At 34.3% G+C, this 114,282-nt stretch carries 122 protein-coding genes (2 of these 122 only partly in view); 48 read left to right on the forward strand and 74 right to left on the reverse strand.

Annotated elements, in window-relative coordinates; genetic code table 11:
- The 4 genes in view from SMGD1_RS11925 to SMGD1_RS11940 are tightly spaced (at most 22 nt apart) and all read left to right on the forward strand, a layout consistent with a single transcriptional unit that may run on beyond the window.
- Positions 1-165, forward strand: partial view of a pirin family protein gene (locus tag SMGD1_RS11925; protein ID WP_008340226.1) — the 3' portion only. 510 nt of this gene lie to the left of the window's left edge; 165 of the gene's 675 nt are visible here — the last part of the coding sequence; its start codon lies beyond the left edge, outside the window; it ends in the stop codon at positions 163-165.
- A 22-nt stretch (positions 166-187) separates the two neighbouring features.
- Positions 188-1,594, forward strand: coding sequence for a glutamate synthase-related protein (locus SMGD1_RS11930; RefSeq protein ID WP_008340197.1), 1,407 nt, complete (start codon positions 188-190; stop codon positions 1,592-1,594).
- A gap of 5 nt (positions 1,595-1,599) precedes the next feature.
- On the forward strand, positions 1,600-1,731 hold the full coding sequence (locus tag SMGD1_RS14795; protein WP_008341422.1) for a glutamate synthase: 132 nt from the start codon (positions 1,600-1,602) through the stop codon (positions 1,729-1,731).
- Between the two features lie 10 nt (positions 1,732-1,741).
- Positions 1,742-2,968: an ADP-ribosylglycohydrolase family protein gene (locus tag SMGD1_RS11940; protein ID WP_008340216.1), complete on the forward strand. Its 1,227-nt coding sequence runs from the start codon at positions 1,742-1,744 to the stop codon at positions 2,966-2,968.
- A 29-nt stretch (positions 2,969-2,997) separates the two neighbouring features.
- On the opposite strand, the gene SMGD1_RS11945 is transcribed toward SMGD1_RS11940, so the two are convergent.
- Positions 2,998-3,456, reverse strand: coding sequence for a nucleoside deaminase (locus tag SMGD1_RS11945; protein WP_008340193.1), 459 nt, complete (start codon positions 3,454-3,456; stop codon positions 2,998-3,000).
- A gap of 45 nt (positions 3,457-3,501) precedes the next feature.
- On the opposite strand from SMGD1_RS11945, the gene SMGD1_RS11950 reads away from it, so the two are divergent.
- Positions 3,502-4,590, forward strand: a complete 1,089-nt coding sequence (locus SMGD1_RS11950; RefSeq protein ID WP_008340210.1) for a hydrogenase large subunit — start codon at positions 3,502-3,504, stop codon at positions 4,588-4,590.
- A complete protein-coding gene (locus SMGD1_RS11955) occupies positions 4,591-4,986 on the forward strand; it encodes a 4Fe-4S binding protein (RefSeq protein ID WP_008341426.1) in 396 nt (131 codons plus the stop codon).
- Here the strand turns inward: SMGD1_RS11955 and SMGD1_RS11960 are convergent.
- The 5 genes from SMGD1_RS11960 to SMGD1_RS11980 all read right to left on the reverse strand — a co-directional run bounded on the left by SMGD1_RS11960 (position 4,983) and on the right by SMGD1_RS11980 (position 9,722).
- On the reverse strand, positions 4,983-5,774 hold the full coding sequence (locus SMGD1_RS11960; RefSeq protein WP_008341428.1) for a shikimate dehydrogenase: 792 nt from the start codon (positions 5,772-5,774) through the stop codon (positions 4,983-4,985). The two genes, SMGD1_RS11955 and SMGD1_RS11960, sit on opposite strands and share 4 nt — an antisense overlap.
- The gene (locus SMGD1_RS11965) at positions 5,775-7,178 is read right to left on the reverse strand and encodes an anthranilate synthase component I family protein (RefSeq protein ID WP_008340218.1); all 1,404 of its coding nucleotides are present in this window, start codon (positions 7,176-7,178) and stop codon (positions 5,775-5,777) included.
- Positions 7,178-7,843 carry an SPOR domain-containing protein gene (locus SMGD1_RS11970; RefSeq protein ID WP_008341430.1) on the reverse strand — a complete coding sequence of 222 codons (666 nt, stop codon included), beginning with the start codon at positions 7,841-7,843 and terminating at the stop codon, positions 7,178-7,180. The genes SMGD1_RS11965 and SMGD1_RS11970 overlap by 1 nt, the downstream gene beginning before the upstream one ends.
- An 80-nt stretch (positions 7,844-7,923) precedes the next feature.
- On the reverse strand, positions 7,924-8,466 hold the full coding sequence (locus SMGD1_RS11975) for a DUF1882 domain-containing protein (protein WP_008340199.1): 543 nt from the start codon (positions 8,464-8,466) through the stop codon (positions 7,924-7,926).
- Positions 8,467-8,474: 8 nt separating this feature from the next.
- Positions 8,475-9,722: a serine hydroxymethyltransferase gene (locus SMGD1_RS11980; RefSeq protein ID WP_008340195.1), complete on the reverse strand. Its 1,248-nt coding sequence runs from the start codon at positions 9,720-9,722 to the stop codon at positions 8,475-8,477.
- Between the two features lie 239 nt (positions 9,723-9,961).
- Between SMGD1_RS11980 and SMGD1_RS11985 the strand changes: the two genes are divergently transcribed.
- Both SMGD1_RS11985 and SMGD1_RS11990 read left to right on the forward strand, forming a co-directional pair.
- Positions 9,962-10,324 (forward strand): type VI secretion lipoprotein TssJ, encoded by a 363-nt coding sequence (locus tag SMGD1_RS11985; RefSeq protein WP_008340212.1) that lies wholly within the window; start codon positions 9,962-9,964, stop codon positions 10,322-10,324.
- Positions 10,318-10,512 carry a hypothetical protein gene (locus SMGD1_RS11990; protein WP_008340209.1) on the forward strand — a complete coding sequence of 65 codons (195 nt, stop codon included), beginning with the start codon at positions 10,318-10,320 and terminating at the stop codon, positions 10,510-10,512. Before SMGD1_RS11985 ends, SMGD1_RS11990 begins: the two co-directional genes overlap by 7 nt.
- Positions 10,513-10,542: 30 nt before the next feature.
- Here the strand turns inward: SMGD1_RS11990 and lysS are convergent, their stop codons facing one another.
- From lysS to SMGD1_RS12010, 4 genes are all read right to left on the reverse strand, one after another.
- The gene (lysS, locus tag SMGD1_RS11995; protein WP_008340224.1) at positions 10,543-12,060 is read right to left on the reverse strand and encodes a lysine--tRNA ligase; all 1,518 of its coding nucleotides are present in this window, start codon (positions 12,058-12,060) and stop codon (positions 10,543-10,545) included.
- A 101-nt stretch (positions 12,061-12,161) separates the two neighbouring features.
- Positions 12,162-12,638 (reverse strand): Fur family transcriptional regulator, encoded by a 477-nt coding sequence (locus SMGD1_RS12000; RefSeq protein WP_008340185.1) that lies wholly within the window; start codon positions 12,636-12,638, stop codon positions 12,162-12,164.
- 2 nt (positions 12,639-12,640) lie between these two features.
- The gene (locus tag SMGD1_RS12005; protein ID WP_008340220.1) at positions 12,641-13,261 is read right to left on the reverse strand and encodes a CvpA family protein; all 621 of its coding nucleotides are present in this window, start codon (positions 13,259-13,261) and stop codon (positions 12,641-12,643) included.
- Positions 13,262-13,263: 2 nt separating this feature from the next.
- Positions 13,264-14,178 (reverse strand): GGDEF domain-containing protein, encoded by a 915-nt coding sequence (locus SMGD1_RS12010; protein WP_008340189.1) that lies wholly within the window; start codon positions 14,176-14,178, stop codon positions 13,264-13,266.
- Positions 14,179-14,329: 151 nt separating this feature from the next.
- Here SMGD1_RS12010 and SMGD1_RS12015 point away from each other — a divergent pair, with 151 nt between their 5' ends.
- The gene (locus SMGD1_RS12015) at positions 14,330-15,679 is read left to right on the forward strand and encodes a class II 3-deoxy-7-phosphoheptulonate synthase (protein ID WP_008340181.1); all 1,350 of its coding nucleotides are present in this window, start codon (positions 14,330-14,332) and stop codon (positions 15,677-15,679) included.
- Positions 15,680-15,683: 4 nt separating this feature from the next.
- Here SMGD1_RS12015 and SMGD1_RS12020 read toward each other — a convergent pair whose 3' ends face one another.
- A complete protein-coding gene (locus tag SMGD1_RS12020) occupies positions 15,684-16,628 on the reverse strand; it encodes a hypothetical protein (RefSeq protein WP_008340206.1) in 945 nt (314 codons plus the stop codon).
- A gap of 79 nt (positions 16,629-16,707) precedes the next feature.
- On the reverse strand, positions 16,708-18,651 hold the full coding sequence (gene abc-f / locus SMGD1_RS12025; RefSeq protein WP_008340203.1) for a ribosomal protection-like ABC-F family protein: 1,944 nt from the start codon (positions 18,649-18,651) through the stop codon (positions 16,708-16,710).
- Positions 18,652-18,853: 202 nt separating this feature from the next.
- Between abc-f and SMGD1_RS12030 the strand changes: the two genes are divergently transcribed.
- A complete protein-coding gene (locus tag SMGD1_RS12030; protein ID WP_008340201.1) occupies positions 18,854-21,400 on the forward strand; it encodes a 2-oxoacid:acceptor oxidoreductase subunit alpha in 2,547 nt (848 codons plus the stop codon).
- Positions 21,397-22,242: a thiamine pyrophosphate-dependent enzyme gene (locus tag SMGD1_RS12035; protein WP_008340179.1), complete on the forward strand. Its 846-nt coding sequence runs from the start codon at positions 21,397-21,399 to the stop codon at positions 22,240-22,242. The genes SMGD1_RS12030 and SMGD1_RS12035 overlap by 4 nt, the downstream gene beginning before the upstream one ends.
- Here the strand turns inward: SMGD1_RS12035 and SMGD1_RS12040 are convergent.
- From SMGD1_RS12040 to SMGD1_RS12075, 8 genes are all read right to left on the reverse strand, one after another.
- A complete protein-coding gene (locus SMGD1_RS12040; RefSeq protein ID WP_241761485.1) occupies positions 22,196-22,525 on the reverse strand; it encodes a hypothetical protein in 330 nt (109 codons plus the stop codon). The genes SMGD1_RS12035 and SMGD1_RS12040 overlap by 47 nt on opposite strands.
- A gap of 2 nt (positions 22,526-22,527) precedes the next feature.
- Positions 22,528-23,019, reverse strand: a complete 492-nt coding sequence (locus SMGD1_RS12045; protein ID WP_008340187.1) for a SprT-like domain-containing protein — start codon at positions 23,017-23,019, stop codon at positions 22,528-22,530.
- Between the two features lie 3 nt (positions 23,020-23,022).
- Positions 23,023-23,367, reverse strand: coding sequence for a TraR/DksA family transcriptional regulator (locus SMGD1_RS12050; protein ID WP_008340214.1), 345 nt, complete (start codon positions 23,365-23,367; stop codon positions 23,023-23,025).
- A gap of 121 nt (positions 23,368-23,488) precedes the next feature.
- On the reverse strand, positions 23,489-24,844 hold the full coding sequence (locus SMGD1_RS12055) for an OprD family outer membrane porin (protein WP_008341437.1): 1,356 nt from the start codon (positions 24,842-24,844) through the stop codon (positions 23,489-23,491).
- Between the two features lie 89 nt (positions 24,845-24,933).
- Positions 24,934-26,043 (reverse strand): multiheme c-type cytochrome, encoded by a 1,110-nt coding sequence (locus SMGD1_RS12060; RefSeq protein WP_008341440.1) that lies wholly within the window; start codon positions 26,041-26,043, stop codon positions 24,934-24,936.
- A gap of 93 nt (positions 26,044-26,136) precedes the next feature.
- Positions 26,137-27,351, reverse strand: coding sequence for an ArsS family sensor histidine kinase (locus SMGD1_RS12065; RefSeq protein WP_008339818.1), 1,215 nt, complete (start codon positions 27,349-27,351; stop codon positions 26,137-26,139).
- Entirely contained in the window at positions 27,344-28,036 is a 693-nt protein-coding gene (locus SMGD1_RS12070; protein WP_008339747.1) for a response regulator transcription factor, read from the reverse strand. The genes SMGD1_RS12065 and SMGD1_RS12070 overlap by 8 nt, the downstream gene beginning before the upstream one ends.
- Positions 28,037-28,154: 118 nt before the next feature.
- Positions 28,155-28,469: a hypothetical protein gene (locus SMGD1_RS12075; RefSeq protein WP_008339746.1), complete on the reverse strand. Its 315-nt coding sequence runs from the start codon at positions 28,467-28,469 to the stop codon at positions 28,155-28,157.
- A gap of 164 nt (positions 28,470-28,633) precedes the next feature.
- Between SMGD1_RS12075 and htpG the strand changes: the two genes are divergently transcribed.
- Both htpG and SMGD1_RS12085 read left to right on the forward strand, forming a co-directional pair.
- Positions 28,634-30,526, forward strand: coding sequence for a molecular chaperone HtpG (gene htpG, locus SMGD1_RS12080; protein ID WP_008339687.1), 1,893 nt, complete (start codon positions 28,634-28,636; stop codon positions 30,524-30,526).
- A gap of 112 nt (positions 30,527-30,638) precedes the next feature.
- Positions 30,639-31,133 (forward strand): hypothetical protein, encoded by a 495-nt coding sequence (locus SMGD1_RS12085; protein ID WP_008339840.1) that lies wholly within the window; start codon positions 30,639-30,641, stop codon positions 31,131-31,133.
- 5 nt (positions 31,134-31,138) lie between these two features.
- Here the strand turns inward: SMGD1_RS12085 and SMGD1_RS14770 are convergent, their stop codons facing one another.
- A complete protein-coding gene (locus tag SMGD1_RS14770) occupies positions 31,139-31,309 on the reverse strand; it encodes a hypothetical protein (protein WP_008339729.1) in 171 nt (56 codons plus the stop codon).
- Between the two features lie 59 nt (positions 31,310-31,368).
- Here SMGD1_RS14770 and SMGD1_RS12090 point away from each other — a divergent pair, with 59 nt between their 5' ends.
- Entirely contained in the window at positions 31,369-31,881 is a 513-nt protein-coding gene (locus tag SMGD1_RS12090; protein WP_139064135.1) for a hypothetical protein, read from the forward strand.
- Between the two features lies 1 nt (position 31,882).
- On the opposite strand, the gene SMGD1_RS12095 is transcribed toward SMGD1_RS12090, so the two are convergent.
- The gene (locus SMGD1_RS12095; protein ID WP_008339732.1) at positions 31,883-32,179 is read right to left on the reverse strand and encodes a hypothetical protein; all 297 of its coding nucleotides are present in this window, start codon (positions 32,177-32,179) and stop codon (positions 31,883-31,885) included.
- A gap of 56 nt (positions 32,180-32,235) precedes the next feature.
- Entirely contained in the window at positions 32,236-32,526 is a 291-nt protein-coding gene (locus tag SMGD1_RS12100; RefSeq protein WP_008339679.1) for a DUF3817 domain-containing protein, read from the reverse strand.
- A gap of 146 nt (positions 32,527-32,672) precedes the next feature.
- On the opposite strand from SMGD1_RS12100, the gene SMGD1_RS12105 reads away from it, so the two are divergent.
- From SMGD1_RS12105 to SMGD1_RS12115, 3 genes are read left to right on the forward strand one after another with little or no spacing between them, the layout of a single operon-like run.
- Positions 32,673-32,900, forward strand: a complete 228-nt coding sequence (locus SMGD1_RS12105; protein WP_008339705.1) for an OadG family protein — start codon at positions 32,673-32,675, stop codon at positions 32,898-32,900.
- Positions 32,901-32,908: 8 nt separating this feature from the next.
- Positions 32,909-34,705, forward strand: a complete 1,797-nt coding sequence (locus SMGD1_RS12110) for a biotin/lipoyl-containing protein (protein ID WP_008339672.1) — start codon at positions 32,909-32,911, stop codon at positions 34,703-34,705.
- Positions 34,706-34,709: 4 nt separating this feature from the next.
- On the forward strand, positions 34,710-36,032 hold the full coding sequence (locus SMGD1_RS12115; protein WP_008339859.1) for a sodium ion-translocating decarboxylase subunit beta: 1,323 nt from the start codon (positions 34,710-34,712) through the stop codon (positions 36,030-36,032).
- Between the two features lie 55 nt (positions 36,033-36,087).
- On the opposite strand, the gene SMGD1_RS12120 is transcribed toward SMGD1_RS12115, so the two are convergent.
- The 9 genes from SMGD1_RS12120 to SMGD1_RS12160 all read right to left on the reverse strand — a co-directional run bounded on the left by SMGD1_RS12120 (position 36,088) and on the right by SMGD1_RS12160 (position 46,486).
- Complete coding sequence (locus SMGD1_RS12120; protein ID WP_008339882.1) at positions 36,088-37,149, reverse strand: response regulator transcription factor; 1,062 nt, start codon at positions 37,147-37,149, stop codon at positions 36,088-36,090.
- A 1-nt stretch (position 37,150) separates the two neighbouring features.
- Positions 37,151-38,386, reverse strand: coding sequence for an ATP-binding response regulator (locus SMGD1_RS12125; protein ID WP_008339834.1), 1,236 nt, complete (start codon positions 38,384-38,386; stop codon positions 37,151-37,153).
- A gap of 8 nt (positions 38,387-38,394) precedes the next feature.
- On the reverse strand, positions 38,395-40,113 hold the full coding sequence (locus SMGD1_RS12130) for an EAL domain-containing response regulator (protein ID WP_008339797.1): 1,719 nt from the start codon (positions 40,111-40,113) through the stop codon (positions 38,395-38,397).
- Positions 40,103-42,022: a response regulator gene (locus tag SMGD1_RS12135; protein ID WP_008339720.1), complete on the reverse strand. Its 1,920-nt coding sequence runs from the start codon at positions 42,020-42,022 to the stop codon at positions 40,103-40,105. Before SMGD1_RS12135 ends, SMGD1_RS12130 begins: the two co-directional genes overlap by 11 nt.
- 1 nt (position 42,023) lies before the next feature.
- Positions 42,024-42,437, reverse strand: coding sequence for a response regulator (locus SMGD1_RS12140; RefSeq protein ID WP_008339629.1), 414 nt, complete (start codon positions 42,435-42,437; stop codon positions 42,024-42,026).
- Positions 42,434-43,408 (reverse strand): sensor histidine kinase, encoded by a 975-nt coding sequence (locus SMGD1_RS12145; RefSeq protein ID WP_008339646.1) that lies wholly within the window; start codon positions 43,406-43,408, stop codon positions 42,434-42,436. Before SMGD1_RS12145 ends, SMGD1_RS12140 begins: the two co-directional genes overlap by 4 nt.
- Positions 43,409-43,486: 78 nt before the next feature.
- Entirely contained in the window at positions 43,487-43,819 is a 333-nt protein-coding gene (locus tag SMGD1_RS12150) for a hypothetical protein (RefSeq protein WP_039920251.1), read from the reverse strand.
- 23 nt (positions 43,820-43,842) lie between these two features.
- On the reverse strand, positions 43,843-45,354 hold the full coding sequence (locus tag SMGD1_RS12155; protein ID WP_008339806.1) for a response regulator transcription factor: 1,512 nt from the start codon (positions 45,352-45,354) through the stop codon (positions 43,843-43,845).
- Between the two features lie 193 nt (positions 45,355-45,547).
- Positions 45,548-46,486, reverse strand: coding sequence for a chemotaxis protein (locus tag SMGD1_RS12160; protein ID WP_008339768.1), 939 nt, complete (start codon positions 46,484-46,486; stop codon positions 45,548-45,550).
- Positions 46,487-46,600: 114 nt separating this feature from the next.
- Between SMGD1_RS12160 and SMGD1_RS12165 the strand changes: the two genes are divergently transcribed.
- Together SMGD1_RS12165 and SMGD1_RS12170 are read left to right on the forward strand one after the other, a co-directional pair.
- Positions 46,601-47,398, forward strand: a complete 798-nt coding sequence (locus SMGD1_RS12165) for a biotin/lipoyl attachment domain-containing protein (RefSeq protein WP_008341447.1) — start codon at positions 46,601-46,603, stop codon at positions 47,396-47,398.
- Complete coding sequence (locus tag SMGD1_RS12170; protein WP_008339803.1) at positions 47,399-49,138, forward strand: molybdopterin-dependent oxidoreductase; 1,740 nt, start codon at positions 47,399-47,401, stop codon at positions 49,136-49,138.
- Here the strand turns inward: SMGD1_RS12170 and SMGD1_RS12175 are convergent, their stop codons facing one another.
- Positions 49,139-49,720, reverse strand: coding sequence for a hypothetical protein (locus SMGD1_RS12175; protein ID WP_039920252.1), 582 nt, complete (start codon positions 49,718-49,720; stop codon positions 49,139-49,141).
- A gap of 114 nt (positions 49,721-49,834) precedes the next feature.
- Between SMGD1_RS12175 and SMGD1_RS12180 the strand changes: the two genes are divergently transcribed.
- Genes SMGD1_RS12180 through SMGD1_RS14660 form a run of 4 tightly spaced genes read left to right on the forward strand, consistent with a single transcriptional unit; the run spans position 49,835 to position 53,413 of the window.
- The gene (locus tag SMGD1_RS12180) at positions 49,835-51,019 is read left to right on the forward strand and encodes an aspartate aminotransferase family protein (protein WP_008339633.1); all 1,185 of its coding nucleotides are present in this window, start codon (positions 49,835-49,837) and stop codon (positions 51,017-51,019) included.
- Positions 50,976-52,187, forward strand: coding sequence for a TolC family protein (locus tag SMGD1_RS12185; RefSeq protein ID WP_008339874.1), 1,212 nt, complete (start codon positions 50,976-50,978; stop codon positions 52,185-52,187). Before SMGD1_RS12180 ends, SMGD1_RS12185 begins: the two co-directional genes overlap by 44 nt.
- On the forward strand, positions 52,177-53,172 hold the full coding sequence (locus tag SMGD1_RS12190) for an SAM-dependent methyltransferase (protein ID WP_008339778.1): 996 nt from the start codon (positions 52,177-52,179) through the stop codon (positions 53,170-53,172). Before SMGD1_RS12185 ends, SMGD1_RS12190 begins: the two co-directional genes overlap by 11 nt.
- 40 nt (positions 53,173-53,212) lie before the next feature.
- On the forward strand, positions 53,213-53,413 hold the full coding sequence (locus SMGD1_RS14660) for a hypothetical protein (protein ID WP_139064136.1): 201 nt from the start codon (positions 53,213-53,215) through the stop codon (positions 53,411-53,413).
- An 18-nt stretch (positions 53,414-53,431) separates the two neighbouring features.
- On the opposite strand, the gene SMGD1_RS12195 is transcribed toward SMGD1_RS14660, so the two are convergent.
- The 5 genes from SMGD1_RS12195 to gatC form a co-directional block, all read right to left on the reverse strand.
- Positions 53,432-54,049, reverse strand: a complete 618-nt coding sequence (locus tag SMGD1_RS12195; protein ID WP_008339888.1) for a YkgJ family cysteine cluster protein — start codon at positions 54,047-54,049, stop codon at positions 53,432-53,434.
- 211 nt (positions 54,050-54,260) lie between these two features.
- Positions 54,261-54,494: a tRNA-specific adenosine deaminase gene (locus SMGD1_RS12200; protein ID WP_241761486.1), complete on the reverse strand. Its 234-nt coding sequence runs from the start codon at positions 54,492-54,494 to the stop codon at positions 54,261-54,263.
- Positions 54,495-54,555: 61 nt separating this feature from the next.
- Positions 54,556-55,014 carry a tRNA-specific adenosine deaminase gene (locus tag SMGD1_RS12205; protein WP_008339842.1) on the reverse strand — a complete coding sequence of 153 codons (459 nt, stop codon included), beginning with the start codon at positions 55,012-55,014 and terminating at the stop codon, positions 54,556-54,558.
- 83 nt (positions 55,015-55,097) lie between these two features.
- Positions 55,098-56,180, reverse strand: coding sequence for a type IV pilus twitching motility protein PilT (locus SMGD1_RS12210; protein ID WP_008339800.1), 1,083 nt, complete (start codon positions 56,178-56,180; stop codon positions 55,098-55,100).
- A 16-nt stretch (positions 56,181-56,196) separates the two neighbouring features.
- A complete protein-coding gene (gene gatC, locus SMGD1_RS12215; RefSeq protein ID WP_008339642.1) occupies positions 56,197-56,487 on the reverse strand; it encodes an Asp-tRNA(Asn)/Glu-tRNA(Gln) amidotransferase subunit GatC in 291 nt (96 codons plus the stop codon).
- 127 nt (positions 56,488-56,614) lie between these two features.
- Between gatC and SMGD1_RS12220 the strand changes: the two genes are divergently transcribed.
- From SMGD1_RS12220 to SMGD1_RS12265, 10 genes are all read left to right on the forward strand, one after another.
- Positions 56,615-57,211, forward strand: a complete 597-nt coding sequence (locus SMGD1_RS12220; RefSeq protein WP_008339748.1) for a hypothetical protein — start codon at positions 56,615-56,617, stop codon at positions 57,209-57,211.
- Between the two features lie 4 nt (positions 57,212-57,215).
- Entirely contained in the window at positions 57,216-58,214 is a 999-nt protein-coding gene (locus SMGD1_RS12225; RefSeq protein ID WP_008339623.1) for a PQQ-binding-like beta-propeller repeat protein, read from the forward strand.
- On the forward strand, positions 58,186-59,019 hold the full coding sequence (locus SMGD1_RS12230; RefSeq protein ID WP_008339699.1) for a tyrosine-type recombinase/integrase: 834 nt from the start codon (positions 58,186-58,188) through the stop codon (positions 59,017-59,019). The genes SMGD1_RS12225 and SMGD1_RS12230 overlap by 29 nt, the downstream gene beginning before the upstream one ends.
- 92 nt (positions 59,020-59,111) lie before the next feature.
- Complete coding sequence (locus tag SMGD1_RS12235; RefSeq protein ID WP_008339836.1) at positions 59,112-59,588, forward strand: HD domain-containing protein; 477 nt, start codon at positions 59,112-59,114, stop codon at positions 59,586-59,588.
- A 208-nt stretch (positions 59,589-59,796) separates the two neighbouring features.
- Positions 59,797-60,303, forward strand: coding sequence for a hypothetical protein (locus SMGD1_RS12240; RefSeq protein WP_008339639.1), 507 nt, complete (start codon positions 59,797-59,799; stop codon positions 60,301-60,303).
- Positions 60,303-61,013: a sulfite exporter TauE/SafE family protein gene (locus SMGD1_RS12245; protein ID WP_008339740.1), complete on the forward strand. Its 711-nt coding sequence runs from the start codon at positions 60,303-60,305 to the stop codon at positions 61,011-61,013. The genes SMGD1_RS12240 and SMGD1_RS12245 overlap by 1 nt, the downstream gene beginning before the upstream one ends.
- Positions 61,014-61,091: 78 nt before the next feature.
- Positions 61,092-62,636, forward strand: coding sequence for a diguanylate cyclase domain-containing protein (locus SMGD1_RS12250; RefSeq protein WP_008339791.1), 1,545 nt, complete (start codon positions 61,092-61,094; stop codon positions 62,634-62,636).
- Positions 62,637-62,657: 21 nt separating this feature from the next.
- Complete coding sequence (locus SMGD1_RS12255; protein WP_008339790.1) at positions 62,658-63,494, forward strand: HDOD domain-containing protein; 837 nt, start codon at positions 62,658-62,660, stop codon at positions 63,492-63,494.
- Positions 63,487-66,204 (forward strand): DNA polymerase I, encoded by a 2,718-nt coding sequence (gene polA, locus SMGD1_RS12260; protein ID WP_008339844.1) that lies wholly within the window; start codon positions 63,487-63,489, stop codon positions 66,202-66,204. Before SMGD1_RS12255 ends, polA begins: the two co-directional genes overlap by 8 nt.
- A gap of 74 nt (positions 66,205-66,278) precedes the next feature.
- The gene (locus SMGD1_RS12265; protein WP_008339795.1) at positions 66,279-68,231 is read left to right on the forward strand and encodes a putative bifunctional diguanylate cyclase/phosphodiesterase; all 1,953 of its coding nucleotides are present in this window, start codon (positions 66,279-66,281) and stop codon (positions 68,229-68,231) included.
- Here SMGD1_RS12265 and SMGD1_RS12270 read toward each other — a convergent pair.
- From SMGD1_RS12270 to fliK, 3 genes are all read right to left on the reverse strand, one after another.
- The gene (locus SMGD1_RS12270) at positions 68,221-70,380 is read right to left on the reverse strand and encodes a sensor domain-containing diguanylate cyclase (protein WP_008339668.1); all 2,160 of its coding nucleotides are present in this window, start codon (positions 70,378-70,380) and stop codon (positions 68,221-68,223) included. The two genes, SMGD1_RS12265 and SMGD1_RS12270, sit on opposite strands and share 11 nt — an antisense overlap.
- A 71-nt stretch (positions 70,381-70,451) precedes the next feature.
- Positions 70,452-70,703, reverse strand: a complete 252-nt coding sequence (locus SMGD1_RS12275; protein WP_008339735.1) for an EscU/YscU/HrcU family type III secretion system export apparatus switch protein — start codon at positions 70,701-70,703, stop codon at positions 70,452-70,454.
- Positions 70,700-72,667 (reverse strand): flagellar hook-length control protein FliK, encoded by a 1,968-nt coding sequence (fliK, locus tag SMGD1_RS12280; protein WP_008339631.1) that lies wholly within the window; start codon positions 72,665-72,667, stop codon positions 70,700-70,702. Before fliK ends, SMGD1_RS12275 begins: the two co-directional genes overlap by 4 nt.
- A gap of 86 nt (positions 72,668-72,753) precedes the next feature.
- On the opposite strand from fliK, the gene SMGD1_RS12285 reads away from it, so the two are divergent.
- Both SMGD1_RS12285 and SMGD1_RS12290 read left to right on the forward strand, forming a co-directional pair.
- Positions 72,754-73,965 (forward strand): PAS domain-containing sensor histidine kinase, encoded by a 1,212-nt coding sequence (locus tag SMGD1_RS12285; RefSeq protein ID WP_008339689.1) that lies wholly within the window; start codon positions 72,754-72,756, stop codon positions 73,963-73,965.
- A complete protein-coding gene (locus SMGD1_RS12290; RefSeq protein ID WP_241761487.1) occupies positions 73,955-74,629 on the forward strand; it encodes a response regulator transcription factor in 675 nt (224 codons plus the stop codon). The genes SMGD1_RS12285 and SMGD1_RS12290 overlap by 11 nt, the downstream gene beginning before the upstream one ends.
- A 2-nt stretch (positions 74,630-74,631) precedes the next feature.
- Here the strand turns inward: SMGD1_RS12290 and hrpB are convergent, their stop codons facing one another.
- The 7 genes from hrpB to SMGD1_RS12320 form a co-directional block, all read right to left on the reverse strand.
- On the reverse strand, positions 74,632-77,193 hold the full coding sequence (gene hrpB / locus SMGD1_RS12295) for an ATP-dependent helicase HrpB (RefSeq protein ID WP_008339764.1): 2,562 nt from the start codon (positions 77,191-77,193) through the stop codon (positions 74,632-74,634).
- Positions 77,194-77,212: 19 nt separating this feature from the next.
- Positions 77,213-78,595, reverse strand: a complete 1,383-nt coding sequence (locus SMGD1_RS12300; RefSeq protein ID WP_008339755.1) for a sensor domain-containing diguanylate cyclase — start codon at positions 78,593-78,595, stop codon at positions 77,213-77,215.
- Positions 78,596-78,649: 54 nt separating this feature from the next.
- Positions 78,650-78,781: a hypothetical protein gene (locus SMGD1_RS15065; protein ID WP_008339712.1), complete on the reverse strand. Its 132-nt coding sequence runs from the start codon at positions 78,779-78,781 to the stop codon at positions 78,650-78,652.
- Positions 78,781-80,487, reverse strand: a complete 1,707-nt coding sequence (locus SMGD1_RS12305) for a nitrite/sulfite reductase (protein ID WP_008341462.1) — start codon at positions 80,485-80,487, stop codon at positions 78,781-78,783. Before SMGD1_RS12305 ends, SMGD1_RS15065 begins: the two co-directional genes overlap by 1 nt.
- Before the next feature lie 68 nt (positions 80,488-80,555).
- On the reverse strand, positions 80,556-81,260 hold the full coding sequence (locus SMGD1_RS12310; protein ID WP_008339744.1) for an anaerobic ribonucleoside-triphosphate reductase activating protein: 705 nt from the start codon (positions 81,258-81,260) through the stop codon (positions 80,556-80,558).
- Positions 81,223-81,375 (reverse strand): anaerobic ribonucleoside-triphosphate reductase, encoded by a 153-nt coding sequence (gene nrdD, locus SMGD1_RS15070; protein ID WP_008339701.1) that lies wholly within the window; start codon positions 81,373-81,375, stop codon positions 81,223-81,225. Before nrdD ends, SMGD1_RS12310 begins: the two co-directional genes overlap by 38 nt.
- Before the next feature lie 32 nt (positions 81,376-81,407).
- A complete protein-coding gene (locus SMGD1_RS12320) occupies positions 81,408-83,516 on the reverse strand; it encodes a ribonucleoside triphosphate reductase (RefSeq protein ID WP_008339824.1) in 2,109 nt (702 codons plus the stop codon).
- Positions 83,517-83,638: 122 nt separating this feature from the next.
- On the opposite strand from SMGD1_RS12320, the gene SMGD1_RS12325 reads away from it, so the two are divergent.
- The 3 genes from SMGD1_RS12325 to SMGD1_RS12335 all read left to right on the forward strand — a co-directional run bounded on the left by SMGD1_RS12325 (position 83,639) and on the right by SMGD1_RS12335 (position 84,907).
- A complete protein-coding gene (locus SMGD1_RS12325) occupies positions 83,639-84,085 on the forward strand; it encodes a hypothetical protein (protein ID WP_008339887.1) in 447 nt (148 codons plus the stop codon).
- A 2-nt stretch (positions 84,086-84,087) separates the two neighbouring features.
- Complete coding sequence (locus tag SMGD1_RS12330) at positions 84,088-84,639, forward strand: thiamine phosphate synthase (protein WP_008339780.1); 552 nt, start codon at positions 84,088-84,090, stop codon at positions 84,637-84,639.
- A gap of 73 nt (positions 84,640-84,712) precedes the next feature.
- Complete coding sequence (locus SMGD1_RS12335; RefSeq protein ID WP_008339625.1) at positions 84,713-84,907, forward strand: hypothetical protein; 195 nt, start codon at positions 84,713-84,715, stop codon at positions 84,905-84,907.
- Between the two features lie 5 nt (positions 84,908-84,912).
- On the opposite strand, the gene SMGD1_RS12340 is transcribed toward SMGD1_RS12335, so the two are convergent.
- A complete protein-coding gene (locus SMGD1_RS12340; protein WP_008339809.1) occupies positions 84,913-86,151 on the reverse strand; it encodes a BaiN/RdsA family NAD(P)/FAD-dependent oxidoreductase in 1,239 nt (412 codons plus the stop codon).
- Positions 86,152-86,208: 57 nt separating this feature from the next.
- Between SMGD1_RS12340 and SMGD1_RS12345 the strand changes: the two genes are divergently transcribed.
- The 6 genes from SMGD1_RS12345 to SMGD1_RS12370 all read left to right on the forward strand — a co-directional run bounded on the left by SMGD1_RS12345 (position 86,209) and on the right by SMGD1_RS12370 (position 90,967).
- Positions 86,209-86,817: a hypothetical protein gene (locus tag SMGD1_RS12345; protein WP_008339830.1), complete on the forward strand. Its 609-nt coding sequence runs from the start codon at positions 86,209-86,211 to the stop codon at positions 86,815-86,817.
- On the forward strand, positions 86,814-87,467 hold the full coding sequence (locus SMGD1_RS12350; RefSeq protein ID WP_081444071.1) for a tRNA-uridine aminocarboxypropyltransferase: 654 nt from the start codon (positions 86,814-86,816) through the stop codon (positions 87,465-87,467). Before SMGD1_RS12345 ends, SMGD1_RS12350 begins: the two co-directional genes overlap by 4 nt.
- 2 nt (positions 87,468-87,469) lie before the next feature.
- Entirely contained in the window at positions 87,470-88,612 is a 1,143-nt protein-coding gene (locus SMGD1_RS12355; RefSeq protein ID WP_008339641.1) for an FIST signal transduction protein, read from the forward strand.
- Complete coding sequence (locus SMGD1_RS12360; protein WP_008339715.1) at positions 88,605-89,531, forward strand: sensor histidine kinase; 927 nt, start codon at positions 88,605-88,607, stop codon at positions 89,529-89,531. Before SMGD1_RS12355 ends, SMGD1_RS12360 begins: the two co-directional genes overlap by 8 nt.
- Positions 89,532-89,684: 153 nt before the next feature.
- A complete protein-coding gene (locus SMGD1_RS12365) occupies positions 89,685-90,068 on the forward strand; it encodes a peptidylprolyl isomerase (protein ID WP_008339658.1) in 384 nt (127 codons plus the stop codon).
- 137 nt (positions 90,069-90,205) lie between these two features.
- A complete protein-coding gene (locus SMGD1_RS12370) occupies positions 90,206-90,967 on the forward strand; it encodes a carbonic anhydrase (protein ID WP_008339775.1) in 762 nt (253 codons plus the stop codon).
- 28 nt (positions 90,968-90,995) lie between these two features.
- Here the strand turns inward: SMGD1_RS12370 and SMGD1_RS12375 are convergent, their stop codons facing one another.
- Genes SMGD1_RS12375 through SMGD1_RS12400 form a run of 6 tightly spaced genes read right to left on the reverse strand, consistent with a single transcriptional unit; the run spans position 90,996 to position 94,462 of the window.
- Positions 90,996-91,382: a DUF6858 family protein gene (locus SMGD1_RS12375; protein ID WP_008339644.1), complete on the reverse strand. Its 387-nt coding sequence runs from the start codon at positions 91,380-91,382 to the stop codon at positions 90,996-90,998.
- A 34-nt stretch (positions 91,383-91,416) separates the two neighbouring features.
- Positions 91,417-92,091 carry a YggS family pyridoxal phosphate-dependent enzyme gene (locus SMGD1_RS12380; RefSeq protein WP_008339788.1) on the reverse strand — a complete coding sequence of 225 codons (675 nt, stop codon included), beginning with the start codon at positions 92,089-92,091 and terminating at the stop codon, positions 91,417-91,419.
- 3 nt (positions 92,092-92,094) lie between these two features.
- Complete coding sequence (gene rseP / locus SMGD1_RS12385; RefSeq protein ID WP_008339766.1) at positions 92,095-93,147, reverse strand: RIP metalloprotease RseP; 1,053 nt, start codon at positions 93,145-93,147, stop codon at positions 92,095-92,097.
- Complete coding sequence (pgsA, locus tag SMGD1_RS12390; RefSeq protein WP_008339686.1) at positions 93,147-93,698, reverse strand: CDP-diacylglycerol--glycerol-3-phosphate 3-phosphatidyltransferase; 552 nt, start codon at positions 93,696-93,698, stop codon at positions 93,147-93,149. Before pgsA ends, rseP begins: the two co-directional genes overlap by 1 nt.
- 49 nt (positions 93,699-93,747) lie before the next feature.
- On the reverse strand, positions 93,748-94,071 hold the full coding sequence (locus SMGD1_RS12395; RefSeq protein WP_008339736.1) for an MTH1187 family thiamine-binding protein: 324 nt from the start codon (positions 94,069-94,071) through the stop codon (positions 93,748-93,750).
- 13 nt (positions 94,072-94,084) lie between these two features.
- Positions 94,085-94,462 (reverse strand): ankyrin repeat domain-containing protein, encoded by a 378-nt coding sequence (locus tag SMGD1_RS12400; protein ID WP_008339759.1) that lies wholly within the window; start codon positions 94,460-94,462, stop codon positions 94,085-94,087.
- A gap of 195 nt (positions 94,463-94,657) precedes the next feature.
- Between SMGD1_RS12400 and SMGD1_RS12405 the strand changes: the two genes are divergently transcribed.
- Positions 94,658-94,942 carry a c-type cytochrome gene (locus SMGD1_RS12405; RefSeq protein ID WP_008339864.1) on the forward strand — a complete coding sequence of 95 codons (285 nt, stop codon included), beginning with the start codon at positions 94,658-94,660 and terminating at the stop codon, positions 94,940-94,942.
- Between the two features lie 43 nt (positions 94,943-94,985).
- Here the strand turns inward: SMGD1_RS12405 and SMGD1_RS12410 are convergent, their stop codons facing one another.
- The 11 genes from SMGD1_RS12410 to SMGD1_RS14775 all read right to left on the reverse strand — a co-directional run bounded on the left by SMGD1_RS12410 (position 94,986) and on the right by SMGD1_RS14775 (position 105,008).
- Positions 94,986-95,768, reverse strand: a complete 783-nt coding sequence (locus SMGD1_RS12410; protein WP_008339656.1) for an enoyl-ACP reductase — start codon at positions 95,766-95,768, stop codon at positions 94,986-94,988.
- Between the two features lies 1 nt (position 95,769).
- Complete coding sequence (gene dapA / locus SMGD1_RS12415; RefSeq protein ID WP_008339637.1) at positions 95,770-96,663, reverse strand: 4-hydroxy-tetrahydrodipicolinate synthase; 894 nt, start codon at positions 96,661-96,663, stop codon at positions 95,770-95,772.
- A 79-nt stretch (positions 96,664-96,742) separates the two neighbouring features.
- Entirely contained in the window at positions 96,743-97,195 is a 453-nt protein-coding gene (locus SMGD1_RS12420; protein ID WP_008339794.1) for a hypothetical protein, read from the reverse strand.
- Complete coding sequence (locus SMGD1_RS12425) at positions 97,182-97,601, reverse strand: PaaI family thioesterase (RefSeq protein ID WP_008339846.1); 420 nt, start codon at positions 97,599-97,601, stop codon at positions 97,182-97,184. The genes SMGD1_RS12420 and SMGD1_RS12425 overlap by 14 nt, the downstream gene beginning before the upstream one ends.
- Positions 97,601-98,023 carry an ACT domain-containing protein gene (locus SMGD1_RS12430; RefSeq protein ID WP_008339655.1) on the reverse strand — a complete coding sequence of 141 codons (423 nt, stop codon included), beginning with the start codon at positions 98,021-98,023 and terminating at the stop codon, positions 97,601-97,603. The genes SMGD1_RS12425 and SMGD1_RS12430 overlap by 1 nt, the downstream gene beginning before the upstream one ends.
- Position 98,024: 1 nt before the next feature.
- Complete coding sequence (locus tag SMGD1_RS12435) at positions 98,025-99,317, reverse strand: phenylacetate--CoA ligase family protein (RefSeq protein WP_008339636.1); 1,293 nt, start codon at positions 99,315-99,317, stop codon at positions 98,025-98,027.
- Complete coding sequence (locus SMGD1_RS12440) at positions 99,317-99,859, reverse strand: 2-oxoacid:acceptor oxidoreductase family protein (RefSeq protein ID WP_008339724.1); 543 nt, start codon at positions 99,857-99,859, stop codon at positions 99,317-99,319. Before SMGD1_RS12440 ends, SMGD1_RS12435 begins: the two co-directional genes overlap by 1 nt.
- Before the next feature lies 1 nt (position 99,860).
- Positions 99,861-101,687: a thiamine pyrophosphate-dependent enzyme gene (locus SMGD1_RS12445; protein ID WP_008341468.1), complete on the reverse strand. Its 1,827-nt coding sequence runs from the start codon at positions 101,685-101,687 to the stop codon at positions 99,861-99,863.
- Between the two features lie 116 nt (positions 101,688-101,803).
- Entirely contained in the window at positions 101,804-103,180 is a 1,377-nt protein-coding gene (locus SMGD1_RS12450; RefSeq protein WP_008339663.1) for an OprD family outer membrane porin, read from the reverse strand.
- 17 nt (positions 103,181-103,197) lie between these two features.
- Complete coding sequence (locus SMGD1_RS12455) at positions 103,198-104,838, reverse strand: sodium:solute symporter family protein (protein ID WP_008339771.1); 1,641 nt, start codon at positions 104,836-104,838, stop codon at positions 103,198-103,200.
- Positions 104,838-105,008 carry a symporter small accessory protein gene (locus SMGD1_RS14775; RefSeq protein ID WP_171801008.1) on the reverse strand — a complete coding sequence of 57 codons (171 nt, stop codon included), beginning with the start codon at positions 105,006-105,008 and terminating at the stop codon, positions 104,838-104,840. Before SMGD1_RS14775 ends, SMGD1_RS12455 begins: the two co-directional genes overlap by 1 nt.
- Before the next feature lie 253 nt (positions 105,009-105,261).
- Between SMGD1_RS14775 and SMGD1_RS12460 the strand changes: the two genes are divergently transcribed.
- Positions 105,262-105,999, forward strand: a complete 738-nt coding sequence (locus SMGD1_RS12460) for a hypothetical protein (protein ID WP_008341469.1) — start codon at positions 105,262-105,264, stop codon at positions 105,997-105,999.
- On the opposite strand, the gene SMGD1_RS12465 is transcribed toward SMGD1_RS12460, so the two are convergent.
- A complete protein-coding gene (locus SMGD1_RS12465) occupies positions 105,993-107,462 on the reverse strand; it encodes a sensor histidine kinase (RefSeq protein ID WP_008341470.1) in 1,470 nt (489 codons plus the stop codon). The two genes, SMGD1_RS12460 and SMGD1_RS12465, sit on opposite strands and share 7 nt — an antisense overlap.
- 272 nt (positions 107,463-107,734) lie before the next feature.
- The gene (locus SMGD1_RS12470; RefSeq protein WP_008339731.1) at positions 107,735-108,013 is read right to left on the reverse strand and encodes a c-type cytochrome; all 279 of its coding nucleotides are present in this window, start codon (positions 108,011-108,013) and stop codon (positions 107,735-107,737) included.
- A gap of 632 nt (positions 108,014-108,645) precedes the next feature.
- Here SMGD1_RS12470 and SMGD1_RS14780 point away from each other — a divergent pair.
- A complete protein-coding gene (locus SMGD1_RS14780; RefSeq protein WP_008339801.1) occupies positions 108,646-108,813 on the forward strand; it encodes a hypothetical protein in 168 nt (55 codons plus the stop codon).
- A gap of 31 nt (positions 108,814-108,844) precedes the next feature.
- Here the strand turns inward: SMGD1_RS14780 and SMGD1_RS12475 are convergent, their stop codons facing one another.
- The 3 genes from SMGD1_RS12475 to SMGD1_RS12485 all read right to left on the reverse strand — a co-directional run bounded on the left by SMGD1_RS12475 (position 108,845) and on the right by SMGD1_RS12485 (position 110,581).
- Positions 108,845-109,597 carry a hypothetical protein gene (locus SMGD1_RS12475; RefSeq protein WP_008339709.1) on the reverse strand — a complete coding sequence of 251 codons (753 nt, stop codon included), beginning with the start codon at positions 109,595-109,597 and terminating at the stop codon, positions 108,845-108,847.
- 55 nt (positions 109,598-109,652) lie between these two features.
- Positions 109,653-110,156, reverse strand: a complete 504-nt coding sequence (locus SMGD1_RS12480) for a hypothetical protein (RefSeq protein ID WP_008339752.1) — start codon at positions 110,154-110,156, stop codon at positions 109,653-109,655.
- 92 nt (positions 110,157-110,248) lie between these two features.
- Entirely contained in the window at positions 110,249-110,581 is a 333-nt protein-coding gene (locus SMGD1_RS12485; protein WP_008339640.1) for a hypothetical protein, read from the reverse strand.
- A gap of 477 nt (positions 110,582-111,058) precedes the next feature.
- Here SMGD1_RS12485 and SMGD1_RS12490 point away from each other — a divergent pair, with 477 nt between their 5' ends.
- On the forward strand, positions 111,059-111,433 hold the full coding sequence (locus SMGD1_RS12490) for a S24 family peptidase (protein ID WP_008339762.1): 375 nt from the start codon (positions 111,059-111,061) through the stop codon (positions 111,431-111,433).
- A 13-nt stretch (positions 111,434-111,446) separates the two neighbouring features.
- Here the strand turns inward: SMGD1_RS12490 and mnmA are convergent, their stop codons facing one another.
- The 3 genes in view from mnmA to SMGD1_RS12505 are tightly spaced (at most 11 nt apart) and all read right to left on the reverse strand, a layout consistent with a single transcriptional unit that may run on beyond the window.
- Positions 111,447-112,481: a tRNA 2-thiouridine(34) synthase MnmA gene (mnmA, locus tag SMGD1_RS12495; protein ID WP_008339857.1), complete on the reverse strand. Its 1,035-nt coding sequence runs from the start codon at positions 112,479-112,481 to the stop codon at positions 111,447-111,449.
- 11 nt (positions 112,482-112,492) lie between these two features.
- A complete protein-coding gene (locus SMGD1_RS12500) occupies positions 112,493-113,758 on the reverse strand; it encodes an O-acetylhomoserine aminocarboxypropyltransferase/cysteine synthase family protein (RefSeq protein WP_008339877.1) in 1,266 nt (421 codons plus the stop codon).
- Positions 113,755-114,282: the final stretch of an aminotransferase class V-fold PLP-dependent enzyme gene (locus SMGD1_RS12505; RefSeq protein ID WP_008339871.1), read on the reverse strand. It continues 804 nt past the right edge of the window; the window shows 528 of its 1,332 coding nt (coding positions 805-1,332); its start codon lies beyond the right edge, outside the window; it ends in the stop codon at positions 113,755-113,757. Before SMGD1_RS12505 ends, SMGD1_RS12500 begins: the two co-directional genes overlap by 4 nt.

Below are 114,282 nucleotides of genomic sequence, written 5' to 3' on the forward strand. Positions count from 1 at the left end.
GAAAGCTTCTCGCAAGATGGAGAGTTTCAAGCCTATGTAACGAAAGGCTCATTAAGTGTTCAAACATCTATTCTAAACGATGGCGATTTTTTCTCTGACAAAAACATTAATATAAGTGCAAATGAAGATAGCGAGTTCATTTTTATAGAGATGCTTGAGAATTAGAACAAATATGAAAAGGAATAATATGAGTAATCCAATAGTTGCAGATAACAAACCAGTAAAGGTAAGTCTTTCTAGAGGACAGGAATATCATTTTTGTACATGTGGTATATCTAAAAGCCAGCCATTTTGCGATGGTTCACATGTGGGTACATCATTTACTCCTAGAGTAATTGTTTCTGATAAAGATGACGAAGCTTATTTATGTGCATGTAAACATACTGCCAATACACCTTTTTGTGATGGTACGCATAAACAATTTAGCGCAGAAGATATTGGTAAAGAAGGACCTGGAATAAAATCAAATCCTTCTGATATGCCTAAGGCTGTATCAACACCAGAGGAGCCTACGGTAGAGTTTATACACCAGCTTGCACGTGAAGGTTTATCAAAACTAGGACATCATGGTCAAATGGGTTCTATGGGTGTTCCACGTCATGTATTACCACACTGGGATGATTTACAAATCATGGCAGCGCAAATAGCTACCAAGCCATTATTTGAAGATGTAACTGTAGGTACACAACTTATTATTGGACCAGAAACTAAAAAACCGTTAGTACTAAAAATTCCATTATTTGTTTCAGATATGAGTTTTGGTGCATTATCTGAGGAAGCAAAAATAGCTTTATCTAAAGGTGCACAGCTTGCAGGAACTGGCATCTGTTCAGGTGAAGGCGGTATGTTACCCGAAGAACAAGAAGCAAATACCCGTTACTTTTATGAATACGCTAGTGCTGGCTTTGGTTACAAGGAAGAGCTACTGCATAAAGTACAAGCCTTCCATTTTAAAGGTGGACAAGGTGCTAAAACAGGGACAGGAGGTCATCTTCCAGGTAACAAAAATATAGGTAAGATATCCGAAGTTAGAGGCATACCTGAGGGTGAGCCTGCTATATCTCCACCTACATTTAAAGACCTTACTACAGTTGAAGATTTTAAAAAGTTTGCAGATCGTGTTAGAGAAATAACGGGTGGTATTCCTATTGGTTTTAAACTCAGTGCGAACCATATCGAAGAAGATATACAGTTCGCACTTGATGCTAGTGCTGATTATATTATATTAGACGGTCGTGGTGGTGGTACGGGTGCTGCGCCTGAGATGTTTAGAAACCATATTAGTGTGCCAACCATACCAGCACTTGCAAGAGCACGTAAGTATCTTGACAAACAGGGTGCTAGTGGTCGTGTTACTCTTATTATTACTGGTGGTTTACGTGTGCCGATTGATTTTGTTAAAGCTATGGCACTTGGTGCAGATGGTGTTGCTTTATCAAATAGTGCTATACAAGCAATAGGTTGTGTTGGAGCACGAATGTGTAATACAAATAACTGTCCAGCAGGTATTGCTACACAAAAGAAGAGTTACGTCAAAAACTTGATATTGAAAAATCATCAAAGCAGTTACATAACTTTTTTGATGCATCAGTAGAGCTGATGCAAGTAATGGCACGTGCATGTGGTCATAATGATTTAAGTAAATTTAATAACAAAGACTTAGCAACTTGGCATCGTGAGATGGCACTACTCTCAGGTGTGTCTTACTCAGGAACTATGGATATAAAATAAGGAGTGACTTATGAAAAATTCTATTAAATTACAAAATGCTTTATGGGGTTTGTTTATCGCAGACTCTATCTCTATGCCTGTACACTGGTACTATAAACGTGAATATATAAAAAATGAATATGGTGCTATAACTGGATATAACAAAGCCTCGCATCCACATCCTGAATCTTTTATGGTTGGAAATACTTATTTACCCGATGTAGAGATGGCTAAGAAAATGGATAGACCTTTTGATATCTTACATGAACATATCAACTTTTATAAGACTTCATATAGTGATTTAAAAATTGACCTTAAAGTACATGAAGGAGAACATAAAAATCCTATGCCTCTTCTTAATGAGAGATACCATTACCATCATGGCTTAGAAGCTGGGGACAACACTCTTGGAGCAAATTTAGTTCGAGTTTTGCTGCGCTCAATTATTAAAAATGGTGAATATCATCAAGATATATTTTTAGATGAGTTTATAAGTTTTATGACAACACCAGGAAAAAATAAAGATGCATACTCTGAAATATATGTTCGTGATTGGTTTGAAAACTATACCAAAGGTATAGCACCTGAGTTGTGTGCAAACTCACAGCATCACCGATGGTCTATTGGATCTCATGGAGGTGTAATTCGTCCTCTCATACTGGCTTTAACTGCTAAAAGTTCTTACGATGGTGTTGGTATAGCAGTCGATCATCAAAACTTAACACATAGATCACAAAACATCTCTTCTGCTCTCTCTCAACTCGTGCCACTATTATTTGATTTAATCAATGATGAAGCACCAATGGATGCACTTAATAGTACAACTAAAGATATAGCTCTTGTCAAAATACATGGTTCAGAATTATCAAAAAAATATGCTGATGCAATGGGACCAGGAAATATTCCAAAAGACGATATGTGGAAAATTCACACAGAGTTTACAAATGAGCGTTTAAGTGAAATACTACCAGATGCAACAGATGAGAATATAATAACTACACGTTTCGCAACTGCTTGTTATCCAGAACATGGAGTCCCTTTAATTATGTATTTTTTACATAAAAATAATTTTGATTTTAAAAAATCAATTCTTGATAATGCAAACGCAGGTGGAGATAATGTTCATAGAGGTATGATTCTTGGTGCTTTAGCAGGAGCTAGTTGTGAGGAGATACCAGAAGATTTAAAAACAGGACTTAAAGAATATGAAAATATAAAGAATGAGATTGATGAATTTGTAAAAATTATTTCACAGTAAAAGGAAACATATAAAAGAATAGAATAAAGTTAGTAGATCTCTCTATCATTTTTTTCTAGCCACAGGTCAAAAAGTTTAGTACTGTTCTCAGCATCTATACGCTTTAAATTTAAAGCGCTGTTTTTGCCATCTAACATCTCATAAAAACGTTTGTCATCAAAGCCACCACGAGCTGCATCTTCTTCAGTCGCACTATAGTAAACAGTCTCTATTCTCGCCCAAAAGATAGCACCTAGACACATAGGACATGGCATACAGCTAGTGTATAAAACACATCCTGAGAGATCAAACGTCTCAAGAACTTCACTAGCTTTTCTTATGGCATTTACTTCGGCATGAGCAGTAGGGTCATTGCTCTTTAGAACTTGGTTATGTGCTTGGGAGATTATCTTATCATCTTTAACTATGACAGCACCAAAAGGTCCGCCATCATTTGCAAGCATTCCCTCTGTAGCTTCATCGTAAGCTATTTTCATCCATTTATTCATAGTATGATTATATCTTATTTTATAAAATTTGAGGTAGAATAGGTTATGAGTAAAAAAACAATAAATATTCCCATTGGCTCACAGCATATATCACTTTTAGAGCCTGTACGTTTTAAATTTGAATGTGAAAATGAGAAGATTATCGGAGTAGATTCTGATGTCGGTTTTGTTCATCGCGGTATAGAGAAAGCCTGCACAACAAAGTTCAAGTTTGATGCCGTCGGTTATGTTGTTGCAAGGGTCTGCGGACTCTGTGCTATTACTCACTCGCTATCTTATACTGCATCTATAGAAAAACTTTTAGAAGCAGAGGTTAGCCAAAAAGCAAAATATCTTAGGATACTGCTTTTAGAACTTGACCGCATTCATTCTCATATGCTTTGTCTCTCTCATACTTGTGAAAATGCTGGTTTTGAAGCTATGTTTATGAGGATAATGGGTGATAGAGAAGACATCATGGAAATTCAAGAACTCCTTACGGGAAACAGGATTCAGTTTGACTATATATCTATCGGTGGAGTCAATAGAGACCTTAGTTTAGAGATGTCGAAAAAGATATCCAAAAAGCTTAAACTGGTAGAACAAAAAGTACTCGGTTATATAGATGAGTTTACAAATAACTGGAGTCTGTCTTTGAAGTTTAAAGGCATCGGAGCGTTGAGTCTCGATGAGGCATTTAGATTTAATGCTATCGGTCCACTTGCTCGTGCATCTGGAATGAATGTAGATGTGAGAAATGAGATAGACTATCTGCCGTTTAACGAGGTCGGTTACAAGATACAGACTCACAGCGATGGAGATATAAATGCCAGAAATGTTGTTAGGCTCAACGAGATTTTAAACTCCATAGAGATGTGTGAAAATATCTTGGCTGGACTTCCGGAGGGAGAGATATTTACAAAAGTAAAAGGCAAACCAAATGGAGAAGCGATTGTGCGTTTTGAAGCTCCAAGAGGTGAGTTGATGTACTATGTAAAAGGTAACGGTAAAGCTATGCTTGAACGTGTCCGAATCAAGACTCCTACCTTTGCATCTATACCTGCATTTTCTCATATATTTGTAGGCGAGAACTACGCAGATGCTCCTGCGATACTGGCATCGTTTGATCCTTGTCTTTCATGTACGGCTAAGTAGATGCTGACTTCATTTTTAAAAGCTCTTACAAATCTTTTTGCTAAGCCGCAAACTATAGACTATCCAGTTACGCTTATAGAAAAAGATAAAGATTATAGAGGTCTCATAGAGTACGGTGAAGAAGAATGCATCTACTGCCTAAAGTGTGAAAAAGCTTGCCCACCTGGAGCTATACTTTTTGTTCCAGTAGAAAATCCACCTAAAAATGAGAAAAATAAAAGCGGCTTAAAATACCACTACAACCCGCATCTATGCATCTACTGTCATGAGTGTGTAAGAGCCTGCCCAAAACCAGACGAAGCACTTTGGCAGAGTAATAAGAAACCGCCTATTGGTATCAAAGATGATAGAGTAAATGATTCGTGGTTTGAGTTGGAGAGGTTGAAACGTGACTAGAGTGAAAAGCTTCTTTTCATCTGAGTTTTAATATCTTCTAGTTTTAATTTTTTATCTACAAAAAGCTCATTTGCTAAAACACCTTGACCTAGAAGCATATCTGCTCCATCTTTGAAAGTGATATTTTTCTCTTGAGCGAGTTTTAAAAATGGAGTGAGTTTTCCGTAGATTGCATCTGCTACAAATGAAGTGTTAGCTAAAACATCATTTATGATTTCTTTTGGTGCTGGAAGCTCTTCATCTTTAAGTCCCGCACTTGTTGTATTTATAACTAAGTCATACTTTGCAGTTTTGTAAGTATCCCAGTTAAAAGTCTCACATCCTATCTCTTTAAAGTATGCAAGTCTACCTTCACTTCTATTTAAAACAGATACTTTGATACCGTCTTGCATAAACCTAGATGCTAGTGCTTTTGCAGTTCCACCGGCTCCGAGGATAAGAACATTATTTACTTTACCGAACTCTTCTATGGCATACATAAAACCATCTGCATCTGTGTTGTAGCCAATTAGTCTGCCGTTTTCATTTACAAGGGTATTTACTACTCCTACAGTTTTAGCAAAACCTCTAACTTCATCACAAGCTTTGTAAGCTTCTTCTTTATGAGGAACAGTTACATTTGCACCGCTAAGACCAAGAGAGAAAAAAGTCTCTTTTAGTTTTGAGCCATCTTTAAGATGAACTCTTGTGTAACAAGCTTTATAGTTTAGGTTTTTAAATACGCAGTTATGCATAAGAGGAGAACGAGAGTGTGACACAGGGTCACCAAAGATAGCGAAAAGTTTCATTTAGTCAAGGTCTTCTAGTGAGTGTACAAGAGCACCTAGTTTATTTGTTACTTCTAAATATTCTAACTCATTTTGGCTATCTGCAACAACACCTGCACCTGCTTGAAGTACAACTTTGTCATCTTTAACCATAGCAGTTCTGATAGTTATGGCAGTGTCCATATTCCCATCAAAACCAAAGTAGCCTACACTCCCACTGTAAAAACCGCGTTTAATACCTTCATATTCAGCTATAAGCTCCATTGCACGTATCTTTGGTGCTCCAGTCATTGTCCCTGCTGTAAATGTTGCCATAAAGAGGTCAAACATATCTTTGTCATCATCAAGTGTTGCAGTTACATCAGAGACAATATGCATGACATGGGAAAAGCGCTCGATGTGCATCATATCTTCAACTTTAACAGTTCCAGTCTTTGCAACACGGCTTACATCATTTCTACCCAAATCTATAAGCATTAAATGTTCTGCTAACTCTTTTGGATCTGCTAAAAGTTCTTCTTCTAGTTCTTTGTCTCTATGTTTGTTTTTGCCTCTTTTTCTTGTTCCGGCAATTGGACGAAGAAGAAGTTCCCCCTCGCTTAGTCTAACCATAACTTCCGGAGAACTTCCAACTATGTTAAAGTCATCATACTCCATCAAAAACATATATGGAGAAGGATTCTTAGTTCTAAGGATGCGGTAGAAACTAAAAGGGTCTACTTTGATATTTCTAGTAAAACGATTTGTCATAAGGATCTGGAAAACGTCACCGCTTCTAATCATCTCTTTAGAATCATCAATCATTTGGAAAAATTTCTCTTTTGAGTGAGCAAAGCTTCCTTTATCATTGCCGATGTTCTTTTTCATATGAACATATTCATAAGGACTTTTTAGTTCATTTTCTATTGAGTCAAATCTATAGTTCATCTCTTTTAGTGTACTAACTAAAGTGATTTGATGGTTTTTGTGTGAGTATACTAAGATTAGTTTTGGAAGCATTAAGTCCAAATCAGGAGTATTTAGTTCATCTTTTAAGTTGTCCATACTTGAGTTAAGTTTAGGCTCAAACACTTTAACCATATCGTAACCGATATAACCGATAAATCCGTCAACATAACCAATCTTTAGCTCTGTTGTAGCTTCTTTATATTCAGTAGTATCTATATTTTTGTAGTACTCTTTTAAAAAGGTAAAAGGATTTTCTTCTTTTTTGTGTTGTAGACCATCGGAATCTGTGTAGATAGTCTCACCATTAATATATTGAAGTCTTTCTCTTGCCCCAATACAGATAAAGCTATAGTTTCCATCACTCTGTCCAGCACTCTCAAGAAGGTGAGAAATCTCACCTTTGAACATACTTTTTAGTTTAGAATAAACGGCAATAGGTGCTAGTTGGTCGAGTATAAATTGTTTAGAATATATCATTATTGTTTAATTAAGAAAGCACCAGCTTCTATATTACTTCTAATCGTTCTTAAAGCAGCTCTTGCTTCTTTTTCATTGTAAAAAGGTCCTACAAGCACTTTATTTAGTATTTTAGAATCATTAGTTACTTTGTGAAACTTATATCTATAACCTTGGCTTAGAATAGAATCTAAGAATTTTTTATTTGGTGCATATTTTGAAAAAGAACCAACTTGAACAAAGTATGCTTGAGCATTGGCTTCTTCAGCTTTTGGAGTCTCTTTTTTAACTTCAGCTACTTTTTTAGTCTCTGCTTTAGGAGTTGTTTTTACTATTTTGTTTACTTCTTTAGGTTTAGTAGCTGTTTTACTATCTTGAGATTCTTGTTTTAATCTCTGAGCTATTTCATCCAAGTTATCATTATTTTTAGAGTTCTCTTCAATTACTTTAACCTCTTCAAATAGTGGCTCATCTTTTGGCTCAGGGATTGATGCAACTTCTTCTTGAGGAAGAGGAATCGGTTGTGGTAAGTTATCTTTAGCATCTGGAGTCAGAGTACTCATTAACATCACAACAATGATTAAAATTACTCCAAGTGTTGCTACTGCTAAAACAATTTTTTTGTTTCCACCAGTAGAACCACCTCTATTTAAAATAATATCGTTTAATTCATTTTTCTCATTCATAAATTTCCCTTTTTAAAGTTTTGTAGCACTTATAATACCAAAATTTTGTAATTACTTGTATATGTTCTCTAAAAGAAAGCTTACATATGTTTAGACCAAGAAGCTCCGCGCTCTTTGGCATAAACTTCGTAAGGCAATGTTAAAATATTATACTCATCAGGCATATCGGCATTTGGGAACATTCTCCACTGCTTAGGTTGTTTAGCAGCGAGTTTCATAGAAATCATCTTGCCAAGTTGGATAGCTTCTTGTAGAGTTGTGTGACCTTTATGAATATATACATGAAGGTGACCCTCTGTTTTTGTCTGATAGGCAGTAAAGTTGATATAACCTTCTTCACGAAGAAGAAGTTGAGCTTTGTGATAAAATCTCTCAGGATCTCTACCATTATAGTCGATTACAATATTTTCAACTTTAGAACGGCTGTTAACGATAGAGTGTGCAACAGTTATTTCACCTTTAATATGTTGGTTGATAATTGACTGCGTAAGCGGAGCATTTACTTTTTCAAATTTGTTGTAAAAAGTACGGCCTTTAAATGTAAGTTTCTCAACTACTGTATCTCTTTTTATCCAGTAGTGGTCACTCACCATTTTAATAAGTTTTAAGTCCATTGCAGTCATTATTTACCTTAATAAGTTGATTGATTATAAATTACAAAGTTTTGAGCTAATGCTTTTAACTCTTTTTTTATACTTGCTTGAAGTTCAGTGTTGTTGATATCATCAAGAACATCAGCCATTTTGTTAGCGATAAACTCAAACTCTTTTTCTTTCATACCACGAGAAGTAAGTGCAGGAGAACCAACACGAATACCTGAAGTAACAAATGGACTTCTTGTCTCACCTGGAACAGTGTTCTTGTTGATAGTTATACCAGCATTTCCAAGAGCAGCATCTGCATCTTTACCTGAGATATCAGTACCTACAAAAGATACTAGGATTAGGTGGTTATCTGTTCCACCTGATACTACATCATATCCACGCTTCATCATTACTTCACCAAGAACTTTAGCATTGGCTTTTACTTGTTTAGCATACTCTTTCCACTCTGGAGAAAGATTATATTTGAAACCAACAGCTTTAGCAGCGATAACATGAACAAGCGGTCCACCTTGAAGTGCAGGGAAGATTGCTGAGTTCATTTTCTTAGCGATATCTTCATCATTAGTCATAATCATACCACCACGAGGACCAGCAAGAGTCTTATGAGTTGTAGTAGTTACAACATGAGCATGAGGGAATGGGCTAGGGTGCTCACAAGCTGCAACTAAACCAGCTATGTGTGCAATATCAGCAAATAAAATTGCTCCAACAGCATCCGCAATTTCACGGAATTTTTTGAAGTCTATTTCACGAGCGTATGCAGAAGCACCACAAACAATGATTTTAGGCTTAGTAATTTGAGCAATGTCCATTACTCTATCATAGTTAATACGACCATCAAGCTCAACACCATAAGTAAATGAGTGATAGTTTTGACCAGAAAAACTTGGCTTTGAACCGTGAGTCAGGTGACCACCATGACTTAAATCCATACCTAGAAGTTTGTCACCGGCTTTTAAAAGACCGGCATAAACAGCAGCATTTGCTTGAGACCCTGAGTGAGGTTGTACATTTGCATAATTACATCCAAAAAGTTCACATGCTCTGTCAATTGCTAATTGCTCAACGCCATCAGCATATTCACAACCACCATAATAACGTTTCGCAGGGTAACCCTCAGCATATTTATTAGTAAAAACTGAACCCATAGCTTCCATAACAGCAGGAAGTGTAAAGTTCTCAGATGCAATCATCTCTAAGTGGTCAGTTTGACGCTCTAACTCTTTTTCGCATAACTCAAATATTTCGCTGTCGTATTCTTTTAAAAAACTCATGATATAAAATTCCTTGTTAAAATTGTGAGGATTATACAAAAACTATGATAATAAAAGACTGAATGATACTATGATTCAATAAAAGCACAGTAATAAAAAATTGAATAGGAATATCATATACTGTGGTTTGAACGTGTCTTAGTCGAATTAGAAGATAATAGAATTATTGCATGTTACTATTATATATATTATAGGTGGTAGTTTATGTATCATGTGAAGTTTATTTTTATTTTTTAATTATGATTTTTTTAATAGGCTGTGGAAGTAATCCAAAAGCAACCGACTCTGCTACTTCAAGTAGCTATGATGACTCTTCACCAAAAGGTATCTCTATAAGCTATGACAGTAGTAAAAAATTAAACGAATATGATAATCAGCCACACGTTATACCTTTAGTAGTTTATCAACTTAACAATATAAACAGTTTTGAAGGTCTTAAGAAAGACAAAGCCGGAATAATAAAGCTTTTATCGGCGAGCAAGTTTGATGAAAGTGTTATGAGCGTAAATAAGTATTTTATCTCACCAAATGAGACTAAAGAGCTGCTATTGGAACGTGCAGACTACATGGGTTGGTTTGTGACTATGATGACAAAGTGGTAGACCAGATTGTCTCTCGTTGTACAGAAGTGCAAAGTGGCGCTCGTAATATTGAACATATAATCAACACAAAAGTACTACCGACATTATCAAGAGAAATTTTATCAAACATGGGTGAGAAAGGAATGCCGTCTTCTGTATATATTGGTGCTAATGAAGAGGGTGTTTTTACAATTACTTTTAAAGCATAAAAGAAGAATAAAGAGAGGTAAGACCTCTTTTTATTCTTCTACTTCTACAGTCTTTTCTTCGTTGTGTATAGGTTTCATTGCCGGGAATAATAAAACATCTCTGATTGAGTGCTCGTTAGTCAGTAGCATAACAAGTCTATCAATACCAATTCCCTGACCAGCTGTAGGAGCCATTCCATAACTTAGTGCATCTATGAAGTCTTCATCCATCTCATGTGCTTCATCGTCACCTGCATCTTTAGCATCTACTTGACCTTTAAATCTTTCATATTGGTCAACAGGGTCATTTAGCTCACTAAATGCATTTGCTATCTCACGACCTGCAATAAAAAGCTCAAATCTCTCTGTAATAGCCGGATTTAAGTCACTTCTTCTTGCCAGTGGTGAAATCTCAACCGGATACTCTGTGATGAAAGTAGGGTCTATTAGTTTTTCTTCAACAAACTCGTCAAAAAGTTCACCTTGAAGTTGTCCTAAATTTTGACCTGGCTTTACAGTTATATCTTTAGATTTTAAAAATTCTACAATCTTTTCTTTGTCATTTACAACTTCTTCAGGAACACCACCAATGGTAGTTAGTGATTCTATAAGTGCTATCTCTGTAAAGTTATTAAAGTTAACTTCCATGTCACCATAAGGAAGCAGAGTCGGCAAGTTTAAATGATCAAAAAGGTATTCAAAATACTCTTTTGTTATTCTTATTAAATCTTTGTATGTTTTGTAAGCCCAGTAAAATTCAATAGATGTAAACTCAGGATTATGAGTTGCATCCATACCTTCATTTCTGAAGTTTCTATTTATTTCAAATACTGCTTCAAATCCACCAACAATTAATCTTTTTAGGTAAAGCTCTGGTGCAATTCTTAAAAATCTATCAATGCCGAGTGCATTGTGATGAGTTACAAACGGCTTAGCATTCGCTCCACCGGCGATTGGATGCATCATTGGAGTTTCAACTTCTAAAAAGCCTTTGTCTTCAAAGAAACGTCTTGTTAAAGATATAACTTTTGAACGGGTTTTAAATGTTTTACGAACATCAGCATTCATGATGAGATCTAAATATCTCTTTCTATATCTAATCTCTTTATCTGTCACACCGTGAAATTTTTCTGGCAAAGGAGAGATTGCTTTTGTTAAAAGTTTAAAATCATCTGCATGAAGTGATAGTTCACCTTGTCCTGTTACAAAAGGGTATCCTCCAACTTCAATAATATCACCAACTTCAATTAATTTTTTAAAAATATCATTATAGAAGCCTTCAGGAAGGTTGTCTCTTGCTAAATAAATCTGAAGAGTTCCACTTTCATCTTCTATTTGTAGAAAACTTGCCTTACCCATAATTCTAAGAAGTTTAATACGACCACTAACAATGTAGTGGCGCTTTTCATCTCTTTTGTCTTCTTTATGTTCAATATCTGAGTTTACATTTAAATATTTTTCAATAGTTGTATTTCTTTTAGACACATTTGAATATGGATTAAAGCCAGCTTCTTTTAGAGTCTGTGCTTTTTCTATTCTTTGTTGTATAAACTTATTTTCAAAAGCCAATATTTTTCCTTGTTATTTATTTATAACATAAAATGAGCAAAGCTCATTTTATTGCGCTTAGACCGCTCTGGTCACTAAAGCTAGCTTCTTGACGAAGCAGATTATTTTTGTTGACATGTTTCGCATATACCATAGATTTGCATAGAGTGGTCTAGCATCTTAAAACCAAGTTCATCTGCAATATGGTGTTGTCTAGTTTCAATCTGTTCGTCTACAAATTCAGTAATATTTCCACACTCTGTGCAGATAAGATGATCGTGATGGTTCTTCGCACCAAGTTCATACTTTTTACCTTGTGCACCAAAAGATAGTGAAGTTACCATGTTGGAATCTTCTAGCAGAGATAGTGTTCTGTACACTGTTGCTATACCAGTTTTTAAGTCGGGAAATTTTTCTTGTATAAGATGATGTAAAGATTCTGGAGTTAGATGTTCATCAGAGTTGTAAAGAGTTTCTAAAATCACTTCTCTTTGAATAGTGAATTTTAGAGAATTCTTTTTTAGAAGTGATTTAAAGTCATTTAAAAGTTGTTCATACTCAATTGTTCTATCATTAAAATCAGTTGTTACAGTTGGCATAATTATTTTTTCTCCTGTATCTTGGATTCTATTTCTTTTTTCGTTTTTTCTACTACTTCTTGTGTAGAAGTTTTTACGCTTTTTGTTACTTCATTAGTAACTTTGTCTATAGTGCTGTTGATGTCATCACTTATTTCAACAGGATCAAGCTTCATAATGAAAGCACCGGTACTGACTAGTGCAGGAAATAAAAAGCTGTTGGCCATAGGGCCATCTATGCTAGATTTTATAGCTTTTATATTATAAGCTGCGTGAGCGATTACGGCTGCAATAAGAAAGAACTTACTAGCACCAAATACAAATCCCAGTATTCTGTCAAAGATTCCTAAGCCACTTAGTAAACTAAGCTTTTTAAATATGTAACCAACCCCAATCATAAAAAACCAGAAGATTGCCAGTGTTACTAAAAAACCGGCAAAACTAATGGCAGCACTGTTTTCAAATTTAAAAATCATATCACTTAAAGCTTGACCAACTGCATCTCCAATGCGGGACGCTACAAATATACCACCAATGATTCCGACAAGTCCGAAAACTTCTTTGAAGAATCCATTAAGTATTCCTTTTAGACCCAGCATTAAAATAATTACTGAGGCTACTAAGTCAAAATAGTTAAATTCCATGATTACTTCATTTCCGCATACATTTGATTTTTACCGCTGTTTTTAGCTTTGTACAGTGCCTTATCTGCTCTGGCAACAAGAGAGTCAGGCGTGTCTCCTTCGGCGTATCTAGTTGTACCTATACTCATAGTTACTCTAAGCCCTTCACCTTTATAGATAAGCTTATTTCCTCTAACAAGATCAAGAAGTCTGTTTGTAATTTTTTTACAATGTTCATCATCAATACGGTTTAAGATGATAATAAACTCTTCACCGCCATATCTAAATACTTTGTCTCCGTCTCTTAGTGTTTTCTTTAGAATATTTGCTATGAAGATTAAAACTTTATCTCCAGCAACATGCCCATATCTGTCATTGATATTTTTAAAGTCATCTATGTCTAAAATAAGCATATGAAACTCATAGTGTAGTTTATCGTTGGAACAAACATTTTTAAGATAAGTCGAGAGAGCGCGTCTGTTGAATACTTTTGTAAGTGAGTCTAAGTTTGATTTTTCTTCTAGAGTTTTTACTTGAGTCGTTAGCTGTGTAATAATCTCATTTGCTTTTTTGACTTCATCACTCATGTGATTTTGTATTTCGTTAAATTTAGTAGTAAGTGAAGGTAAGTCTATATGCTGCGCATGACATTCCATCAGTGTTTTTTCCTGCATTCTAGCAAGTTTTTCTATGTTTTGATTTGTATTAGCATATGAAGATAAACTTTTTTTAGCTATGTCTTTGTAGGCATTGTGAAACATAGTTTCTGCAAAACCGGCACTAGTCATATCTTCTTCACTAAGATTCATAATAAGTTGTGCAGATTCAGTAAGGTAGCTAGCAACTTGCTCTTTTGTTGCCTCTTCTTCCTCATCTATAATGGATAGTAGCTCTTTACACATTTTATTAGCGAGAGATATTAGTTGATCTTTTTGCATATTGATATCCTAGTAAAATATTTTGGTATTATACTAAGATAAGCATAAAAAAAGCTTTTGTTCTATTTAAATAATATTATAAATAGCTAATCAGAGCTATTTTAGGTGATTTAATGTAAAATTACAAAAATTATAAATTTAAGGTTTTATTATGAGTATTTGGAGCCCATCAAGTTGGAGAGAAAAGCCGGTTTTACAGCAACCTACTTATCCAAACAAAGATGAATTAAATAAAGTTCTATCAGAATTGAAAAATTATCCACCACTTGTATTTGCAGGTGAAGCTCGTTCATTAAAGAGTCAGTTGGCAAATGTTGCAAATGGGAATGCTTTTTTACTTCAGGGTGGAGATTGTGCAGAAAGTTTTAGTGAGTTTCATGCTTCAAATATTCGTGATACATTTAAAGCTTTATTACAAATGGCTGTTGTTATGACTTATGCCGGTGGCGTACCAGTTGTTAAAGTAGGTCGTCTTGGCGGTCAATTTGCAAAACCTCGTTCAGCAGATACTGAAACAATAGGCGATGTAACTCTAGACTCATATCGTGGAGATATAATAAACGGTGTTGACTTTACTTCAGAAGCTCGTGTACCAGATCCTCAGCGAATGATAAAAGCTTATAACCAATCTGCTGCTACTCTAAACTTACTTCGTGCATTTGCATCTGGTGGTTTAGCAGATTTACATCAAGTTCATAAATGGACGTTGGATTTTGCACACCAAAGTGAAATCAGTAAAAAGTTTGAAAAACTAGCAGAAGATATTGATACTTCACTTAAATTTATGGAAGCTTGTGGTGTTACATCTAAAACATACAGAACTTTAAGAGAGACAGATTTTTACACATCGCATGAGGCACTTCTACTGCCGTACGAAGAAGCTTTTACAAGAAAAGATTCCCTTACTGGTGATTGGTATGATACTTCTGCTCACATGTTATGGATCGGTGATAGAACTCGTCAACTTGATGGTGCTCATGTTGAATTTTTAAAAGGTGTTAAAAATCCTATTGGAGTTAAAGCTGGACCATCAATGGATCCGGACGATTTAGTTAGATTGGCTAAAACATTAAATCCAGAAAATGAAGCTGGTCGCTTAAATATTATTGTTAGAATGGGTGCAAATAAGGTTGGTGATGGTATGCCTAAACTTATTCGTGCAATAGAAAGAGAAGGGATGAAAGTTGTTTGGAGTTGTGATCCAATGCATGGTAATACTATAAAATCATCAAATAACTATAAAACTCGTCCTGTAGATTCTATTTTAACAGAGATGAAACAGTTCTTTCAAGTTCACAAAGCTGAAGGAACATTTGCAGGTGGAGTACACTTAGAGATGACTGGTAAAAATGTAACTGAGTGTATCGGTGGTTCATTTACTGTAACAGAAGAAGATTTAAGTTCTCGTTACCATACTCACTGTGATCCAAGACTAAATGCGGACCAAGCTTTAGAGTTGGCATTTTTAATTGCAGATACTTTAAAATTAGCAAACAAATAGAGTTTTAGAAGAATTCTATTTCATCCTCTAAATTATCATCAGATGGCATAAGTGTCATCTGCAGTTGAGAGATGCTACTTAAAAGAGTTTTATCTAAGTAGTGAACATCTTGGGCATCTTTCGTTATAAAAATAGACATCCTCCAACTTCTAAGATCATTAATAATCGCTTTTAAATAGGTTTGAATATAACCTTGCATCTCATCATTCATCTGAGAACGCTCAGATTTAGAAAGTAAGTCACTTAAAATCGTTAATGTATAAGATAACTCTTCAAAATCATACATACGGTTTAGTATCTTTGCATATCTTGCAAATAGTTTTGAAGAGTCTTGTATTGCCTTTTGAGTTATAAATTTTTTAGCATCTAAAGTGTTAAGAGTGTTATATTCTAACTCATCTAGTTCTTCAATAAATTCATTCTCTACATCAATCTCTGATAAATATTCAATCGCTGAAGAAGAGTTTTTATTTACTTTTAGATTTGTTGGCATCTCTACTTTGTTTGAAGAGTTTGGTCTGTTTATATATTGATCGTGATAGTATAGTGCTATATATTCGTCAATAACACCCTCAAAGTTAAAGTCCATAAGTTCTGAGATCTGACTTATCAGCTCATTATCAAGTTTAGTATTATCATTAGCAAAGCATAAAAGCGCATTTTTTAAGTGTACACAAATTATGAATACATCTGAGAGAGGAATATTTTTTTTCTTAAATAGCATTAGCATTACGCCGATAACTGGGCATTCACCTAGTTTATTTTTAGATTCCACAACACCTATTGCATAGTCAAAAACTTTTGAAGCAAAGTTTTCTCTGTAAAAATATATATCGAAATCATTTTTCTTGAGGGCATTTTGTACAGCTTTATAGCCAATCCAGGCATCCAAAATAATCTCTTTATTATCTTTAATTAAGTTGATATTTTTTAAAATCTTTTCAAACATACAAAAGTCCTTTTATGGGATAGATGTATATTATCATATATTTAAAAGGAGATTATGATTTAATCACAAAAAATGTCAATTATGAATTGATCTCTTCATTTTTTTCTTCGATTGTGAGTAGTTCTTCTATTTTTTGCTCATAGAGAAGTTCTAGCTCTCCAAGCTCAGATGCAAGTTTGGATATACCTATTCCTTCATAACATTTTGGATCAGCCAAACACTTGTTTTTTTCTTTCATCTGTAGTTCAAGTTCTTCTATTTCTTTAGGAAGTTTCTCTAGTGCAATTTTCTCTTTAAAGGTAAGTTTTAGAGTTTTTAGCTTTTCTCTTACTTCTTTTTCTTCTTCTTTTACACTTGTTGCAGAAGCTTCCATCTCATCAAGTTCTTTTAACTCTTTTTCAAGTTCCAAGTACTCAGAGTACTGTTGATAAGATTCTTCTATATGTTTATCAGCCTTAAATATAAAAAGTTTTTTAGCAATCTTATCTACAAAGTATCTATCGTGGCTAACTATGATTACAGCACCTGGAAAATTAGTTAGTTGTTCTTCTAAAATGTTTATAGTAGGAATATCTAAATCATTTGTAGGCTCATCTAAAATCAGTATGTCAACATCTTTAGTAAAGAGCAGGGCAAGCGCAATACGGTTTTTTTCTCCACCGCTGAGAACACCAATCTTTTTCTCTAAGAATTCTCTTGGAAAAAGAAAGTTTTTTAGATATCCATATACATGCATATCTTTTCCACGAACACTAACACGGTCACCCCCATGAGGACAAAAAGTCTCCATAAGGTTTCTATCATCATCTAGCATCTCTCTGTGCTGATCAAAATAGCCTATTTTAAAGTCACCCTGTTTTATCTTTCCGCTTGTTGGTTTTAGACGTCCTAGAAGAGCTCTTAAAAGTGTTGATTTACCACTGCCGTTTGGTCCAACTATCGCTATAACATCTTTTTGAAGTATACGAGTTGTAAAGTTTTTTAGAAGCTCTTTATTTCCAAGTGTAAGAGATAAATCTTCTACTTCAAAAAGCATCTTTTGTTTGTTGATACTTTTATCTCGATTAAAATGTTTGGCTTCACGTTGAAGTTCAACTGACATCATTCTTATTTTTGCAGGATTATTCTTCGCATCTTCACGAATAGACATTAGTCGCTCTTTACGACCTTCATTTCTTTTAAGTCTAGCACGAACACCTCTTGCATACCAAGCATTTTCTCTCTTTAATATATCAAGAAGATTATCATGCTGTTTTTGAAGTGTTCTTATGTACTCTGCTTTTTGTGTAAGATAATCACTGTATCCACCGCTGTATTCTCGCAAGGCACAATCATCAACTTCTATACTCTTGGTAGCGATTCTATCTATAAAGTATCTATCATGAGAGATGAAAACAAGTGTAAATTTTTCTTTTAAGATAAGCTCTTCTAAAAACTCAACCATATATACATCAAGATGATTTGTAGGCTCGTCAAGAAGCAAAATGTCTGGTTTTTGAAGAAGTAGAGATGCAAGGGCGACACGACGTTGTTCACCTCCGCTAAGTAGGACTATTGGTTTGTCTTCATACTGTTTTAAGTCAAAATGCTGAATGATTCGCTCTATCTTGTCATCGAGATTCCAAGCATTGTGATGTTCTATGTAGCGAGATAAGTTTTCATGTTCATCTATGAGTTTTTTATTTTCAAAATCATCTGCTAAAAGCAGTGATAATTCATTGTAACGTTCTTTTGCAATATTTAGTTCTAAAAGGCCATCTTCAACAGCTTCTCTAACCGTCTGACCCTCTTTAAAGTTTGGTCTCTGGTCTAGCATCTTGATTTCTAAATCATTACGTGTAATTCTCTGACCGGCATCTTGGTCTAGTGTGCCATTTACTATTTTCATAAGAGTAGATTTACCGCTACCGTTTTTACCGATGATGACGATGCGCTCGCCTTCATCTACATGAAAATTTACTTCGGTTAAAATTTTTTGTGCTGAGTAGTGTTTTGAAATATTTTGCAGGTCTATTAATGCCATGAGGTTGTGAAAACTCCCTTTATATAGTGCTTAGTTATTTTTTTGACATTGTATCATCTTTACAAGCCTTAGTTGTTTTACTAAGACATTTTACATATGATAATATTTTATATATGCAATAAAATTATATGTGAAAAAACAGTTTTTAATAAGTTTAAAGTAGTAGTATAAGTAATACTTTTATTTCATCAAGGATATACCTATGACGAGAAAAGAACTAAAACTCTTTAACGGAAAAGATGGTGCCAAAGCATATATTGCTTATAAAGGTAACGTTTACGATGTTACTGATAGTAATATGTGGAGTAACGGGGAGCATGAGGGAATGCATAATGCAGGGGTAGACTTAACTCCAATGATGGCAAATGCACCGCATGCAAGCGAAGTCTTTAGAAATTTCCCAGTAGTATCTACACTTGAAAATGAACCACATTTAGAAAAACAGAATTCACAAGATATAGACAAAGAAAAATTAAGAATTTGGTATAAAAAATATCATCCACATCCAATGGTCGCACACTTCCCTATAGTACTGCATCTCTTCGCGTCTGTGTTGGACTTACTCTTTTTTGCATCTCCAAAAGAGAGTTATGCAATTGTTATTTATTATACATTTTTTGTAGCCACTATTACAGGATTTTTAGCGATGATACCTGGCTTTTTAAGTTGGTGGATAAATTACGGTCTCTCAAAATCCAAACCTTTTGTTATAAAAATAGTTGTCTCAATTTTCACACTTATGCTTGGTGTAGTTGCTATTTATATCTATATAAATGATCCAAATGTTGTTTATGAGAGCTCTTTTCTTGGAGTTACTTACCACTTTATCATACTGGTTACAGGAGTAAATGTAATTATCCTCGGATACTACGGAGGTAAGATTACCTGGGGTGATAGTTTTATGAGTGAAGAAGAAAAAGTCCAAGAGAGTCCTGAAGTTCTAGAAATAAAAGAAGAACCAGTTTTAGGAAAACTAACTCTTGCTAAAAGTTATGAAGCACCTTTTATCTCAGACTCAAATCAATCAGCAGTTTCATTAAGCCAAAATAATAAAAAACAAAAGACTAATGAAAAAGCTACAAGTGTTGCTATTCTTATCGGTGGAGCGGCAGGAACAGGAATAGATACTTTAGAAAAAATTCTTAGTGATACTTTAAAGGATAGTGGTTATTATATTTTTACAAATAAAGAGTTTATGTCAAGAGTACGTGGTGGAAGTAATACTATTCTTATCCGTATCTCAGATGCACCGATAGAAGCGCCATGCTGGGAAGTTGATCTCTTTATAGCAATAGATGAACTCGCTCTCAATCATGCGAAGCAGAGATGCACAGAAAACACACTTATTCTCGTAGATGAAAACTTCTCTAACAAAGAAGAAGGCCTCTGCTCAATCTCTATGAATGAGACAGCTAAAAAACTTGGTAATGCACGCTGTAGTAATACATTTGCTGCAGGTATTTTATTTGGAGTATTTGGCATAGAAGTTGAGCCTTTAGTGAAAAATGTAGCTGAACATTTTAAAGATGATAGCATAAATGAAGAGGCTGTAAAACTTGGTTTTGAAGCAGCTAAAAGTATAGACAGTTCTAGACTTCCAAGCTTTCCAAAAGCAGATAAAAGTAGAGTTGAGAGCCTGCATCTGATGGATGGAACAACAGCATCTGGTTTTGGCTTTTTAGCAGGTGGTTGTAATTTTGTGGCATCTTATCCTATGTCTCCATCAACTGGAGTTCTCAACTTTATGGCATCTATGTCTAAAGAGTTTGAAATAGCACTGGAGCAGAGTGAAGATGAGATAGCATCTCTGCATATGGTTCTTGGTGCTTGGTATGCTGGAGCACGTGCACTGACGACTACATCAGGCGGTGGTTTTGCGCTGATGGGAGAGGCATTGAGTCTCTCAGGTATGAGTGAGGTTCCTGCTGTTATATACTTAGCACAAAGACCTGGTCCTGCAACTGGGATGCCAACACGAAGCGAGCAGGGTGATTTGAACATGGCACTTCACTCAGGTCATGGACCGTTTCCTAGAATAATCTTGGCACCTGGTTCATTGAGGGAGTGTGTAGATTATGGTTATCTTGCTTTTGAGCTTGCAGACAGATATCAATCTCCTGTTATATATTTAAGTGATCAATATTTAGCAGACTCAATGGCGATGATAGATGATGTTGATTTTTCGGCTTACGAGCAACGACGTTACATTACTCATACAGATTCTGAGTATGAAAGATATGTAGAGACTCCAAATGGAGTAAGTCCTAGAGGTGTTCCAGCATTTGGTGAAGGTCTTGTATGTTCAGAAGGACATGAACACGATGAGAGAAGTCAGATAACGGAAGACTACAACAAGCGGGTTGTGATGGCAAATAAGCGAGCCAGAAAAGAAGAAGCTCTAATCTTAGAAGCCATTGCACCTGAGTATATCGGTGATGGTGATATAGCAGTAGTGGGTTGGGGTTCAACCAGTGGAGCGATAGCGGAGGCAGTAAAACTGCTTGATAATTCACGTTTAGTTCAAGTCCATTTCACATGGGTTCATCCGCTAAATCCAGAGCACCTAGAAGCCCTTAAAAAGTACAAACACATTATAGTTGTGGAGAATAATGCTGATGGAGCATTTGCCGACAGACTTAAAATACAAGGTGTTAAGATTGATAAAATAATTTTACAGTTTAATGGATTTGCATTTTTTGCAGACCAGTTAAGAGAGATAATTTTAAAAGAACTCAAGGAGCTATTATGAGCCATGTATTTGATCGTAAAGATGTAGATGTAGCTTGGTGTCCTGGGTGTGGTAACTTTGGCATCTTGAAACTTATTAAAGAAGTTCTTGAAGAGTTAGGCTCTGATCATCGCAGCAGTGTTATAGTCTCAGGTATCGGACAAGCTGCAAAAACTCCTTACTACATAGATGTAAACATGTATGGAGTTCTTCACGGTAGAGCGCTTCCTGTTGCCACCGCTATAAAGGTTGCAAATCCTGAGTTAAATGTTATAGCAGAGGGTGGTGATGGTGATATGTATGGCGAAGGAGGAAATCATTTTCTTCATACTATCAGACGTAATGTTGACATAGTCCACATAGTTCATAACAACATGGTTTACGGACTAACAAAAGGTCAAGCTTCTCCTACGAGTCAAAAGGGCTTTAAAACAAAAGTGCAGGTCGATGGAGTAGGTAATGAACCATTTAATCCTTTGAGTGTTGCCTTGGCTCTAAATGCAGGCTTTGTATCACGTGTAAATATTGGAAACTCCGCTCATGCAAAAGAAGTGATAAAAGCTGCTTTTATGCATAAGGGTTATGCACTTGTAGATATCTTTCAGCCATGTGTTACTTTTAATAAGACAAACACATATAAGTGGTTTAAAGAAAATACCTACCTGCTAGATGCAACTCATGACCGGAGTGATATGGCATCTGCTATGAGTAAAGCTTTTGAAGCGATGCCGATGCCTCTTGGCGTCTTATATAAAAATGAAAGTGTGACGTTTGAGCAACGCATCCGAAAAGGTGAGACTACTCCGCTATATGCATCTAAGCATGATCTTGGGGAGATTCAGAAGAAGTTTGAGAGTTTTTAAACTTCTTGTCATGGAACTTGTACCATTTACAGCGTTTTTTATTTTTGATTGAGTATATGTTGTATGTAAATTTCCTGCTACATTCTTGACACTCAAATGTGGCACGGTTTTTAAACTTGTTGTAATGTACAAATAAAAAGTTTCCTACCTGATCGCCTTTTTTATAGACTATTTTTTCATTTTTTGCGTAGGCTTTTTCGGTTAGAAGAGCATCTTCACGCTGTTTTACCAGCCAAGTAGGTTCTGCATCTTCTTCAAACTCATATTCCATTTTATTTTTCATTATTAAAAGGGTAGTTTACCCATCACAACATCTTGGCTGTTTACATACTGCTCACAGTTTACTCCGCCTAGTTTTTCGCAGGCTTCTTGCCACTCTTTAGAGTGCCCGTCTTTCTCTCTATCTCTCATACCAAGCTTAAAAATAAGAGCGTGAGCATATTCATGAGCTATAACACTATCGACCATATAGTCCATACTTTCTTGCATCACTTTCTTGTTCAGATATATCTTTATCTCGCCATTTTTATAAGCAGTGATTCCATATAATCTTCCCTTGAACTTATCTGTAACGATGATGGGAACTCTGAAAGAAAAGCCGTAGTTACTCTGCATAAGTTGAAGTACTTCTTGCTCTTTATCTACTATGCGTTTTTTATAGCTCTCTGGTATATCATTAGTTGAAAACATATAGTTATCGTAGTAGTTTTTAGATAGCACTAAAATAGCGATAATAATAACAGCTAAAAAGAATAGTTCTAGTTTTTTTGTAAACATGTTTTAGCGGTTCAGTTGGGAGATGCAAGCAACACAGTGAGTTGATTCAGGCAGTAGCATTAGACGACCAAAGATAATCTCTTCTTCACACTCTGCACAGATGCCATAACCATCTTTACCGATTTTTTGAATTGCGTATTTGAGTTTGTTTACCCTTATTTGGGCTTCATGAAGTGCGTGCTCGTTTACCTGTTGTTCTTGCATCATCTCTTGACGAGTAAGTCTTCCAAGTGAGCAGTCAGGTGCAATAGGTTTTATCTTATCTTGAAGTTCATCTATCTCTTTTTGCATAGCATCAAGATCTTGTATGATTTTTTCTTTGATCTTTTGTCGTTGTTCTTTTGTCATGTTGAGAGTATATCAAAAAAAGAAAATATCCGATACCTTGGACAAGAAGGTACCGGAACAGGAGAAAAATATTGCTTACCCAATACCACCATAAGTTGATATTGGGATGAAAAATAAAGAGTTAGAAATCGTATGAAGCTACAGCACGAAAGTGATTCATTTTTTTCTCTGCTGTTGCACTGCTATCGTACTCACTAGTTCTGATTGCATTAAATACTTTTAGCATCCATGCTTTAGTCGGTTTGTAAGCTAGGATAATATCAGCTTCAGTTGCATCGTTGTTAGCAACCAAGTTTGAAGGTGAGTAAGCAGTTGTTTTAGACTTACCGTAGTTAGCATAACTTGCCATGATTTTTAGACCTTTCATGATTGTGTAGTGTCCACCGACTTTATAAGCACTAACATCTTGTCTGTAAGCATTACGAGAGAAAAGTGAACTTGTATAAGCAGGATCCGCACCCCATGCATTTAAAAAACCGCTTTTTATAAATGTATTTCCATCGTTGTCATTGTCATTTGACTTATTGTAAGCAGCATAAACTGACCATTTTTTGTTACCTATTTTTGCTTTAGCACCCATCAGGTTATAGTTGAGTTTTCCAGCAAGTTTATCACCAACTTCACTCTGCTTCAGGTACTGAGCACTAAGTGCAAGGTTTGTTCCCTTAACTACAGGAAACTTGTAGTCAATATCAGCATAGATCATATTTGCAATATCCCATGCATAGTAGTCCCATAGAGATACAGTTAGACCTTCAACACCGTTATATGTTGCTCCAACTACTGTCATACCCGCTGTGTTTTTAGCAACTCCTGCACCTTCTGCAAGACTATGGAACTCAGCTTGCACTATACCTGTAGCACTCTGTGTCTCCATTGGTCTTGAAACACCAGCAGTCTTAGTCTTTTCACCGATTAAACTCCAGTCAGTAGCTGCTCTAGAACCGTAAGACATTCTTGTAATATGACCAAGGTTAAATGAAAAACCAGGAACTTTTTCAGTTCCTAACATGTATGCATCATAGAAGTTTGGCATTAGAGACCATTTAATCTTTGTAAGTGGTGTACTCAATATTTGACGTCCACCTTTAAAGTTAAGCATGTCATGTTTGTACTCTACATAAGCTTGACCAAGTTCTGATTTATCTTGTCCTTGTGTAGCTGTAAACATTCCCAGCGCATTTTGCTTACCTGCATCCCATTTAGTTAGACCAGTATCACCATTGATGTAAAAAGCAGCTCCAAATTTAAGACCGTCCAGAACTTCCGGAGTCACATATTTTAATGTACCTAAGTAACCACTACCGTCATTTGGTGTCCAAGCATTATCTTTATCGCTAATAATGTGCATTACTTTTAGTTGACCTGAAACAACACCTCCACCTAATAGTGCTGTTTCTTTTACTTCTGGAGTATCTGCCGCTTGAAGAACCATAGTTCCTGCAAGTACTGCTATTGATATAGCTATTTTTTTCATTTATTCTTCCCTTATTTTTTGTAACATAATTGTGGCAAACTAATGTCAACTATATGTTATTGTATTGTTAACGTATTGTTAATGAACTCTTATTTAACGATGTATGTCTCTTTTTTAAGTACATAAAACTTTTTAGCCACTTCATCTTTGTCAAGTCCAAACTTCTTAAGTGCTTTTGGCTTAACTAGAAAGTAACCAAGTGTTACATGCACTTTGTCACCTTTTAGCAGTTCTTTTTTATAAGTAACTACACGTTTTTCATTTGCTTTAATCATAGTATCTTTTATGACTGTATTTGCAACCCACGGAGGTGTAGGTTTTCCATCTTTTCCAATAACTCGTACAAACACTTCAGGCTCGAATTTATCAATCTTACCATTTCTCTCCACACTAACGCGCAGTTGAGACATACGCAGCGGATGCAGAAGTAGGGCATGAGAGCTTTTGTTGTTAACTGCAACTTCAAAGCTACCAATATTATTTAGAAACTCTAGTTCTATATATTTTGATAACATGTCTTGGTTAGTATGAGCCCCTGGAAAACCATGAAAACTGTGTTCTTTAGTATCTCTGACATTTGATGCTGAACCACTTACTTTTGGCATGTGGCACGATACACAGTTAGCTCTATCCATCTCATTGCTTATATTTGTTGAACAAACATTTAGGTTTGCTTTGTTCTTCTTATGAGAGTGACAACCTATGCATACGTTTCCATTTTGAAAATTTTCATTCTCTGATGATGAAGTGTGAAACTCACTTTTAAGTGCATTTTTCATAGTTCCAAAATAGTGTTTCTCTTTTTTAGAGACAACATTTGTGTTTGACATATCACCATGTTCGATAGACTCTATACGATGGCAGTATGCACAAGAGATACCTTCAGTATGAGTAGAATCTGTCGCATCCGGAACACCTTTTGTTCCTTTGCCAAGCATGTCTTTTAGATTACTTGCAGTCGGTGTATGACACTTAGCACATTTATATTTTCCTTGTTTTGTGTTCATAGGATGCTTGTCCCATACGGCTTTATGGATTGGGTCCTTAAAGATTGTAGAGTTTTGGTGCATAGTGCTCTCATACTCTTGACTAATCACAGGGTGACAACTTTTACACTCACTGTTTGGAGCAAACTTTGAATTTGCAGTTAATAGAGTGTTAAACAATAAAAATATCGTTAGCAGATATTTAATTTTCATATGTATCCTTTTTGTTAAATCTAAATTGAAACACAAACTATAAGAAAAATGTATGAATTAGATATTAATAAAATGTTAACTGCCTGTTAATGGCTATATCTCAATTGTAAAACAGTTATAACCATTTTCATACTTGTATGAAAGGGTATAGTTATGCTTTCTTAGTATGGCATCTACAATGTATAGCCCTAAACCAAAACTCTCAGAAGCCTTCATTTCACCTTTTGTAAATGGTTGTACATAGTAATCAAGTTCTTCGTCCATTTTATCACCACGTGAGCAGAAATGTATTCCATGTTCTTCACACTCTATGTAAAAATCATTATCTTGCGAGTACTTAAGACCATTGTCAATCAAGTTTTTAAACACAATTGTAAATAGCTCAAAATTTATCTCTAGTCTTCTTTTTGAAAAATTATTTTTAATCGAGTCCGGCTCTAAAAACAACATATCTGTAGCTTGTCCTATCACATCTGTAAGCGGGTAAAGTTTCTTCTGAAGTTTTTGATCTGTTGCTGTAATCTTTTCAATATGTACAAACTCTTTTAGTAGAAGTTCAAGTCTTGTAAACACATTGTTTAAAACATTTTTTGATTTAGAATCTTCTATGAATTCAAGAGCTAGCTTTCCGCTTGTAATAGGTGTTTTACACTCATGAGTAATGTTTCTTAAAAAAATTATTCTTGCTTGAAGAATCTCTCTAATCTTTTTGGCTGATTTATTAAACTCGTTTGATACTTCTGCAATCTCATCACTACGAGTTGATGAAAAATCTATATCTACCTCTCCCTCTCCAAAACGGCGAATCTGCAGCTGTAGATGCTTTAATGGATAGAGACTAATAGCTATAGATAAAAGAAGAAGTAACATAATTGCAATAAAAGCAGCATATAACCACCAAACATAGTCAACATTTATTGAACGAGTGTTTTCATCTTTAAGAAGCATTGTTCCTACTTCAGGCGGAACTATCACATATCTAAAAGAGTCTCTCTCATAAAGATGAAAATCACCCTTTGCGCAAGATACAGTGTCAAATTTTTTTAGATTTTGAATACTCTTATATAGCTTTTTATCCTCAACTACAGAGATATTGTCTTTTTTCAAGGCTACAAGCAGTTCATCGTATGTACTTTCTCCAATCTTCCATCTCATAACAGACATAGCAACATGATGATAGTGAACACGAAGTTTTTCTCTCTCATTCGTAAACTCATGTTTGTGCATCACTTTAAACAGAGCAGTTGTCGCAACTATGGCTAAAAAGAAAGATAGTACGATTCTTAGCAGTATAGAGTGTTTATTCATTTTGCATCATCCTATAACCAATACCTCTTACAGATTCAAAATATTTTGGATCTCTTGGGTTGTCATTTAGTTTAGTACGAAGCCTGCTGATGATTACATCAATGCTTCTATCGCCACTGCTCCAATTCATGCCTTCAACACTGTCTAAAATCTGCTCGCGTGAAAATACTATTCCTCTGTTTAGTAAAAATAGTTTGAGTACTCCAAATTCTGCTACAGTTAAATCTAATGGCTTATCTTTAAAGCATATCTTCATAGTTGTTTTGTCGCATTTAAATTCATGGTCTTCAAAAGTTTCATTTGTATTTATGCTGTTATTTGAACGTCTTAGTTGAACTTGTATTCTTGCTATGAGTTCACGGGTGTCAAATGGTTTTGGAAGGTAATCATCAGCACCTTTTTCCAGTCCAAGTACTTTATCACTTACGTTATCGCGTGCTGACATGATTATAATTGGAATAGCATGCTTTTTTCTTATTAGCTCACACAACATTAGTCCGTCCATTTTAGGCAAAGATAGGTCTAGCAGTATGATTTTGTAAGATTTTTCTTCGAGTCTGTTTAATACTTTTAGTGGATCATTTAAAATATCTACAGTGTAATCACTATGGATTAAATAGCTGGCAAGCAGATCTGATAGGTCTAAATCATCTTCTACTATTAGTATGTCTGTTTTTTCTCTCATTGTAAAATCTTATTATTGGTTTATGAAATAAGATGTTAACGAAATAAGTTTTTTTTATAGTTTAATATTGGATGTTTCTAATTGTTTATCACAAAGTTATTACAAAAGTAAACATTTTTTACTCTTTTATATTCTCAAAGCACAACTCTTTAGCAGTAAACCAGTCAGCAATGCCTTGATCATTGTATTGATATTCTCTCTGTTTTGGAGGAATTACGCTATTTCTCATTTTAGAGCGGATTATACCCATGATAATAAAACTAAGAAGCAGTGTCGCAATAGCTATAAAGTAGTCAAATATGTACCAAACTACTAGAGCAATTATATATATAGAAAACTGTAGGAATATTTTTATTAAAAAAGATATGAGTTTGCATCTCTTGGAATGAAGCTTTGGTGTTGGTTCCATCATCTCTATAAAATCGTTTTCCATATATACACCTCTATTTATTTGTTTAAAAATTATATCCAAAATATATTAATTGGAAGTTGACTAAAGTTATATGAGTGAGAGAGGCTAAACTAAGTTGATGTTAATTGCAACTATTAACTTTTTTTTGATAAACTACGAGAAATTTTTACACAAGGATATTTAAGATGGCAAAACATCAGTTTCAAACAGAAGCAAATCAAATATTAAACTTAATGATTCACTCACTATATTCAAACAAAGAGATTTTCATCCGTGAGTTAGTGTCAAACGCTTCAGATGCATTAGATAAACTAAATATGTTAGTTCTTACTGATGATAAATATAAAGAAGTTACTTTCTCTCCTCGTATAGATATAGTTGCTAATAAAGAGGCTAAAACATTAACTATTAAAGATTCTGGTATTGGTATGAATGAAGAGGACTTAATGAGTCATCTTGGTACTATAGCAAAGTCTGGTACAAAAGCATTTTTAGAAAATCTTACAGGAGACCAGAAAAAAGATTCTAATTTAATTGGTCAATTTGGTGTTGGTTTTTACGCTTGTTTTATGGTAGCTCACAAAGTTGAAGTAACAACAAAAAAAGCTGGCGAAGAGCAGGCATTTTTGTGGACAAGTACTGGTGATGGTGAATTTGATGTAGAAAATACTACTCAAGATGGGCATGGTACTACAATCGTAATGCATCTTAATGATGAAGAAGCAGAGTTTTTAGAAGCACATAGAATAGAAACAATTATTAAAAAATACTCTAATCATATTCCATTCCCGATTTTTATGGATAAAGATAAATTTATTCCTGCTGTAAAAGATGATGATGGAAAAGAAACGGAACCTTCAAGAACTGAGATAGAAAATGTACAGATTAACCGTGCAAATGCACTTTGGACTATTTCAAAATCTGAAATTACAGATGAAGAATATAAAGATTTCTATAGTTCAATAGCTCATTCATCAGAAGAGCCCTTAGCTTGGATGCACAACAAAGCAGAGGGTGCAATAGAGTACACAACACTTTTTTATATTCCAAATAAGGCTCCAATGGATATGTTTAGAGTTGATTACCAGACTGGTATTAAACTTTATATTAACCGTGTATTTATTACAGATGATGAAAAAGAGTTAATGCCTACTTATCTAAGGTTTTTACGTGGTGTAATTGACTCTAAAGATTTACCACTTAATGTATCTCGAGAGATATTACAATCAAATGCAGTTATGAATAAAATCAAAAATGCTTCTGTTAAAAAAGTACTTTCAGAATTATCTAAAATAGCTAAAAATGATTCTGAAAAATATGACAAATTCTTTGCTGAATTTGGAAATGTTTTAAAAGAAGGTCTTTACAGTGATTTCGGAAATCGTGAAAAAATCTTAGAGCTTATGAAATTTAATACTATTAACTCTACTGAGACGGTAATGATTGAAGAGTTCGTTAAAAATGTAGATGAAGAGAAAAAAGAAATCTATTATATAACTGGTAAGACTTCACTTTCAATGCTAAAAAGCTCTCCTGCATTAGAGAGATTTAAAGCTAAAGGTATTGATGTTTTAGTTTTAAATGAAGAAGTTGATACTATTATCTTCCCAATGGTAACTGAATACAAAGAGTATAAACTTGTGCACGTTGGGGATGCTAAATTCGAAGAGAGTGAAGAAGAGAAAAAAGCTGAAGAAGAAGTAGCTAAGTCTTATGAAGGTCTTGCAAAAGAGTTTAAAGATGCACTTGGTGATAGAGTTAAATCTGTTGAAACTACTTCAGACCTAGTTGATTCACCTGTAAAACTAAAAGAAGATAAAGAAGACCCAGCTTATATGATGGCTCAAATGATGAAGCAAATGGGACAAGACTCAGGCGCACCAGCACCGGCTCCAATCTTCCAGATTAATCCTAAACATGAACTTATCATGAAACTAAAAGATTCTGCTGATCAAAATCTCATTAATGATGCTGCTCATGTATTATTTGACCAGGCAAAACTATTTGATGGTATAGAACTTGATGATACAGCAGACTTCATTTCAAGGCTAAATAGAATTATTACTAAAGCATTATAATTTTTTTTTATATGAGTGCATAAGTAGCACTCATATACTTATTTCATATTTATAGGATAGTTTAATATATAAGATTACAAAAACATGATACTTTACTTCTATGAGCATGAATATGACTTTAGAAAGAAGACAACAGGATAAAGATATTCTAATCTTTATTGATAATACTCTAAAAGAGAGTAATTTGTTTCTTCAACATAATTTAAACAACTTACAAATACAAGACTATGTCTATAGTCCTGATGAAGCTATAGAAGAGTTAGGTTTGGACTCTGAGCTAATAAATCAGTTGGTAGAAGACTATGTCAGTCAAATATTAAAATCTAAAGTACTATTTTTAAAACACCTCAATGAATTACAATATTCAGTAGATAATTCCAAAGAACTTGACTACACTCCACTAAGAGAACTAGCACATAAAAATTTAGGTGTTGCAAAAAATCTTCGTATAGAAGATGGTATAAAAATTTTAGATGAGCTTATGAAAAAAGATGATTTAGCTTACTTGATTTTGTGTGTGGAAGGCTTGGCCGCTTGTGCGGTTAGGTTAAGACCTAAATGTGCATATCAGACAATAAAGTTAATTGACCTAAAAAGTTCTTTATAAAAAAACTATCTTTGACTAGCTGAATGAGATACTTTTTCTAGTACACCTTTTGGTATTTTTTTATATACATGACCTTTTTTATCCAATGGAAGAGCAAAAGCAAGTACAATGAATACAAATGAAAATACTACACCACCTAGCAAACTAAGGATGAGTTTAAGTTGAAAATCATTCATGTATGGGCGTACCTTATAATTTATTCAGAGGTTTCAATTATAACATGTTAAAATTATATATGCTAAGAAAAATAAATATTTTCATTTTTTATATATTATTGAGCTTATCGCTAGATGCAAAAGAACCTGTTTTGGCTATTTTGAATAATACTGTTTCAAATGAGGTTCAAACGTTTTCAATTGGAAGTTATACCTTTGAGTGCAGGCCTTACGGTATTTTAAGTCTTGAAAAACTTTATGAAACAGCTAAACAAGGGTCAATATGCCAAAATTCAATTGATGAATTTTACAAGAAAAATCCGAAGTTAAAATATTATGCTGATGGACTTTTAGAGCATAAGCAACAGTACCATGTTGAGATTAAAGATTCAGAGTGTATTTTATATGCAAAGGGTCAAATGACTCTTTCAGAACTTCTTCTTGTCGAGGGTTTAGCTATTAAAAAGCCTATGTTTAAAGATGAAGAGTTTGAGAGCTATTATACATTAGCACAGAGAAAAGCTAAGATAGATAGAAAAGGTTTATGGGGTGAAAATATTTTTAATAGCTGTATAGAAGAGATGTATAAATAGTTTATTGTTTATTGTTAGTCATATAGATCCAAAATTCTTTGTGCGAATAGCCTTTATTTAGGAAGTAGAGTTGAAGTATTGTTACTCTATATAGAGTAATAAGCATTTTTGCAAAAGGCACAAAAAGGCTAAGACTTACTAAAAGAGACTGCTCTTTGTCTCCCTTTGATTCTATCATCTCTTGCATACCTATATTTTTACTAAGGTAGACTCCAAAAAGTATTGAAAACAAAAAGTTTAATGAAAGTCCAAAAATTATATATGCTACAAAGTCTTGTTCATGCATTCCAGCTATCATAGTTACCCTTATTAGTAGATCTTTTATATTCTGTATTTTATCAAAACTATTCTTTTTTATTCATAAGCTTTTATTTTACTTTTTGTAAAAAAAGTTCCAAAAGGAATAAGTGAAGCTACAAAAAAGATAATATTTTCACTAAATGACCACTTACTATCTCTCCACGCTACAACTAATAATAGACAAAAAAGTATAAATAGAACACCATGAATCATGCCTGCAATTTTAACTGCCATTGGATAGCCAAATGCATATTTCATAGGCATTGCAATGAAAAGTAGTAGAAGATATGAATAGCCTTCTATAGAGTTTATTTGACCGAATTTTTTTACACTGTTATTTAGCATTTTAAATCTTTTATTTGAAATTTATGCCGAAGTATATAATCAAAAAGTAACAATTGCACAACTTTAAAAAATTACAAAAGAATAGAAAAGTTCGTTTAAACATCTTTACACTATACTCTTAGCAAAATTGTAAAAAAGGTAAATTTATGGATACTAACCTCGTAATGGAGGGCTTTAAGTTTATGGCTCTAGGAATGGGAACAGTTTTTCTTTTTCTTATAATATTGATAGTGATGATGAATGTTATGTCAGCTGTCTTACATAAGTTTTTCCCTGAACCACAGGCAAGTTTAGAGCCCTCGGTGGACACAAAAAATAATAAAAAGATTATTGCAGCAATTTCGGCGGCAATCTCTCATCATAGACAAGGTTAAGGATATTAATGGCTAAAAAATATATAGATGTAATGGATACAACCTTTAGAGATGGTTTCCAGTCAGTTTTTGGTGGTCGTGTACTAATGGATGATTTTTTTCCAGCGGTAGAAGCAGCTAAAATAGCAGGAATAAATCACTTTGAATTTGGTGGTGGAGCAAGATTTCAATCTCTGTATTTCTACCTAAGAGAAGACGCATTTGAAATGATGGATAAATTCCGTAAAATCGTTGGACCAGATGCAAACCTTCAAACTCTAGCTCGCGGTGTTAACACAGTAATGTTAGACACAGGTTCAAAAGAGTTAATTGATCTTCATGCTAAAATGTTTAAAAAGCATGGTACTACTACAATTAGAAACTTTGATGCACTTAATGATGTTGAAAACTTAAAGTATTCAGGCGAGAGAATTGCTCATCATGGACTTAAGCATGAAGTAGTTGTAACAATGATGGATTTACCTCCAGGATGTCATGGGGCACACACAACTGAATTTTATGAAAAAACACTTCGTGAGATTTTAGATAGTGGTATCCCTTATCACAGTATCTGTTTTAAAGATGCTTCTGGTACTTCAAATCCTCAAAAGGTTTTTGATACTATTAAAATGGCTCGTCGTCTTGTTCCTGAAGGAACACATCTTCGTCTTCATACTCATGAGACTGCCGGTGTATCTGTTTCTGCTTATATGGCAGCTTTAGAGGCTGGTGTTGATGGTATTGATATGGCTGCTGCACCTGTAAGTGGTGGAACAAGTCAACCTGATATCTTAACTATGCTTCATGCAACTAAGGGAATGGATTATGACCTTGGTGGATTAGAGATTAGTAAAATATTAACTTATGAAAAAGAGCTTCAATATTGTTTGTCAGATTATTTTATGCCTCCAGAAGCAACAATGGTTTCTCCAATTATTCCATTCTCGCCAATGCCAGGTGGTGCACTAACTGCAAATACTCAGATGATGCGTGATAATGACATCTTAGATAAATTTCCAGAAGTTATTGCTGCAATGACAGAAGTAGTTGAAAAAGGTGGTTATGGTACATCAGTAACACCTGTTTCTCAGTTCTACTTCCAACAAGCACTTAATAATGTTATGCAAGGTCCTTGGCAAGCAATAGCTCCTGGTTATGGAAAAATGGTTCTTGGTTATTTCGGTAAAACTCCGGTTGCTCCAGATCCAGAAGTTGTAAGAATTGCTTCAGAAAAATTAGGCTTAGAGCCAACTACTGAAAAAGTTCTTGATTTAACTGATGCAGATGAGAGTAAATCTTTAGCAACTTGGATTAAAAGACTTAAAGAAGAAGATATCGAGATAACTGAAGAAAATATTTTTATTGCAGCAGCTTGTCAAGATAAAGGTATCGAGTTCTTAAAAGGCAAGGGTGAGTTAAACGTTCGTAAAATATCTCAAATGAAAAAAGATTGTGAAGGAAGTTCAAATATGGGTAGTGGAAATTATACAGTAGTAGTAGATGGCCAAAAGTTTAGTGTTCAAGTTGCAGAAGGTGATGCAAATATTCAAGTTACAGCAGTAGATGGAGAGAGTGTAGCACCTGTAAAAGCTCCACCAGCAGCTTCTGGTAATGAAGTTTCAATTAAAGCTCTTTTACCAGGTAGTGTTTGGAAAATCGTTGCTAATCCAGGTCAAAGTGTAAGCGAAGGTGATGTAATTTTGATTTTAGAGTCTATGAAAATGGAAATTGATGTTATTGCTCCTCGTGGCGGTGTAATTAAATCTATCAATGTTGCAACAAACGACAAGGTAGTAGAAGGTCAAGTCGTAGCAGTATTAGGATAAGTATATGAAATTTTTTGTTATAAAACTATTGGCACTCTTACTATTTACTTTTGGTGCTCTTCATGCAAGTGCTCCTGCTCAGGCAGAAGGTGCATCAACTCTAAAAGAAGAAACTTATAAGTCTAGACCTTTTTCAGAGATGATTACTGGTTTCTTACAATCAACTGGTATAAATGCTTTAATGAATCCAAATCCAAATGAGCTAAACTCACATGGTCACGCAATGAGTGATTTCCATAAAACTTGGGGTAGAGTTGTCATGATATTGATAACTTTTTTACTCTTTTGGTTAGCTATAAGAAAGGGATTTGAGCCTTTGTTACTATTGCCAATAGCATTTGGTGGATTATTAGCAAATATCCCAGTAGCTGGAATAGCTGGCGATGATGGATTTTTAGGTATTATCTACCATATGGGTTTATCAAACCAATTGTTCCCTGTCCTTATATTTATGGGTGTTGGAGCAATGACTGACTTTGGTCCGCTTCTCTCTAATCCTAAGACAGCACTTCTTGGTGGAGCGGCACAGTTTGGTATTTTTGGTACATTGGTTGGTGCAGTTGCACTTTCTCAATATACTGAATTATTTAACTTTACTATTCAGCAAGCGTCTGCTATTTCGATTATCGGTGGGGCAGATGGTCCGACATCAATATTCATAGCTACCGCCTTAGCACCTGAACTTTTAGGGGCGATTGCAGTTGCGTCATATTCTTACATGGCTATGGTACCAATTATTCAACCTCCGATTATGAGAGCATTGACAACTGATGCTGAGAGAAGAATCAAGATGACTACTCTACGTCATGTATCTCGTTTAGAAAAATTAGTTTTTCCTATTTTGGTTCTAGTTCTTGCTATTTTAGTTTTACCGGAGTCTACACCACTAATCGGTGCATTTATGTTTGGTAACTTCTTAAAAGAATCAGGTGTTGTTGAAAGATTAAATGATACTTTACAAAATGCAATGATTAATATCGTTACTATTTTCTTAGGTCTTGCTGTTGGTTCAAAACTGGCTGCAGATCAGTTTTTAGTACCTGATACTTTAGCTATTTTGGCTCTTGGTATTATTGCATTTTCAATGGGTACAGCTGCTGGTGTAATCATGGCTAAGATAATGAATCTTTTCCCAGGACATAAGATTAACCCATTAATAGGCTCAGCAGGTGTTTCTGCTGTTCCAATGGCAGCTCGTGTATCAAATAAAGTTGGTATGGAGTATGACCGTAACAACATGCTTCTAATGCATGCAATGGGTCCAAATGTTGCAGGTGTTATTGGTTCAGCTGTTGCAGCTGGTGTACTTATCTCACTATTTCAGTAACTAAATACATAGTTATTACTATTCATCCTTTTTGGATGAATAGATATTTTCTATACTAAAAAAACTCAATCTCTCCAGACTCTAATTCATCCTCTACAAATGAAGCAATAATCTGACGTATACTAAGCGTTGTTGGATCATGAATATGATGAGAGTTTTTCATAGCAATACTCTCTACACTAAATCTCTCTACATATCGATGCATATCTGAACTAACAGCATCAAATAGTCTAAAAACACTGTCACTGTCATTTGTAAGAATATCCATAAACTCATCTGTGTGCTCGCTAAGAGCTTTAGAAAGTTCATCCATGCTGGCAGCTAATGAGTCTAAATACGGTGAGTACCTAAGTAAAAGTGAAGATGTTTTAGAAAATATATTTGATATTTCTAAAATATCATCTTTGTTTGAATGCATAAGTGCTAAAGAAATATATTCTGATATCTCATTAAAATACTCAAGTAAATCATCAGCATCATCTTTTAAAAACACTACGTTTTCATCTCCTTCATCCTCGTCTTTTTCAAAATACTCTGGCATGATTTCATCAGCTTGTACTTCTTCATCATTTGAAGTTGCCATTTGTAATAATTTTTCAACTTGAGCGTGTTTTGTATCAATTGTGTTATTTTTAGATTTTATCTCTTTTAATTGTTTTTCTAACTCTTCATTTTTTTCATTTAACTCATTAACTAATTCGATATTTTGTATTTGTGTATATGCGTCTCTGCTTATTGGGTATAGAGTATTTATAACTTCTTTTTGAATGATTGGTTTTAGTATGAAGCTATTTATTCCTGCTTTTATCAGATCAATCAATATATCTGACTCATTATGTGCGGATATAGCAACTATCTTTTGTTCTGTGTTTATCTCTTTAATCTTAGATATCATCTCTATACCATTCATTTTTGGCATATTTATATCTGTAATCACCATATCGTACTGCTTTTTATTATATAAAGCCAATCCCTCTTCTCCATCACAAGCTGCATCAATCTCTTTAAAAAAAGGCTCAAACAGAAAAACTGTACTCTCTCTTAGTTGATTATCATCCTCAACGTATAAAACATTTAGATGCTTTGTATACTGTCTTAAATCTTTTGCATTGTACATATTAATCCTTTTCTTTTGATTTTGGAATGCTTATAATAAATTCTGCCCCATTAGAAACTTCCGAGTTTTTAACACTTAAACTACCATTTACATGATGTTCTATAATCGTTTTTGCCATGTGAAGTCCAAGACCGGTTCCATTTTTTTCACTTTTTGTTGAAAAGTATGGTAAAAATATGTTATCAATTATATTTTCAGGAATACCACCTGCATTATCAGCAATACTTACGACAATATTATCAGCATCTTGTGTTATATAAATAGATATTTTCGCATCAGTAATATTTTTTTCCAATAGGGCATCTACAGCATTGTTGATTATACTTATGAAGACTTGTTTCAACTCACCTTCAAATGTATAAACTTCTCTGTTATCAACATCTGCACACTTATAATCAACTTCTATATTGTTTCCATTAGGATTTAGTATTCTAAGTACACTGTCCATCGCATCGCAAATATCAATAGTAGTTTTCTTGTTGTCAGGACGATAAAAGTTTCTAAAGTCATTTATTGTTTTTGAAAGAAATATAGCAGTGTCTTCTATCTTCTCAAATGCTTTATTAAAATCAGCAGTAATAGCTTCTACTGGGTTTTCTTCTTCCTCATAGATGCCAAGATCAAGCCTTGTTTTTAGTCCGGACAATGTAGTTGTTATGGAAGACAAAGGTTGTCTCCATTGATGCGATATCATAGATATCATCTCACCTGTTTGAGCAAGTTTTGACTGTTGAATCAGCATCTGCTCCTGATCTTGTTTCTCTTTTGTTATTTTTACTATATCTTTGTTTAGTTCATTTGCCTGTTCTAGAAGTAATTTTGCCTGTAGAATGATTGAAATTTGTTCCATACTTACATGCATGAAGCTATTTATAGTGAAAGGTTTTACAATAAAACCAGAAATATTTAAAGAGAGCAAATCCATAAGTTTTTCAGACTCATTACTAGCAGAGATTACAATAAATTTTTGTTTTGGATTTATCTCTTTTACTTTTTTTATTAATTCTATACCATGCATACCTGGCATATTCAAATCTGTATATATGATGTCGTATTTATTCTGTTTGAACATCTCAAGTGCTTCTGCTCCACTGTTTGCAATATCTACAGACTCAAAAAAACGTTGCGCTATCTCTTTGTAGTATTTTGTGAGTTCAACTTCATCATCTACCATTAGTATGGAGATATTCAAACACATCTGCTTAAACTGTTTTATATCTTCTAAGTTAATATTCATAAAGCATCCTATAGTAGCTTTGTTGATGGAATGGAGAAGTGAAATCCTTGATACTCATCTATTCCTAACTCTTTTAGTGCAAGAAAAATCTCTTGTGTACTAACAAACTCTGCAATTACTTTTATATCTAACTTGTGTGAAAATTCACAAATTGCTTTTATCAAAGTATATGTACGATTATCTTCGAGTATGTTCTTTGTTAAAGAACCGTCTATTTTAATAAAATCAGGATCTAGTTTTAAAATATGTTCAAAGTTTGAATATCCGGAACCAAAGTCATCTATTGCTATTCTTACACCTTTATCTCTAAACTCCTTTAGCACATTCATAACTAATTCATAGTCACTTACTGTCTCGCTCTCTAATATTTCTAGTATTAGTCTATTTTCTACCCCGTATTTTTTTATTTGTGCATGGAGAAATTCAACTCTTAGCGAGTCTGATAAGTCTTCAAAAGATAGGTTTATTGAAAAATCAATATCTTTATCTTGCATAAATGAAAAGGTTTTTTGGACCATTATTCTTGTTAATTTATTATACTGTCTTGTATTTACTGCTGCATCTAGAAAAAAGAAAGGTGATATTAGTTTTTCTTCTCCGTCTTTACACTGTTTTAGACGCATTAGACTTTCATATTTGACTACATTTTGAGACATGTCTACTATGCCTTGAAATACAGGTAAAATAGAATCATTCTTAAGAGCAGACTTTATCTCTTTTTTCCAGTATAGATCATTGATAAGTCTTTTGGAAGTATCCATCTCTTCAGTATATAAAGCGATTGATAAGTTATCTTTTTTTGCATGTTTTAGTGCCATGTCTGCTTTTATAAATGGGCGTTCTTCATTTACACTAGCTCCTATAGTTACTTCAATTTCTATATCTTCTTCTATCTCTTCAAGATAAATTTTTATACTCTCAAAATGCTTTAATAGTTTTTCCTTTTCTGCCTCGAAATTATTTTTAATAGAAGATTTTTTGTTTTTTTGAAGTACAAAACCATCTCCATAAACTCTATAAAGCATGTAATTATTTTCTTTATTGAAATCTTGCAAGTTCTGAGCAAATTTTTTCAAAATTACATTTCCGGACTTTAACCCATAGATATCGTTGAATTTTTGAAAGCCATTAATATCTATTAAATATATTGTCTCATTAGAACTTGAACCAATGTTTTTCATCATATAAGTATGATTTCCAAGATTAGTAAGATTGTCATGATAGAGTCTATGCTCTAGTTCTAGTGTTCTCTCTTTTACTTTACTTTCTAGATTTACATTGGACAACTCAAGTTCTCTTTGATAGCTTTGTATCTCTTTTTGAAGGTGAATTTTCTCAACAGATTTTAAAAGTGTATTAGTAAATTGACTGATCTCTAATGGTTTTAAAAGATAGCCATCTATTCCTATTTGTATGCTAGATATAAAGTAATTTTCTTCGTTATGAGCTGAAAGAATAAGTATCGGTATTGATTTATTTATACTTTTTATCTCTTTTGCCATTTCAAGACCATTCATCTTTGGCATATTTATATCTGTTATTATCATATCAAAGTTATTTTCTTTGAACTTTGCCAAACCATCTTTACCATCTACTGCGACTATAATAGATTTAAAAAAACGTTTTAGCATCTCCATAGTAAATTGTCTTGCATCTTCATTATCTTCTACATAGAGAATATTTAATTTATTACATAAAAGTACACATTCTTGAATTCTATTGTGCATTTATAATCTCCTTTGTATTTATTGGCAGAGCAATTGTAAACCTTGCCCCATCTTCACTATTCTCTACTTTTAAACTGCCTTTACAGTGATCTTCTATAATTGTTTTCGACATATAAAGTCCAAGTCCTGTGCCATCTTTAGCTATTTTAGTACTAAAGTAAGGTTCAAATATATTTTTTATAATATCATCCGGTACACCACCTGCATTATCTTCTACAACTAAATATACATACTCTTCGTCCTTGTACCCACTAATACAAATAAAAGCATCATTAATCTCTTTATCCTGAAGAATATCTTCTGCATTTTTTAGTATGTTAAGCAGTACTTGTCTAACTTCGTTTATATATGTCTCAACTGTAATATCTTCGTTAAATATTAATTTTATATTAATATTTTTTGTTTTAAGAGTTGGCCCTATGATATCTATACTGCTATTTATGAGCTCTTTTATCTCGATTTTTTTTATAATTTTTTCTTCTTTGAAAAACCCCCTAAAATCATCAATAGTTGAAGATAGATGCTGAGAAAGTTCATTAATAGACTCTAGTCTCTCTTGAAAAAAATCTGCCTTATATTGGTCCATCATAATATCTAGTGTTAATGTACCTGAAATCGCAGAGATAGATGCTAAAGGCTGACGCCATTGATGAGCTATCATACTTATCATTTCACCCATCTGAGCTAGGCGAGATTGTTGTAGCATGTGTGATGATTGTTCTTCATTTTTTTTGACTTCTTCTCGCACACGTTGTTCCAAAGATAAGTTAAGAGATTCTAAATCACTCTCAAGCTTTTTCATAGCGGTAATATCATGCAAAAGAACATGTAAAACTTCTTTACCCTTTATTGGAATTTGTGTACGTATAACATCAACAATTACAGATGTTGAATCAGATTTTAGATGTTCCCATTCATAGTGCATAATACTCTCATTTATGATTTTCTTCATGATGTCTGATGATAATGAGCCGTCAGGTTGACGTTCTGGAGAAAAATCACAAGGTTTTTTATTTAATATTGCTTCTTTATTTTCCAGTTTTAAGAGTTTTAAAACGGCTTCGTTACAGTCTATATATTTATTATCTTCCATTATTACAGTAGCATTTGAAGATTGGTAAAAAAGTTTTTCATATACCTCTTTTTGTTCGGCTACTAAGTCCATGTTTTCTTTATATGTTAGTGTTATATATAGACGGCTATAAAATTCTCCCTTACTAAAAGGTTTATGAAGGTAGTCATTCGCTCCATGCTTCATACAGTCTACTATTGTTGATTGAGCATCAACGGATGATATTACAATCATTGGAATATCTTTGAGTTTATGGTTATTTCTTACGCTTTTAATTAATTCAAGACCATTCATATTTGGCATCTCATAATCTGTTATGACTAGATTGATATCAGGGTTTTTATTTAGAATATTTAGTGCTATTTTTCCATCTTCAGCTTCTAAAACATGGAACTTATGTCTTCGTAGTAAGTTTGATATCATTAAACGAAAAAGTGCAGAGTCATCAACTACTAGTATAGTTTCATATTGATTGATTTCTAGTCTCTTTAGCAGTTTTACAGTATCTTCTGCATTTGATATTGAAAATTTATCAATATAATCTACAACATCCTCTTTGACAAGATTTTCTCTAATTTTAGGATTTTCTTCACCACTTAGCAAAATTACAGGGATGCCTTTTTTAACTACATATTTGACTGTAACTTCTGGCTTGTCATCACTGTCTAAAGATATTAAAGCCAGATCTACAGCTGTATCTTTGTTGAGAAGATCTTTAAGCTCTGTAAATGAACCCACACTAAGAACTTCATAACCAAGTGGAGTTATTAAGTTTTTGTAAAAGAGTTGAATTGTTTTACTCTCTTCAAATATTACGGCGAGCTTTTTTTTAGTCATACTATTTCTCCATATCTTGTTGATTTGCAAAACTATTTAATAATTCTATTAGTCTTGAAAGATTAAGTGGCTTTTCTAAGTAGTCTGTAACGCCGGCATGATTTGCAGAGTCTTTAAAACTACTTTCGTTATGTGCAGATAGCAATATAATTGGAACATCTTGATTTATATCTCTGATTTTTTTACTCATTTCTATACCATCCATTTTAGGCATATTTATATCTGACATTATTAATGAAATATCTTTTACTTTAAAAATTTCCAATGCTTCTAATCCATTTTCACAAACAGCTATATTTTTAAAAAAGCGACTTAATAATTCCATAGTAAATTGTCTTGCTTCTTCATTATCTTCTACGTAAAGTAGCTCAATACTATTGCAATATACTATGATTTCTTTCATAGAGGCGTTCATGTTTCTTCTCCATTAAAATATATTGGTAGCACAATTGTAAATAGAGCACCGTTGCTTGTGTTCTCTACTAAAAGTTTCCCTCTACAATGCTCTTGTATAATTATTTTTGACATATAAAGGCCAAGTCCTGTTCCATCTTTTTCTTTTTTTGTACTAAAGTATGGATCAAAAACTTGCTCCGTTATATCTTTAGGTATACCACCTGCATTATCTTCTATACTGATATATATTTCAGTATCTGTTTTATGAACATTTATCCAGATCTTTGGCTCTTTTATTTTTTTATCTAATAATATATCTTCAGAGTTTTTCATTAGATTTAGAAGAACCTGTTTTATCTCATTTGTATAACTTTTTATCTGAGGTTGATCTTCACAGTTAACTATAAGGTTGATGTTTTTGTTTTTTAAAGTTTGACCAATAATTGATATCGATTCATTGATTATTGACTTAACTTCAGAGACTTCTTCTTTTTTATCATTTTTGAAAAAAGTACGAAAATCATCTATAGTTACTGATAGATGCTGTGTTAACTCACTAATAGCTTCTAGTCTCTCTTTAAAAAACTTATTATTAAAGTTGTCCAGCATAAGGTCAAGTGTTAGTGTCCCAGATATTGCAGATATAGATGCCAATGGTTGACGCCACTGATGAGCTATCATACTAATCATCTCTCCCATTTGTGCAAGACGAGATTGTTGAAGCATGTAAGAGGTTTGCTCTTGATTCTTTTTTATTTCAAGAGAGATTCGTTCTTCAAGATTTTCATTACTCTTTTTGAGAGCTATTGTTTTTGTTCTAATCTCTTTTTCTGCTGGCAAAAATATATAAAAAGCTTCAATAAGTAATACAAAAAGTAAAAGTATGATTAGAATTGTTTCTATGTTAACAATATTTTGTATTTTTTGTTCGCTCTCTTTTTGAAGTAAAAGTACAAAAGTGTCAATCTCGGTTACTAATATATTGTGCATTTTCTCAAAAACTTCATTAGTTAGTACGTGCTTTTTTTTATCTTCTATATTGGATGTCTCTTCAAAAGTATCTAAAAATTATTTTATATATGAAATATACTCTTTTTTATTTTGTTGTGCAAAATAATATCCTTTGTTCTTTAGAGTAAGTTCGATTTCCTCGAACTCAATTATTGTCTCTTCTAAGGCTTTTTTATAGTTTTGTGTATAGTTATGCGAGAGATTGTTTACATAATTAAGCATTTTGACCACTAGCATACGTTCTTTGCCGCTTATATTAATGCATCGTGCATATTTGCCTTGGTCTTTTACGAGAAAAAGTGTGCTTGAATAAACAAGTATTGCAAATACTGCTATTAAAATAAGTGCAAAAATATATTTTGCTCTAAAACTTATTTTGTATAAATTCAATGCACTTTCCTTTTTTAAAATTATTATTGTGTAATATTGAGTTTTTTAAATTCTCGTATTAACTCCATCTGACGGTTTGCAATATATTCTCCAATTAGCTTTTTATCTTTTGCACATACTTCAAATAGAATAACGAGATAATAACTACGCTTATTTTCATCTATGCGGTAAACGGTAGCCTCTGTACTTAGTGAAGTTTGCCTGTTGTTTATTTTAAAATTTATTGATAGATTTACCTTTTCATCTATCGCCATTCCTGCCGGTAATGCCTTAATCTCAACTTTCGCAGAAACTTCTGATATATCTATGATAGTTGTCTCTGTTGTAAATTTTATCTCTTTGTAGAAAAGAGAACAGCTTTGTTTTTCACCTGGCTCTAATCTGATAAATTTTCTATCTGTAGCTGTTCTTTGTGAGAATTGCATATCTTTTATTGTGATAGTCTGATTGTCGTTATCTATATTATATATAGACTTACATACGACACTTTGAGGGAATATTTCTGAAGAGATGGTTGTAAACTTTGTTAGCTGCAAGATTTTAAGCTGTGAATTAACAGTTTTTAAAACTATCTCATCATCTGTAATCTTTACAAGTACGGCAGGATTGACAATTGTCAGACCCTTATAAAAGTTATGTATTTTTACTTCTGCAGAGTTGTTTCTTACAATTTGCATAAAAGTTATAACAGCCATTTTATCTTGAGCCATATTATCGTTATTTGTAGATTCACTATCAAACAGAGCCATGAGGTTTAACTCAGTTACATCATCTAAAGAGAGAATATAGTGTCCCTTTTTCTCAGGCACATCTCTTGATTTTAGAATCAGGTGTCTCTTTATACCTTCATGGTTTTCTATTTTTGTATGAAATAGTGTCCCAGAATTTTTAATTGCTTGCTCATACCAAGTTCCTGAGTCTGAACTATAAAGAAATTCTTTATGTTCAAGTAGTAACTTTTCCATATCAAACTTTTCATTAAACTCATCCAGTGTATCTACTCCAAAAAATTCCAAAAATCGCTGATTTGGCAGTATAAAGTTTCCTTCAAACATCATTACTACGATATTGTTCTGATAGTTGAAAATGTTTTGTAGCTGGTTTAAAAATAGACGACGGTTTTCTTCTTTATGAATTGATAAAACAGTATCGTAAATGGCATCTATTAGTTCAGGTATTTTTGTTGGCTTGTTTAGGTATCGAAAGACTTCAAGATTTATAGCTGCATGAAGATGCTCTTTCTCATCATGAGCAGATAAAATTAGAGTTTTGCATTCTGGTTCTATTGCTTGTATTTTTTTTATCATTTTAAAGCCGTTCATTTTTGGCATATTAATATCTGTTATAATAATTTTAGGTTCATGCTCTAGAAATTTTTTATACCCCTCTTCACCGTCATTTGCAATGATAACATTGTCATTTACTCTCTCAAGTAGTTTTTTCATATTGTTACAAAGACCGATGTTGTCTTCTACATATAATAGAGGAATGTCTGTAGAAAGTTTTTTAATTGTCCGTATCTTGTCACTAACCACTCAAGTCCCCTTTATAACGTGCTTTAATAGAATAAAATACATTATACATATATTAAAATTACTTATTACTTAAGGGAAATGTTTAATCACTAAAAGGTGATAATCTATTAGAATGCTAGATAGAGATGAGATGAAATTCATTGTAGATGAAGCTCTAGCTATCTTAAAAGAAAGAAGCTAGCGATAGAATTGTTTAGCTACCCATAGCCCCTACAATAAGTGGTATTATATTATGGCTTTTTGTTTTATCAATAAATCCATTTGCGCCAAGTGTTTCAGCTTCTCTTTTATTATTAGTTCCGGTCATAGAACTGTTGACAATTATAGGAATATTCTTTGTTAATTGGTTGTTTCTAAGAGTTTGAATCACTGTAAATCCTGACATCTCAGGCATCTCAATATCAGTAATAATAGCTGGTATAATTGAAGGATCTGGCATTGCCAAGATATAATCTACCAGTTTTTTTCCATTGTCAAATAGTTTCATTTGAAGATTTGCATGTTTGAAAATCTGTATCAGGTGTCTTTGTGCTGTTTTAGAATCTTCTGCAATTAGTACTTCACCGTTTGCAAGTTTAGAAGGAATAGATAAGTCTTTCATATTTTCAGGTGATTCATTTACATTAACCATAGCTTGAGGAATGACATCTGATAAAAGTTTTTCATAGTCTAAAATAAGACATAAACTTCCATCTTCAAGTCTTGTATCGTTCATAACAACACCATCATCTTTTAGTCTATAGCTGTCAGGTGCATGCATCTCGTTCCAGTTTTTCTTGATAACTCTATATGCTGACATTATTCTAAGACCTATAATAATTCCATTGAAATCACAAATAAGTATATTAGATTTGAGTATTTCTGCTTTAGTCAAATGTGTGCCTAACCATGCAGGAAGGTTTAATATAGGAATTTGAAGTCCACGAAGAATAATAGTTCCCTCAAGTAGCTTGTGTGCTGATGGAATTTGAGTAAGAAAATGATTTTTAGACTCAACAACCTCTCTTGTTTTAAAAACATTGATCGCATAAAATGCAGAATCTTCTTTGTTACTGATTCTAAAAACTAAAAGTTGAAGTTCATTGTTTTTTGCTAAATTTGTAGTGGAATCTACCTTGCTTAAAACTGACATAAGCACCCCCTGATTAAAACTTCTTAAATAGTACCAAAAATAAAATGAATATATGCTTGAATGTTAATAATGAAATGGTAAAATATCTATAATTTTAATATAAGGTATTAATAAGTGAAAATTTTAACAATTCTAATTTTAACGTTTACTCTGTCGTTTGCTAAGGTTTATTATTCAAAAGTTGAGCCATATGAGCTTAGAGATATCTCTTCTAATGTCTCTGGATTAGTTGTGTCAATAGATGAAAATATGATTGGTAAAAAGTTGACTTCAAAAGCTTATATTCGCATAGACTCTGAACTGGATGCTAAGGAATTAGTTTTTATAAAAGAGAAGTTAGAATACTTAAGAGAAATAGTAAAAGTAAATCATGATGTCTTAGTAAATATAGAAAAATCTTTAGTTAGAAAAAGAGAAAACTATAAACGCATAGAGGATTTAAAATTTAAATCATCTGTTGAAAAAGATAAAGAATATTATGATTTAGTATCTAGTGAAAACCTATATCTAAGTACACAAAAAGAGATACAAAACTTAAAAGTTCAGATTACGGACTTAAAACTAAGAGAAGCACATCTTCAAAGAAGTATTGAAGATAAATATTTAAGTGACAAAGATTTTGTACTTTATGAGATATCAGTTAAAGTAGGGCAGGTTGTTGGCATCTCAACACCACTTGCAAAAGTAGCTGATATTTCAAAAGCAATACTTACTATATATCTTGATGAGCCAGATGTAGCAGATGCAAAAAGCAAAGTTATATATATCAATGGTAATAAAACATCATATAAGATTTCACGTGCATTAAACATAGCAGATTCTAAAAACATTTCTAAATATATGGCTCAAATAATTATTGACTCTCCAGAGCTGTTTTCTAAGCTTGTAACTATTGAGTTAAAAGATAAATAGATGCTAGGCAATACAACAGCTTGTCCATTAGACTGTTATGATGCTTGTGGCATCACATATGATAATGGCAAATTGAAAGCTCTAAAAATTGGGCATACAAATGGTTTTTTATGCCCACATATGAATCATTATGAAAAGTATGAAACAATTAAAACACCTAGATATAAAGGTAAAGAGATCACGATGGAAGGTGCATTGATTCATTTGGCTCAGATGCTACGTGAATCTAAACCAAGTGAGATTTTGCACTATAGAAGTAGTGGAAATTTTGCACTGATGCAAGAAGTTAGTGACCACTTTTTTGCTTCTTATGGTGCTACTTTGACTGATGGAACTCTTTGTGATGGAGCCGGAGAAGCTGGAATAACAGAGGGAAGAGGCTCAAACAAAAACATGCCTCTCTCAGAGATAGCAAAGTCTGATGTAGTTATATTTTGGGGGAGAAATCCACATACAACTTCTTCTCATATTCTTCCTCTTATAAAAAATAAAAAAATTATAGTTATAGATCCCATAAAAACAAAAATAGCTAAAATAGCGGATTTACATCTGCAGATAAAACCTCGCGGTGATCTTTATCTTGCGATGTTGCTTAGTAGATTTTTACACATTAATCATGGTTGTGACATAGAGTTTTTAGACAAACATGCAACTGAGTATGAAGAGTTTTATGAACTTACTCAAACTATACGCATCAAAGCAACTTTAGATGAGATAGATATAACTCTAGGTCAAATTGGTGAGTTACTGGAGCTTGTAAAGGGTAAAAAAGTAGCTATTGTTTGCGGTGTTGGTATACAAAAGTACAGAGATGGGGCAGATATAATAAGAGCTATAGATGCCTTTGGAGTTATGCTTGGACTTTTTGGTAAAGAAGGTTGTGGAATCTCTTATCTTGGTTCTTCAAGAGAGCATATTTCTTCGCCTTTTAAAACAAAAGCAAAAAGAGTATCTAAGGTAAATACAGAGTTTTCAAACTTTCAAACCGTATTTTTTCAAGGTGCAAATCCACTCTCTCAGATGCCAGATACTTCAAGAGTAAAAGAGTCTATAAAAGAGACTGCAAATGTGGTTTACTTTGGTCTTTATGAAAATGAGACAAGTGAAGTCGCAAGCTTAGTTATACCGGCTAAGAGTTTTTTATATAAAAATGATGTCAGAACATCATACTCACACAATGCCATGATGTTTATGAATAAGGTTGCAGAGACAGAAATAGGCATAAGTGAGTATGATTTAAGTGCTTACCTTTGCAACTATTTTAATGTTAATATAGAGAGTGAAGAGTTTTATTTAAAGCATTTTAAAAATTTTTCCATTGAAAAAATGGATGGTGTATATCATGTGAAAGATAGAGAAGAAATTCCGTATCAAAATGGTTTTGACACAGAAGACGGGGAGTTTCTATTTTTAGATGAATATGAGAATAATTTAGAAAAAAATGAGATGTTGAACCTCATAACTATGAAAAGTGATACAAGTCTTAACTCTCAGTTTAACCGTCAAGAAAATGTATACCTTAACAGTTCACTGGGTTTTATAGATGATGAAATAGTTAAAATATCTTCTACCAATGGAAGCGTAGAGCTAAAAGTAAAACTGAATGATGATTTAAGAGATGATTGTGTTCTTATATTTAGTGGAACAAAAGGTGTTAATGACTTAACATCTTCTAAGCACTCTTATGAAGGTAAGAGTGCGATTTATCAAGAAAACAGGGTGGAAGTATTTAAAGTTTAGTTACTCTCCATTTTCACGTGAATAACTAAAACTTGTTTCACCATCAGCTTGTTTTTCCACTACTGTAGAAGCTTCTTTTTTAACTTCAGGTTTAACACCTGTTTCTTTTGCCTGTTGTATCTCTTTGTAAACTGTTATTTTCTCTTGAGTTACTGGCTGAGTCTCTTGAGCTACTTCTTTAACTACAACCGCTTCTTTTACTTTAGGCTCTTCTTGTTTTTCTATCTGTTTTATCTCAAAACCAGCAGAAGTGTTTTCTATAACTTCTAAGTAATATTTTTGTGTGCCTTTGGCATCTATTGTTATGCGCTGAATCTGTTTATCATCTCTTATTATTGATATTACAGAACTTGAAGGTTCAAGGTTAAACTTCAACTTTTTGTTATGTATCAGTGTTATATAGTCAAATCTGCCATCTATACTTAGTTTGTATGTATGTTTATCATTTGTAGAGAGTAGTACTTCTACCGAAGGACCTTTGTAAAACATACTATCTTCTTCAAATCCTATTTGCATATTTGAGCATGCTGTAAATATTAGAGATGTTAGAAGTATTGTTAGTTTGATCGCCAGTGATTTCAAGAAAAGCCTTTTTATTTGTTTACGCCATAGTATAAGATTATATATTAAAAATTGATTATATAAGATTGTTAATCATTTATACTATAATACATAAATAATTTTAGAGGTAAAAAAATGAATAATATAAAAGAATTAGATAAAAAATATGTTTTACCTACATACGCTAGAGCAGATGTAGAATTTGTTAGTGGTAATAATGCGAGATTAGTTGATGCTAATGGCAAAGAGTATATAGATTTTACTTCTGGTATCGCGGTTTGTAGTGTAGGTCACGCCAATAAAAGAGTAAACGACGCTATATGTAAGCAGATATCAAATATTACTCATATTTCTAATCTTTATTATACTGCTCCTCAAGCTCGTGCAGCTCAGAAGATTGTTGAAGCCAGCGGATATGATATGAAGTGTTTCTTTGGAAACAGCGGTGCTGAAGCGAATGAGGGAGCTATTAAGATAGCAAGAAAGTTTGGTGAGAAAGATGGTGAAGTAAAAAGATATAAAATAATCACACTTGAACACTCTTTTCACGGTAGAACAATTACAACTGTAAAAGCTACTGGACAAGCTTCTATGCACAACTACTTTGGTCCATTTCCAGATGGTTTTGTGTATGCTGATAATATTGCACAGATAGAGAGCTTAATTGATGATCATACTTGTGCAGTAATGGTTGAACTTGTTCAAGGTGAGGGCGGAGTTCAGCCGCTTGATAAAAAAGCTGTTCAAGATTTAGCAAAACTTTTAAAATCAAAAAATATTTTACTTATGATTGATGAAGTTCAAACAGGGGTTTATAGAACTGGAAAGTTTTTAGCTTCAAATCTTTATGAAATTGAACCGGATGTAGTAACTTTGGCTAAAGGTCTTGGCGGTGGTGTTCCTATTGGTGTTGTTATGACAAAGCTTAAAGAAGTTTTTTCTCCAGGTGATCATGGTTCTACATTTGGCGGAAACTACTTAAGTGCTACTGCTGCCTGTGAAGTGATTGACATCTTAAGTGAGCTGGATGTAAGTGGTGAGCTGACAGAAAGTATAGAGTATTTTGATAGCGAAGTAGAGAATTTTTATGAAGCTCATAAAGGTATCTTTACATCCAAAGTAGGCATCGGAATGATGTGTGGACTACGTGTTAAAGATGCAGATACTTTGGCTAAAGTTATATCAAATGCTAGAGATGAAGGCGTTATGGTCTTAAAAGCAGGTAAAAACACTCTTAGACTTTTACCTGCACTAACAATTACAAAAGAGGAAATAGATGAAGGTTTTAACTCTCTTAATCGCGCTGTCGCTTCTTTGTAGCACAGCTTTCGCGGCAGATGAAAAAGATCAGCCGCTAGATGCATATATCTCTAAAAACAAAAAAGATCAGTTCAAGTATGACTATGACAAAGTAGAAGCTGACAGTTCTAAACTTCGTGACTCATGGATAGCACCGTTAAACCTTCAGTACAGCTACTCAAAAAGTAATCCTTATACTGACGAGCAGACTTCAGAAAATGCTGCTGTGAAAATGGACCAGCCAATTTTTCAAAGTGGTGGAATCTACTACGGAATTAAGTTTGCAGAAGCTTCAAGAGTCTATGCAAACTACTCTGTAGAAGTTGCAAAAAGAAAACTGGTTAAAGATGCTATCTCACTCTTGATGCAGATAAAGCAGATGGACTTAAAGATAGAGCGTCAAAAGCTTCAGATACAAAACTCTGAGATAAGTCTAGAGCAGAAAAAAGAGCAGTACTTAAGTGGTCAACTTGACTCTGGCTTTTTAGACAATGCTGTTATTGAGAGAAACTTCGTTATACAGAACTTGTACGACATAGAGACGAACAAAGAGAGACTTATCTCAAAGTTTAACTCTATTAGTGACTTGTCTTATGCAGATGGGAAAATACCACACTTAGATATGCTCAATGAAGAGCAGTTTTTAAAGTACAACATCGTGTTAAATATGTCTGAAAGTGATATAGAAAAAACTAAGTACAACAAAAATGTTACTACTGCTAAGTACCTTCCTCGTGTTAGCATCACAAGTGGTTATAACTGGAGTAAAAGTGACAGTGCATTTCAGTTTGGATCAAAAGAGAAAAATTATTATGACTATGGTGTAAAGGCTTCTGTTCCACTTGATATTAATACTTTTAGAGACATAGAATCTTCAAGAATAGACTATCTGAAATCAAAACTTGTTATTGAAGATAGAAAAAGAGAGCTCCGTGCGCTGTTTGAACAGGTTATGCAAAATATCAATAATTTTGAGAAAAAGAGATTGCTTAGTATAGAAAACAGAGAACTATATGAAAAACTGCTTTCTGAGACAAAAGATATGTTTAGTGCAGGATATAAAACAAGTTATGATGTGGATCTGTTAGAGAACTCAGTTTCCATACAGATAATCGATCAGTCGATTTTTGAGATAGATAAACAACTAGAACTATTAACACTATATGAAATGTACAAACATGAAATTTAGCGAGTATATGGGTGAGTGGCTTTATGGAAATGACGGCTACTACGCAACTTATAAAAACATAGGAAAAGAAGGTGACTTCTACACCGCTGTAAGTACAAGTAAGTTCTTTGGCGGAAGTGTAGCAAGACACATCATCTCTTTATTAGATGAAGGCTTTTTAGAAAAAGATGGAGTCATCTGTGAGATAGGTGCTCACCACGGTTACTTTTTAGCTGACGTAATCGAGTTTATATACACTCTGAGACCAAAACTACTTACTACCTTGAAGTTTGTCATCATAGAGAGATTTGATGACCTTCAGGAGCAGCAGAGAAACTATTTTGAAGAATCATTTGGAGACGCTGTAAGTCTAACTCACTACAAGTCTCTAAGTGAGCTAAAGTGCAAAAATGCGTTTTTCATTGCAAATGAGATATTTGATGCATTTCCATGTGAGCTTTACTATAAAGGTAAAACAGGAAGAGTAGATGGTCATAACGTTGAGTTTGATGTAGATAATGACTGGGTAGATGCTAAAGCCAAGAAGTACAACAAAGACAGAGGCGAAATAGCCATAGGTTATGAAGAGTTCGCAAAAGAGATGGCCAAGTCTTGTGAGAAGTTTGAGTTTATGAGTTTTGACTATGGTGAGATGGTAGCTCGTCCTGACTTTTCCATAAGAGTCTATGCAAAACACAAAGTCATACCGTTTTTTGAAGAAGATATAAACCGCAAAGAGCTTTTTGGAAAGTCTGACATAACCTATGATGTTACCTTTGAGCATGTAAAAGATGCTTTTGAAGAAGCAGGGGTTGAATTTATAGGATTAAAGGCTCAAATGGTTGCGCTTGTTGATATGGGAATATTAAATCTTTTAGAGATGCTCAAAGAGAATGTAGATGACAAAATCTACGAACAAGAACTTCAAAAAGCGAAGATGCTGATTATGCCAAACTTTCTTGGTGAGAGATTTAAGATGATACGGTTTAGAAAGAACAAAAAGTAAAACTACTCCCAAAAATAAATATCTGTTCACTCGTTTAATAGTGAATGAATCTCCATTTTTGCTACAAGTCCTTACTCTCCTGAGTGGGAATGAACACTATGTAAATGTAGATACTGGATGCTATATGCATACATACGGCTATAGTCAGTTAAGTGCTTACTGCGTAGAAAACGGTGAGATTATAAGTGTGCAAAGAGTTTTGGATGGATACAAAAAAGTTGTAAAAAAAGAAACTTATTAACTTTAAAGAAGCTTTCTCTTATTTTGAACTCATTTTCATAACAAGATCATTATACTTCATTAGCAAACTAGATGTATAAAAAGATATTGCTAATCCTTTAACATAATCTAAGGCGTTTAAACAAAACTCATATTCTTCAGTAGTGAAAGATGGATTTTCTGTGTTTTTAAAACGACTGTTGAATAGTTTATGTGCAATAAATAAATTAGACCGTAAGCTATCTCCATTACTGTAGTTTAGAGTAGGCATATTTAAGATTAGCCAGTTTGCTTGTTTCTTTGAAACATCTACTATCTCTTTGCCTTCTATTAAAGAAGTCTCACCACTGATAACTTGTTTTACTAACTTACAGTTGTAACTTGTACACTTGTGTGGACGGTCATGATAAACAGAACAAGAGCCTTCTTGAAAAAATGAGCATGGAAAATTCATTTCTATTTTATTATTTGTTGATGAGACATTAGCTTCAGGAAGTCTCTTATATGCATTACGTGAAATTGTAACATGAGAAAATATAGCACCAGTACAACAGAGTCCACAAGCCATACATAACTCTCCACTTGCTATTGCTGAATTCATCGTTAAGGTAGATTTTTCTTGTGATTTATGTATAGGAAATTCGCATTCTGATTTCAAATTAGACTGCCTTTGTGTGCATTTATTTACTAAAGTTTAACTGCTTAATATTATAATATCATTAAAACTTGAGATATATTTATAAATCTGCTTTGTATTTATGAAAGAAGTTGTACATTGTCAAAATTACACCCCAGGGGTTGAATCTCCACTTTTTAACTAGTTCCTATCGAAGACGATAGGAACGAAAAAATGAGGACGAGCGTTGGCTCTAGTATTTCGCTCCCTTGCCATCCTTGTAGACTACCTCGTTATACAGCTCCCACCATGCGCGTGCAAGCCCAGATTCGGCTTGGCAACCAGGCCATTGTCTCTTTTCTATAGGTAGCTCTAATAATGCACGTATTGGCTCATCTTTGAAGCCTCCATACGCCATAGCATCTGCATAATCAGCAGAGTAGACAATGAGCTTGATGTTTGCCCAAGCCATTGTTGAGTAGCACATTGGACAATGTGCGCCAGATGTGTATAAAGTTGCACCTGACAGCTCATTTAGGCCGTAGCCATTATCCATGTGTAGCCTGACGTATGGCGTTCATCTCTCCGTGACGTGACGGGTCACCCTCTTTGAGTACAGTGTTCCATCCTTCCCCAAGGATTTTTCCATCTTTATAAATCACTGCACCGAAGAAGCCTCCATCAGGTGCATGGCCTTTGAGTGCTTGCATTGGATTGTGAGCACCTAGTTTAATTGCGCGTCTTATGTGTTTTCTGTGCGTTTTAGTCTCTTTGCTTGAAGAACCTACAGAACACTGAACGTTGTCATTTGATCCTGCACCTTCAACTACAGCAAATTTTTTAGGTGGTGTATTTGGAGCCTCATTTACCCATTTTTGTGTTTGGGCAGGGGTATAACCATAGAAGGTACTTGGTTGCTTAGAGTCTGGCGTAGATGCAATAGCCATTACGGAAAACATATAGAACATAGCGATTGATAAGATTAATAATCTTTTTTGAACTTTCATATTGTTAGCTTGTAGTAGTCTACACTGATTTCCTTAAGAATCTATTATAATGTTTGGAAGATAAATGGAGAGATTAGAAAGGCTTAAAGCCCTCCTATCATTTTTATAAGCTCTTCGGGTCTATTAGAATTTTTAATAGCGTTCTCTTTTGTGATAGTTCTTTTTTGAAGTAGTTCTATCAGCTCTTGAGTCTGAGTGGTCATGTTCGTTTCTTTTTGATTTAGCTGCATTTGAGAGTAAATCTGGTGAACTTTGTCTTCACGTATCTGATTCTGAACAGCTGGATTAGTTATGAGTATTTCCAGAGCTGCAACTTTGCCACCACCTACTCTAGGAATAAGTGTTTGAGATATTACAGCAACAAGTGAAGAAGCCAGTTGCGCTCTTACTTGTGCTTGCTCTTGTCCATCAAAAACATCAATGATACGGTTAATAGTTCCAGGTGCAGAGTTTGTGTGCAGAGTTCCAAAAACCAAGTGACCAGTCTCAGCTGCTGTTAAAGCTGCACCAATAGTCTCAGCATCTCTCATTTCACCGATTAGTATAATATCTGGATCTTGTCTTAGTGCAAATTTTAATGCAGCAGCAAATGAAGCAGTATCGTTTCCTACATCTCTTTGAGAAAATAGTGACTTGATGTTTTTATGAACGAACTCAACTGGATCTTCGACAGTGATTATATGTCTTCTTTCTGTCAGGTTTATTTCATGAAGCATAGATGCGAGAGTAGTTGATTTACCACTACCTGTAGGACCTGTTACTAGAATTAGACCTTTTTCTTTTTTTACAAGTTCTTTAAAAATTGGAGGATTTCCATACTCATCAAGAGTTGGAATATCTATAGGTATCATACGAAAAGCACAGGCTATCCCACCGATAGTTCTGTAGTAGTTGGCACGAAAACGTCCAACTTCTTTTAACTCAAAAGAAAAGTCAAGTTCATTAGCATCTTCAAATACTTTCTTTTGCTTGTCTTCTATGAGCGAGTAAGCCATCTCTTCAATATCTTTGGCATTTAAAACAGCCAAATTAAGTGGACGAAGTTCTTTATCTATTCTAATCTGTGGTTCACTACCAACAACAAGGTGTAAATCACTTGAACCGTAGGCTAAAACACTCTTGAGCAGTTTTTTTATATCAACTACTTTTTTGACTTCTTCACTCATAATAAGACTCCCTAGATTACTCGATTATTTTTGGAACTATAAAGAAATGGTCACCACTTAGAGGTGCATTTTTTAGTATATTGTCATTAACGCTAGCATCACAAAATGGTGTGTCTTCTCTAGTAAATGTACCATTGTCACTCATAGCAAAGTTATCATCGACACCATCAGTATTAAGGGAACTTAAATTATCGACAAAACTTACTATTTCAGACAATTGTCCTATAATTTCTTCTCTTTTATCTTCTGAGACTTTTAAAAAAGATAGTTTTTCTAATTTAGTTAGTAATACGTCATCTACTTGCATATGTATCCTAGTTTTATAATTTTATATGATTGTAACAAAAAAAATCTATGTGTTTGATGAAACTTTAACAAACTATGCGATATTATTTTAAACTTTTTGAAAAAATATAGTTAAGTAAGGAATATTTTTGAGTATTAAAAATAATATCGAAATGGTAAGAGAAGAGTTGAATTCTGAAGAGAAGTTTTTTGAAAAAGCTGTTATTACAGAGAAGTTTATAAAAAAGTATAAAAACTTAATGATTGGAGCAGTTGTTGTTTTAGTTGTTTTAGTTGGGGCAAATGTAGCTTATAGTATAAATAAACAGAGTCAAATTACAGCAGCAAATGTTGCTCTTTTAACTCTAAGTGAAGATGCTACAAACTCTGAAGCACTTTTAACATTAAAGAGTATCTCTCCTGAGCTGTACGATGTATGGGTTTACTCTAATGCAGTTGCTAAAAAAGACATGATTACTATGAAAGAGCTTACAAATTCTTCAGCAATAATGGTAGGTGATTTAGCAAAGTATGAACTGGCACAAGATACAAAAAATGCAGCTTCACTAGACGCTTATGCTTCAAAGCAAGATGCTGTATATAGAGATTTAGCTTTAGTTCAAAGTGCTATTATACTTATGAGTAATTCACAAATCCAAAAAGCTCATGAGAAACTATCTCAAATATCTCCTCAGTCTTCACTAAACAAGATTGCTAATGCACTTCTTCACTACGGAGTAAAGTAGAATTTTGAAGAAGTTTGTTCCGCTATTTGCTATCGTATTAATTCTTGTTTTTACAGGATGTAGTTCTAAAGAAGTTTTCAAACCAAAACTTGTAAAAGATGATTGGGCATATCATGGAACAAATGAAGAAAAAATCGTTGATGTATCTTCAGATGTAGCTATGTTTGAGAGTAGAAAAGTGCTCTTAAAAGATAAAGCTATAGAAACTACAATTGAGGAATCATATAGACTCATTGGTAGTAGTGATGGTTGGGTTATAAGTTCTACTATTGACGGGCAGTTAATTATCGACTTCATTGAAGATAAGTCTATGAAAAAGAAATTTAATCTTAAAAAGACTATTGCAGGTGCAAGTGTAAAAGATGATATTTTAGCTGTATTATTTGCAGATAACGAGATGGCACTTTATTCTATATCTGGTGAGAGTCTTTTAGTTAAAGTTCAAGGCAGTGCTCCTGTAGTTGTTGATTCTAGAATAGTAAATCCGTATTTTATGAATGATTTAGTTCTCTTTTTAACTCTTGATGGAAAAGTTGTTATTCTCAACTCAAAGCTAAAAAAGAAATTAAGAACTACTATAGTCTCTTCAGAAGATAATTTTAATAACATTATTTACTTCAATGTTATTGACAATAAACTAATTGCTGCAACGGGAACTAAACTTCTGTCTATGGCTGAAAAAGAGGTTAGAGTTAGTTATGAAATTCGAAATATAGCTTATTCTGGCAAAGATATCTTTATTACAACAAAGCAGGGTGAAGTTATCTCTTTAACTCCTGATCTTCAAGTTAATGCAAAGGTAAAGTTTCCATTTGCTCACTTCTTAGGACTAATAGTTCATAATGATAAAATATATGCTTTAGAACAAGAGGGTTATTTAATAGAAATTTCCAAAAACCTCCTCGAGTATAGTATATATGAAGTAGACATAGAAGATGGTTTCATTTTTGTAGCTGACAAGAAGTTCTACATAGATGATGAGTATATCTCACTTGAGCAATGAGCTAGAAGCTTTTATAGAATATATAAGTGTAACAAGAGCACTTAGTAAAAAAAGTGTCGAAGCTTACAAAGGTGACTTATCTTCTATAGAAGATGAGTTGCAAATTCCTCTTATCAATCTCGAATCAAACAGCGTTCTTTCTTTTTTATCTAAGTATAAAAACAAAAGAACACTAAACAGAAAACTCTCTGCTATCAACGCTTTTTTTGATTTTTGCTATAAGAGTCATTTCAGCGCGGAAAAAACAAAATATAAATTTGCCAAAATCCCAAAACTACTTCCGAAATTTTTATCATATAAAGAGATACAGAATTCTCTTTTACTTATAGATAGAAACTCATGGCTAGGTCTTCGTGATTATGCTTTGATAATATTTTTGTTTGCGTCTGGAGCACGTATAAGTGAGTGTCTTGCTCTTAGACGAGAAGACATAGAAGATGGATGGCTTCATATAAGACATGCTAAGGGAGAAAAAGAACGTATAGTTCCAGTGGCAAAAGTAGCACTGGATGCTATTAGTACATATCTAAATGAAAAACCAAAAGAGAATGAATATGTTTGGTGTAACTATAAAGGTGACGCGCTAAGCCGCATATCTGCTTACAAAATTACGCAGAAGTATCTCAATGTATCTCCGCATGTACTTCGCCACTCTTATGCAACATCACTCATCAGTGGTGGAGCAGACTTACGCGTTGTTCAGGAACTACTTGGACATGCTTCACTTTTGACAACGCAAATATATACACATATACAAAAGCAGGATTTAAAAGAGACGGTTGAAGTTTGTCACCCATTGGCATAAACTATTATAATTTTTTACTAATTTAAAAAAAAAGCATATTCTATATTCTATTTGAATATAATTGAGATGCTTTATGTGAAGGACCTTTATAATTGAACAATACTATTAAAAATTCTATTCTGTCAGTGCCATTTCTAAAGTCACTTTTTTTCATTCAAAATGAGTGGCATCAGCACGGTGTTTTTCTTCATACACTTCGAGTTACATACTACACAATCAAAGCTAAAGATTTTACACTTATTCCTGCCGCTCTTCTGCATGATATAGGTAAGCCGTTTTCTGCTTTTAAAAAAGACGAAAATGATATAAAATATGGAGAGTATAGTTTTACTGACCATGAAGAAGTAAGTTATCAAATCATAAAAAACTGGCCCTTTATGAGTGAGTACACAAAAAATATAGTCAGATATCACTACCTAATACGCGATATAAAAAAGAGTAAAAAAGAAAACTATAAAAGATATGAAGTCAAAAAAGCTATCTGGGAATCTCTAAGTGATGAGATGCATGAAGAGTTGGAAAGGTTTTTGCTTTATGATGATTTAGGTAAGGGAAAAAAGAGAAGATAGAAGCTTCTTAGCATCTAACACTATCGTAACAATTTTTTTGTAAAATAAAGTAATAAATATTATGAACTTTGATTTCTCATATAAATATATGTATTTTATCTATTTGTGTAATAAGACAATATAGTTTTTTTTCTATATTATCCTTTGTTTTTCAATTTATTAAAGTTTTTTCTATGATTAATCAAATATTATGTGGAGTTTTATATATATGATAAAAAAGTTTATACCTTTTTTGGTTATACTTGGTTTAGTTGCCCTTATTGTAACTATTTTCCTTTCAGTGGCATCTCAAAAACAGATGATAGTTATCAAAGAGGGTAACGCCTATAAAGAGCCATTTGAGATGATTGTTAACAAATATCAAGATAGTGACTGTGGAATGGTTATTGATAATATGAACTATATTTCACAAGTAATCTCACCAACTGGAAAGACTTGGTTTTTTCACGATCATGGTGGTTTTGTTAAATGGCTTGAAGATAAAGAGTTTAGAGATGAAGCTGTTATCTGGGTTATGAGTAGAGATACAAAAAAATGGATTGATGGCAGAAGTGCATACTATTCACTAAGAGATAAAACACCTATGGGTTATGGATTTGGTGCCTATGAGAAAAAAGCTTCTGCGCATGTAGATTTTGATACAATGCGACTACGAATGTTAAGAGGAGAAACTCTTAATAATCCACATATAAGAAAACAACTTTTAGGACAGTAGTGGAAACAGTAAATATATTAACAATTATAAGCATTGCTTTTTTAGGTTCTTTTGGTCACTGTATAGGTATGTGTGGTGGAATAGTTCTAGCATACTCTACTATAAAAATAGAACCACAAAGTTCTAAAGTCTCACAGAGTGTTGCGCATCTTCTTTACTCATCAGGCAGAGTTCTTACTTATTCCATACTTGGTGCTATGTTTGGTGCTTTAGGTGGAGTTGTCACATTTTCAAATAATGCAAATGGAGCTCTTCTTATCTTTGCTGGTATTGCGATGGCTTTAGCGGGCCTTTCACTTATGGGTAAGATAAAGTTTCTTACTCTCATAGAACATTCATTTTCTTCCTCATCACTATATAAAAATGCTTTTAAAAAAGTTTTAAACTCAAAATCAAATCTTAGTTTTTTTGTTCTTGGCATGTTAAATGGTCTACTCCCTTGTGGTTTTGTATATTTCTTCGCAATAACTGCTGCTAGTACTGCTGATCCCCTTTATGGAGCTTTAGTCATGGCTATATTTGGAGTTAGTACTATTCCGGCAATGTTTGGACTTGGATTTTTAGCATCTCTTACATCTGCAACAAGTTTTAGAAACATGATGATGAGTCTTGCATCTATAGCAGTTGTTCTTTATGGAGCATACACAATTTACAATGGATACGACTATATAGCAAATCCTAAAAAATCACTTACAGAGTGTCACAACTAATATTTACAAATATTTTACATTTAGATATTAAGTTTTTTTATATCTAAATAAGTGTAGTATTAAGTACAGGAGTGCTCTATGGATGGTAATTTTAATAAAAAATTCTTAAAAATACTAGTTACTATAATTACTCCTATTCTCGTAATTATGTTAGTTTTTAGTCTTTATCTTTATGATAGACTTAAGGATGAGAAGAAGGCATTTCTTTTTGAGAAATCTGCTGTTATATCTAGTATGATTTCTAATGTTGCTAGCTTTGACAGAGAGTATTCAAAAGAAAAAGAATTTGCGTATCTCCCCTCAACTGCAACAATTTCTCAAGTCCAAAATACATTTCAATCTCTTGATGAAAAAGAACTTCAACTAGAATATTTGTTAGGAATGATATATGATGATCATATAGATTTTATAGCTTATTCTGGTCTAAAACCACCTCCAGTAAAATTGAAAGACTCTTATTTAGTCATTCCAATGCGAAAAGCACTATCAGGGAAGAGTGGAGTAAGTGTAGAACTGAATTATAAAAATGAAAAGGTTTTTGCTTCCTACCACCCAATAGCAAATACTAAATGGGGACTTGTTGTTGAACAGCCTTATAGTCGCCACATAAAACCTCTTTATCAAACCGCTATGATGAGTTCATTCGCAGTAATTTTACTTATAATAATTTTATATTTCATTTTAAAAAGATACGATGCAAAACATCAGAAACATATTCAATATAGCGAGCATAGGTTTCAACAACTGGTAGAGAGTAGTGATGACTTCATTTGGGAAGTAAATGCACATGGAGTATATAAATATGCCAGTAAACAAGTTGAGAATATTTTGGGATATACAAGCCAGGAAGTAGTTGGAAAAACACCTTTTGATTTTATGACTACTGAAGAAGCAAAAAAAGTTGCTGTAAAGTTTATGAAACTTATAGAACAAGAAGAAAGAATAGTTAACTTGGAAAATATAAATATACATAAAGACGGGCATGAAGTATATCTTCTAACCAGCGGTACACCTTTTTTTGATGAGAGAGGAAAAATATTGGGATATAGAGGGATAGATAGAGATATTACCCCCTTAAAACAAAAGCAAAAAGAGATTGAACATTTAGCCTTTTATGACACTCTGACAGGTCTCGCAAACCGTCAAAATATAAACGATAGAATTTCTCAGGAGATAAATTATACAAGAAGAAATAACTTTGAATCAGCACTGCTTTTTCTTGATTTAGATGATTTTAAAGTAATAAATGACACACATGGTCATGACCATGGCGATGAAGTTTTAAAGACTGTATCTCATAGAATACTAAAATCTATACGAAGTTTTGATATTGCAGGAAGAATAGGTGGAGATGAGTTTGTTATATTAGTTAGAGGTGTGCAGGAAAACAATGAAAACAGTTTAGATCATTTAGAAAGTCTACTTAAAAGAGTTCTACAAGAGATAAATGAGCCCATCGTTGTTAACAGTTTTTCTCACCATGTTGGGGTAAGTATTGGTGTTGCAATTCTCCCAAGGGATGGTGATAATTTAGAAGAGATTCTTAAGTGTGCAGACAATGCCATGTATGAGGCAAAACATCTTGGAAAGAATCGTGTGGTATTTCATAAAAAAGTGATATAATAACTTTAAAAAAGGCTTGGTATGAAAAGCTCGATTGTCGATAGTATAAAGTCGCTTCCTCCACTCTCAAAAACAATTGTAGATATTAATAAAATTTATGCAAATGAAGATGCCTCTATACATGATTTGGCTAAGGTAATTGAACATGATCCTATGATTGTAGCAAACCTTTTAAAAGTGGCAAATTCACCTTTGTATAGCTTTGGTAGAGAGATTAGAAATGTCGCACAGGCAGTTAGTCTTTTTGGTATGGGTATGACTCGTACTATCGCTCTTGGGAACTCTGTTAGAAAACTGCTAAATGTTGATATGCAACCATACGGCATCACTTCTGAGAAGTTTGCAGATGTATCAAGTATGCAAGCTGCATTTATTCATAAATGGTATAAAAATATAAACAAAGAAAAAGCAGATAAACTTTATCTAAGTGCATTTTTGCAAGAGACAGGGAAAATACTTATAGCAAGTGCAATTATTCAAGATGATGAAACTATCAGCTTTAAATCAGAGATTGAGAATTCAAACAACTTGGCAATGGTTGAGAAGGCTTATATAGGAGTTACAACTTCTGAAATTACTGCAGAAGTATTTGAGCACTGGGGATTTGATAGAGAGTTTATTGAGATGATTAGATTTGCAGATAACCCAAAAGAAGCACCAGAAGAGTTAAGAGAATATTCAACGGCACTAAATATTGTAAAAACTATTCTTCCAGTAAATCAGCCACTATCTGAGAGATCTATAAACTTTGGTCTTAAGCTGGCTGAAGATGCCGGATATCAAAGAAGTGTTTTAGAAAAGGTAATAGAAGAAATGACAGAGAGCCATATAGAAACAGCAGAGGGTATGAATGATTAAAACAGTTACCGTAATAGATACTTTTGGTTTTTTCTTTCGTAGTTTTTATGCACTCCCACAACATTTAAAAAACAAAGACGGTTTTCCAACCGGGCTTTTAACTGGTTTTACAAACTTTATATCAACTCTACAAAAACAGCATGACAGTGACTATCTGATTTTTGCAATCGATACTAAAGGTAATACATTCAGAAATGAAGTAGACCCAAACTATAAAGCAAATCGTACTGCTCCTCCAGAAGAACTTACTATGCAACTCCCTATTGCTATCGAGTGGATAGATAAGATGGGTTATAAAACTTTAGGTCAAGTTGGTTTTGAAGCAGATGATCTTATTGCAACGGTTGTAAAACATGCAAAAGAAAAGGGTTACAATGTTCGAGTTGTATCTCACGATAAAGACCTGTATCAGCTTATAGATGATGGCAGAGTTGTAGTAGTAGATGCTATAAAGCGCAAGAGCATGGATGAAGATGCATGTTTTCTTAAGTATGGGGTAACTCCAAAGCAGTTTATAGATTATCAGTCTATTCTTGGAGATAGTGCAGATAATGTTCCAGGTGTTAAAGGTATTGGAAAAGTTGGTGCTGAGAAACTTTTAGTTCAGTATGGCGACCTAGATAATATATATGCAAATATAGATGAAATTAAGCCTCCTGGCATTCAAAAGAAGTTAAGAGACTCACAAGATGAGGCTTACATGTCAAAAGTGCTTGTGACGCTTAGAGATGATATTTTAGAAGAATTTGACTTTGAAGAGTACAAGATGGATGTTGAACATCCATTTTTAAATATCTATGATGAACTTGTGCAGTATGAGCAAAATGCAATACTTAGAGTCCTTCATGCTAAGAATATGGTTAGTGACGAAGCTAAAGAAGAAGCTGTTTTGAGAGTTGAAGAGGTAAAAGAAACTAAAAATCTTGATTTTAAAGCTACACTTATTACAGATAATGAAGAGTTGCAAAAAGTTTTACAAGCTTTAAAACCAGAAACTATTGTTGCTTTTGATACTGAGACAACAGGTCTTGATTATGAAAAAGACAAGTTAGTAGGTTTTAGTTTTAGCTTTAATGATGATGAGGCTTTTTATGTGCCATTCGCACACTTTTATTTAGGTGTTCCTGATCAGATAAGTGAAAAAGATGCAGCTTTGGCTATGAAAAAAATATTCAACTCAAAAGTTGTAGGTCACAACATCAAGTTTGACCTACACTTTGTAAGTAGATTTTTAAATGATGATATGCTAAATATTTATTCAGACTCTATGATACTAGCATGGCTGATAAATCCAGAAAGTGCTTTAGGTCTTGATAAATTATCAGACAAACTGTTAGATCACACGATGCTCGGTTTTAAAGACACAGTGAAAAAAGGTGAGACTTTTGCATCTGTTGAACTAGAAGACGCTTCTAAATACGCAGCTGAAGATGCATACATAACTCTAAAACTTTTTAATCTTTTTAACGAAAAGCTAAAACTTCAAGATGCAACACACCTCATAGATGAGTCACAAAATGTAGAAGTACCTTTTATAACTACACTTTTGGGTATGGAAAAAGATGGCATTAGAGTAGATGCTGAGTTCTTAGAAGTGTTTTTAGTTGAAGTTAAAGAGACACTTTTAAACTTGACTAAAACTATTTATGAACAAGCCGGTACTGAGTTTAACATTAACTCAACAAAACAGCTTGGTGTTATTTTATTTGAGCATCTTGGGCTTCCTGTTGGTAAAAAAACAAAGACAGGTTACTCAACTGATGAGAATGTTCTGAGTTCATTAAAAGATAAGCATGAGATAATATCATCACTCTTAGAGTACCGCGAGATCTATAAGCTTTACTCAACTTATATTGAACCTCTTTTAAAACTAAGTCTTGAAGATAAAGAAGGACGTATCCATACTTCCTTTGTTCAAACTGGAACAGCGACAGGAAGACTTAGTTCAAAAAATCCAAACCTTCAAAATATACCGGCAAGAACTTCACAAGGCTTGAAAATAAGAGAAGCGTTTGTAGCACCTGAGGGTAAAAAGCTTATAGGTATAGATTACTCTCAAATCGAGCTTAGACTTCTTGCTCACTTTTCTCAAGATGCTGTTTTAGTAGATGCATTCAGAGCGAACAAAGATATTCACTTACAGACTGCTATAGCTCTTTTTGGTGAGGAAGAAGCTCCTAGCAAAAGAGCGGTTGCAAAGACTGTAAACTTTGGGCTTCTTTATGGAATGGGACAGAAAAAACTCTCAGAGACTTTGGGCATCACAACTAAAGAGGCTAAGGAAATCATAGAGAAATATTTTGAATCATTTCCAACAGTAAAAACTTATTTTCGCTCTATTGTAGATAATTCAAAAGAGATGGGCTATGTTGAGACACTGTTAAAAAGACGTAGATATTTTGATTATGAAACAGCATCTCCGATGTTTAGAGCAGCATACGATAGAGAGTCTGTAAACAGTGTGTTTCAGGGTAGTGCATCTGACCTTATAAAACTATCCATGAATAAGATAGCAACAGTTATAAAAGAAGAAAAACTAAATGCAAAAATGCTTTTACAAATTCACGATGAACTTATTTTTGAAGTAGATGCAGATGAAGCCGAGATGCTTGGAAACAGGTTTAAAGAAATTATGGAAAATATATATGAGTTAAATATTCCTCTCGAAGCAAGTATGAACATAGGCGATAACTGGGGTAAACTAAAATAGTTAATATAAGTGCAGTTTTATATAATATATAATACCATAGGATAGAATGTTTAAATATATTATAAAGAATTTATATGAACTTATCCATGCAGAAATATGTTACAAAAGCAACTGTTGACCGTATATATGATAATTCCAAGAATGGCATAAGCGGTCATTTTATAGTGTTACTCTTATCTTCACTTCTTTTTTGGAATAATATACCACCTTTGATTATTGCTTTTGGTTTTATCTCTCATTTGCTTATTCTTTCCAGACGACTCTATCTTCGTAATGAGTACAACAAAGTAAGAGAGAGCCTTGTTGATTTGGTAGATATTAATAGCTGGCTTAGTAAATACAGAAGATGTATGTTTTTAAGCGGTCTAGCCTTTGGTTTGATGATATTTTTTTTTGACAACTTATCTATTGAGTACCATTTTTTAATTTTATGTATTTCTGTGGGGCTTAGTGCTGGAGGTCTTTATACATTAGGTGAATCATTTAGCATCTATGCATTTTATGTTATAACAATGCTTGGAAGTGCATTAGTGTGGATTGTGCAACAAGATGCAGATGTATATAGAATAGGTACAATATTAATCATAGTAGCTATTTATTATAATCTTTCTTCTGGGCGACGTTACGCAAATAATTTTAAACAAATAATTTTAGAACAGCATAGTGTATCAGAGTATATTAAAAAGCAAGAAGAGATGCAAAATGAACTTCTTGAACAAAAAGATATCTTAGAACATCAAGCGACACACGATGCACTTACCGGCTTACCAAATCGTATTTTATTTAATGACAGACTTGAGCAAAGCATACAAAAAGCAAAAAGAAACGATACGCAGATAGCACTGTTTTTTATTGATTTAGACCATTTTAAAGAAATAAATGACTCTCTTGGCCACCATATAGGAGATGAAGTCCTTAAGGTTGTTGCAACTAGACTGAATCTGGTTATTCGTTTAGAAGACACCCTTGCTCGTCTTGGTGGTGATGAGTTTACTATTATTATGGAAGATATTAAAAATATACAGTATGTAATTTTTTTCTCACAAAAAATTCTAAAAGTCTTACTAGAGCCAATCTCTGTAAATAATCAAAATCTATACCTCTCTAGCAGTATAGGAATTAGTCTATTTCCTCAAGATAGCACAGATTTAAATAATCTTTTAAAGTACGCAGATACCGCTATGTATAAGGCAAAGTCTGAAGGACGAAATAATTTTCAGTTCTACTCCAAAGAGATGACAGAATTGGCTTTTGAGAGAGTTATTATGGTTGCTAGTCTAAAGCAGGCCATTATCAAAAAAGAGTTTGTTGTTCACTATCAACCACAGATAGATGCAAAAAATAAAAAGCTTGTAGGAATGGAAGCTTTGGTTAGATGGGAACATCCTACATTAGGTTTAGTATCACCTGCAAAATTTATACCTCTGGCAGAAGATACAGGGCTTATTGTAGATATTGATATACTTGTTATGGAGATAGCAATGATGCAGGTCTCAGAGTGGCGTAGAGATGGATTGAATCCAGGTATTTTATCTTTAAACCTAGCTATAAAACAGTTAAATCATGATACCTTTATTATAATTTTAAAGCACAATATGAGTAAGTATGATTTTAAAAGTGAATGGTTGGAGTTGGAAATTACTGAAAATGATGTTATGAGAAAACCAAAAGATGCAGCAGTTAAACTTAAAGAAATAAGTGAGCTAGGCATAAAAATTGCCATAGATGATTTTGGTACAGGATATTCATCTCTCTCATATTTAAAAAAATTACCAATAGATAAGCTAAAAATAGATCAATCTTTTATAAGAGATATCCCAGGTAGTGAAGATGACAATGCTATTGTAAAGGCAGTTATAGCAATTTCTAAAAGTCTGAACTTAGATGTTATTGCAGAAGGTGTAGAGACTAAAGAGCAAAGGGATTTCGTTTTAGAAAATGGTTGTAGCAAGATACAGGGATATTACTATTCTCGCCCGTTACCAGCAGAGGGGATTCAAGAAATACTTAAAGATTTTAGTCTATAAGCTTTGGTGAAGGCTCACTGAAATGGTAACCTTGTGAGTATTCAATCCCTAAATCTTCTATGATCTTTTGAACTTCAGCATTATGGACAAATTCGGCAATACATGGTATGTGCGCATTTTTTGCAAAAAATACTATGGCACGTGTAACCTCATAACTTTTTGAGTTTTTATGTATGTCTTTTATATATTTTGCATCTATTTTTAAAAAGTCAATATCCAAGTCTAAAACTCTCTCAAAGTTAGAATATTCTGAACCAAAATCATCTATAGCGATAGAATAACCTCTATTTTTTAGTTGAGTCAGTTGCTTTATATGGTTCTTTTTACCATTTGCACTGACACCCTCCAAGATTTCTAATATAACACGTTCACTTTCTATTCCATACTCTAGCTCTTTTTCATTTAGATACTCAAGAAGATAGTTTTTGCTCAAATCATCTTCTGTGATATTTATAGAAAAAGAGTAGTTGTTTGAAGCCATAAAATTAAAGCTTTTATCTATTATAGCTTTAGTTATCTCTGGAAGTAAACCTGATAGACGAGCTGGTTCTAAAAATTCATACGGAGATATTATTTCTCCATCTTTTTCTATTCTGGCAAGGACTTCATATTTTGTGATTTCATTAGTTATATTGTTTCTTATACCTTGATAAAATGGAATAACTCTTCCTTCACTAAGTGCATTGTGTAGAAGGTTGTTTGAAGCGATGAAAGACTCTCTTTGTGAGTGACCAATGCTGTCTGCATCTTGGTTGAAAATATATAGATTATTTTTTCCGCTCTCTTTAGCTTGTTTTAGAGCTAAGGCGCTGTTTCTTAGAAGATAATCACACCCATGAGCTGCACCATATGTAAATGATATATTAAGAGTGATGTTGTCAATCACAATTTCTTTGTTGTAGAAGTACTCTTGAATCTCAGCTGTTGTATGTGTAATATCTATATCTTCATAAAACAAAAGAGCAAATTCATCTGAGTTTATTCTACATGTACTATTTGCGTTGAAATTATTTTGAAGTATATTTGCAAGTTTTATAAGTAGTTTATCTCCTACTTCAAAACCATAGGCAGTATTAATGTAACTGAAATTATTTACGTTTAAAAGTAGAAGGTTTTTTTGCTCATCTGATTTTAGTAGTTGTTCGAGATGAGTCTTGTTACAAAGACCGGTCAATGAGTCCCTGAAAGCCATGTCTTCAACTTGTTTTTGTGACTTTTTAAGTTCTGTAAGATCACTGAATACGGCAAGATAGTTGTAGCCTTTATCATGCTCATCATATAGTGCACTAACACTCATCCACTGGACTATTTCAGAGCCATCAGCGCGTTTATTTATGATTTCACCAGCCCATTTAGAGTCATTATGGATGCTTTCCCACATATCACTATAAAATTTTTCATCATGTTTTTTAGAAGCAAAAATATTTGGATTGTGCCCAATGACTTCTGCTTCTGTATATCCGTAAATATCTTCAAATGCTTGGTTTACTTCTATTATTTTGTTTTCTTTATTTGTGATTATCATTCCCTCTGCTGCATTTTGAGCAGCAGTTGCAAAGAGTTTGATACGTTTTTCTATTTTTCTATTTTTCATTATCATGCTAACAATAGAAGCGGCAGTTTGGAGAAGTTTTTTGTGAAATGGAGCAGGTGATCTATGCTCAAATGAAGATAGTGCAAAAGACCCAATAGGATTATTGTCTTCATCACGAATGGGCATAGACCAACATGCACAAAGATTAAAATCAATTGCGAGTTTACGAATGTCTTGCCATCTGCCATCAGTAAAAGTGTCTTGTACATATTGAGGTTCATTATGAAAAACTGCATTTCCACATGATCCACCGCCAACTCCAGGTTTTAAGTTTGCAAGAGCATCATGACCTGCTTGAGGTACAGATGGAGCAGATAAAACACTCATAAGCCCAGTAGCTTTGTCTACAAGCATTATTGAGGCTACTGAGTTTGGAAGCAGTCGCTCAGCGAGTATGCATAGTTGTGAAAGTATATCTGTACAATAGCCTCTTGAAGCTATCATATTAAGTATATTTTGTTGAATGTCTAAAATCTCATTATACTCATCAGGAGTAATAGGTACTTCAATAAGTGAAACATCTTCTAAAGTTTTACAAGAAACTTCTTCTTTCATAATAACTACCTATAATTTAATAGTTAGATTCTATCTGAAGTATGTAAAATTAAAGTAAAATTATCAAAAAATTATGATTTATTTGTGGTTTTATAAATAAAACTAAAAACTTCCGCCACTGCTTTGTATAAAGCTGCAGGAACTTCTTTGTCTAGCTCTACTTTTGAGAGCAGTTCCATAAGATCTTCATCTTTTTTTATAGGAAGGTTATGAAGCTCAGCGATTTTAATAATATTTTCTGCACTTTTGCCTTGACCTTTTGCAACTACACGAGGTGCAGACTCTTTGTCTATGTTGTATCTAAGTGCGGCTGCCTTTCTCATGCTTTTATCTCAAATCCTACGTTGATATTTTCATGTGAGCTTTCATAAGGTGATGCGGGAACTTTTTTTGTTGCATCTAGGATACGTATTTCTCTAGGTGTGATCTGAGACTCTATTAAAGCTGAGCGAAGAGAAGGTATATTTTCTTTAATAATCTCTTTAAATTCAGCGTTATCTGAGAGTATCTGCATATTTAGTTGGTTTTCTTCATATAAAACCAGTCTTAGGCTCAACTCTCCATACTCTTTTAGTTTTAGTTCTATGTCACAGTAAAACTTCTCGTCTTCGCCTTTTTTGAGGTTTATATTTCCCTGTTCTAGGGCATCCCAAGAAAATGGAAGATATAGAGATGAAGAATTTGATAGATGCGACATAAGCTGGTAGTAGTCTATTTGTAGTGATAACTTATCAAGATTCTTTAGAATTTCAGCTTGATTTGGATGTGATGATTTTGCAATCTCACTGCTGGTTTTTAGCAGTAGAGCTTTTAGGTCGTTTGAGAGCATCTCTTTTATATTATTATCACTAGAGAGTTTTTGTGTACTGTTTAGCGAGTTTAGCTTATTTAAAATCAATCCTATATCTTTTGAAAAAAGAGAATCAGCTTTACCCATTACATCTTTTAGAGGTTGCATTGCACTTTGAAGTTCTTGAGGTGTTTTAGAATTTGTAAAGTGCTCAAGAGATGTGTTTGGTTTCATTTGCAGTATTTTTACTAAAGCATCCAGTAGACCCTTTGCTTCAGGAAGTGCACTCATTTGTAAATGAGGCAGGAGTTGCTGCATAGTTCCTTGGATAGATGAGAGTTTAAAGTTCTCAGGAGTTAAGAGTTTTGGCTGCATCTGGTGTTGGAGTTTTTCAATCAAGGTATTAAATGCTTTGCTAGTTGTAGAATCACCTTCTTTAATATTTGTTTTAAGGGTTTCAACAATATTTTCAAGACCTTTTACTACTTGTGCCATGGCTTTTTTATCATCTGGAACTGCCTGTGTCAAAGCTGAGTTAGAAACATTTTTAAGTATGTTGCTATTTAAAAGAGTATCGATATGCTTACTCAAAGATTTAACAGGATACACAGAACTCTTTTCAACTATAGCTTGGAGTGATTTTAGAGTCTCTTTAAGTTCTAGCTGCGGGTTTTGTGCATTTTTTAGCTTTGATTCTAAAAACACACCTGAGTCTGTAATTTTGCTCTTCAGCGCACCTTCGCTGCTTAGTTGTTTTATGTCTCCTAAAAACTCTTTTAGTACTTTTTCTATAGGAAGTGGAGCTTTAGTTTTATCAGCTATTGAGCTATTTAGTGCATCTTTTAGGCTTGAAAGATCAAGATCTTTAATGTTTGACTGCATATTTTTTATAAGGTTGTCAATTCCCTTGCTAAGTTGCGCTTGCGACTGTGGAGTTGGAGGTGTAGAAGGATTTTTAAGTGCTTCACTGTTTATAAGATTTTTTATCTCCAAACTCAAAGATTTAACAGGAAATGAAGAGCTTTTTTCAACTATGCTAAGCAGTGATTTAAGTGTCTCTTTTATCTCTCCTTGCGGAGTCTGTGTATTTTGCGTGGTTGAAGAAGCAGTTAATGCACTCTTGTTGCTAACATGCTTTTCACTGCTAGGCATATCACTAAGTTTTTTCATATCGGCAATAAATTTACTAAGGATTTTATCCATGGGCATAGACTCTTGAGTGGCCTTTAAAGAGTTAAGAAGCTCTTTAATAGTTGTAGAAACATTTCCAAGATCTTTTAAAGTTGGGTTATTTTTTAGTAGTTCTAAAAGTACCTTGTCAGATGCAGAACTTTTAGAGCTCTCATTTAGGAGGGAGTTTACAACTGATTTTAGGTCTTTACTTTTTGTAATAACCTCAAGTTCTTGTGGTGTTGCACTCTTAATTGCTTCATTTAAAGCCTTATTTGTGCTTGGTAAAATAATGTCAAGATGCTTATTGCCTGAGATATTAATCATGGATTAGTATAGCATCTCTGTGGTGAATATATGATTATTGGTTATTAATCAAGCAGAAAATTTAACTGCTATGATATAATCACAACATGTTAAAACAGTACAAAGAAGCCATTGAAAAAAGCAATATCATCTCAAGAACAGATGTAGAAGGCATTATCACATTTGTAAATGATGAATTTTGCAAGATTTCCGGTTACTCCAAAGATGAACTTATAGGTAAAAACCATAACATTGTACGACATCCAGATGTACCTGCATCAAGATTTAAAGCTCTATGGGACACCATATTAGAGAAAAAAATCTACAAAGATACTGTTAAAAACCTCGCAAAAGATGGCTCCACTTTTTATGTAAATACTACAGTAATTCCCATACTCGACGAAGATGACAAGATAGCTGAGTTTATTGCTATACGTTACGATGTTACTAATGAGGTCTTTTACAAAGAGCAACTTCAACAAAAAGAAAAAGAGTTAGAAGAGTTAAACCAGACTCTAGAGATGCGTGTACAAGACAAAACAAAAGAGTTGGAAGAGCTTAATATTACACTAGAGCAACGTGTAAAAGACGAAGTCTCTAAAAATGAAGAGAAGCAAAAGGTGATGTTTTTACAATCACGCCAAGCATCTCTTGGTCAGATGCTGGCAAATGTAGCACATCAGTGGAGACAACCGCTAACAGAGCTAAACCTTGCGATGTTTAATATGAAAAAAGCAGCACTTGATAATAAAACAGATGTACTAACAGAGCTTTACGGTGAAAGCAAGAACATCATTAAAAATATGTCTCAGACCATAGATGACTTTACTAACTTCTTCAATCCTCAAAAAGAGAAACATCCTTTTAACATAAGTGACAGCATAAATGAATCTTTAAGCCTTTTAGACAAAATGCTAGAATCTGAGATGATAAGTGTAAAGACCAATTTTGAAAACTTAACAGTTCTTGGCATCTCAAATGAACTGACACAAGTAATAATAAACATAATCAAAAATGCAAAAGATGCCTTTGTGACTAATAGCATCCTTATACGAGAAATAAGTATTACAACAAAAAAAGAAGATAACTTCGCTCTCATAGAAGTTGAAGATAACGCAGGCGGTATAAAAAAAGAAAATATTGACAATATCTTTGAACCATACTTTACGACGAAGCATCAGAGTAGTGGAACAGGACTTGGTCTTTTTATGTCAAAGATGATTTGCGAGCAGGGTATGGCTGGACACTTGGATGTAAGAAGTAAGAAGGGTGTAACAACCTTTAGTATAAAGATACCGTTGGTTAGCGATGAGAGATAAGTCCTTAAAAAGCCTACGGGTGCTTCTTGTTGAAGATGAAGAGAATATTGCCAGACTGCTAAAGGGTGCCATAGGCGATAGCTTTCACAGTTTTACCATTGCTAAAGACGGTAAAGAAGGCTTAGAAAAGTTCATGCAGATATCTCCTGATATTGTTATAACAGATATCAATATGCCTAAACTCACAGGACTAGAGATGGCAGGAGAGTTGAAAAAGCTAAATCCTAACGTGCCTGTAATTATCTTAAGTGCCTTTAGTGAGAGAGAAAAGCTTTTTAATGCCATAGACGTAGGAGTGGCAAAGTACTTTTTGAAACCTTATGATCCAGATGAGATACTTGAATACATCTCCTCCATTGCTGATGAGCTTGGCAGTAAGATAGTAGAGCTTTGTGACGGTTTTAGTTTTAATAAAACTACTCATGCACTTTACAAAGAGTCAAGGTTTGTAGCCTTATCTAAAAATGAGAAGAAGTTTATAACACTTCTTGTAGAAAATGAGAACACTATACTAGATGATGAAACTATCAAGGTAAGCATCTGGGATGAGAGTGTTAGTGATGAGAGACTTAGAACTTTTGTAAGACGTCTAAGAGGCAAGACCTCTAAAACACTAATCATCAACGTAAAAGGGCTTGGTTATAAGCTCAGATTTTTTTCATAATATTATTTGTGCATATTTTTTTTAGTCTTACTCGTAGCCTGAGCTGTTAATGGGTCATCCGGCCAGTAGTGTCTTTTGTATTTTCCTCGTAGTTCTTTTTTTACGTCATCGTAAGTGTTTGCCCAAAAGCTCTCTAAGTCTTGTGTTATTTGCATAGGTTTGGATGCTGGAGAGAGCAGGTGGATCATTAGCTTTACTTTCCCATTTAGTACTGCAGGTGTATTTTGAGTGCCAAACATCTCTTGAAGTCTAACCGCCAGTATGGGCTTATCTGCATCTGAATAGTCTATAAAGATATTAGAACCGCTTGCTACTTGTATCTTCGCAGGTGCTAAAGCGTCAAGGGATTGCATCTGCTCCCATGTTAGTAATCCTGAGAGTATAGAATAGAGGTTTAGAGATGAAAGAGACTTTAAAGAGTTTTTACCTTCAATGTAAGGGAGTAACCACTCATCCATAGTATCTAGTAGATGCTCATCGCAAAAGTCTGGAAACTCACAACTCATTTTAAGAGCCTTGTGAGCATTTACGAAGTTAATACGATGTCTGAGACCAAGCGAGTCTTTTGTCCATGCCAGAGAGTCTAATCCTGACTCTCGTATACCATCTAGCAAAACTTTGGATACTTCTTCATTGGAACTGCTTTGCATCTGAGTCTCATTTATAACTATACTTCCAAAATAGCTTCTCTTTCTAGCCTCGACTCTTTGAAGCTCAGAGTTCCAAGAAAGAGACTCTTTAGTCTCTATGTTTTCTTTTAAATAGAGTTCTATCTGAGACTTATCTATAGATGCCGCTTTATATATAAGTGCATTTTGCCACAGGGTACCCTCTCTGCCTACGCCATTCACCTTGTCACCTCTGGCATCCAAGTCACAGATGACTAAATATTCAGAATCAAAAAGTTCATCTTCTTGGTGTAGATATGCACCTTTTTTATTTGCCAGAAGATATGAGCAACTGTTCTTTTCTCTTCGTTTTGAGACTCTCTCAGGGTAGGCTAGAGCAAGAAGTACACCTATCATCTCTAAGTTGACATCACACTTTTGCCTCTTCTCAATCTTAGAAGCACTTTGAAGTAAGAACTTACAATTTTTTATATCTATGTGAGATGCATTTATGGGGATGCCACAGCTTACATCATGTAAAACAGAGACTCTTTCTCTTATATCTGAAGATCTGTACGATGAGGTGTAGATATCTTTTTCTTGTATAAGAACACACACAAGTGAAGCTTCATACGAGAGTTGCATCTCCTTAGCTTTTATCATCATGTGCGCTAGGCGTGGATGCACACCAAAAGAGCACATCTCTTTTCCGTGTTTTGTTATTTTAGCGTTTGCATCTATGGCTCCGAGTTCAAACAAAAGCTCTTTAGCATGAATCATAGCACCCTCAGGCGGTAAGTCCATCCACCGAAGTTCGCTTATCTCTTCATTTCCCCAAAGAGAAAGTTCTAGCAGCATCTGTGTTAGGTCAGTTGATAGTATCTCGGGTTTGTCATGTTTTAGAAGTATTTTTCCTTTGTGCCAAAGGTGGTAACACTTACCGGCACTCAAACGTCCAGCACGACCGGCTCTTTGAGTGGCAGAGTCTTGCGAGATAAAAGAGCTTTGAAGTTTGTTCATCCCTGAACTGGAGTTAAAAACAGAAGAGTTAGCAAGACCTGAGTCTATGACTATTTTAATGCCCTCTATAGTTAGACTTGTTTGTGCTATGTTAGTAGCTAGAACTATTTTTCTTTTGCCTTTTGGCGGGGCTTTTATGGCTCTGTCTTGCTCTTCTTTAGAGAGGTTTCCATAAAGAGATGAGACAAAAATATCTGTGTTGTTAGTCTTTTTTAGAGTCTCGTTTATGAGCATCTGAGTTTTTTTTATCTCAGCTATTCCAGGTAAAAAGACAAGCATGTTTCCATCTTCACTTTTTAAAACATCTGTTATAAGTTTAGAAGCAAAAGTTGGAAATTCTCTTTTTGTCGGCTCTTTTGTTTTAGCATCTAGGTAGATGCTCTCTACTGGGTAAGAACGACCCTCACTCTCGATGAGTGGAGCGTTTTCTAAAAGACCACAAATAGCATGAGTGTTTAAAGTGGCAGACATAACAAGTATTTTTAGGTCTTCTCGTATTAGCGATTGTGATTCCAGTGAAAGAGCCAAAGACAAATCCGCGTGGATACTTCTCTCATGAAACTCATCAAAGATAACTAAAGCAACATCTTCTAGACTAGGGTCAGCTTGCAGTTTTCTAGTTAGGATACCTTCTGTGACTATGAGTATCTTCGTCTTCTTGCTTTTTACTGACTCCATTTTTATCTGGTAGCCAATCCTCTCTCCTACCTTCTCACCCAAAAGCTCTGCCATACGAGATGCACAAGAGCGAACTGCCAAGCGACGAGGTTCTAGCATGATGATTATTTTATCTTTCAGCCAAGCTTCATCCAAAAGAGCCAAAGGAAGTGCCGTAGTTTTTCCAGCTCCAGGAGGTGCCTGAAGTACGAGTCGATTGGAAGTTAGAAGCTCTTTTTTTACTTGAGGCAGTACTTGGTTTATAGGTAGGTTTTGCATGAGGGGATTATACTAGAATTTATAGATATTGAACTTGGTTTCTTCCACTGTTTTTTGCTTTATAGAGTGCTTTGTCAACTCTACCGATAAGCTCGTTGATCTTTTCATCTTTATTATAGATTGTTACACCAAGACTTGCAGTTTTGCGTTTTACAACAGGAAAGTCATGCATCTCGATAGTCTCCCTTATCTTATGAGCTAGATTTGTAATGCCATCTTTGTCTGCATTTTCTATGATAATAAGGAACTCTTCTCCGCCCCATCTACCTACGATATCTGTCTCTCTTGATATATCTGTAAGTACTTTAGCAAACTCTAAGAGAACCTTGTCTCCGACTTGGTGACCATGTTTGTCATTTACTGATTTAAAGTAGTCTATGTCCATCATGATTACACCAAAAACACTTTCGTATCGTTTTGAGCGTTTGATTTGATACTCTAAAGAATTATCTAGTTTAGAACGGTTATATAGACCTGTTAAGTAGTCTTTTATTGCAAGCTCTTTTAGTCTTTCATTTGATTCTTTTATCGCTTTGCTATGATTTTCTTTTTCAATAGCAAGAGAGGCTAAATGAGCATAAGAGCTAATAAGTTTTAGTTCAAAGTCACTAGGTTTTTTTACTTTGTTATTGTAAATTGCAAAGCTTCCAAGTATCTCATCTCTTGAAGAGAATATAGGCTCAGACCAGCAGGCATGTAGATTTGCTTTTTGAGTTAACGCTAAATATGGTTGCCAGTTTTCATGTGTATCGATATCTTCAACTATAACTCGCTCTTGTTTATAGACTGCACTACCGCATGAACCTACCTTTTCACCGATTTCTATACCATTTATAGCTTTATTGTAAAAATCAGGTAGACTTGGAGCAGCTCCATTTAAAAGATTTTTTTTACTTTCATTTAGTAAGAGGATAGAACACATGGTGTTTTTATTTCTCTCTTCTGCCAAGTTTACTATATCGTTGAGGATTAAAGATAAATCGTCATGACTTGCAATATTCTCTAATAGTAGTTCATTGTCTTCATATATTAATTGATACTCTTTTTCTGAGGTGATATCTCTGAGAATACAAAAAAGTCCAAGCTTCTCCGAAAGATGATTATGTAAAACCTGCTTTGTTGTGTGAAAATATGTAATAGATCCATCTTTATTGATGAAGGTCTCTTCAAAAGATTTAGTCTTATTACTTGTCAATATTTCATTATCGATTTTTTGGATATTACTCGCATTCTCACATGAATGTATCTCAAAGCCTGTTTTGCCAATGATCTCTTCTCTATTTTTATTGACAAAACTAAGATATGTGCTGTTACAGTGAGTATACACACCATCCATGTTTTTAAAAAATGCTAAATCCGGTATCAACTCAATAAAAGTATCTAGATTGTTTAAAATATTCATAGCTAAATGATATCATATATTATTAAAGAGATTTATATTTGAGAAGAAATTTACTTAGAATTTGAGGACTTTTGTCTTTACTCCGACACCGTGATGCTTGCCGTCTGAATGTCCACCGACACGAGTGGTAGAGCATGCAGAGAAAAATAGTAGTAGTGTTAAAAAGATTAGAAAGTTGATTTTCATTAGCGAAAATTAACCCTATTTATCTTCGGTTTGTATGTAGGATCTTCTCCTGCTACTGTCCATAGCTTTTTAGCCATAGCACTTATAGAGTGAGAGAATTCTTCATCTATCGGCTCTAAAAAGTCTACATCAGCGAAGTTAGTTTTTAGCAGACTTTTTTCGTACTCAAATCCTGAACTCGTCGGTTCAAGTTTTAGAGCTTTTCCACTTTGAAGGTTTGCTAAAACCCATAGAGCCAAGAACTCTTCTGAAAACTTGTTAAGTATGGCATCTGAGAACTCTTCGAAGTTGCTGTATTCGCTGAGTTCGTATAACTTTATGATAAGTTCTAGTGTCTCATACAGATGCACAAGTGGAACCATAGAAAAGAGCATACGTCCTACACTCTGACCTGTTGTGTGTACAGCACCTATGAAGATTCTTGCACCTCCATCTGTGTCGCCAAAGTTGTTAGTCTTTAAACCAACCAGACCTATGTCTGTATGTCTGTGTCTTCCACAACCTTTGATACATCCGGAAAAACCGACTGTGATGCCATGCTCTGCTATCTTAGTAAGTGGCAGGTATTGAGTTTCGTTCTTGATACTCCAAAATGAATAAGGGCAGAGGCTTCCTGCACAAGTGATGATAGTCGAGCTCTCTTTTGGAGATGCAAACGGTGTAGATGCTTCTTTTAGACCAAGAAGGTAGATGTTCTGATCAACCCCGATTCTTATCTCCACACTGTTTTGGGATGCAAACTTTGAGATCTCTTTCATCTCATCTACGTTTAGGCGAGCAAAGTCTGTCTGGTAGCAGTAAGAGAAAGTTCCGTCTTTTAGCTCTTCATGAGCAGAGAATAATTTTTTCTCCAGTTGCAGCTCTCCGCCATGCTCAAAAGCTTTTCCATACTCTTTTTCTATGTGGGCCTTTAAAACATTCAGTCCAATATCTTCTATAAGATAAAAGAGACGAGTTTTAGAGCGAGAAAAGCGTGAACCGTGAAGGTAAAATGCTTCTACGAAAGCTTTGAAAAAGTCAAATACTTGCGTCTCTAGTAAAAAGATATCTGCATCTTGAGCAATATCTGTATTTTTACCGCCCATGTAAACATTAAAACCGTAAACATCATTCTTTTTAGCTAGCGCAAAGTAGAGATCATTTGCGAAAAATGATGTAACACTTGCGCTGTTTCCTGAGATGCCGATAGATACACGACGAGGAAGCATCCCAACATAGCGAGGATTTTTAACTATGTAATCTTGCATCTGCATGATGATAGGATAAGCTTCTATTTCGCTGTATTTTCCGCGACCATCAAAAGCATCTGAAACGATATTTCTGATGTTATCACCAAAACTCTGCCATGTTGTAAGACCATGAGAATTTAGTTTTTTCCAAATTGCCAAAACATCATCAACATCAATATCATGAAGTTGTAGACCGCCTCTAGCAGTTGTGATGACAGTTAAGTCAAACTCTTCAACTACGTCAGCTATATAAGAAAATTGTTCAGTTGTAATTCTTCCTGCGGGAACACGAAGACGCATAGTAAACTCATCTTCTAAAAAGTCAGTAGTAAAGATACCAAAATCTTGAAGGAAAAATCTATCTCCCTCTCCTAGGTTCTCGAAGTCAAGGTCTTCAAACTCTTCAAAGTAGTCAATTGGTCTAAGTCTGGCTTTGTATCTTTCACGTTTGTTTAGTTTTGGTTCTTCTGTTTGCATAAAAATCAACTCCGATATTTCTTATGCTTTATTCTATCTAATAATTATTATAAATTTATTGATATATGTTAACGCCAGACAATATTTAGTCTGTCTGAGAGAAGTGAAGCGTCAAAAGAGTTAGATGCAGCTTCTAGGTTACCTATGCTCTCTCCTGTATCTTGAAACTTTTGTATGTAGTAGTTTTTGTCATAACCTCTTTTAACTAGATCTTTTATGATGTCGTTTATGTCATCTTCGCTGAGTAGGTCGTTGTGAAGAGTTGTTCTTGCTTCAAAATCTTTGAAGTTATTTATGAGAAAGTCCAGTGTCTTTGAAAACTCATCATACTTGTTTGAGTGGGTGATTTGTGTAAACTTCTCTTTTGGTGCTTTGTAGTCAAGTGCTACAAAATCGAGCAATTCTAGCTCTACGAGCTCTTTTACTTTTGAAAAATATGTTCCATTAGTGTCTAGTTTTATCTTAAAGCCAAGTTTTTTTACGGCTTTACAAAACTCTACCAAGTCATGTGAACTTGCTTCTCCGCCAGAGAGGACTACAGCCTCTAAAAGGTTCACTCTTGAGTGTAAAAACTCTAAAACTTCATCAATGGTATAGCTTCCACTGTTGGAAAAAACAATTGCTTTGTTGTAACAGTAGTCGCATCTCATGTTGCATCCGCTAAACCACACTATACAAGCTAGATGGTCAGGATAGTCAACATGAGTGAATTTTGTTACATCATAGACTGATTTTTTAGCACTCAGTGAATTGCTTTCGTTGTTTATGCTCACCAGTTTTTCCTACATTGAAACTCTCTACTGGTCTGTGGTAACCCATAACTCTTGTGTATACAATACATTTTTGTCTTTTGTCTTTTAGTAATGCTAATGCTTCATTTTTACTCATAATAATATATTTCCTTTTGTTTTTGGTTTGGTTTATGAAATTTCTAGTTTCAGGTTTTCTTGCTCGTGAATCAATTCTTCATCACATTTCGGGCAGTACTCATGCTCTCCAGTAATGTATCCGTGTTTTGGACAAACTGAGAAAAGAGGTGTAACAGTTATGTATGGAAGCCTAAAGTTAGAGATAACATTTTTCACTAACTTTCTACACGCTTCAGTTGAACTAACTTGTTCTTTCATGTATAGATGCAGAACTGTTCCGCCTGTATATTTACACTGCAAGTCGTCTTGAAGCGTCAGTGCTTCAAACGGATCGTTAGTTAAATCAACCGGAATCTGAGATGAATTAGTATAGTAAATATTCTCACCCATTCCAGCTTGTAAAATCGAGTCACCGTATCTCTTCTTGTCTTCTTTAGCAAATCTGTATGTAGTTCCTTCAGCAGGTGTAGCTTCAAGGTTGTAAAGGTTCCCAGTGTCTTCTTGAAACTCAACCATTCTATCTCTCATATGGTTTAAAAGTTCAGTCGCTAGTTCTATTCCTGCTTCTGAGCTAACATCATAAGCATCTGAAGTGAAGTTTCTTATCATCTCATTGATTCCGTTTACACCGATAGTTGAGAAGTGGTTTTTAAAACCTGGTAAGTATCTCTGAGTGTATGGGAAAAGTCCTCTGTCATACATCTCTTGGATGAAGACACGTTTTTTCTCTAAAGTGTTTTTCGCATGGTTCATAAGTTGGTCGATGCGAATCATAAGAGCTTCTTTGTCACCTTTGTAAAGGAAACCGAGTCTAGCCATATTCAGTGTTACAACACCGATACTACCAGTCATCTCAGCACTTCCAAAAAGACCGCCACCACGTTTAAGCAGCTCTCTTAGGTCAAGTTGCAGTCTACAGCACATACTTCTAACATGTCCAGGTTTATATGCTTCTTCGTTTTCTACAAGGTTTCCATCAGCATCTCTTTTGTATTGAGAACCGATGAAATTTTGAAAGTATGATGAACCTATTTTTGCCGTGTTTTCAAAAAGAATATCAGTATTTTCACCATACCAGTCAAAATCTTCTGTAATATTTACAGTAGGAATAGGAAATGTAAAAGGTTGACCTGTCTTGTCACCCTCTGTCATAATCTCATAATAAGCTTTGTTTATAAGGTTCATTTCCGGTTGAAAGTATTTGTATGTCATATTTTCTAAAGAGTTACAGCCTCTTATCTTAGCTTCAGCTTCTAGTTCACTGTCAAGAAGGTTCTTAAACAGGTGAAGCTGTTTAGATGTAGGGAACTGATCTTTAAGATCATCAGGAACAGTCCAGTCAATAGTTACATTTGTAAATGGAGACTGACCCCAACGTGCAGGTACATTTAGGTTATAGATAAAACTTCTTACAGCTTTTTTAATTTCTTTATACGGAAGCTTGTCACGAAAAACGTAAGGAGCTAAGTAAGTATCAAAAGATGAAAATGCCTGAGCACCTGCCCACTCACTCTGTAAGATGCCAAGAAAGTTAGCCATCTGTCCAAGAGCTTCACGGAAATGCTTAGGCGCATCACTCTCAACTCTCCCACGAACACCGTTAAAACCTTCATCTAAAAGAACACGAAGACTCCAGCCTGCACAGTAACCAGTAAGACAGTCTAAATCGTGAATATGATAGTCACCGTCTCTGTGCGCGTGACCCTCTTCTTTTGAGTAGATCTTATCAAGCCAGTAGTTAGCAATTACTTTTCCAGCAGTGTTGTTTACAAGTCCTGCATTTGAGTAACCAGTGTTAGAGTTTGCTTTGATTCTCCAGTCACTTTTATTGATGTACTCTTCTATGGTCTGAGTAGAGTTTATGTAAGTTGTATCTTCATCTAAAAGAGAGTCTCTTTGCATCTTGTGCATATGTCTGTAAAGGATGAAAGAGCGCATAACATCGAAGTATCTTCCTTTGTAAAGCTCTTTTTCTATAGCATCTTGGATGTCTTCAACAGCAACAACACGTTTGTTTTTTAAACGATCAAGTACATTAAAAAAGATAGAACTGTCATAAGTGATATTCTCACTCTTAAAAGCTTTTTTAATTGCATCTTCGATTTTAAAAGATAAGAACTCTTTGTGTGTGCCATCTCTCTTTAGAATATTTTCAACCATATACGGACTCCCTTTGAATAGTAAAGTGAATTTTAATAGAAGATGATTTAAACATTGATAACAAATTGTGTCACTTATGTGTCACTAAAAGCTCTATTAATTGCTATAGGGTATAATTACGCATGATGAAAAAAACAGAAAAAATTTTAGAAATTTGGCATAAGCATTTTGCTGACGAGGAAAAACAATATTCTGAGTTTGAAAGTTCAGATATTGAGTATTTTGTAGGTTGTATGTTGTACAATCACTTTAACTTCTCTACGGCTCTTGATACGATGAAGACTATAGATCTTTCATATGACTTTTTAGCATCTTGTGATGAAGAGTATGATGAGATTATGGCTATCGTAAAGAGTATAGAGTTTGATGATGAGAAAGATAGAATAGAGTTCTTGCAAAACTTCATAGCTCAGGCACAGAAGAAATACACTAATGATGAACTATATCTTTTAAATCGTCTAGGAAATCATGTAGCTGGAGTAGCACAGAGATATATAAGTGGTGAAGAGGCCAAAAAAGTAGACTTTGTAGCTCCAACCAAAACATTTGTAAACCCTCTTTTGAGATAAATATGCAGAAGTATCTGATAACTTCAAGAGAATTTTATACAGATACACCTGCAATCTTTCGCAACATCTTGCATGAGCAGTTTGCTCGGCATAGACCTACTTACGCTCTTTACAGAGATAAATCAAACCCAAACTATGATATTCAGGCAGCTCATTTTGTGGAAGTGTGTAATCAGTTTGAAACTATAAAGAGTTTCATCCATAGAGATGCAGAGTTAGCAAAAAAACTAGAAGCTACAGGTGTGCATCTGACATCAACACAGTTTGATGAGATAACTATAGCAAAAGAGCTTGGTCTTGAAGTAATCATAAGCACTCATACTCATGATGAAGTCATAAAAGCTAAAAAACTTGGAGCAGATGCTGTGACATACAGCCCTGTTTTTGCATCCCCTGGAAAAGGCGAACCAAAGGGTATTAAAGACTTAAAAGATATTTTAAACAAGTGTGAGATAAAAGTATTTGCTCTTGGAGGTATAGTAGATTCTGAGCAAGTAAAAGCCATAGAAGAGACAGAGGCTTACGGTTTTGCTTCTATTCGCTACTTTTATTGACTCTTGATTTTTGTTAATTGATTTAAGCAAAAACAATATATAATAGTTACAGTTTAATTCAAAGGAAGTCTGTATGGCAAAGAATCTGAAGAAAAAAGTAATTAAAAAAGTTGTTGCAAAAGCAACTAAGAAAGCGGTTGCAAAAAAAGTTGTTAAGAAAAAAGACGCTAAGTCTGTAGCAAAAAGCATAACGAAAAGTGTTGCTAAGAAAAAACCGGCTAATAAAAAAGCTGCAAAGAAAATCGTAAAAAAAGTTCTAAAAAAATAGTATAATTATTTTTTTAAACTACCGGCTAGGTGTCCACTAGCAAAAGACCATTGGAGGTTATAGCCTCCACATGGACCATCAAGATTCATAACTTCTCCACAAAAATACAATCCATCTATAATTTTACTCTGCATTGTTTTTGGGTCTATCTCTTTTAAAACTATACCGCCTCGCGTAATCATCGCCATTTTAAAGCCATCATGTCCTGTAACAGTAAGCGGTGTCCATGCAAGATAGTTTATAAGTTTCGCTCTTGAGAGTCCAGGGATGGATTTTAATTTTGCATCTGGGTCTGGAAGAGTGAGTTTACATAATTCTAAAGACAAGGCTTCTGGAAGTAGTGTAGAGACGAGTTCTTTCATTGTTGCATCTGGGTTCTTTAGAACTTCATCTTTTAGATGCTTGGTTATTTGTTCTTCATTCATGCCTTTTGTAAGATTTACAAGAATAGGAACTTCCCCATATTTACTTATGAGCGGTGTTATCTCTCTTGCAAAATCCAAAACAACAGGACCTCGGATGCCGCTTTTTGTGAAGATTAGATCACCTGAAGCTTTTAATTTTTTATGCTTTTTGATATCTACACGAAGTTCAGCTTTTGCTATGGTATCAGCACGACAGTTTCCAACCCACTCTTCTTTAGTCTTTAATGGCATCATTGCAGGATGAAGCTCAGTAGTCTTATGTCCAAGCTCGTGAGCAAGAGAGTAACCATCACCCTCAGCACCTAAAACAGGATAGCCTAAACCTCCGGTTGCAATGATGACATTAGAAGAAAAAAATGTGTCAGTTGATGTTTGCACTCCGCTGACACGATTGTCTTCACTAAGTAATTTCTCTACTTTTTGTGAGCATAAAACATCTATTTTGACTCTTTGCATCTCGTCTTGAAGTGCTGAGATGATTGTAGCAGAACTGTGTGAAGTTGGAAATACTCTAAAGCCGTCTGGTGCATGAGTCTCAACCCCTATTTCTTTAAAAAACTCTATGAGATTTTTATGATTAAACCGATTTAGTGCATCTTGCATAAAGCGACCGTCTCTTCCAAATTTTGCCATAAACTCTTCATTTGAGAGTGTGTTTGTAAGATTACAGCGGCCACCGCCTGTAGCGCGAAGCTTTGCAGCAATTTGAGAGAGTTTTTCAAGTAACAGAACTTTTTTGCCATTTCTTGCCGCCCTTATGGCAGCTATCATCCCCGCAGCTCCGGCTCCAACAACGATAAGATCATAGTTTTTTGACAAGATATATCCTATACTTAATTAGCATTTTAATAAGTGCAATTGTAGTATAATAAAGTTATGAAAAATCTAATTTTAATATTTTCAACTCTTTTTATTCTATCTGGATGTAGTACAAGCTCTTTGAAACTAAATAAAGACAAAGAACTGGTTTTAAAGTATAGCTCCAGTGACTTGTTACTTACCAACAAGGTTATTGATTCCAATTATTTAAACTATAAAGACCTATTTGTGACTATATACAAACTCGAAGATGAAAACTCAAGAGTCCTTTTTTATGAAGATGCAAGAACTGCCCAAAACTTTGAGTTTAGACATCGTGGATTATATACGGTTATGTATGTCTTTGATGATAGAAAAAATTATAATGTTGTATATAGAAGAAATAATCTAAACTTTGTTCAATTCTCACTAAAAGATAAAACATATTTAAATGTTATGATTCAAGCGAGTGACTCGCAGTTATACTCATATGCTTACGGATTTTCAAACAAAGAGTTTATGGAAATAGCGAATAAAATAAAAGTAAAAGATAGTGAGAAAATAGGTACCTTAGAACACGAAGGTGTAGTATTTGACTCTTCTTCAAAAGCACTAAGTAACTGGAATGACAAATTAGTCTTTTTTACACCACTTATCAGCCCTCTACGTTCAATTGGCGGCCGTTGAAGACATATTTTGGAGATAGACAAAAATGCTTTAAGTGTTACCGACCTACAAGCTCATGTATGTGCAAACACATTCATAATATAAAGACTAAAACAAAATTCGTTATACTGATGCATCCAAAAGAGTTTAAAAAAGTAAAAAATGGGACAGGGCATCTGACTCATTTAGCTTTAGATAACTCGGAACTATTTGTTGGCGTAGACTTCTCAAACCATCAAAAAATAAATGAAATCATAAAAGAGTATGATAGTTACGTAATGTATCCGTCAAAAGATGCTCTAAATATAAGCCAAACAAATCCTAAAAACAAAAGAGATATGGCTATATTTATTATAGACTCTACATGGTCTTGTTCAGTTAAGATGTTAAGAGAATCTAAAAACTTACAGTCTCTAAGATATATGAGTTTTGATTCTATAAAGTTGTCTCAGTTTAAGATAAAGCAACAGCCTGCTGAGTTTTGTTTGTCTACGATAGAATCGACACTGAGTGTACTTGAACTCTTAAACATACATAAGATAGAAAATATTGCCAATGGAGACTTAGAAGAGTTCTTAAACCCATTTGAGCAGATGATAGAGTATCAGCAAAAAATAATAGCGAATCCTCTTAGTAATGCTGTGAGGTTTAAACCAAAAAAAGAGAGATAATAGTGCAGATTAAAACTTATCTTTTTAAAAATGGATATTGGGATAATCAACTCGATGAGGGTATGGATTCTGATAATACTTTAGTCATCATGTTTGGAAGTACAAATGTACTAAAAGTAAAAAATGGGATTGATGATATCGTTAAAACATTTCCAAGAGCAACTATTGTAGGTTCTTCAACTTCTGGAGAAATATATGGCAGTGAGATATTTCACGATTCACTTAGTGTATCTGTTGTTCATTTTTACAAAAGCAGCTTTAAAGTTCTTGTTAAAGAGATAAGTGAGCGCAACTCTTACGATGTAGGCAAAGAAATTGTATCTGACTTTCCAAAAGAAAATTTAAAATCAATCTTCCTCTTAGCCAATGTTTTAAACGTAAATGGTTCTGAACTGACAAAAGGTTTAAGCACAAATATCCCAAATGAGTGTGTGATTACAGGTGGTTTGGCAGGAGATGGAGTAGAGTTTAACAAGACTTGGATTATTCTTAACTCTCAGCTGATGAAAAAACAAATCATTTCTGTTGGACTTTATGGAAGTGACTTGCGAGTTGAATATGGATGCAAGTGCGGATGGTCACGATTCGGACTTGACAGAAAGGTCACTTATTCTCAAGATAATATTTTATATACTTTAGACAATAAACCTGCACTAGAACTATATAAAAAATATTTAGGTCCTTATGCAGATCAACTTCCTGCATCCGGACTGTACTTTCCACTTATGTTACTCGAAGATGGGTCTGAGGAACCAACACTAAGAGCTATTAAAGCGATAGATGAAGAGAAAAATTCTATTACACTTGCAGCTAGTATTCCTCAAAACAGTATTGTTACCTTTGCAAAAGCAAATTTGGATGAGCTGATAATGGGAGCACAAGAAGCTGCAGAGAGACTGATACGAAACTATGACGGTAAACAAAAAGCATTGTGCATCGCTATAAACTGCATAGCTAGAAAAATAGTTTTAAAGCAAGAAGCAGAAGATGAAATAGAGGTAGTCCATGATACTCTTGGTCAAAATGTTTCAACAATAGGATTCTACTCTTACGGTGAGATTTCAAAAGTTGATTCTGGCGGTTGTAACTTTCATAACCAGTCAATGACACTTATGCTTATGTATGAATTGGAGTATTATGACTGAAGATAAACTACTAAAAAGACAGCTTAAAAAAGCTGGTATTAGCTCTTTTGACTCAGTAGATGAAGAGGCATTTGATAAGCTTCTTCAGTATATAGAACAGTCTTATAGAGATAACAGCGAGACTCGCCGTATAATGGAACATTCATTAGACATCGCTTCACAGGAGATGCGAGAAGTTGTAGATGATTTGGAAAAAGCACACAGAGAAGTTGAAAAAAAAGATAAGCTAATGTTTCAACAGTCACGTTTTGCTCAAATGGGCGAGATGATAAGTATGATAGCCCACCAGTGGAGACAACCTCTAAATATGATAAGTGTGACAACTGCTTCTATTCAGTTTGACGTAATGCTAGATAAGATAGAAAACGAGAAACTTATAGCCTCTATGGAGAGTATAGCAAGTTATTCACAGCATCTAAGTGATACTATTGATGATTTTAGAAACTTCTTCAGACCAGCAAAAGAGATGCAAAGAACCAGTTACTGTGAAGAGGTAAAGAGTGTTTTAAATATTATAGAAGACTCTATTGCAGCTAAAAATATAGAGATTATAAAAGAGCTAAACTGCAAGAGTGAGTTTAATGTATATTCTAATGAGCTGAAGCATGTTATTATTAACCTAATCAAAAATTCTGAAGATGTTTTAGTTGAAAACAATATAGAGAATCCATATATTAAAATAAGAACATATAAGCAAGATAAAACTAGAATACTGGAAATCAGTGACAACGGTGGTGGAATATCTCCAGAGAATATTGAAAAAATATTTGATCCTTATTTCTCTACAAAGATAAAGAAAAGTGGAACAGGTTTAGGTCTTTATATGAGTAAAATTATTATTGAGGAACATTGTGGAGGGCAACTTGAAGTAGCTAACAACAGTGATGGGGCTGTTTTTAAAGTGATATTATCTCATTGATGGTAGTTTTATATTGTTATTGACATGGCAATCTAGTGCTTCTAAAATTCACTTTCTAAAATATAACATAAATTATAATATTAATTTATAACCATTTAATAATTAAAAGTGTACTATTATTATATATTAATTAAAAAAACCACGGAGATATATATGAAAAAAATGATTTTGGCATTAGCTGCAACATCAGTTCTAGCACTTGCAAATGACACTACAGTTAGCGCAACAATGAGTTTAATGACACAGGGTATGAATCAGATTCAAGCTGGTTTTTTATATAGTAACAAAGAAGATATTGCTGCAGGTATCACAGTATTAGAAAATGCAAATGCTATTTTTGCAAACGTTGATGTTTCTCATTTTATTAAAAACAATAACAAGGTTCAAGTTACTCATAATATCAACAAAAACGTGGATAAAAATATAAAAGCACTTAAAAAAGCTGTTGTAGCTGACAACTACACAGATGCTACAAGAGAATATGGTGAGCTTACTGCTAACTGTATCGCATGTCATAAAATAGTAAGAGGCTGGTAAGCCCCTACTATTTCCTAACCAAGTGTATCTCTTTATATCAACCTTATAATTCCTTCTTTCTTTATCAAATTTTTATCACATTTCATATAAAAATAAGTTATAATGCCCGCCTAAAAAATATTTTAAAAGGTAGTTATATGAAATTAAATAAATTATTAGCAGGTAGTGTTACAGCTACACTATTGGCTAGTGCACTTTTAGCAGGTGGACACGGTACTCATTGGGGTTATACAGGTCATGAGGCTCCAGAGAACTGGGGTAATTTATCTGCTGATTACAGCTTATGTAAGAGTGGTAAAAGCCAATCTCCAATCAACATCACTTCAAGTGTTACAGTTGAGTCTAAGAGTTTAGAAAAAATTGGTTTTGACTATAGCACAGGTATCTCTTCTGTTATTAACAATGGTCATACTGTTCAAGTTAACTTTGACAAGGGTAGCAGCATAACAGTTGATGGAATCAAGTTCTCACTAGTTCAGTTTCACTTTCATACACCAAGTGAAAATCAAATCGACGGCAAAAATTTTCCACTTGAAGGTCACTTCGTTCATGCAACAGAAGATGGTTCTTTAGCTGTTATTGCTTTAATGTTTGAAGATGGGACTGAAAATCCGTTTATTAAAAAAGTTTGGGCTAAGACGCCACATGAAGCAGGCGGGAAAAATGCTATTAGCATCTCTGCTAAAGAAGTGAACACACTTTTACCTACAAATAAAGATTACTACAGATTCAGCGGTTCTTTAACTACACCACCATGCTCTGAAGGTGTCAGATGGTTAGTTCTTAAAAACTATACGACTATTTCAAAATCTCAAGTAAAAGAGTTTATTCACCTTTTTCACGATCACTCTAACAACAGACCTGTTCAAGCTATTAACGCTAGAAAAGTAATGAAGTAATAAGTTCCCCTCCTGGGGAATTAACATATTACTTTTTTAAATCTACTGTCCATTCTTCCATAACATCGTGTAACTTTTCATTTGGCGCTTCTAAAAACTCTATAGAAAATTTTTCTTTAAACTCCGCTATACCTATGCTTCTTGGTCTTACTGCCAATATTTTAGAGTTTGGAATTGCAGCACCAAAGCAAAATATAACATTTTGAGCATCTATAATTTCATCATTAATCGGACCATTTAGTTTTTTTGTATGTTCATAGTGATTGAAAACAGCTATATTTGTTGCTATTGGGTGCTTCTCAATTTTATCTAAAAAATAATTTATGATGTCTTGAATGCTCTTTTGAGAAATCTCATCTTTATTTAATTCTAGTGAATATATTGGATACTTATCCATAAATATAGATTTTTTCATTTTTAACCTTTTAATTTTTTGCTTATAATTATGTTTATTTATTAAACATTATCGAGCCAAGTCTAACCATGTTAGATCCACATTCTATAGCAAGCTCAAAATCTCCACTCATTCCCATAGAACATATAGTTGCTCCATCTAGATTTTTATAAATCTCATAAGTAGTCTCAAAACTCTTTTTTATCACATCTCTATCATCACTGTGAGCACCGATACTCATAACACCCTTTAGGTTTATGTTTGGACACTCTCTTTGAATGCGAGCATAAGCTTCAGATGCATCTTCAGGCATAAAACCGTGCTTTGATTCTTCTTTTGCAGAGTTGATCTGAAGTAGGGCATCTAGAATCATATCTTTAGCTTCTAGCTTCTTTTGTAGCTCCTCTGCTAACTCCATAGAGTCAAGAGCATGAAATAGAGTAGGATTGATTTCTAGGAGATTGTTTATCTTGTTCTTTTGTAAGTTACCTACGAAGTGCCACTCTAGTGGTAATTCTTCTAGCTCAGTAGCTTTAGCTTTTAAATCTTGAACCTTATTTTCACCAAATGCTCTTTGACCGATGTTGTATAGTTTTGCAATATCAGCAGCAGTAGAGTACTTACTGATAGCAACTGTTTTTACTATGTGATGACCACTAACTTTTAGTCTAGCAGTCTCAACTTTCCTAACTACATTGTCTATATATATTTTATATTCTTCAGCGTTCATTTATTACCCCATTAATCTATTAATATCGTTGAAAAGACCTAGTCCCATAAGTGAAAAAAGTACTACCCATCCAGCGATAGTAAGTTTTATAATAATTGCTTCACTTGCTTCTCTTCTAAAGATAAGCTCGTAAAGATTAAACATAATATGTCCACCATCAAGTGCAGGAATCGGTAGAAGGTTTAAAACACCTAAGTTCACTGAGATAAGTGCTGCAAAAAATAGCACGCTCATCCAACCTGCGTCTGTAGCATCTGATGTTAGTTTTACTATGCTGATAACTCCACCTAGCTCTTTAGCAGGAACTTCTCCGACTATAAGTTTTTTGAGTCCTGTAAATATCATGGTAGATGCAAAGATAGTCTGCTCAGTTGCATAAGAGAGAGTCTCAGATGGGCTAAGTTCTAGTTTGTGAGAAACTCCTGCACTTCCAATTCCTATCATCTTTTTTTGAACTACTTCATTAAACATGTTTGTAGTCTCTGTGATACTAGGAGTAAGAGTTTTGAACTCTATAAAACTGTCTCTTATAATCTCAACAGTTAAAGCTCCGTTTGACTCAGTGATGATTTTAGCCATCTCTTTCCAAGTGGTAATCTCAACACCATTTATAGATTTAACAATATCATTTGTTTTAAGTCCTGCAGCCTGAGCAGGAGAATCTTTTACAACATCTCCAATCACAGGAGAAAGAATATTTGGTCCGCCTAAAGCAATAACAAAATAAAGAACAAATGCAAGTACAAAATTAGCAAGAGGACCGGCAAAAAGAATAAATATCTTTTGCATAGGTGTCTTTACGTTATAGCTATCTGCATCTAAACTTTTTTTAGTGGGATCAGAATCGTCTTGACCCTTCATACGTACATAACCACCTAGTGGAATAGCAGAGATACTCCACTCAGTACTCCACTTTTTAAAAGTAAGCATTCTCTTACCAAAACCGATACTAAAAACTTCTACCGAAACACCCATCATCCTAGCCGCAAAGTAGTGGCCTAGTTCATGAAAAAATATAAGTGCCGATAGGACTAAAAGGGATACTAAAAAACTCATTAAATCTCGTCCTTAAGAAGTGCTTTTCTAAAGCCCCAAAGATACTCTAAACCGGAGTAAACAGTAAGTGCTACTGCAAACCATAAAAGCTCATTTCCCATAGGCCAGTGCATAAGTAAAAAGCCGATAGCTATCATCTGTGCTACTGTTTTTACTTTTCCTGCCCATGAAGCTTTTACATCAAGACCTTCACTAACTGCGACAGTTCTGATACCTGTGATGAAAAGCTCACGAACGATTATGATATATATTGCCCAAGCAGAAGCCTCACCAATCATCATAAGACCTAAGAAAGCGGCAAGTGTCAGCATCTTATCTGCAAGTGGATCTAGGATACCACCAAGCAGAGTCATCTGATTCCACTCTCTAGCAATGTAACCGTCAAAAAAGTCTGTTGCAGATGCTAAAACAAAAAGCATAGATGCAAAGTAGTAGTTCCACGAGACATGGTAACCGTTATCTGTAAAAATTTCTGGATTTAAAATTACCCAAAACATCAACGGTGCAATAAGTATGCGAAGTGATGCCAGGGCGTTTGGGAGGTTTAGCAAAAAAAGTCCTTGAATTTATAATAACGTGATTTTAGCTTTTTTTTGCTTACTAATGGTTTACCTCTCTATTTAAAACATTTTCTATAGAAGCAATTTTAGTTTTAAGTCTGTTTTTTGTGTTTTTACGGATGTCAAACTTTAGTGATGAGTATACTCTCTCACAGTCACTTAATTGCTCGTATGCCAACTCTATGATAGCTAATGCTTCTTTCATCGTGTCAGTCTCAACTACAGTTCCCATTGGAGTAAGTTGGTATGAAACACCTGACTTGTCTATGGCATCTATGATTTTACTCACCTGAGCAGAAACAGAAGAACCGTTTCTGCAATCATCAGAAGTAGGAAACATACTAAATTCTAGTAATACACTCATCTTCTAATCTCCCTTAAGATAGTGCGTCGTACATATCAACACGACCAAATTTTTGTGCAAGCATTGGGGCTGTAACACCTCTCGCGTTTGCAATAGACTTATCCGCACCTCTATCTACAAGTACTCTACAGAGGTTTGGCATGTCATCCATAATAGCTTCCATAAGTGGAGTCCAGCCAACACCGTCAACTTTGTTTATATCTGCACCGTTGTCTAGTAGAAAGTCAACCATAGCAGCTCTGTCTCTCCTGATGCTTACATGTAAAAGTGTCCAGCCATATTTATTTTGAATATTTATGTCATCCAGTTTTTGAACTTCACTCTTAAAAAGTTCTAGGTCGTTATCGTAAACTATTTTTTCAAACATTTCAAATGTATTTGTATCTTGCATATTATTTCCTTGTATTTTTAGTAATTGTTATTAATGTTCGTATTATACATATGAATATTCAATGCTAACTTAATCGGATAATTATAAATTATAATATAGATTTATATTACGTGAATAATAATTCATAATTGAGGACAATATGTAGACTATAAAGATTATTTAGACTATAATATGAGTAAATAACAGGAGGATTTGATGAAAAAATCAATCGTATTATTAGCTATCTTAGGTTTAAGTTCATTAGCAATGGCTGATGCATATCAGAAGTGTGTAGTTTGTCACGGTAAAACTGGTGAGAAAGCTGCACTTGGTGGTAAAAGTAAAGTTATTAAAGATATGAGTAAAGCTGATATTGTGGCTGCTATGAAGGGCTATCAGGCTGGAACATATGGCGGGGCTATGAAAGCGATGATGGTTGAGCATTCAAAAGGTCTCTCAGAAGCTGATATTAACGCTATTGCTGAGCAAATCGGTAAGTAGTTTTAGAGTTTCCACCTCGATAGAGGTGGAAATAATATGTAGATTATTGGAAAGAAGTCCCACCGTCGATAACTATAGTCTGTCCAGTTAACCATGAAGAACCGTTTTCACATAAGAAAAGACAAGCACCAGTTAGGTCTGTTGCATCTCCCATACGACTTAGTGGAGAACGTTTCACAACTTCCGCTTTTACTTCTTCATAATTTGGAAATGCTTTTAATGCATCTGTATCTATCGGACCACCACTTACAGCATTAACACGAATGTTTTTCTCACCAAGTTCAGCAGCAGCATAGCGAACCATAGTCTCTACTGCAGCTTTGTTTGTACCGTGACCTGCATAGTTTGGAGTGTAAACAAGGTTACCGGTAGAACTCATAGAGATGATACTACCTCCGCCTACCATTTCCATTCTCTTAGCAGCTTCTTGAGCACCAACTACAAAAGCTTCCACAGTAGCAGTCCAGATGTTACTAAGACCTTTTGGTTTTAGTCTCATAAATGGAGCAAAACCGCCAACAACAGCACGACCAGAGATGATTGCATTTGAGATGAAGTAGTCAAGTCTGCTGAAATCTTCATCAAAAAGTTTGTAAACATCTTTGTAAGTTAAAGGCTCTAGTATATTTAGCAAGTAAGCTCTACACTTAACACCAAATCTAGCTTCAACATCAGCGATAATCTCATTTGCAGTATCTGCACTTGAAGCGTAAGTGAATGCTACATCACAGCCTTTTGCTGCAAAGGCATAAACGATAGCTTTACCGATACCACGAGTACCTCCACTTACAAATAAAGTTTTACCTTGCATAGTTTTTTCGCTCATTTTATAGTCCTTTTATCTCGTAATTTTTCATAACTTCTTCTATCTTCTTCATATTCTCTAGACTTGGGCGTACGAGTGGAAGTCTATATTCCAAAGTATCTATTAGACCAGCGATATACATAGCCGCTTTAATTGGAACAGGATTTGACTCACAAAACATTACTGAGTTTAGAGGGTAAAGCTTATCGTTGATAGCTTTTGCACCTGCAAAATCACCTTTATGAGCAAGTCTAACTAATTCTGATTTTAAATCAGGCATTAGGTTTGAGGTAACAGAAGTAATTCCTGCTGCACCATTTGCTAACATAGGAAAATCAATAGCATCATCACCAGAAAACACTTTAAGCTCAGGGCGACGAGAAAGAAGCTCGATTGTACGTTCCAAACTTCCTGTTGCTTCTTTGATACCATATATGTTTTTCACATCATCAAAAAGTCTGATAACAGTATCTGCAGTGATATCAACAACTGTACGACCAGGAACATTATAAAGCATAAAAGGAAGATCAGGCACAGTTTGGGCTATTGCTTTATAGTGCTGATAAAGACCTTCTTGAGAAGGTTTTACATAGTATGGAGCTACAGAGAAGATTGCATCTACGCCACATTCTTGTGCATTTCTAGCAGCATTTATAGCTTCTGATGTTGAGTTGCTTCCAGCGCCTGCAAGTACTTTAGTAGTAGTTCCTTTACAAACTTCTACAGCTATTTCCATACATCTTCTATCTTCATCATATGACAAAGTTGCACTCTCACCAGTAGTTCCAACCGGACATACTGCATCCATACCGTTGTTTATTTGTCTTTGTACAAGTGCAGCATAAGCCTGCTCATCTAGTTTGCCATTTCTAAATGGAGTTATTAATGCTGTTGACGAACCTGTTACAATATTCATTTATTGCCCTTTTATAATAATGCGCAATTATATCGAAAAACTATTAAAACTGTATTCTGCAGTTGAGTGTTTTTTGTTATTAATTAAGTATGTACTCTTTAAAATATAGTTCTATTTTATCTTTTGAGTAAGAGTTTTCTTTATCTCTTATTTTGTAAACTCTTTTATAGAAAATATACTTCTCAATAATATTCATAGTATGAAATTTGTCATATATCTTAAGTAGAAAATCACTTTTTATTGAGAGGTTTTTAGCTTCTAGTGTTATAAATATTTTATGCAGATCATCTATCTCTTCTATAGTATGAGGGTTTATATCTGAGTTTATTATGTAGTGAATCTCTTCAACGTTAAAGTTTTTATTGATAGACTTTGCATAATACTCTAGCAGTATATTTATCTCTTTATTGCGTTCTTTATTATAATCAGCATGTTGAAGATACGCGTATAGTTTAGGTTTACTTTTTTGCCAGTTGTAAAGTGTATTTATCTGGACTTCAAATCTGTCACTTATTTCTCTATTGTTTAGCATTGTCCAAAGCCTTTCTTTCATCTAAAACGTGGTAAGTAGCAGTTGCATAAGCAACAAGAGTATCTTTTGAAAATATCTCTATCGTCGTAAATATAGTTCTTTTAGATTGGTTAATAACTCTTGCTTCAGCTTTTAAGACTTCATCTCTTGCAGGTTTTAGATAGTTGACCTTTATCTCAATCGTAACGGCACTAAAACCTTTCTCTAGCATTGATACAGCAGCATACCATCCACAGTGGTCAGCCAGTGTAGCGATAGCACCACCATGAACTACACCAAAGTGCTGTTTGTGATGTGGCTCTACGTCAAAGCCCAGTTGAGCATAACCGTCACCTAGGTCTAGGACTTCACCACCGATAAATTTCAAGAAGTCTATATCTTGTTTGTCAATTTCTTGAGCGTTCATTATACCTCGCTGAGTAAATTAATACCATCAGATTCAAGTGTTTTGATTGCGTGAGTAAGTTCTCTGTCTGAGACCTTAAATATAAACGCACCAATCTGAGCATTTGAGAGAGTATAAGTATATTCTATGTTGATATTTTCTTTTGCAAGTGCTTTTATAACACTGTTAAAACTACCAATATGATCACTTACTTCTACCGCAAAGACATCAGTAAAACGAGAAGAAAAACCAGCTTCATTTAAGATGGCTTTTGCTTTGTCGTTGTCACTTACTATTAGCCTAAGTATACCAAAATCACTGGCATCTGATAGATTAATTGACTTAATTGAAACATTACTTGATGCTAAAAGTGTAGTAATATCACTCAATTCACCTTTTTTATTTTCTACAAACACAGACAGTTGCTTTATGATTTTTGACATTTTATACCCTTTTATCTACAACTCTAACAGCTTTACCCATGCTTCTCTCAATACTGCGAGGCTCAACAAGTTTTACATTTGCATTAATATAAAGATTGTTTGCAAGTGAGCGTTCTATATCTTTTTTTATTTTTTCCATCTCAGCAACAGAATCACTTAAAACATCTTCATTAACTTCTACTAAGATATCTAGTTTATCAAGATGACCTTTTTTGTCTGCAATGATCTGGTAGTTAAGTGTAACTCCTTCAGTATTTGCGATTACGTGTTCAACTTGTGATGGGTATACATTTACCCCGTTTACGATAATCATATCATCTACACGACCTACAATGCTCTCCATACGAACTAAAGTTCTTCCGCATCCACAAGGCTCGCGGTGAAGTGAAGTGATATCTCCAGTTCTGTAACGGATAATAGGAAGTGCCTGTTTTGTAAGTGAAGTAATAACTAGCTCACCACGTTCTCCATCTGGCAGAACTTGACCAGTTTTATGGTCAATTATCTCTGGATAGAAATGATCTTCGTTTACGTGAAGAAGTTTAGAATGCTTACAGTTAGAACTTACACCCGGCCCGATTATCTCGCTTAGTCCGTAAACTTCGTGATAGTCTATTCCCCAAACACGGGAAACTTCTTCCTTAAGACCCTCACTAGTAGGCTCAGCTCCAAATACTCCAGACTTTAGTTTGAAGTCTTTTAGATAGTCACTGCCAGATTTTTTAGCAGCTTCGTACATGTGAAGTGCAAAAGAAGGAGTTGCAGCAAGTATTGTTGCATTAAAATCTTTCATAAGCATTATCTGTCTATCTGTAAAACCGCTGCTTGCAGGGATAGTCGTGGCACCAATAGTCTCAGCACCATTGTGAAAACCAAGACCACCGGTAAATAGACCATAACCATAAGCATTATGTACTACATCTTTTGCCGTTGCTCCTGCCATAGTGTATACCCTAGCCATTACTTCATTCCATACATCCATATCACCTTGAGTATAACCGACAACAGTCGGTTTACCTGTTGTACCGCTTGAACTGTGAACTCTAACAACTTCACTCATTGGAACTGTAAAAAGTCCAAAAGGGTAGTGGTTTCTTAAATCTTGTTTTTTTGTGAAGGGGAGTTTTTGAATATCTTCAAGAGAAGTTATATCTTTAGGAGAGATTCCTAACTCATCAAATTTTTCCTTGTAAAAAGGTGTAAGCTCATATACTCTTGTAACTGTGTCTTGCAATCTTTTGAGCTGAGTTTCACCTAACTTTTCTCTAGATGCACCCTCTATCTTATTCCACATTACTTCTGCTCCTCAGCGTCTTTCATCGCTTGGTCAAGTATTTTTATATTTTGTTCTGCTACTTTTGCATTCATCTGAGTAATAGCATCTTTAACTTCTTGGATACTAAATGGAAAGTTTTTGTCATGAATAAGAGCAAAACCAAGCATATAAACATTTAGCCCCTGAATAGGAAACTCTCCATTCTCAGCCTTTTTAAATGCATCTATCTTTGCAAAACCTTTAAAAGGAAGCTCTGGATATGTATCTTTATCTTTTGCATTTGTTACAATTGTACCATCAAGTTTTAAAAATGCAACATTTCTAAGACCTTCATTTCTCTCTAGTGCAATCATAAGATCAGCCTGATTTTTGTCAATTACAGGATTAGTGAAGTCACCGACTTTGATATCACAAGATACGGATCCACCCCTTTGACTCATACCGTGGTTCTCAGTTCCCAAAAAAGGAATATCACGGTTACCGGCACAGATTGCTAATACTTTTACAAGAAAAACAACACCTTGACCACCAAAACCGGCTATTACGATTTGATATTTCATCTTAGTTACCTCTCTTTAAATAGTCAAAATCTTGTACGAAAGCATCTGTCGGACAAACTATATCCAGACAACCACCACAACCAGCACAGAGGAATGGATCTATCTCTATAACTCCATCATCATTGTATGCCATAGGAGGGCATTTATATACTGTTGTACACTGATCACATGCTACACATAAATCCGGATCTACTTTAGCAAAGATATTAGGGATAAACTCAGGAGCTCTCTCTCTATCGAGAATACAGAACTCACGTACAACTACAACTGTAGGACCTGTTGCATTTTTGTGTACTTCTTTTACTTCTCTAAAGAAGTCTACATTATCTTGCATCTCATACGAGTATTGATGTTCCATACAATCAATTCCCATACCTTCAACAATCTTCTTGATGTCGATATTTCTGTTTTCTCTTGCTGGAGTAGTCTGACGACCAGTCATAGCAATAGTCGAGTTATCAAGTATTACAAGGATGAACTTGTGGTTTTGATAAACTGCATTTATAAGTGGCGGGATTCCAGAGTGAAAGAATGTACCATCACCAATAGTCGCAACCACTGTTTTATCCGGATCACTAAGAGCAAATCCACTAGCCATAGAGACACTAGCCCCCATACAAAGTATAGAGTCAATCGCACCCTGAGCAAGAGCTAAAGTATAACATCCGATATCAGATGGATAGATAGCTTTTTTATGTTTAAATACTTTTGTAATAGCATAGTAAACATCACGGTGAGGACAACCTGGACAAAGTGCAGGCGGTCTTGCTTCTACTTCAAAGTTTAGTGAAGGTGGAGTAGCATAGATATTTTCACCATCATAAAGACCGATATTTTGAAATGCTTTTAGAATTTCTTCCTTGCTCATCTCATCGATTTGGTGAATAGAGTTTGTATTTTTACCATATACATTAGGAGAAGCAATTTGTTCTTCAACACAAGGATACGGTTCTTCAATAACTAAAACTTTATCGTAAGATTTAAATCTATCTCTCATCTGTTCAACAGGAAGAGGGTAAGGCATAAGAACTTTTACAACATCAGCATCTAGACCAAGATCGCTTAGAGTCTCTTTTGCAAAACCATGACCTGTACCACTTGTAATGATAAGAACTTCCTTTCCTTCACATTTGTCAAACTCAGATTTTAGAAGATGATCCCAGTTATATTCTTTGATAACCTCGATGCGATTTAACTGCTCTTTACCTTGTGGAAATCTATCCTTTCTAGGAACAGCACCCCAACGTGGAACATTACGTTTAAATTCACCCTTGTTTGGTCTAAAGTCAGTCTCTGCATCCATCTCGATAATCTCACGAGCATGACATACACGCATAACCGGACGTAGCATTACAGGGATTTGAAATTTTTCTGAAAGCTCAACACCGTACTTTGTAAGGTCATAAGCATCTTGAGGAGTTGCAGGGTCTAAAACAGGAATACGTGCAAACTTCGCAAATACGCGAGAATCTTGTTCTGTCTGAGAAGAGTGAAAGCCTGGATCATCAGCAGCTATTAAAAGCATACCGCCAAGGTTACCGATGTATGCAGCACTCATTAGCGCGTCACTTGCAACATTAAGTCCAACTTGCTTCATAGTAGCACAAGTACGTTTACCCGCAATTGCACCTGCGTAAGCTACTTCAAAACCAACTTTTTCGTTAGTTCCCCACTCAGCATATACATCTAGATTTAGTTTATACTTTATCTTTTGAACTTCTGTTAGTATCTCACTAGATGGAGTTCCTGGATATCCGCTAACCATATCAACATTTGCGTGGATTAGTCCCCAAGCAATTGCATCGTTTCCCATTAATGTTTGTTTCATAAAATTCTCACTCTTTATAATTATTTATCTATAAAAGATTTCTTAATGTTAATTTACACAATAGTTATATAATAATTCCTTAAATTAAGGCTAAACTATACAATTATTGAGAATTACTAAAATTTATAGTACGCTATTAAACGATATTCGTCAAAACTTAATTGTGTTGTGCCGCCTAAATCAAACCAATCTCTTGGAAAGTTTGCACGAGCACGCAGTTTAAAGTTTTTTGTAACTTTGTAGATAAAGTCTAAATCTACCTCTTTTGTTTTCCATGAGTAGCCACTTTGGTAACCATTGTATTCACCTATGTCGTACTCAAAATACTTAACCATTGCAAGCAGGTCGATACCAGTAAGTGGTTTAAACTGATAGTCAACTCCCGCCATATATGAAGCTGTGTCTCCAAAGTTGGCGTGAAGTGCACCTTGAGAGATGATAAACGGATTTGCACCACCAAGTGCATTTACGATACCACCGTCTAAAACGCTTCCTGCAGATGCAGGAGTATTTACATAACGGAGGTCTATTCCTAAACCGTTATCCAGTGAAGCTTTTAGCATCGCTCCATATTGAGTAGAATCTACATCTTTTGCACCGCTACCTGTGTCAAAAGCTTTTCCTAAAAGGTTGTCTCCAACGCTGTCTTGTTTTGTGTAAAACACAGATGCAAATGTATTTACATCACTAAGCTTACCTTTGTAACTAGCCTTAGCTACAACAATATTCATGATGTCGTGGATATACTGATCCCAGATAGAAAAAGTAAAACCTTTTAGACCTGTATACTTAGCATTTATGTACGTCATACCTGCAGTTGATTTTGTGTTTGTAGAACCTAGATAAACATCTGCAATATTTGCAAATTCACCTACTTTATATCCTGGACCAAAACCGTACAGTAAACTGAGTCTAGTCATCGAGCTGTTTGGATCAAGTACACCGTTTGTAACAGGAACAGAGTTCGCAAAACCATTTGTCTGGATCTTAGTGATGTGACCTAACTCAAACTTAGTGTCTGTTACATCGCTGTTTTTTACAACTAAACCTTCAAATGTATTTGGCAGCATTCTAAAGTTATTTGGAGCTGCAAACGGTGTATTTATACTTAGTCTACCAAACTGTACGGTTGTCTTTGCAGCTGTATAACCAATATAAGCTTCACCTAAAACAGTGTATCCACCGCCATCTGCACCAAAAAGTGTGTTGTCGTTTTCATTAGCAGTTGAAGATTTTTCATCTACTTTGTTTGTAGTGTAAAAAGTAGCCCCCACATCAAAGCCATAATACTTTGCAGTGTTATAGTTTAAGTGACCACCTACAGATAGACCATCACGAGTTTGTGTTGCTACACCGTCATAACTACGGTTTATATAAAAAGATTTCAGCTCTCCTTGAACTTTACCTTTGGCAAAAGCTTCTTCAATTGTATCTGCCGATACACTTACACCAGTAATTAAAAGTGCTGCTAATATTAAACTTCTTTTCTTCATACTTCTTCCTTCCTTTTTTAGTCGTTAAAACATTTGTTTAGATGAGCTTCATCCATCTTTTTAGTAATTAAAGAGACAACGATAGCTGTGATAATAGATAGTGGCAGGGCAATCATTAATGCATCTACGAAGATAATATCTCCACTTAAAAGTGAATCTTTACCAAAGATGGCTTTTGAGATACCAAGAGATTTTGCTTCTTTGAAGTGAACAAACATAAGCCAAAAGCTTGATACTATCAAACCAACGAACATAGAGCTGATAGCTCCTGCTTTTGTCATACCTTTCCAGAACAAGCCTCCGATAAAGCTTGGTAGGAAGATACTCGCACATAGAGCGAAGAATATCGCAGTTGAGCGGGCAATGATTGCCGGTTGGTCATCAAAAGCGTAGGCAAGACTTACTGAGATGATAATCATGATGATAACACCGAGTCTTGTCACAGTTATAGAGTTGTGGTTTTTAGAACTGATTTGCTCAAAAATGTCACGTCCAACTGCTGTTCCCATAGTGTGAAACTGAGATGAAAGTGTACTCATAGCCGCAGAGATAAGTGCAAACAAAAATATAAATGCAAACCACTTAGGCATAGCAGTGTTTATGAAGTGAGGGATTACTTTACCGATAGCACCGGCACTTTGAAGTGCATTTTTACCTTCATTGAACTCATAGTACCAAGCGTTTGAAAGTGCTCCTACTATAAAGATAATCCCTGTCATTGCAACGATAAACACAGACCCGATAAGAACTGCACGGTTTAACTCTTGCTTTGACTTAACTGTCATAAATCTAACTATTAGCTGTGGTTGAGCAAGAACACCGATACCAACACCCATAGTAATAGTAGTGATTACAAATAACCAACCCTTACTAAAAAATTGTGGCATTGAATTCCAACCCTCAAACCCCCAAAGCAGTGAAAGTTTCATCATAAAGTCAGGTGAACCAGGTGCTAACTCTTTTATGCTTTTAGCTGCAAGAGGGTCTATAACAGTCGCTTGCCAAACATGGTCTAGTTTTTCAAATGCTGCACTTACACCGCCAAGTGAATCAAATGTAACAAAGACCAAGATGACCATTGCTACAAACATGATAGTCCCTTGTAGCGCATCTGTGAGCATTACCCCTTTAAGCCCACCAGCGATTACATAAGCTGTAATGATTATAGAAAATACCATAAGTGACATATGATAGTCTGTTCCAAAGTAAAGAGCAATAAACTGAGTACCGCCTATAAGAACCGCAGTTGCGTAAAGCGGCATAAACAGTAAAATAATAGATGCTCCAAACATCTGAATAAACTTAGAGTCAAATCTTTTAGCAAGAAGTTCAGGGAACGTATGTGCATTTAGACGATAACCCATCTTTCTTGTAGGATTTCCCAAAAATACAAATGCTACAAAAATACCTATAAAGATATTAAACACCGTAAGCCAAAGCAGAGAGTTGCCAAGCCAAGCAGCAACTCCGCCAAAACCAACGATTGCTGCAGTTGAAATAAATGTAGCTCCATAACTCAGTGCCATAATAAATGGATGCGTATCTCGACCGGCTATAAGATAGTCGGTTGTGTTCTTAGTCTGTTTATAACCTCTAATACCTAAGTAACCTAAAACAGCCAAGTAAAGGATGATAATTATATTTTCAAAAATACCCATTATAGTTCATCCTCAATCTCTTTTTCAGTCTTATTCCACTCTTTAACAAATTCAGGCGGTTTAACATACCCGTCTTTGTTCCAGTTGATTACTCCATAGACAACACTAGCTAAAGTGCTAATAATTATGAGAGCAAAAGCCATATTGACACCAAAATCAAAATACTCCATCCCTTTCCCTTAATAATTTGCAAGATTTTACAAATATTGTATTTTAAAATGATAATATTCTAATAATTGTAATAATTATGAAACTATTATCGAATTGCAACAATTATTGCAAAGCTAAGCATAAATTAATATTAAAGCATTACAAAAATTTATTAATTTTTTTTAAACTGTTCTTAAAGTAGTATATTGTTGATTTTAAGTGTTTTTTATAAGTAAATTTTATTCGCGTCAATGTTTTGATATAATAAAAATCATGAAAAAAATTATTATAAATAAAAAATATTATGGCAATATAGAACTTGCCAAGACAAGAAACGCTTATAATATCTTTGTCTCTGTTATACGTGCATTTAAGGCTAAAGAGCCTATTACAGTTGAGACTATCTACTCAAAAGAGAAGCTAAAAAGCTTTGAGAAGTACAAAAGTGGAGAATTCCAATACGAGCTAGAAGAATTAGATATGTATATAGAACTCTCAAAACTTTTAAAGTTTACATCTACAGATGCTAAAAAGCTAAAAGAGCAGATAGCCTTTGTAAATGATGACGCTCATGTGCATCTAGACATATCTAAGAACTTGGTTCTCTTTAATAAGAAGAAGCAAAGCACAGCAAAAAAATCATACCTCTTTTGGGATATAGAAAACTTCTCAAATATTTCTCCAATGTTTTCTCAGGTTATAGAGCCTTATGAGTTGGAAGATGAAAACATATATGTGTCTTGTAACCCTGACTCACTCTATCTTTTTAAAGCAGAGTGGGAAGCAGACCTCTTTGACTTTGGAAAAACATTTAACTCTTTTAACTTTACAAAATGTGATCATGGAAAAAATGTAGCGGATGGTGTCTTACTAAACAACTTTAAAGAGCTAAGTCCAAGAGATGCAAATATCTATGTTATGACATATGATAGAGAGCTAAAAGACAGATTTAGAGACTCTTGCCATGAGAGCAATAACTTGTATGTGCTAGAGAGGAAAATACTCTACTGAAAATTTGGTAGAGGGATTTTAATCAAGAAAAGTGCACCGTCTTTGAAGTTATATGCTTCTATGGTGCCGTTAAATTTTATCTCAATGATTGTTTTTGTTATAAAAAGCCCGAGTCCAGTGCCTTGCGCCTGATGCTTTGTTGTAAAATATGCATCAAATATTTTATCGGCAATACTCTTATCAAAGCCTCCACCGTTATCACTGATTTTAATAATATTGTTTTCACCTTCAACAGTAGACTCAATAATGATTTTACCACTATCTTTATTTTTTCCTATTATTGCATCAAGAGCATTATTAAGTATAATCAAAATAGCTTGCTCTATTTCGCTGATAGATCCATAGGCAAAAGACTCTTTATCTAGATTGACCTCAATAGATATCTTATTTTTGTCAAACATACTATCAAGCAACTGCAAACTTTCCCCAACTGCTCTTTCAATTGGAAATATTTCAATGTTTTTTTTACGATGGTCTTCATTTAGAAAATTTTTAAATAGATCTATAGTTTTTGACATGAAGAGTACTTGGTTATGAATCTCGTTAAAATTTTTTTCCTGGTCTTTTGAATCCACTTCTCCCATCATACTTTTTATTGTTAAATCAGTAATACAGAGTTCAACTATGTTTAGAGGTTGCTTCCATTGATGAGCAATATTACTTATCATTGTTCCCATTTCAATAAATCGTGATTGCTTAAGTAAAAAGGCATCTTTAGCTTTATTGTTTTCCTCTTCAATGGCTTTTTCTCTCATTCCATCATCAATATTTTGCTGCATTTGCCTAAACCCGTTGACAATCTCAAATATCACATCATCTTTGTTTAGAGCAATTGATTTAAAAACAAGTTTGTCACCTGGCAGATAGCCTTTAATCTCATCTGCAATCCTACTTAAAGGCATCAGCAACTCTTTTAACAGACGCATTTCCAAATAAAAATACAGCGCCAATAAAGCGGCAAAAAGAATTCCTGTAGTAATATATTTATACGATAGTTCTTTCAATATTTGGTTACTTTTAACAAGTTCAAGAGTTCCCATTATATTTTTAAGATGATCTTCTTTTGGGCTGATGACATCTTTTTTATACTCTATGTTGTATGAATCCCCTGCAATGTACGCTGATGTACTACTCTCAGATATAATTGCTCCACTGTTATCTTTAAAAGCGATATATTCAAGTTTATATGAAGCAAGCATACTTTTCAAGAATTCATCCATTTCGGAGACATTAGCTTGATTATTTATAAAATACCATACGCTTACTCTCGGGGCTAATGATTCAGCAATTGTTGCAATATGAGTTTTCTCAGATTTAATAAAAGTATCGTTGACAAGTTTATAAATAAATGTTCCACCAGCGACGATTATCAGCGACAGAGCGACAAGAACAAACATAAATAATTTACGTTGCAAAGAGACCGCACTAAGTGGCTTTATTATTTTTTTACGTAAAATACTCATCCAAAAAACCACATATTTTTCTCTTTATTGTTAAATACGCTATATTATATCACAGCATTTTTATAATTGTCTGTAAAAAGACCTCAATAAATTCTCTAAATATTAAAACTTCGCAAAGTGCAATCATGCTAAACAACTTCAAAGATTCAAAAATAAGAGATGCAAATGTATAGTTAATAAAATACTTCAGAGGAGTAAAAGAAGAGGTTTAATGCTGCTTTGTTATAGACTCCCAAGCTAAGCATGGGAGCTATAGAAGAGTAGAAACTAAATTATTTACCGATAGTTTGGGCAAATGCTTCTAACTCAGCATCGGAGTATTTAGCAACTTGACCTTTCATTACAGCTTTCATAACTCCGCCATAAGTTCCAGCTTTGTAACCTTTCAATGCAGTTGCAATCTCCTCATGTTTTAAGTCTGAAACAATTTTTGATTTACCAAGTGCAGATTTTTTAAAATCAGCATTATGACAGGCAGCACAAGCCTTTGGTTCAACTGCACCCATGAGTGCGATTGTACTTACAAATAACGCTAAAACAATTTTTTTCATTTTAAATCCTTGTAAAATTATAGTATTTTTGTATTATAATCTCTTATACTTAAAAATTGTTTTAATATATTAACTTGCCTTTGGAATGAAGACAGAAGAAAACTTTTTAATATTACTTGTTCCCATTATTCTGATTGGAGCGAGTCAAAAGTGGAGATTTATTCACTGGGGTGTAACGTGAACAAAAGATATACTAAAAAACAGATAAATCTATAACAACTAAAAAAGTGGAGATTCACTCACAGGGGTGTAATTTGACCTTTCATTACAGCTTTCATAACTCCGCCATAAGTTCCAGCTTTGTAACCTTTCAATGCAGTTGCAATCTCTTCATATTTTAATATATTAACTTGCCTTTGGAATGAAGAGAGAACAAAACTTTTTAATATTACTTGTTCCCATTATTCTGATTGGAGCGAATCAAAAGTGGAGATTTATTCACTGGGGTGTAACGTGCATTACCTAGCCCCTATTTTCTAGCAAGTAATCGTTCATATATTATCTACTTTACGCTAATTATGCTACAAATAGTTCAAATATGAACGAAAGAGATAGTGTAATAACTAAAAAAGTGGAGATTCACTCACAGGGGTGTAATTTTTAAAGATGTTAACGAGTTAACAAGTAAAGATGTGCAAAAGATAGCAGAATCATTTGATATAAAAAATGCTAAGCAAACAATAGACGAGATGCTTGATATAAAACATACTCTGCTACCAAAGCTAGCAACACAATATGATATGAAAAAATGGTGCAATCTCGTACTTGAATCAACAAAAGATATACTGAAAAACAGATAAAACTAGAACAACTAAAAAAGTGGAGATTCATTCACTGGGGTGTAATTTTAGATATCCATTTTACACCTAAATAACCATCATTTATATACATATTTACTTTATCTGAAATATTCATTTCCCTATATGTCGAAGGGGGAACTTCCCTTTCTTCATACCCTGAATAAGTGATATAATATAACTTACCATACCCTTGTCGATTATATGCACTGCCTGTCCTTCTATCTTCAACAATTCCTTCAATTATTTTAGGTTTTGATTTATCAAAATACATATTAGTTTCTTTTAAACTAATTGTTGTTGTTAAAAACAAACTAGCTAACCCAAATAATGTATTAACAATCAATACTGATAATGAATGCTTACCTTTAGAATGAAAAATAAAAATCATATAAGGGACAGCTATAATAAATGTGATTATAAAAGATAATATAATAAATTCATACTTATTTATTAAAAATGGGATATCAAATATATATATCAACCCATCTTCAGATAGCAGCTGTATCATCCCATTCATAAAGAGAGCAATAATTACAGCAAATATAATATCATATAATTTATCATAATTATCTAATGCGTTAATAACATTATTTCTTTTTATAACATAAACAATATATATTGTAAGAAAAATAACTATAGTTCCAATTCTTGTATCTGGCATGTATAAAAAGAATAGAATCTTAAACAAACTACTAAGGAAATCCACTGGAAAAACAAATAAATATATTAAACAGAAAACCATAAATGTAAAAAACAATTTTATAATTAAATTTTTATCATACATTTGCAATACCTTAATATAACGTTTTACTTGATGGATAACTACCCGCTAGGGTATGTTATTCATCCTCCAAGGTTTTGTTAACATTTATGTAAGTCTGCATACCTTCTCTACAAAAACAGACTTCTCTAGAAAATATTCGATTTGTATTAATCGCATATTCGTTTGAATAACCACTAAGCATCCCGCCATCTCCATTTACTTTCAGAAGCATGTTTATATGACCTATTTTTTTTGGATCAATATTGTTTAATGATAAGTTTACAAAACCATCTATAATAGTTCCATTTAACGCATATGTTCTAATACCTCTATTGTTATCTTTACTAGCAACTGTATATGTACCCGTTAAGCTTTCAGCAAATTGTATTATTTCGAATTGAACCTTCTGCATTTTGTACTCAGCAATCCATAGTCCAGATAGATCCAAGCCTTTATACACAGTTTTCCTATACCATGGAATAAATGATTTAGTAAATAATTGTGACATTAAAAATAATAAAAAACTTGTTGCAATACCTGATACAACACTAAGAATAATTGTCTCCGAAACATTTGACATGATTTATTTTTCCCTTTTGATGTTAACGTTTGTCGTGAGCGATAATTTTCCCGAGGGAAATTATTGCGTTCCTCGTACTTGTTATGTGCAATTTAGATTTTACCTTCTTGTTGTAATTCATCGAGTATGCTTCGCACTAGTCTTTCATCAAGTGCAAATTTTTTAGAAATTCCTTTAACAATATTATCGGCATCACTTGTATAATCGCTCCATACGATACCAGCTTCACTAGCCATATATTGCTTGTACATAGGGAACATTAATTTTAAAGAAGTATGCAAAGATTCAATTTCCTTTTTAGATTCTTTGGCTTCTTTTCTGAAGCCCAACTGCCAAGGAAGAACAAATATAGCTGCCAATCCAGCTAGTAGTGTTCCTGCGCCAGTTAGCATATCAGCGGTAAGATTCCAGTCTATTTCACACATTTTTATTATTCCTTTATATGTACATAACGGGGGCGCGGGTGAGTAACTGCCGTTGAAAAACCTTTAGGTTTTGCAATGGTTGCTTGCTCCTCCCGCTTGTTATCTGGCGCTGTGCGACAGATGACCAGTGGGTGTTCAACCCGCGCCCCCGTTATCCGGTCACGCAGTGAGCGGATAACTATTTATTCAAGCACATTATATGTAAAATAACCTTAAATCACATAAATAACTTACATGTTGTTTGTGTGTTAAAAGGGTTGATTTTGTTGATTATTTGTATTTTTGATAAAAAAAGAGAAAAAATCTATAAAATTCTTAAAGTTTGGATGTTTGTTTAATACTGTATATTCAAATTAAATTACACTTTGTGTGTTATTTCGCAAATATCTTACATAACACACAAAATGTAGCTTAAGCGAAAAGGTTGGTTATGGAAGTTAAACTACATCTATATACTCCCAAGTAAAAGGATAAAACTTGTCTCTAATCACTCTTGAATACGTAGATGCTCTTGATGCAAACAATGAAAAAAAAGTTTTGGAATTTTCTACAAATCTGCTTAAAGAACCGATAAACAAAGGTTCGCTGTTTGTCATAAAGGTTGATGGTGAGTCTATGGAGCCTGTTATTAAAGACCGTACACTTGTTGTTGCTGACCTTTCTCAAAGAGGAGTAGTAGATGCAGATATATATCTGGTCTATTATGAGAACAGGATGTGGATAAAAAAAGCTAAACAAGAGTCAGATGGAATGACGTTTGTGTCTATCAACAAAGAGTATGGGCATCTAGTATATAAAGAAGCAGATGTTCGTGTAGTAGCTAAGGCTGTTTTGTCTTTTAATAGCTTCTAGAAGAGTGTAGAAGCTACTGGAACGTCTTCTTTATAAACCCACTACCTAAAACCTTGTTACCGTCATAAAATACAGCTACCTGTCCAGTAGCTACTCCGTCTACATTTTTATCTAGATATATCATGGCTTCACTATCTTCTATGATTACCTTGCAAGCTATCTTATGAGTTCTATATCTTAGTTTGACTGTACACTCAAACTCTTTTTTGTCTATGAAAAGATTAAGCGTGTCTATGAGGACTTTTGAGACACCGAGGTCATCTTTTTTACACACTACTATAGTGTTTGCATTTGGGTCTATCTCTTTTACATAGTGAGGCTCATGTGCGCCATGGACTGTAAAGCCTCTTCTCTTTCCTATGGTGTAGTGCATGTAGCCTTTGTGATGACCGACTTCATTGCCATCAGTATCTAGAGCAAGACCTGGTAGGTCTATGTCTGTATGTTTTTTGATGATATCGGTATAGACATTTTCCACAAAACAGATCTCTTGAGACTCTTTTCTTTTCGCTATTTCTTTTATAACGGGCAGGGTGCTACCAAGTTTTACTATCTCTGTTTTTCTGTACTTATTCATAGGGAAGATGAGATGCTTTAAAACATCTTGTTTTATCTGTGCTAAAAAATAACTCTGATCTTTAGTGTCGTCCTCTGCTTTGTAGATAAACTCACCATCTGTTTTTGCATAGTGCCCTGTTGCCAAAAAGTCAGCGCCTTGTTCTTTTGCAAAGTCAAACAGTGCTCCAAACTTGATAGTGCGGTTACACTTTACACATGGGTTTGGAGTATTGCCATTGAGGTATTCGCCTACAAAGTAGTCATACACCTCTTCTTTGAACTTACTGCTAAGGTCAAGTATATGGTACTCGATGCCAAGAGAGCGTGCTACTTTTTTTCCAGATGCAATGTTGTCTTCATGGAAGTTTTCTATAAGGTCGTGGAGCTTCATATATACTCCGATGACCTCATAGCCCTCTTGTTGGAGCAGGTAAGCCGTGACAGAAGAATCTATCCCGCCACTCATACCTACTATTACTTTTTTGTTCATAATTTCTTCTTTTAAGAGTCTAGTGCAGCTTTAAGATCTGCTATTAGATCATCTGAATTTTCAAGACCGACACTTAGTCTGATAAGACCTTCAGTGATACCGATCTTTTTTTGTTCAACAAGTGGAATCTGCTGATGCGTAGTTGAAGATGGATGCGTGATGATTGATTTAGAATCACCGATATTTACAACGATAGAGAAAAGCTTAGTTGCATCTAGAACTTTCCATGCACTCTCTTTATCTTCAACTTCAAAACTGATAAGACCGCTACACTGTCCATCTTTGAAGTACTTGTTTGCAAGAGCGTTATAGCTGTTGCCCTCAAGACCTGGGTAGTTAAGGTTAAACACTTTAGGATGAGACTCTAAGAACTTTGCAACTTTTAGTGCATTGTGTGAATGTTTCTCTATTCTTAGACTAAGTGTCTCAAGACTTTGAATCAGAGACCAAGAGTTAAATGGTGAAGGTGTCGCACCGATATCTCTAAGAAGAGCAAGTCTCACACGCAGGTTAAACGGAGGAAATGGAAGGTCAGTATATACCAGACCTTGGTAACTCTCATCCGGCTCGTTGAAGTGTGGGTATCTTGTACTGCCTTTAAAGAACTCTGTTAAACCGTCTCTGTCTATGATAGCACCACCAAGTGCAAGACCCTGACCTGAGATATATTTACTACAACTGTGTACTACGATGTCTGCACCATGAGCAATAGGATTTACTAAAAGTGGAGTCGCTACTGTGTTGTCACAGATGCTGATGATTCCATGCTTTTGAGCGATTGCACTGATAGCATCTATGTCTGCAACTGCGATTTGAGGGTTTGAAAGTGACTCGTAAAATATCGCTTTTGTTCTGTCATCTACAAGTGCTTCTATCGTTGAAGGATCATCAAGGTTAAATACTCTCGCTTCTATCCCAAATCTCTTAATAGTATGCTTTAAAAGAGTGACACTACCGCCATAAACTTTATCTGAGAGAATGATGTTATCTCCAGCTTTTACAAGGTTTGTGATAGCGTAAAATATAGCTGCCTGACCACTTGAAGTTGCCAAAGCGCTTACTCCGCCTTCTATCTCAGCAAGTCTAGCTTCTAAAACCGCAGTTGTCGGGTTATTTAGTCTTGTATAGATGTTTCCTAAGTCTTGCAGACTAAACAGATCAGAAGCATGCTTAGCACTTTTAAAAGCGTATGCTGTTGTTTGGTAGATTGGAACCGCCGTTGTACCTTGAGAATCTCTCTCATATCCGTGATGTATAGCTAATGTTTCCTTATTCATTTGTTTTCCTTTTTTAGTTCGTGTATGGACTCTTTTAGAGCAAACAGTAGATGCTTGATGCTATCTACGCTATGTGTGTAATTTACGCTTATTCTAAGCCAGCTTGGTTTTTCATTGTCCGCTTCGACCTCTGAGATGCCAAAGAGGTCATGTCCGTATGGTCCCGCACAGCTACAGCCCGCACGTGTCTGGATGCCAAAGTCATGTGAGAGTTTCTCACATAGATCAAAAGGCGTTACCCCGTGAAAATTTATAGCCAAGATGCCGACACTGCTGTGCCCTTCATTTTGTCCGTAGATGGTGTAGTCGTCAAACTCAGATAGACCATCTTGTAGAAGTTTAAAGAGTTCTACCTTTCTTTCTTGGATTCTTTTGATTCCTATCTCATTTCTAAGTTGGTAAGCAAAAGATGCTTTGATGAGTTGAAGAATGGCAGGAGTTCCTGCATCTTCACGTATCTCTATATTTGAGTTAAATATATGATCGTTTGATGAGACATAAGCAACTGTTCCGCCACCTGCGAA

The organism is Sulfurimonas gotlandica GD1 (assembly GCF_000242915.1).
Taxonomy (GTDB): domain Bacteria; phylum Campylobacterota; class Campylobacteria; order Campylobacterales; family Sulfurimonadaceae; genus Sulfurimonas; species Sulfurimonas gotlandica.

What these genes read in the sequence shown, in the direction of transcription:
- SMGD1_RS11930 (WP_008340197.1), top strand. Translation starts at nt 188, where the DNA reads ATGAGTAATCCAATAGTTGCAGATAACAAACCAGTAAAGGTAAGTCTT.
- SMGD1_RS14795 (WP_008341422.1), top strand. Translation starts at nt 1,600, where the DNA reads ATGCAAGTAATGGCACGTGCATGTGGTCATAATGATTTAAGTAAATTT.
- SMGD1_RS11940 (WP_008340216.1), top strand. Translation starts at nt 1,742, where the DNA reads ATGAAAAATTCTATTAAATTACAAAATGCTTTATGGGGTTTGTTTATC.
- SMGD1_RS11945 (WP_008340193.1), bottom strand. Translation starts at nt 3,456, where the DNA reads ATGAATAAATGGATGAAAATAGCTTACGATGAAGCTACAGAGGGAATG.
- SMGD1_RS11950 (WP_008340210.1), top strand. Translation starts at nt 3,502, where the DNA reads ATGAGTAAAAAAACAATAAATATTCCCATTGGCTCACAGCATATATCA.
- SMGD1_RS11955 (WP_008341426.1), top strand. Translation starts at nt 4,591, where the DNA reads ATGCTGACTTCATTTTTAAAAGCTCTTACAAATCTTTTTGCTAAGCCG.
- SMGD1_RS11960 (WP_008341428.1), bottom strand. Translation starts at nt 5,774, where the DNA reads ATGAAACTTTTCGCTATCTTTGGTGACCCTGTGTCACACTCTCGTTCT.
- SMGD1_RS11965 (WP_008340218.1), bottom strand. Translation starts at nt 7,178, where the DNA reads ATGATATATTCTAAACAATTTATACTCGACCAACTAGCACCTATTGCC.
- SMGD1_RS11970 (WP_008341430.1), bottom strand. Translation starts at nt 7,843, where the DNA reads ATGAATGAGAAAAATGAATTAAACGATATTATTTTAAATAGAGGTGGT.
- SMGD1_RS11975 (WP_008340199.1), bottom strand. Translation starts at nt 8,466, where the DNA reads ATGACTGCAATGGACTTAAAACTTATTAAAATGGTGAGTGACCACTAC.
- SMGD1_RS11980 (WP_008340195.1), bottom strand. Translation starts at nt 9,722, where the DNA reads ATGAGTTTTTTAAAAGAATACGACAGCGAAATATTTGAGTTATGCGAA.
- SMGD1_RS11985 (WP_008340212.1), top strand. Translation starts at nt 9,962, where the DNA reads ATGATTTTTTTAATAGGCTGTGGAAGTAATCCAAAAGCAACCGACTCT.
- SMGD1_RS12000 (WP_008340185.1), bottom strand. Translation starts at nt 12,638, where the DNA reads ATGCCAACTGTAACAACTGATTTTAATGATAGAACAATTGAGTATGAA.
- SMGD1_RS12005 (WP_008340220.1), bottom strand. Translation starts at nt 13,261, where the DNA reads ATGGAATTTAACTATTTTGACTTAGTAGCCTCAGTAATTATTTTAATG.
- SMGD1_RS12010 (WP_008340189.1), bottom strand. Translation starts at nt 14,178, where the DNA reads ATGCAAAAAGATCAACTAATATCTCTCGCTAATAAAATGTGTAAAGAG.
- SMGD1_RS12015 (WP_008340181.1), top strand. Translation starts at nt 14,330, where the DNA reads ATGAGTATTTGGAGCCCATCAAGTTGGAGAGAAAAGCCGGTTTTACAG.
- SMGD1_RS12020 (WP_008340206.1), bottom strand. Translation starts at nt 16,628, where the DNA reads ATGTTTGAAAAGATTTTAAAAAATATCAACTTAATTAAAGATAATAAA.
- abc-f (WP_008340203.1), bottom strand. Translation starts at nt 18,651, where the DNA reads ATGGCATTAATAGACCTGCAAAATATTTCAAAACACTACTCAGCACAA.
- SMGD1_RS12030 (WP_008340201.1), top strand. Translation starts at nt 18,854, where the DNA reads ATGACGAGAAAAGAACTAAAACTCTTTAACGGAAAAGATGGTGCCAAA.
- SMGD1_RS12035 (WP_008340179.1), top strand. Translation starts at nt 21,397, where the DNA reads ATGAGCCATGTATTTGATCGTAAAGATGTAGATGTAGCTTGGTGTCCT.
- SMGD1_RS12040 (WP_241761485.1), bottom strand. Translation starts at nt 22,525, where the DNA reads ATGAAAAATAAAATGGAATATGAGTTTGAAGAAGATGCAGAACCTACT.
- SMGD1_RS12045 (WP_008340187.1), bottom strand. Translation starts at nt 23,019, where the DNA reads ATGTTTACAAAAAAACTAGAACTATTCTTTTTAGCTGTTATTATTATC.
- SMGD1_RS12050 (WP_008340214.1), bottom strand. Translation starts at nt 23,367, where the DNA reads ATGACAAAAGAACAACGACAAAAGATCAAAGAAAAAATCATACAAGAT.
- SMGD1_RS12055 (WP_008341437.1), bottom strand. Translation starts at nt 24,844, where the DNA reads ATGAAAAAAATAGCTATATCAATAGCAGTACTTGCAGGAACTATGGTT.
- SMGD1_RS12060 (WP_008341440.1), bottom strand. Translation starts at nt 26,043, where the DNA reads ATGAAAATTAAATATCTGCTAACGATATTTTTATTGTTTAACACTCTA.
- SMGD1_RS12065 (WP_008339818.1), bottom strand. Translation starts at nt 27,351, where the DNA reads ATGAATAAACACTCTATACTGCTAAGAATCGTACTATCTTTCTTTTTA.
- SMGD1_RS12070 (WP_008339747.1), bottom strand. Translation starts at nt 28,036, where the DNA reads ATGAGAGAAAAAACAGACATACTAATAGTAGAAGATGATTTAGACCTA.
- SMGD1_RS12075 (WP_008339746.1), bottom strand. Translation starts at nt 28,469, where the DNA reads ATGGAAAACGATTTTATAGAGATGATGGAACCAACACCAAAGCTTCAT.
- htpG (WP_008339687.1), top strand. Translation starts at nt 28,634, where the DNA reads ATGGCAAAACATCAGTTTCAAACAGAAGCAAATCAAATATTAAACTTA.
- SMGD1_RS12085 (WP_008339840.1), top strand. Translation starts at nt 30,639, where the DNA reads ATGACTTTAGAAAGAAGACAACAGGATAAAGATATTCTAATCTTTATT.
- SMGD1_RS14770 (WP_008339729.1), bottom strand. Translation starts at nt 31,309, where the DNA reads ATGAATGATTTTCAACTTAAACTCATCCTTAGTTTGCTAGGTGGTGTA.
- SMGD1_RS12090 (WP_139064135.1), top strand. Translation starts at nt 31,369, where the DNA reads ATGCTAAGAAAAATAAATATTTTCATTTTTTATATATTATTGAGCTTA.
- SMGD1_RS12095 (WP_008339732.1), bottom strand. Translation starts at nt 32,179, where the DNA reads ATGATAGCTGGAATGCATGAACAAGACTTTGTAGCATATATAATTTTT.
- SMGD1_RS12100 (WP_008339679.1), bottom strand. Translation starts at nt 32,526, where the DNA reads ATGCTAAATAACAGTGTAAAAAAATTCGGTCAAATAAACTCTATAGAA.
- SMGD1_RS12105 (WP_008339705.1), top strand. Translation starts at nt 32,673, where the DNA reads ATGGATACTAACCTCGTAATGGAGGGCTTTAAGTTTATGGCTCTAGGA.
- SMGD1_RS12110 (WP_008339672.1), top strand. Translation starts at nt 32,909, where the DNA reads ATGGCTAAAAAATATATAGATGTAATGGATACAACCTTTAGAGATGGT.
- SMGD1_RS12115 (WP_008339859.1), top strand. Translation starts at nt 34,710, where the DNA reads ATGAAATTTTTTGTTATAAAACTATTGGCACTCTTACTATTTACTTTT.
- SMGD1_RS12120 (WP_008339882.1), bottom strand. Translation starts at nt 37,149, where the DNA reads ATGTACAATGCAAAAGATTTAAGACAGTATACAAAGCATCTAAATGTT.
- SMGD1_RS12125 (WP_008339834.1), bottom strand. Translation starts at nt 38,386, where the DNA reads ATGAATATTAACTTAGAAGATATAAAACAGTTTAAGCAGATGTGTTTG.
- SMGD1_RS12130 (WP_008339797.1), bottom strand. Translation starts at nt 40,113, where the DNA reads ATGCACAATAGAATTCAAGAATGTGTACTTTTATGTAATAAATTAAAT.
- SMGD1_RS12135 (WP_008339720.1), bottom strand. Translation starts at nt 42,022, where the DNA reads ATGACTAAAAAAAAGCTCGCCGTAATATTTGAAGAGAGTAAAACAATT.
- SMGD1_RS12140 (WP_008339629.1), bottom strand. Translation starts at nt 42,437, where the DNA reads ATGAACGCCTCTATGAAAGAAATCATAGTATATTGCAATAGTATTGAG.
- SMGD1_RS12145 (WP_008339646.1), bottom strand. Translation starts at nt 43,408, where the DNA reads ATGCACAATATATTAGTAACCGAGATTGACACTTTTGTACTTTTACTT.
- SMGD1_RS12160 (WP_008339768.1), bottom strand. Translation starts at nt 46,486, where the DNA reads ATGTCAGTTTTAAGCAAGGTAGATTCCACTACAAATTTAGCAAAAAAC.
- SMGD1_RS12170 (WP_008339803.1), top strand. Translation starts at nt 47,399, where the DNA reads ATGCTAGGCAATACAACAGCTTGTCCATTAGACTGTTATGATGCTTGT.
- SMGD1_RS12180 (WP_008339633.1), top strand. Translation starts at nt 49,835, where the DNA reads ATGAATAATATAAAAGAATTAGATAAAAAATATGTTTTACCTACATAC.
- SMGD1_RS12185 (WP_008339874.1), top strand. Translation starts at nt 50,976, where the DNA reads ATGAAGGTTTTAACTCTCTTAATCGCGCTGTCGCTTCTTTGTAGCACA.
- SMGD1_RS12190 (WP_008339778.1), top strand. Translation starts at nt 52,177, where the DNA reads ATGAAATTTAGCGAGTATATGGGTGAGTGGCTTTATGGAAATGACGGC.
- SMGD1_RS12200 (WP_241761486.1), bottom strand. Translation starts at nt 54,494, where the DNA reads ATGTGCTACTCAACAATGGCTTGGGCAAACATCAAGCTCATTGTCTAC.
- SMGD1_RS12205 (WP_008339842.1), bottom strand. Translation starts at nt 55,014, where the DNA reads ATGAAAGTTCAAAAAAGATTATTAATCTTATCAATCGCTATGTTCTAT.
- SMGD1_RS12210 (WP_008339800.1), bottom strand. Translation starts at nt 56,180, where the DNA reads ATGAGTGAAGAAGTCAAAAAAGTAGTTGATATAAAAAAACTGCTCAAG.
- gatC (WP_008339642.1), bottom strand. Translation starts at nt 56,487, where the DNA reads ATGCAAGTAGATGACGTATTACTAACTAAATTAGAAAAACTATCTTTT.
- SMGD1_RS12230 (WP_008339699.1), top strand. Translation starts at nt 58,186, where the DNA reads ATGATGAGTATATCTCACTTGAGCAATGAGCTAGAAGCTTTTATAGAA.
- SMGD1_RS12240 (WP_008339639.1), top strand. Translation starts at nt 59,797, where the DNA reads ATGATAAAAAAGTTTATACCTTTTTTGGTTATACTTGGTTTAGTTGCC.
- SMGD1_RS12250 (WP_008339791.1), top strand. Translation starts at nt 61,092, where the DNA reads ATGGATGGTAATTTTAATAAAAAATTCTTAAAAATACTAGTTACTATA.
- SMGD1_RS12255 (WP_008339790.1), top strand. Translation starts at nt 62,658, where the DNA reads ATGAAAAGCTCGATTGTCGATAGTATAAAGTCGCTTCCTCCACTCTCA.
- polA (WP_008339844.1), top strand. Translation starts at nt 63,487, where the DNA reads ATGATTAAAACAGTTACCGTAATAGATACTTTTGGTTTTTTCTTTCGT.
- SMGD1_RS12265 (WP_008339795.1), top strand. Translation starts at nt 66,279, where the DNA reads ATGAACTTATCCATGCAGAAATATGTTACAAAAGCAACTGTTGACCGT.
- SMGD1_RS12270 (WP_008339668.1), bottom strand. Translation starts at nt 70,380, where the DNA reads ATGAAAGAAGAAGTTTCTTGTAAAACTTTAGAAGATGTTTCACTTATT.
- SMGD1_RS12275 (WP_008339735.1), bottom strand. Translation starts at nt 70,703, where the DNA reads ATGAGAAAGGCAGCCGCACTTAGATACAACATAGACAAAGAGTCTGCA.
- fliK (WP_008339631.1), bottom strand. Translation starts at nt 72,667, where the DNA reads ATGATTAATATCTCAGGCAATAAGCATCTTGACATTATTTTACCAAGC.
- SMGD1_RS12285 (WP_008339689.1), top strand. Translation starts at nt 72,754, where the DNA reads ATGTTAAAACAGTACAAAGAAGCCATTGAAAAAAGCAATATCATCTCA.
- SMGD1_RS12290 (WP_241761487.1), top strand. Translation starts at nt 73,955, where the DNA reads ATGAGAGATAAGTCCTTAAAAAGCCTACGGGTGCTTCTTGTTGAAGAT.
- hrpB (WP_008339764.1), bottom strand. Translation starts at nt 77,193, where the DNA reads ATGCAAAACCTACCTATAAACCAAGTACTGCCTCAAGTAAAAAAAGAG.
- SMGD1_RS12300 (WP_008339755.1), bottom strand. Translation starts at nt 78,595, where the DNA reads ATGAATATTTTAAACAATCTAGATACTTTTATTGAGTTGATACCGGAT.
- SMGD1_RS15065 (WP_008339712.1), bottom strand. Translation starts at nt 78,781, where the DNA reads ATGAAAATCAACTTTCTAATCTTTTTAACACTACTACTATTTTTCTCT.
- SMGD1_RS12305 (WP_008341462.1), bottom strand. Translation starts at nt 80,487, where the DNA reads ATGCAAACAGAAGAACCAAAACTAAACAAACGTGAAAGATACAAAGCC.
- nrdD (WP_008339701.1), bottom strand. Translation starts at nt 81,375, where the DNA reads ATGAGTAAAAATGAAGCATTAGCATTACTAAAAGACAAAAGACAAAAA.
- SMGD1_RS12320 (WP_008339824.1), bottom strand. Translation starts at nt 83,516, where the DNA reads ATGGTTGAAAATATTCTAAAGAGAGATGGCACACACAAAGAGTTCTTA.
- SMGD1_RS12325 (WP_008339887.1), top strand. Translation starts at nt 83,639, where the DNA reads ATGATGAAAAAAACAGAAAAAATTTTAGAAATTTGGCATAAGCATTTT.
- SMGD1_RS12330 (WP_008339780.1), top strand. Translation starts at nt 84,088, where the DNA reads ATGCAGAAGTATCTGATAACTTCAAGAGAATTTTATACAGATACACCT.
- SMGD1_RS12335 (WP_008339625.1), top strand. Translation starts at nt 84,713, where the DNA reads ATGGCAAAGAATCTGAAGAAAAAAGTAATTAAAAAAGTTGTTGCAAAA.
- SMGD1_RS12345 (WP_008339830.1), top strand. Translation starts at nt 86,209, where the DNA reads ATGAAAAATCTAATTTTAATATTTTCAACTCTTTTTATTCTATCTGGA.
- SMGD1_RS12360 (WP_008339715.1), top strand. Translation starts at nt 88,605, where the DNA reads ATGACTGAAGATAAACTACTAAAAAGACAGCTTAAAAAAGCTGGTATT.
- SMGD1_RS12365 (WP_008339658.1), top strand. Translation starts at nt 89,685, where the DNA reads ATGAAAAAAATGATTTTGGCATTAGCTGCAACATCAGTTCTAGCACTT.
- SMGD1_RS12370 (WP_008339775.1), top strand. Translation starts at nt 90,206, where the DNA reads ATGAAATTAAATAAATTATTAGCAGGTAGTGTTACAGCTACACTATTG.
- SMGD1_RS12375 (WP_008339644.1), bottom strand. Translation starts at nt 91,382, where the DNA reads ATGAAAAAATCTATATTTATGGATAAGTATCCAATATATTCACTAGAA.
- SMGD1_RS12380 (WP_008339788.1), bottom strand. Translation starts at nt 92,091, where the DNA reads ATGAACGCTGAAGAATATAAAATATATATAGACAATGTAGTTAGGAAA.
- rseP (WP_008339766.1), bottom strand. Translation starts at nt 93,147, where the DNA reads ATGAGTTTTTTAGTATCCCTTTTAGTCCTATCGGCACTTATATTTTTT.
- SMGD1_RS12395 (WP_008339736.1), bottom strand. Translation starts at nt 94,071, where the DNA reads ATGAGTGTATTACTAGAATTTAGTATGTTTCCTACTTCTGATGATTGC.
- SMGD1_RS12400 (WP_008339759.1), bottom strand. Translation starts at nt 94,462, where the DNA reads ATGCAAGATACAAATACATTTGAAATGTTTGAAAAAATAGTTTACGAT.
- SMGD1_RS12405 (WP_008339864.1), top strand. Translation starts at nt 94,658, where the DNA reads ATGAAAAAATCAATCGTATTATTAGCTATCTTAGGTTTAAGTTCATTA.
- SMGD1_RS12410 (WP_008339656.1), bottom strand. Translation starts at nt 95,768, where the DNA reads ATGAGCGAAAAAACTATGCAAGGTAAAACTTTATTTGTAAGTGGAGGT.
- dapA (WP_008339637.1), bottom strand. Translation starts at nt 96,663, where the DNA reads ATGAATATTGTAACAGGTTCGTCAACAGCATTAATAACTCCATTTAGA.
- SMGD1_RS12420 (WP_008339794.1), bottom strand. Translation starts at nt 97,195, where the DNA reads ATGCTAAACAATAGAGAAATAAGTGACAGATTTGAAGTCCAGATAAAT.
- SMGD1_RS12425 (WP_008339846.1), bottom strand. Translation starts at nt 97,601, where the DNA reads ATGAACGCTCAAGAAATTGACAAACAAGATATAGACTTCTTGAAATTT.
- SMGD1_RS12430 (WP_008339655.1), bottom strand. Translation starts at nt 98,023, where the DNA reads ATGTCAAAAATCATAAAGCAACTGTCTGTGTTTGTAGAAAATAAAAAA.
- SMGD1_RS12435 (WP_008339636.1), bottom strand. Translation starts at nt 99,317, where the DNA reads ATGTGGAATAAGATAGAGGGTGCATCTAGAGAAAAGTTAGGTGAAACT.
- SMGD1_RS12440 (WP_008339724.1), bottom strand. Translation starts at nt 99,859, where the DNA reads ATGAAATATCAAATCGTAATAGCCGGTTTTGGTGGTCAAGGTGTTGTT.
- SMGD1_RS12445 (WP_008341468.1), bottom strand. Translation starts at nt 101,687, where the DNA reads ATGAAACAAACATTAATGGGAAACGATGCAATTGCTTGGGGACTAATC.
- SMGD1_RS12450 (WP_008339663.1), bottom strand. Translation starts at nt 103,180, where the DNA reads ATGAAGAAAAGAAGTTTAATATTAGCAGCACTTTTAATTACTGGTGTA.
- SMGD1_RS12455 (WP_008339771.1), bottom strand. Translation starts at nt 104,838, where the DNA reads ATGGGTATTTTTGAAAATATAATTATCATCCTTTACTTGGCTGTTTTA.
- SMGD1_RS14775 (WP_171801008.1), bottom strand. Translation starts at nt 105,008, where the DNA reads ATGGAGTATTTTGATTTTGGTGTCAATATGGCTTTTGCTCTCATAATT.
- SMGD1_RS12460 (WP_008341469.1), top strand. Translation starts at nt 105,262, where the DNA reads ATGAAAAAAATTATTATAAATAAAAAATATTATGGCAATATAGAACTT.
- SMGD1_RS12465 (WP_008341470.1), bottom strand. Translation starts at nt 107,462, where the DNA reads ATGAGTATTTTACGTAAAAAAATAATAAAGCCACTTAGTGCGGTCTCT.
- SMGD1_RS12470 (WP_008339731.1), bottom strand. Translation starts at nt 108,013, where the DNA reads ATGAAAAAAATTGTTTTAGCGTTATTTGTAAGTACAATCGCACTCATG.
- SMGD1_RS12475 (WP_008339709.1), bottom strand. Translation starts at nt 109,597, where the DNA reads ATGTATGATAAAAATTTAATTATAAAATTGTTTTTTACATTTATGGTT.
- SMGD1_RS12480 (WP_008339752.1), bottom strand. Translation starts at nt 110,156, where the DNA reads ATGTCAAATGTTTCGGAGACAATTATTCTTAGTGTTGTATCAGGTATT.
- SMGD1_RS12485 (WP_008339640.1), bottom strand. Translation starts at nt 110,581, where the DNA reads ATGTGTGAAATAGACTGGAATCTTACCGCTGATATGCTAACTGGCGCA.
- mnmA (WP_008339857.1), bottom strand. Translation starts at nt 112,481, where the DNA reads ATGAACAAAAAAGTAATAGTAGGTATGAGTGGCGGGATAGATTCTTCT.
- SMGD1_RS12500 (WP_008339877.1), bottom strand. Translation starts at nt 113,758, where the DNA reads ATGAATAAGGAAACATTAGCTATACATCACGGATATGAGAGAGATTCT.